The 115343-nt window shown below is 43.3% G+C and carries 75 protein-coding genes (2 of these 75 running past the window's edge); 46 read left to right on the top strand and 29 right to left on the bottom strand.

The window, feature by feature from the left end:
- Nucleotides 1-1177: the start of a glycosyl hydrolase 115 family protein gene (locus ACEN9X_RS20515; RefSeq protein ID WP_413666903.1), read on the bottom strand. Its footprint begins 1403 nt before the window's first position; 1177 of the gene's 2580 nt are visible here — the first part of the coding sequence; its start codon is at nt 1175-1177; the stop codon falls past the left edge of the window.
- A 592-nt stretch (nt 1178-1769) separates the two neighbouring features.
- Between ACEN9X_RS20515 and ACEN9X_RS20520 the strand changes: the two genes are divergently transcribed.
- The 3 genes from ACEN9X_RS20520 to galB all read left to right on the top strand — a co-directional run bounded on the left by ACEN9X_RS20520 (nt 1770) and on the right by galB (nt 9797).
- Complete coding sequence (locus tag ACEN9X_RS20520; protein ID WP_413666904.1) at nt 1770-4901, top strand: SusC/RagA family TonB-linked outer membrane protein; 3132 nt, start codon at nt 1770-1772, stop codon at nt 4899-4901.
- An 11-nt stretch (nt 4902-4912) separates the two neighbouring features.
- Nucleotides 4913-6907, top strand: a complete 1995-nt coding sequence (locus ACEN9X_RS20525) for a RagB/SusD family nutrient uptake outer membrane protein (RefSeq protein WP_413666905.1) — start codon at nt 4913-4915, stop codon at nt 6905-6907.
- A gap of 160 nt (nt 6908-7067) precedes the next feature.
- On the top strand, nt 7068-9797 hold the full coding sequence (galB, locus tag ACEN9X_RS20530; protein WP_413666906.1) for a beta-galactosidase GalB: 2730 nt from the start codon (nt 7068-7070) through the stop codon (nt 9795-9797).
- Between the two features lie 105 nt (nt 9798-9902).
- On the opposite strand, the gene ACEN9X_RS20535 is transcribed toward galB, so the two are convergent.
- Genes ACEN9X_RS20535 through ACEN9X_RS20550 form a run of 4 tightly spaced genes read right to left on the bottom strand, consistent with a single transcriptional unit; the run spans nt 9903 to nt 11940 of the window.
- Complete coding sequence (locus tag ACEN9X_RS20535; RefSeq protein ID WP_413666907.1) at nt 9903-10772, bottom strand: SRPBCC domain-containing protein; 870 nt, start codon at nt 10770-10772, stop codon at nt 9903-9905.
- Nucleotides 10754-11170 (bottom strand): LIC_13387 family protein, encoded by a 417-nt coding sequence (locus tag ACEN9X_RS20540; RefSeq protein ID WP_413666908.1) that lies wholly within the window; start codon nt 11168-11170, stop codon nt 10754-10756. Before ACEN9X_RS20540 ends, ACEN9X_RS20535 begins: the two co-directional genes overlap by 19 nt.
- Nucleotides 11160-11615 (bottom strand): SRPBCC family protein, encoded by a 456-nt coding sequence (locus ACEN9X_RS20545; RefSeq protein ID WP_413666909.1) that lies wholly within the window; start codon nt 11613-11615, stop codon nt 11160-11162. Before ACEN9X_RS20545 ends, ACEN9X_RS20540 begins: the two co-directional genes overlap by 11 nt.
- A 1-nt stretch (nt 11616) precedes the next feature.
- Nucleotides 11617-11940: an ArsR/SmtB family transcription factor gene (locus tag ACEN9X_RS20550; RefSeq protein ID WP_091214294.1), complete on the bottom strand. Its 324-nt coding sequence runs from the start codon at nt 11938-11940 to the stop codon at nt 11617-11619.
- Between the two features lie 345 nt (nt 11941-12285).
- Here ACEN9X_RS20550 and ACEN9X_RS20555 point away from each other — a divergent pair, with 345 nt between their 5' ends.
- Entirely contained in the window at nt 12286-14733 is a 2448-nt protein-coding gene (locus ACEN9X_RS20555) for a bifunctional YncE family protein/alkaline phosphatase family protein (RefSeq protein ID WP_413666910.1), read from the top strand.
- A gap of 59 nt (nt 14734-14792) precedes the next feature.
- Here ACEN9X_RS20555 and ACEN9X_RS20560 read toward each other — a convergent pair whose 3' ends face one another.
- Nucleotides 14793-16628 carry a hypothetical protein gene (locus tag ACEN9X_RS20560; protein ID WP_413666911.1) on the bottom strand — a complete coding sequence of 612 codons (1836 nt, stop codon included), beginning with the start codon at nt 16626-16628 and terminating at the stop codon, nt 14793-14795.
- A 9-nt stretch (nt 16629-16637) separates the two neighbouring features.
- Nucleotides 16638-17342, bottom strand: a complete 705-nt coding sequence (locus ACEN9X_RS20565; protein ID WP_413666912.1) for a hypothetical protein — start codon at nt 17340-17342, stop codon at nt 16638-16640.
- Nucleotides 17343-17512: 170 nt separating this feature from the next.
- Between ACEN9X_RS20565 and ACEN9X_RS20570 the strand changes: the two genes are divergently transcribed.
- Both ACEN9X_RS20570 and ACEN9X_RS20575 read left to right on the top strand, forming a co-directional pair.
- Nucleotides 17513-18313, top strand: a complete 801-nt coding sequence (locus tag ACEN9X_RS20570; RefSeq protein ID WP_413666913.1) for a helix-turn-helix domain-containing protein — start codon at nt 17513-17515, stop codon at nt 18311-18313.
- A gap of 69 nt (nt 18314-18382) precedes the next feature.
- Nucleotides 18383-20839 carry a TonB-dependent receptor domain-containing protein gene (locus tag ACEN9X_RS20575; protein WP_413666914.1) on the top strand — a complete coding sequence of 819 codons (2457 nt, stop codon included), beginning with the start codon at nt 18383-18385 and terminating at the stop codon, nt 20837-20839.
- A gap of 35 nt (nt 20840-20874) precedes the next feature.
- Here ACEN9X_RS20575 and ACEN9X_RS20580 read toward each other — a convergent pair whose 3' ends face one another.
- Complete coding sequence (locus ACEN9X_RS20580) at nt 20875-21465, bottom strand: RNA polymerase sigma factor (RefSeq protein ID WP_413666915.1); 591 nt, start codon at nt 21463-21465, stop codon at nt 20875-20877.
- Nucleotides 21466-21604: 139 nt separating this feature from the next.
- Between ACEN9X_RS20580 and ACEN9X_RS20585 the strand changes: the two genes are divergently transcribed.
- The 4 genes from ACEN9X_RS20585 to ACEN9X_RS20600 all read left to right on the top strand — a co-directional run bounded on the left by ACEN9X_RS20585 (nt 21605) and on the right by ACEN9X_RS20600 (nt 29126).
- Nucleotides 21605-22774 carry a FecR family protein gene (locus tag ACEN9X_RS20585; RefSeq protein ID WP_413666916.1) on the top strand — a complete coding sequence of 390 codons (1170 nt, stop codon included), beginning with the start codon at nt 21605-21607 and terminating at the stop codon, nt 22772-22774.
- 138 nt (nt 22775-22912) lie between these two features.
- Nucleotides 22913-26335, top strand: coding sequence for a TonB-dependent receptor (locus ACEN9X_RS20590; RefSeq protein WP_413666917.1), 3423 nt, complete (start codon nt 22913-22915; stop codon nt 26333-26335).
- Nucleotides 26336-26343: 8 nt separating this feature from the next.
- Entirely contained in the window at nt 26344-27864 is a 1521-nt protein-coding gene (locus ACEN9X_RS20595) for a RagB/SusD family nutrient uptake outer membrane protein (protein WP_413666918.1), read from the top strand.
- A gap of 752 nt (nt 27865-28616) precedes the next feature.
- Entirely contained in the window at nt 28617-29126 is a 510-nt protein-coding gene (locus tag ACEN9X_RS20600) for a hypothetical protein (RefSeq protein ID WP_413666919.1), read from the top strand.
- A 340-nt stretch (nt 29127-29466) separates the two neighbouring features.
- Here ACEN9X_RS20600 and ACEN9X_RS20605 read toward each other — a convergent pair whose 3' ends face one another.
- From ACEN9X_RS20605 to ACEN9X_RS20660, 12 genes are all read right to left on the bottom strand, one after another.
- Nucleotides 29467-30393 carry an IS3 family transposase gene (locus ACEN9X_RS20605; protein WP_413666920.1) on the bottom strand — a complete coding sequence of 309 codons (927 nt, stop codon included), beginning with the start codon at nt 30391-30393 and terminating at the stop codon, nt 29467-29469.
- Between the two features lie 17 nt (nt 30394-30410).
- Complete coding sequence (locus ACEN9X_RS20610) at nt 30411-30809, bottom strand: hypothetical protein (RefSeq protein ID WP_413666921.1); 399 nt, start codon at nt 30807-30809, stop codon at nt 30411-30413.
- 199 nt (nt 30810-31008) lie between these two features.
- A complete protein-coding gene (locus ACEN9X_RS20615) occupies nt 31009-32697 on the bottom strand; it encodes a hypothetical protein (RefSeq protein ID WP_413666922.1) in 1689 nt (562 codons plus the stop codon).
- Nucleotides 32698-32704: 7 nt separating this feature from the next.
- The gene (locus tag ACEN9X_RS20620) at nt 32705-35602 is read right to left on the bottom strand and encodes a glycosyltransferase family 2 protein (RefSeq protein ID WP_413666923.1); all 2898 of its coding nucleotides are present in this window, start codon (nt 35600-35602) and stop codon (nt 32705-32707) included.
- On the bottom strand, nt 35599-36918 hold the full coding sequence (locus tag ACEN9X_RS20625) for a glycoside hydrolase family 2 TIM barrel-domain containing protein (protein WP_413666924.1): 1320 nt from the start codon (nt 36916-36918) through the stop codon (nt 35599-35601). The genes ACEN9X_RS20620 and ACEN9X_RS20625 overlap by 4 nt, the downstream gene beginning before the upstream one ends.
- Before the next feature lie 482 nt (nt 36919-37400).
- Complete coding sequence (locus tag ACEN9X_RS20630; protein ID WP_413666925.1) at nt 37401-38447, bottom strand: PmoA family protein; 1047 nt, start codon at nt 38445-38447, stop codon at nt 37401-37403.
- A 332-nt stretch (nt 38448-38779) separates the two neighbouring features.
- Nucleotides 38780-40135 carry a Gfo/Idh/MocA family protein gene (locus tag ACEN9X_RS20635; RefSeq protein WP_413671150.1) on the bottom strand — a complete coding sequence of 452 codons (1356 nt, stop codon included), beginning with the start codon at nt 40133-40135 and terminating at the stop codon, nt 38780-38782.
- Between the two features lie 263 nt (nt 40136-40398).
- Nucleotides 40399-41175 (bottom strand): SDR family oxidoreductase, encoded by a 777-nt coding sequence (locus tag ACEN9X_RS20640; RefSeq protein ID WP_413666926.1) that lies wholly within the window; start codon nt 41173-41175, stop codon nt 40399-40401.
- Nucleotides 41176-41338: 163 nt separating this feature from the next.
- On the bottom strand, nt 41339-41788 hold the full coding sequence (locus tag ACEN9X_RS20645; RefSeq protein ID WP_413666927.1) for an SRPBCC family protein: 450 nt from the start codon (nt 41786-41788) through the stop codon (nt 41339-41341).
- Nucleotides 41785-42111: an ArsR/SmtB family transcription factor gene (locus ACEN9X_RS20650; RefSeq protein WP_413666928.1), complete on the bottom strand. Its 327-nt coding sequence runs from the start codon at nt 42109-42111 to the stop codon at nt 41785-41787. The genes ACEN9X_RS20645 and ACEN9X_RS20650 overlap by 4 nt, the downstream gene beginning before the upstream one ends.
- Complete coding sequence (locus ACEN9X_RS20655; RefSeq protein ID WP_413666929.1) at nt 42092-42541, bottom strand: SRPBCC family protein; 450 nt, start codon at nt 42539-42541, stop codon at nt 42092-42094. Before ACEN9X_RS20655 ends, ACEN9X_RS20650 begins: the two co-directional genes overlap by 20 nt.
- A 140-nt stretch (nt 42542-42681) precedes the next feature.
- Nucleotides 42682-43740, bottom strand: coding sequence for an SDR family oxidoreductase (locus tag ACEN9X_RS20660; RefSeq protein ID WP_413666930.1), 1059 nt, complete (start codon nt 43738-43740; stop codon nt 42682-42684).
- A gap of 97 nt (nt 43741-43837) precedes the next feature.
- On the opposite strand from ACEN9X_RS20660, the gene ACEN9X_RS20665 reads away from it, so the two are divergent.
- From ACEN9X_RS20665 to ACEN9X_RS20675, 3 genes are all read left to right on the top strand, one after another.
- Complete coding sequence (locus ACEN9X_RS20665; protein WP_413666931.1) at nt 43838-44629, top strand: AraC family transcriptional regulator; 792 nt, start codon at nt 43838-43840, stop codon at nt 44627-44629.
- 209 nt (nt 44630-44838) lie between these two features.
- Nucleotides 44839-47277 carry a TonB-dependent siderophore receptor gene (locus ACEN9X_RS20670; protein WP_413666932.1) on the top strand — a complete coding sequence of 813 codons (2439 nt, stop codon included), beginning with the start codon at nt 44839-44841 and terminating at the stop codon, nt 47275-47277.
- 51 nt (nt 47278-47328) lie between these two features.
- Nucleotides 47329-48573, top strand: coding sequence for a PepSY-associated TM helix domain-containing protein (locus tag ACEN9X_RS20675; protein WP_413666933.1), 1245 nt, complete (start codon nt 47329-47331; stop codon nt 48571-48573).
- Between the two features lie 119 nt (nt 48574-48692).
- On the opposite strand, the gene ACEN9X_RS20680 is transcribed toward ACEN9X_RS20675, so the two are convergent.
- From ACEN9X_RS20680 to ACEN9X_RS20700, 5 genes are all read right to left on the bottom strand, one after another.
- Nucleotides 48693-49823, bottom strand: coding sequence for a zinc finger domain-containing protein (locus ACEN9X_RS20680; RefSeq protein ID WP_413666934.1), 1131 nt, complete (start codon nt 49821-49823; stop codon nt 48693-48695).
- Between the two features lie 32 nt (nt 49824-49855).
- Nucleotides 49856-50968, bottom strand: coding sequence for an SPFH domain-containing protein (locus ACEN9X_RS20685; protein ID WP_413666935.1), 1113 nt, complete (start codon nt 50966-50968; stop codon nt 49856-49858).
- A gap of 164 nt (nt 50969-51132) precedes the next feature.
- Nucleotides 51133-53007: a RagB/SusD family nutrient uptake outer membrane protein gene (locus ACEN9X_RS20690; RefSeq protein WP_413666936.1), complete on the bottom strand. Its 1875-nt coding sequence runs from the start codon at nt 53005-53007 to the stop codon at nt 51133-51135.
- A gap of 17 nt (nt 53008-53024) precedes the next feature.
- Nucleotides 53025-56192: a SusC/RagA family TonB-linked outer membrane protein gene (locus ACEN9X_RS20695; protein ID WP_413666937.1), complete on the bottom strand. Its 3168-nt coding sequence runs from the start codon at nt 56190-56192 to the stop codon at nt 53025-53027.
- Nucleotides 56193-57011: 819 nt separating this feature from the next.
- Nucleotides 57012-58904, bottom strand: a complete 1893-nt coding sequence (locus tag ACEN9X_RS20700; RefSeq protein WP_413666938.1) for a 7TM diverse intracellular signaling domain-containing protein — start codon at nt 58902-58904, stop codon at nt 57012-57014.
- Between the two features lie 329 nt (nt 58905-59233).
- Here ACEN9X_RS20700 and ACEN9X_RS20705 point away from each other — a divergent pair, with 329 nt between their 5' ends.
- The 9 genes from ACEN9X_RS20705 (at nt 59234) to rhaM (ending at nt 76446) form a co-directional block, all read left to right on the top strand.
- Nucleotides 59234-63304, top strand: a complete 4071-nt coding sequence (locus ACEN9X_RS20705) for a two-component regulator propeller domain-containing protein (protein ID WP_413666939.1) — start codon at nt 59234-59236, stop codon at nt 63302-63304.
- A gap of 375 nt (nt 63305-63679) precedes the next feature.
- The gene (locus ACEN9X_RS20710) at nt 63680-66664 is read left to right on the top strand and encodes a SusC/RagA family TonB-linked outer membrane protein (protein ID WP_413666940.1); all 2985 of its coding nucleotides are present in this window, start codon (nt 63680-63682) and stop codon (nt 66662-66664) included.
- Between the two features lie 19 nt (nt 66665-66683).
- Nucleotides 66684-68306 (top strand): RagB/SusD family nutrient uptake outer membrane protein, encoded by a 1623-nt coding sequence (locus tag ACEN9X_RS20715; RefSeq protein WP_413666941.1) that lies wholly within the window; start codon nt 66684-66686, stop codon nt 68304-68306.
- A gap of 55 nt (nt 68307-68361) precedes the next feature.
- Nucleotides 68362-69681 (top strand): BNR repeat-containing protein, encoded by a 1320-nt coding sequence (locus ACEN9X_RS20720; RefSeq protein WP_413666942.1) that lies wholly within the window; start codon nt 68362-68364, stop codon nt 69679-69681.
- 268 nt (nt 69682-69949) lie between these two features.
- A complete protein-coding gene (locus ACEN9X_RS20725; RefSeq protein WP_413666943.1) occupies nt 69950-71185 on the top strand; it encodes a DUF2264 domain-containing protein in 1236 nt (411 codons plus the stop codon).
- Nucleotides 71186-71200: 15 nt separating this feature from the next.
- Nucleotides 71201-72307 (top strand): glycoside hydrolase family 43 protein, encoded by a 1107-nt coding sequence (locus tag ACEN9X_RS20730; RefSeq protein WP_413666944.1) that lies wholly within the window; start codon nt 71201-71203, stop codon nt 72305-72307.
- A gap of 1 nt (nt 72308) precedes the next feature.
- Nucleotides 72309-74162 carry a glycoside hydrolase family 2 protein gene (locus tag ACEN9X_RS20735; RefSeq protein ID WP_413666945.1) on the top strand — a complete coding sequence of 618 codons (1854 nt, stop codon included), beginning with the start codon at nt 72309-72311 and terminating at the stop codon, nt 74160-74162.
- A gap of 9 nt (nt 74163-74171) precedes the next feature.
- Nucleotides 74172-76001: a glycoside hydrolase family 35 protein gene (locus ACEN9X_RS20740; protein WP_413666946.1), complete on the top strand. Its 1830-nt coding sequence runs from the start codon at nt 74172-74174 to the stop codon at nt 75999-76001.
- Nucleotides 76002-76131: 130 nt separating this feature from the next.
- Nucleotides 76132-76446, top strand: a complete 315-nt coding sequence (rhaM, locus tag ACEN9X_RS20745; RefSeq protein WP_413666947.1) for an L-rhamnose mutarotase — start codon at nt 76132-76134, stop codon at nt 76444-76446.
- Between the two features lie 109 nt (nt 76447-76555).
- On the opposite strand, the gene ACEN9X_RS20750 is transcribed toward rhaM, so the two are convergent.
- On the bottom strand, nt 76556-76729 hold the full coding sequence (locus tag ACEN9X_RS20750) for a hypothetical protein (protein WP_413666948.1): 174 nt from the start codon (nt 76727-76729) through the stop codon (nt 76556-76558).
- A gap of 47 nt (nt 76730-76776) precedes the next feature.
- Here ACEN9X_RS20750 and ACEN9X_RS20755 point away from each other — a divergent pair, with 47 nt between their 5' ends.
- The 10 genes from ACEN9X_RS20755 (at nt 76777) to ACEN9X_RS20800 (ending at nt 92635) form a co-directional block, all read left to right on the top strand.
- Nucleotides 76777-77343: an RNA polymerase sigma factor gene (locus tag ACEN9X_RS20755; RefSeq protein ID WP_413666949.1), complete on the top strand. Its 567-nt coding sequence runs from the start codon at nt 76777-76779 to the stop codon at nt 77341-77343.
- An 80-nt stretch (nt 77344-77423) separates the two neighbouring features.
- Complete coding sequence (locus ACEN9X_RS20760; protein WP_413666950.1) at nt 77424-78440, top strand: FecR family protein; 1017 nt, start codon at nt 77424-77426, stop codon at nt 78438-78440.
- A 110-nt stretch (nt 78441-78550) separates the two neighbouring features.
- Entirely contained in the window at nt 78551-82003 is a 3453-nt protein-coding gene (locus tag ACEN9X_RS20765) for a SusC/RagA family TonB-linked outer membrane protein (protein WP_413666951.1), read from the top strand.
- An 11-nt stretch (nt 82004-82014) separates the two neighbouring features.
- Nucleotides 82015-83505, top strand: a complete 1491-nt coding sequence (locus ACEN9X_RS20770; RefSeq protein WP_413666952.1) for a SusD/RagB family nutrient-binding outer membrane lipoprotein — start codon at nt 82015-82017, stop codon at nt 83503-83505.
- A 31-nt stretch (nt 83506-83536) separates the two neighbouring features.
- Nucleotides 83537-85036 (top strand): DUF5689 domain-containing protein, encoded by a 1500-nt coding sequence (locus ACEN9X_RS20775; protein WP_413666953.1) that lies wholly within the window; start codon nt 83537-83539, stop codon nt 85034-85036.
- A 113-nt stretch (nt 85037-85149) separates the two neighbouring features.
- Entirely contained in the window at nt 85150-86565 is a 1416-nt protein-coding gene (locus ACEN9X_RS20780) for a calcineurin-like phosphoesterase C-terminal domain-containing protein (protein WP_413666954.1), read from the top strand.
- Between the two features lie 61 nt (nt 86566-86626).
- Nucleotides 86627-87460, top strand: coding sequence for a glycerophosphodiester phosphodiesterase (locus tag ACEN9X_RS20785; RefSeq protein WP_413666955.1), 834 nt, complete (start codon nt 86627-86629; stop codon nt 87458-87460).
- A 389-nt stretch (nt 87461-87849) separates the two neighbouring features.
- Nucleotides 87850-89250 (top strand): alpha-L-fucosidase, encoded by a 1401-nt coding sequence (locus ACEN9X_RS20790; protein WP_413666956.1) that lies wholly within the window; start codon nt 87850-87852, stop codon nt 89248-89250.
- A 158-nt stretch (nt 89251-89408) separates the two neighbouring features.
- Nucleotides 89409-91883 (top strand): glycosyl hydrolase family 95 catalytic domain-containing protein, encoded by a 2475-nt coding sequence (locus ACEN9X_RS20795; RefSeq protein ID WP_413666957.1) that lies wholly within the window; start codon nt 89409-89411, stop codon nt 91881-91883.
- Nucleotides 91880-92635 carry a GDSL-type esterase/lipase family protein gene (locus ACEN9X_RS20800; protein ID WP_413666958.1) on the top strand — a complete coding sequence of 252 codons (756 nt, stop codon included), beginning with the start codon at nt 91880-91882 and terminating at the stop codon, nt 92633-92635. The genes ACEN9X_RS20795 and ACEN9X_RS20800 overlap by 4 nt, the downstream gene beginning before the upstream one ends.
- A 400-nt stretch (nt 92636-93035) precedes the next feature.
- Here ACEN9X_RS20800 and ACEN9X_RS20805 read toward each other — a convergent pair whose 3' ends face one another.
- The gene (locus ACEN9X_RS20805) at nt 93036-93302 is read right to left on the bottom strand and encodes a CHC2 zinc finger domain-containing protein (RefSeq protein ID WP_146750446.1); all 267 of its coding nucleotides are present in this window, start codon (nt 93300-93302) and stop codon (nt 93036-93038) included.
- Between the two features lie 163 nt (nt 93303-93465).
- Between ACEN9X_RS20805 and ACEN9X_RS20810 the strand changes: the two genes are divergently transcribed.
- The 9 genes from ACEN9X_RS20810 to ACEN9X_RS20850 all read left to right on the top strand — a co-directional run bounded on the left by ACEN9X_RS20810 (nt 93466) and on the right by ACEN9X_RS20850 (nt 102003).
- A complete protein-coding gene (locus tag ACEN9X_RS20810; protein ID WP_413666959.1) occupies nt 93466-93867 on the top strand; it encodes a hypothetical protein in 402 nt (133 codons plus the stop codon).
- Nucleotides 93868-93949: 82 nt separating this feature from the next.
- The gene (locus ACEN9X_RS20815) at nt 93950-95206 is read left to right on the top strand and encodes a PQQ-dependent sugar dehydrogenase (RefSeq protein ID WP_413666960.1); all 1257 of its coding nucleotides are present in this window, start codon (nt 93950-93952) and stop codon (nt 95204-95206) included.
- A gap of 262 nt (nt 95207-95468) precedes the next feature.
- Entirely contained in the window at nt 95469-95918 is a 450-nt protein-coding gene (locus tag ACEN9X_RS20820) for a GNAT family N-acetyltransferase (RefSeq protein WP_413666961.1), read from the top strand.
- A 126-nt stretch (nt 95919-96044) separates the two neighbouring features.
- Nucleotides 96045-96413 (top strand): hypothetical protein, encoded by a 369-nt coding sequence (locus ACEN9X_RS20825; protein ID WP_413666962.1) that lies wholly within the window; start codon nt 96045-96047, stop codon nt 96411-96413.
- A 44-nt stretch (nt 96414-96457) separates the two neighbouring features.
- On the top strand, nt 96458-96931 hold the full coding sequence (locus ACEN9X_RS20830; RefSeq protein ID WP_091214541.1) for a Dps family protein: 474 nt from the start codon (nt 96458-96460) through the stop codon (nt 96929-96931).
- Nucleotides 96932-97043: 112 nt separating this feature from the next.
- The gene (locus ACEN9X_RS20835) at nt 97044-97739 is read left to right on the top strand and encodes a LytR/AlgR family response regulator transcription factor (protein WP_413666963.1); all 696 of its coding nucleotides are present in this window, start codon (nt 97044-97046) and stop codon (nt 97737-97739) included.
- A gap of 97 nt (nt 97740-97836) precedes the next feature.
- A complete protein-coding gene (locus ACEN9X_RS20840) occupies nt 97837-100044 on the top strand; it encodes a response regulator (RefSeq protein ID WP_413666964.1) in 2208 nt (735 codons plus the stop codon).
- 243 nt (nt 100045-100287) lie between these two features.
- Nucleotides 100288-101481, top strand: coding sequence for a sensor histidine kinase (locus tag ACEN9X_RS20845; protein ID WP_413666965.1), 1194 nt, complete (start codon nt 100288-100290; stop codon nt 101479-101481).
- Between the two features lie 168 nt (nt 101482-101649).
- The gene (locus ACEN9X_RS20850) at nt 101650-102003 is read left to right on the top strand and encodes a SnoaL-like domain-containing protein (RefSeq protein WP_413666966.1); all 354 of its coding nucleotides are present in this window, start codon (nt 101650-101652) and stop codon (nt 102001-102003) included.
- Here ACEN9X_RS20850 and ACEN9X_RS20855 read toward each other — a convergent pair.
- Nucleotides 101993-103261: a Na+/H+ antiporter gene (locus tag ACEN9X_RS20855; protein WP_413666967.1), complete on the bottom strand. Its 1269-nt coding sequence runs from the start codon at nt 103259-103261 to the stop codon at nt 101993-101995. The genes ACEN9X_RS20850 and ACEN9X_RS20855 overlap by 11 nt on opposite strands.
- 139 nt (nt 103262-103400) lie before the next feature.
- Here ACEN9X_RS20855 and ACEN9X_RS20860 point away from each other — a divergent pair, with 139 nt between their 5' ends.
- Together ACEN9X_RS20860 and ACEN9X_RS20865 are read left to right on the top strand one after the other, a co-directional pair.
- Nucleotides 103401-106763 (top strand): glycosyl hydrolase, encoded by a 3363-nt coding sequence (locus tag ACEN9X_RS20860; protein ID WP_413666968.1) that lies wholly within the window; start codon nt 103401-103403, stop codon nt 106761-106763.
- Nucleotides 106764-107177: 414 nt separating this feature from the next.
- Complete coding sequence (locus ACEN9X_RS20865; RefSeq protein ID WP_413666969.1) at nt 107178-108938, top strand: alpha-L-rhamnosidase C-terminal domain-containing protein; 1761 nt, start codon at nt 107178-107180, stop codon at nt 108936-108938.
- A gap of 3 nt (nt 108939-108941) precedes the next feature.
- Here ACEN9X_RS20865 and ACEN9X_RS20870 read toward each other — a convergent pair whose 3' ends face one another.
- Nucleotides 108942-109313 (bottom strand): VOC family protein, encoded by a 372-nt coding sequence (locus ACEN9X_RS20870; protein ID WP_413666970.1) that lies wholly within the window; start codon nt 109311-109313, stop codon nt 108942-108944.
- A 256-nt stretch (nt 109314-109569) separates the two neighbouring features.
- Here ACEN9X_RS20870 and ACEN9X_RS20875 point away from each other — a divergent pair, with 256 nt between their 5' ends.
- From ACEN9X_RS20875 to ACEN9X_RS20885, 3 genes are all read left to right on the top strand, one after another.
- Nucleotides 109570-110709, top strand: a complete 1140-nt coding sequence (locus tag ACEN9X_RS20875) for an XdhC family protein (protein WP_413666971.1) — start codon at nt 109570-109572, stop codon at nt 110707-110709.
- Nucleotides 110710-111116: 407 nt separating this feature from the next.
- On the top strand, nt 111117-112409 hold the full coding sequence (locus ACEN9X_RS20880; protein WP_413666972.1) for an NAD(P)/FAD-dependent oxidoreductase: 1293 nt from the start codon (nt 111117-111119) through the stop codon (nt 112407-112409).
- Nucleotides 112410-112620: 211 nt separating this feature from the next.
- A protein-coding gene (locus tag ACEN9X_RS20885; RefSeq protein ID WP_413666973.1) for a lantibiotic dehydratase crosses the window boundary here: on the top strand, nt 112621-115343 show its 5' portion. Its footprint extends 262 nt past the window's final position; the window shows 2723 of its 2985 coding nt (coding positions 1-2723); the start codon lies at nt 112621-112623; its stop codon lies off the right edge, out of view.

The raw sequence follows: 115343 nt of genomic DNA on the forward strand, positions 1-115343 counted from the left end.
CATCACACAATAAAAGTGTAACATCATCCGGAACGCGCATCCCCTTATCATAATAATCTTGTACCTCCTTATATAAGGCCCACATCTGCGGAACGCTTTCCGGCGATTTTTTTAGTACTTCTCCTATAATGTTCCGCTGGTCTTTAACAATGTTTTCTAACAGTGCTATATTGCTGCCCTCGGTCATAGGTTTATCGCCGTCACCCCGCATGCCAATGGTTACAACTGTTTCTTTGGTACCCATGTTTTCAATTCCCTGCCGCCAGAATGATTGCAGCACCTCCTTGTTATTTTCGTAATTCCACTCACCTTTGCCATATTTCTTCCATTCTTGCTGCGCGCGGTCCATCGGTTCATGGTGGGATGTGCCCATAACAACGCCATATTCATCGGCAAGTACGGGGTTTTGCATGTCGTCATCATTAAAGGCACTGCCCCACATAGCTGGCCACAGATAATTGCCTTTTAACCGTAAAATAAGCTCAAACATTCTTTCATAGACGAGATGATTGATACCTCCAAATTTTTCACGTGCCCAGCCCGAAAACGCGGGAGCTTCATCATTGATAAAAATGCCGCGGTATTTCACAGCCGGACTGCCATCCGTATGTTTGAGTGGGTTAACATAAATTGCTTTTTTATGTGCAGGAGGCACATCTGCCCACCAGTACCAGGGAGATACGCCTATCTGGGCCGAAAGATCGTAGACCCCGAAAATTGTACCACGTTTATCGCTGCCGGCAATAACAAGTGCCTGGTCAACTCCCGGAAAAGGCCGGTTAACAGCCTGTATTACGTAGCTTTCCCATTTGCCTGCTACTCCGTTAACGTTTAATTGCCCGTTTTTTACCATTTTGTCTATAACCGGATTTTTTCCGAGGGTACCTACAATTACCAGTCTTTTTGATTTAGGAGATGCTGCCAAAACCGCGGTTTTACCGGTTACGGCCTGGATGTCCTTCAAAAAGCTGCCAACTGCCAGCCGCACGCCTGGCCATTCGTTTTCACTTAACCATACCAGCGAGCTGCCTGTTTCATTAACGAGAGGAAAATAACCGGCGGTTATTTGCTCACTTATTAAATGAGGGTGCCCCGGTGACTGGGCCATCACACCGCTTTTAAAAACAATGGTGGATAAAATTGCCAGCGTTAAACTGATTGTTTTTCTAAATATCATCTCTTATTAAAGTTTACTATATCCGGTATACTTGTTTCGGTTCAGGAGATTGTCCTGGCATCCTAAACAAGGGCTAATGATTTCTTAAATGTTGTTATAAATGGCTTAAAAATGGTATGCTTTATCGGGCAATAAATCCCTTACGGCCTTAAAATTGGTGTAATTTATAAAAATAAAATTGCAATCGATTGCACAATTAAATTTTTGTTGTATCTTGCCTTCGCCAATTAAACAAAGTTTTAACCCAAGTTCCTCTTATGGATTGCTTTATGAACCTTATATATGCCATAATTACGCGTTCTTATAATTTTGCCGTAATTGAGCAATCGATTGCCAATAGGGGTAATTTATTACTACAATTGAATAGAACGGGTGCTGGGTTCTTAGCTAAATAATTATAAACCATTATCAAAATTTTAAAAAAAAGGAGTTTTTGATGCTTTGGTTTTGCAATCGATTGCGTGAAAATTTCGAATATAAAAAAATATAATGATCAATTGATAAACAAAGGCGGAAGTCAGCCAGTCAAGGACCGGGGATTTTCAGGAAGGACTTATTAAAACCTACACTTCTAACCATTATAAAATGAATTATGCGAGTAAAAATTTACACAAAACATGAATGGGGTGCTGACCTGCCCCTTTTTAAAAAGACGGCTGCAATTTTTTTGATTGCCCTGTTAAGTTTTTTTTCTTTTAACCTGTATGCCCAAAATAAACCTGTTAAAGGGCGGGTGATAGATGAACGGGGACAGGGAATTGCCGGGGCCACCGTACGCGTTAAAGGCGTTAAAAGCGGCACAATTACAGATGCCGACGGCGGTTTCCAGATTTCATCGCCGGGAAATGCCGTTTTGCACATAACATCAGTAGGCTATGTTGCTCAGGACCTTACTTTAAATAACCAGACGAACGTTATGGTAACACTGGCATTAGAGCCTAAAAGCCTGAACGATGTTATTGTTGTGGGATATGGCAGCCAGCGAAAGGAGGCCGTTACCGGTTCTGTTGCTTCCATCAGCGGAGCAAAACTTAACGAAGTGCCATCGGCGAATATTGCGCAGGCCTTACAGGGGCGTGTAGCAGGCATTGAACTGGCACAAACCTCAACAAAACCGGGTGCAACCATGCAAATCCGTATTCGTGGTACACGTTCCATCAATGCTTCCAACGATCCGTTGATCGTGCTGGATGGGATCCCTTTTGGCGGAACAATTGCCGATATCAGTCCTGATGATATCAAAAGTGTTGACATCCTCAAGGATGCGTCGGCCACGGCAATTTATGGTTCACGTGGTGCCAACGGTGTTATTTTGATCACTACCAAAAAAGGCAGCACTGGCCAGGAGCCCCAGGTAGCATACTCGGGTTATTACGGCGCTAAGGACGTATTGAAATATCCGATGATGCAGTCGGGCAAATATCTTGCACTGAGAAAAAGGGCCGGCTTGAACAAAAACCCGGGCGCAGATGAGGATACTACAGGCAACACCAACACCGATTGGCAACACCTGTTTTACAGACCAGCCGCGGTAACTAATCATGACGTAAGTGTTACCGGCGGTACCAATAAAGGAAGTTATAAATTTGGTGTTGGTTATTACCGGGATGAAGCCCCGGTGCCGCTTTCACAATATAACCGTATCTCATTACGCGGATCGCTTGATCAGGGAATAGGTAAACTGTTCAGGGTTGGCTTTACTACCAACAATAGCTATAGCATTACCGATGGTTCCAGCATTGGTATGTATGGCGTATTGAGCATGTCGCCGTTGGCAAATCCTTTCAATGCCGATGGAAGTACCAAAAGGGTGGTTACCATGCCACAGGACATTCAGTGGGTGCAAACCAGGAAAACAATGGATGCACTTGGCGATCAGTACGCGAATCGGACAAAAGAATTTGCTTCTTATAACTCCCTTTATGGCGAAATGAAGATTCCGGGAGTTGAGGGATTAAAATATCGCCTGAACCTGGGCGGTAATATCCGTACCAGCTTTAACGGTAGCTATACTGGTGTTGGTGTTTTTAGTTCTGATCCGGCAAATCCTAATGTTGCATCTACCACTAACTCACTTACTACCCAATGGACAGTTGAAAACTTGTTATTTTACGATAAAACTTTTGCGCAGAAACATACCATCAATGTAACTGCATTATACTCTTCTGAGCAGGTAAATTACAACAATCAGTCTATCAGCAGAAGGAACCTGGCCGGCGATACTTTTCAGTATTATAACCTGGGCCAAACCTCAACCGGTAGTAATGATGATATTACCATTGACCCTAATAACCAGGCTTACACCCAAAGCGGCCTGATGTCATACATGGGGCGTATCATGTACTCATATGATGATCGTTATATGCTCAGCGCTACTTTCAGGAGCGATGCCTCGTCACGACTGGCCGCAGGTCACAAATGGCATAGTTACCCTGCAATTTCAGCAGGCTGGAATATCTCAAGGGAATCTTTCATGAAAGATGTTAATTGGGTTACTTCATTGAAATTGCGTGCCGGTTATGGTCAAACTTCCAACCAGTCGGTAGCGCCTTACGCTACGCTTGGCCAGTTAAGTGTACGCCCATATAACTTTGGCAGCACAAACGCCAATGGTTATTACGTAACTGTACTGCCTAACCCGCAACTGGGCTGGGAATATTCAAAAACTAAAAACCTTGGTTTGGACTTCTCTTTGTTCAACAGCCGTCTTTCCGGTACCGTTGAAGGTTATGTTACCAATACAAACAACCTGTTGTTAAGTGTGGGCTTGCCTTCAACATCAGGCGTAAGCAGTTATACCGGCAACGTAGGTTCAACACAAAACAAAGGTTTTGAGATCTCGCTTAACGGTACCATCATAAGCAATAACAATGGCTGGAGCTGGGATTTAGGAGTAAACCTTTACCGCAACGTTAATAAAGTTGTGAGCCTGGCATCGGGCCAAACCAGGGACGAAAGCAACTGGCTTTTTGTAGGCCATCCTTTAAACGTCATATTCGATTATAAAAAAGTAGGTATCTGGCAGGCCAATGAGGCTACTGCCGTTAAGCAGTACGAAGGCAGCGGAGGACAGGTTGGAATGATCAAGGTATTATATACCGGCGGTTATAATGCCGATGGATCTCCGAGCCGCATCATCGGATCTGCCGATAGACAGATCCTGGATGCTGATCCTAAATTTCAGGGAGGCTTCAATACAAGGGTTGCTTATAAGGCCATTGACCTTACCATAGTAGGCGCATTTGTAAGCGGCGGTATCCTGAACAGCACCCTGTATGGGTCAAATGGTTATCTTAACCTTGAAGACGGGAGGCGCGGACAGATTGATATCAATTACTGGACACCTGATAACCCTGGCGCACAGTTCCCTGATCCTAACGGCCCTAAAAACAGTAACAATCCAAAGTACGGATCTACGCTGGGCTATTTTGACGGATCGTACCTGAAAATACGGGCCATTACCCTGGGCTATAACTTTTCAGGAAAATGGATGAACCATATTGGCATGAAGCGATTGAGGGTTTATGCAACCGCTCAAAATCCATTTGTATTCTTCTCTCCTTATTACAAGCAATCAGGTATGGACCCTGAGCCAAATTCATTCGCCAATGACGGTGCAAACATGGCCGTGGCTTACGGATCTGGACAAAGAAGATTGTTAACTGTAGGGTATAATACGCCTAATACACGTAATTATCTGGTGGGTCTTAATGTATCATTTTAAAATATGCAACAATGAATCGAGTATACAACAATATATTAAGGTTATCTGTCCTGACTATGTTTACCATGACAGGTTGTAAAAAAATCCTGGATGAAAAGCCACGCGCAATTTTCACGCCCGATTATTTCAAAACACAGGCTGGTGTGGTAGGTGGTATCACTTCGTGCTACGGCCATATGCGTTACATGTACGGTAATGGTTATTTTCTTAATTCAAATGAGATTAGTACCGATGAAGCAACCTGGGGCCAAAACTCCGATGGTAACGTGAAAAACCTCGACTTTTCAGGGGTAGGTACCATTGATCCAGCATCGAGCAATACCGGTATTTTATGGGGCGCTGCATTCCCTAACATCAATACCGCCAGCGGTGTAATTGAAAATGGGGCGGCGGTTGGCGTTTCAGATGCGCTGATTGCAGAAGCCAGGTTTTTCCGCGCTTTTGATTATTTTCTGCTGGTTCAAACCTTTGGCGGCGTACCGCTTGATCTTGGGGCCGGCGAACTGAAATTCAATACCTCTACGGTGCGGACATCTAAACGCAATACCGTACCAGAGGTTTATACCAAAGCGGTATTCCCGGATTTGCTGACAGCTATTGATAAATTACCAACCTCGGGCCGTGTTGTGGGTGGCGTTACCCAAACTGTAGCACGCCTGTTTTTGGCTAAGGCATATTTAACTTATGGTTGGTGGTTACAAAACCCTAATGGCATCCCTACTTATCCTGATGCGCAGCGTACAGACCCGGCCGGCCACAATGCTGCATGGTATTTCCAGGCCGCTTATGATACAGCGACAGCAGCAATTCAAAGCCCTGGTCCGTTTGGTTTACAGCCTACGTTTTATGATGTTAGCGTAGCAACAAATGATCGCAATAACGAAACCCTTTTATATGCCGATCATACCCAGTCGAGCAGTATTTATAACGGCGGCGATCTTAGCTACAGCGGCGGAGGTTTCAGCACCGATAGTTTTGCAGCCTGGTTTGAGCAATGGAACTATACCAATATAAAAAGCAGTACATCCGCAACGGCTTGGGCAGCTGTTAGTTCGGTACAGCGCGCTGCCGTACAGTCGCTTGGCCGCCCATGGACAATGCTTGCCCCGCCTCAGGCAATATTTAAAAACACTTTTGCCGATAAGACCAATGATTCGCGTTACGATGGCACATTTGTGACCAGGTACCGTACAAATTTCGTGGAGGCAGCAGTCAAGGTTAATGGGGCTACTCCGGCTTTCCTTTACAATGCCAACTTCCTGCCCGTAGCAGAAAATGATCCTGTATTGAGCTTTTTAAATACAGACGTGGGAGGCGTAGATTATTCAAATGCTAAATTCAACAGTACTGTGGGCGCCGGAGTTTTACCCGGAAGGGCAGATTATGTAATAGAGCCGAGTGCTTTCAGCAGGATCTGTTACCCAGGTACATGGAAATTGGGCCCGTACCGTACAGATAACAACGGAGGCCTTGGATCGCCAAATGGAAGTCTTACCCGTCCTTTTCCTGTAGCAAAATTCTCTGAATTGTTTTTTATTGCAGCAGAAGCAGCTGTTAAGGGAGCCACAACAAAGGCCGTTAGCGGAACTTATGCAAATGATGGAACTGCAAGAGGATTGATCAATGTTATCCGTGCCCGTGCCGGCAAGTGGCGCTTTGATAATGGTAATAACGTAACCAAAATTGAAGACAACAGCGCGGCAATGATCGCAGCTACTCCGGGAACTATCGATATTAACTATATTTTAGCCGAAAGGACACGTGAGTATTTTGGAGAAGGCTATCGTTGGTTTGATTTGGTGCGCACCCAAAAGTGGACTGAATTAAGCAGCAGTTTCCAGATTGCAGGCGCTACAAATCCTAACGATTGGAAAGATCATACGGTTTCAACCGTTAGCCGCACTATAACACCGGCTTATTACCTGCGTCCGATTCCACAATCGCAACTGGACGGAATGGATATGAGTGCTGCGGATAAAAAAGCATACCAAAACCCCGGATATTAATCGGGGGAATACCTTTCATCATCAACAAATAATCAGGGAGAGGAGATCTTTTCTCCCTGATTTATTTATAATTGAGTAATCTTCTCTGCCCGGTTTTTATATGAAATTTAAACAGCCCGTTGCTCCCGCACAATTAAGTTTTTTAAAAGAAATCCTTTATATGGCAAAGTTAAAGCGCTTGCCGCTTGTTTCGTTTTTGGCGATCTTGATATCGATCCCTGCTATTGCCCAACAAAAAAAAGAAAAGCTTACAGCGGGGAGGGAGCGGATCAATATCAATAAAGGCTGGATGTTTTACCGGTATGATGATAAAGGCGATAACCTGATATATGATGAACGCCCGGCCGTTTATAATAAACATGACGACATAGTTGCCGACAGCCGCCCGGCGCAGGCCAATTTTGAAGGCACATCCGAAAAGGTGTTAAAAAAATGGATCCTGCCATCCGCCAACGATTTTATTGCAGATGCATCAAAACACTACCTCAGGCCTGCGGGAAATCCCGGTGAAAATTTTCCATTTGTACAGGAAGGCTTTAACGACCGGCAATGGCAACATATAGACCTTCCGCATGACTGGGCCGCAAAGGGGCCTTTTTATACAGACACCAATGCCGTTGTAGGCGGAGGCATGGGCCGGTTGCCTGTTCAGGGTGTTGCCTGGTACAGGAAAAAGATCACTATCCCGGCTGCCGATAAATCCAGGTTTATTTATTTTGATATTGATGGCGCCATGTCATACGCCATGGTGTGGTTAAACGGCAAGCTGGTTGGTGGCTGGCCCTACGGCTACAATTCTTTCAGGCTGGATTTAACACCATATGTCAAATTTGGTGGCGCTAATCAGATTGCTATCAGGTTGGATAACCCACCCAATTCGTCAAGATGGTATCCCGGGAGTGGCCTTTACCGCAACGTCTGGCTTACTAAAACAAACGCTGTGCAGGTAGCGCAATGGGGCACAACAGTTCAAACCTCCAATGTGTCCGAATCAGCGGCAACTGTAGCATTGAAAATTAATGTGGAAAACAAGGGAAATAAAGATCAGCAGGTAAAAGTGGTTACTGGTATTTACAATACTGATAATGCATCGGGAGTAGAAAAGCTGGTAGTTAATTTCCCGGTATCAGTTATTCATATTGATGATCATGCAAAGCAATCTGTAACAAATCAGGTAGTGCTTAGCCATCCGGCACTTTGGGGGCCGTTACCGCAACAAACGCCCAACCTGTATACCGCCGTAACACGGCTGTATGTGGGCTCACAGTTGGTTGATACTTACAGAACACCGTTTGGGATACGCGATATTAAATTTGATCCCGTTAAAGGAGTAATAGTTAATGGCCGGCAAATCAGGATCCAGGGTGTTAACCAGCATAACGACCTTGGTGCGCTTGGTGTTGCTTTCAACGCCAGGGCAACCGAGCGGCAACTCGAAATGTTAAGGGAATTAGGGTGTAACGCCATCCGCTTAGCACACAATCCGCCGGCACCTGAGTTGCTTGAAATGACAGATAAAATGGGATTCCTCGTTATTGATGAAGTGTTTGATTGCTGGAACCAGGGAAAAACGCCGTTGGATTTTCATCTTATTTTTCCCGAATGGTATGAAGCAGATATCCGCTCGTTTATCCGCAGGGATAAAAATCATCCATCAATTATTGCCTGGAGTTTCGGCAACGAAGTAGGGGAGCAATATACCGGTGATGCTGGGGCCGATGTAGCAAAAAAGCTGGCCGGTATTGTTAAGGACGAAGATTCGACAAGGCCGACAGCTGCATCCATGAACTATGCACGGCCCAATATGCCCTTCCCCGAATCAACCGACCTTATCTCCCTTAATTACCAGGGTGAAGGTATCAGGGATGCACCTGCCTATGCGGGGTTAAAAGGTATCAGAACAAGTCCCTTATATCCGGCATTTCACAGCAAATTTCCTCAAAAAATGATTGTAAGCAGCGAAACAGCATCTACCCTGAGTACACGAGGCACCTATATTTACCCCGTTACTAAAGAGATCAGCGCTCCTGTAAATGACACCTCGGGTGGCGACCCACGTCACAGGTACGTTAGTGCTTATGAGCTTTATACTGCTCAGTTCGGTGCTTCGCCGGATAAAGTTTTTATGTCGCAGGATAAACATCCCTTTGTTGCTGGTGAGTTTGTATGGTCGGGCTGGGACTATATAGGAGAGCCAACACCATATTACAGCTCCCGGAGTTCCTATTCAGGTATTATTGATCTTGCAGGGTTCAAAAAGGATAGGTTTTACCTGTACCAGTCACGCTGGCGTCCGGATCTTCCATTCGCTCACATACTGCCTCATTGGAGCTGGTCAGGAAGAGAGGGGAAAATTACGCCTGTCCATGTTTTTTCTTCGGCTGATGAGGCAGAACTGTTCCTGAATGGTAAGTCACAGGGGCGTATAAGAAAGAGCGCTTTTGAGTACCGGTTTAGGTGGGATAGCGTTAAATATCAACCCGGGCAACTTAAAGTAATAACTTATAAAAACGGACAATTGTGGGCTACCGAAACAATCAAAACCGCAGGTGCAGCATCAAAGTTAGCGCTAATGTCAGACCGTAAGGTAATCAAGGCGGACGGTTATGATCTTTCTTTCGTAACGGTAAAGGTACTGGATGAAGCAGGTGATTTGGTTCCCGGAGCAAATAATGATATTCAATTCTCAATCACAGGGCCAGGAGAAATTGTTGCGACCGATAATGGGGACCCATCAGATTTGGTAGCATTTCCGTCAAAGCGTAGAAAAGCGTTTAGCGGTATGGCGCTGGTTATTATAAAATCAAAAAGCGGGCAACCGGGCAACTTGATAATTAAGGCAGAGTCGACTGATGTAAAACCCGGAAACGTGATTGTTATTACTAAATAGACTCAGATAGCTAATGCGTGTTTTGAGTTTCAGTAATTCATTTATAAAAGCGGTCATTTTCTCCGTGAAAATGACCGCTTTTATTTTAACCGCTATTTTACGAATTCATCTTTGTTTAAAATCTCCCTTACCGGTTTCAAGATATGATTTCAGGCTGCGGGTGATCCAGTGTGTCCAGCCAGGCACGCAGTCTTTAAAACAGGCAATTCCTGCTACAAGGCCCACATGTGTAAAGGTGAGCGTGTTATCATTAATCTCAAAAACCATGTCTTGACCCTTCCATTCCGTTTTATCTTCGTACCAGGGCATATAGCAGTCATCTACGTGCCACACTACTTTTTTGCCGGGCACAAGCTCGACAACTGTATAGTTAAACCAGGCCTCCGGCCCCATTTTAATCACAAAGTGGTCTCCCTGTTTTGCTGCACTGCCTTCAAAGTTAACACCCCACCAGTTTGCCACTTCGCTTATTTTTTGTAACGCAGCTTCAGGGCTGATGGTAATATTAATGCTGGTGCTGAAACTGTTGGTAATGAAGTTTTGATAAACTTCCATGATGCCGCTCCATCCTTCATTAATACCGCGGGCTGCTTCACCCAGGCGTTCCACATTAAAGTGGGTTAGTTTTACGCGCGTTTGTTTATCGCCTTCCGGGATAAACTCTACTCTTACTTCGGTGTGCAGATCGGGATCAAACCGCAGATCGGCATCGGTTTGCCAATCAAGCGCAAACAAGGCGTAAGGATCGAAGACCAAAACTTTGCCCAGTTCGCTTTCATCGCCGTCTCTGTTATACCCGAGCCAGCGCCCGCCGGTTTTGGGCTCCAGGCCTACCCTTATCATTGGGCAGTCATCGGTATGGCCCGAAGCCGGCCACCAAAGCCCCATTTGGTTAACGAATACTTCAAAGGCGGTCTGTTGCGCCGCCGAAACGATAATTTCTTTTCGGATGGTGTTTAATTCGAGCGTTTCCATAATGGTGATTTAAAGTAAGCATATATGGTTGATAATCCTGCCAGCAGGGAAAACGCTGCGGCAAAGGGAAAGAAATAGATCAGTTCGATAGTACCCATAGAAAGCAGAAATAAACCGACGGGCAGGATGAACCTGTGATTGGGTTCGGCCGAAAGAAGCCAAAGCAGTGCGGTGAGCAACAGCAATACGCCAATCATGATGAAACCGTAACCATCAAAGAAAAGCCCAAGGCTAACGGAGCTGCCCATAAAGGGGAAATGGTTATTGTTCATTCCGTCAACCACGCGCTGTATGGTGGTATTTGGCGCTTGTTTCCAGGTCAACGCACCTATGGTATGGCCCAGTGTGTGCAGCAGCATTAAAATGGCGGCAATACGTAAAGCGATTTTAGGCTTCATATTCAACAGTGTTTTTATAAAGGTTCAGTATCATTCCCCATCCTTCATCCATGCTTTCCACAGCTTTGCCTCCCTCTCCCAAACGGTGGAGGTCTTTGTGTTCCATCAATACGCGGGTAGTTTTAGGGCCTTCAGCAATAAATTGAACTTCGACCTCTGTTGTGACGCCCGGGTCATATTGAAAATTGTCATTAATTTGCCAGTTGAGTACCAACAGATCATAAGGGTTCCAGCTTAGTACCGTACCGACATTTACTTCGCTGCCGTCTTCATGTTTGCTGTACCAGCGCCCGCCTTGTTCCTGCTCCAGCACCATTTCTATCATGGCGCATTTTCCCACATGATGTGTTTTAGGCCACCACAAATCCATTTTTTGGGTGAAAACCTTAAAACAGCTTTCCTGACCGGCGGCAATTAATAGTTCTTTTTTAATATTGGGTATCATATTAGTTTAGGTGTTCGTTTTCTTTTTCGGTTTTTTCGGCCAGTGCCTTGAAATTCGCCAAAGCATCATCCCAGAACTTATCCAGATAATTTCTCATAGCAATGATCCCTTCACGATTAAGTTCATAAATATTGTTATTGCCAACCGTTTTCAGGCTGATCAGCTTTGCTTCTTTCAGTACTTTCAGGTGCTGTGATACCGCAGGGCGGCTCACACTCATCCCTTCAGCAATATGTACCACTGATAAAGGACCTTGTTGTAACTTTTCAAAAATCGACCTCCGGGTCGGATCGCCTAATGCGTTAAAAGCCAGATTGCTGTTCATAGTTTAAATAGTAAGTATTTGCTTACCGTAAGTGTAAACTTACTAATAAAAATTGATTTTGCAAATTTTTTTTAATTAACCGGATCGCAGGCCTGCAGCCTAAAAGTTTATTGAATAAAATAGGTTATATCAGTTTCAAAAGCACCGGGAATAATATAAGCCTGGGATGTAAAAATTCGATATTTGATAGTACCAGCCGATTTCAATGACTTTGTTACAATAGAGCAGGTGGTACGGGGGCATGATTTAATAATAGGTTAATATTGGTGGTCTACTTTTAACCGCACATCAATTGTATGATATGTTTGTCAGGTATTGACAATCGAAAAAAATTAATTAAAAGTTATGTCGCTAAAAAAAATATTATGTCTGATTGCCCTGTTACTTATTTGCAGCAGGTTTGTTCGGGCTCAGGATCTTGCTACTATCGAAAATAAGCGGGTGAAATTGCCAAACGGATGGTCGTTAACACCCGTAGGTAAGAGTTTACCTCTCGGCGACCTGCCTTTAAATATCGCAGTAAGCAAAAGCCACCATTATGCAGCCGTCACCAATAACGGCCAGAGTGTTCAAACTATTCAACTGTTAGATGCCCGTACAGATCGTGAGCTTGATAAAGTATTGATCAGTAAAGCCTGGGGTGGCCTGGTTTTCAGTGCAGACGAGCAATCGCTCTACGCCTCCGGTGGTGATAATAACTGGATTATCCGTTATGCTATTACAAATGATAAGCTGCTTGCTGCTGATACCATAAAACTGGGCGAAGCTTGGAGTAAAAAGCCCAATTCGGCATCTATTTCGCCTACAGGCCTGGCGATTGACGACAAGCGGGGGATTTTATACGTTGTTACCAAACTTGATAATAGTTTGTACCTTATCGATCTTAAAACAAAAAATATCCTTCAGCAGGTTAAATTAGGTACCGAAGCCTATACCTGCCTGTTATCACCTGATATGTCAAAGCTGTACATAAGTCTTTGGGGAGGTGATAAGGTGGCCATATTTGATACCAAAGAAAATAAGCTAACGAATGCCATTGCGGTTGGCGATAACCCTAATGACCTGTGTATTTCGCGCAATGGGAAATACTTGTACGTAGCTAACGCCAATGACAATACGGTATCTGTAATTGATGTGCGCAAAGCAAAGGTGCTGGAAACGCTAAATACTGCAGTATCACCAACGCCGCTTAGCGGCACTACCAGTAACTCGGTAGCGCTTAGCAATGATGGAAAAACACTGTATATAGCCAATGCCGATAATAACTGCCTGGCTGTATTTGATGTTACAAAGCCGGGTGCCAGTCAGTCGCTTGGTTTTGTGCCTACAGGCTGGTTCCCGAGTGTTGTGCGCGTTATAGATGATAAATTATATGTTGCCAATGCCAAAGGTTTTTCGTCGCTGCCTAATCCGCATGGGCCTAACCCGGCAGCCAAAAACCAAACAGTGGTACTACATGGGGGCGATCCGTTCAGGCCTGCACGTACAGAATACATTGGCGGCGGCTTACTAATGGGGACTTTGAGCATCATCCCGACACCAACAGCCAAACAACTGCCGGTTTATTCGCAGGCTGTAGTTCACAACACACCTTACCATCGCGAACAGGAAACAACAGCATGCAGCGAAGATGGTAATCCCATTCCGGCTAAAGTAGGAGCGGCCTCGCCAATAAAATATGTTTTTTATGTAATCCAGGAAAACCGGACCTACGACCAGGTATTGTCAGATATGCCAAAAGGCAATGGTGATACCAGTCTGCTATTGTTCGGCAAACGTATTACGCCTAATCATCACGCATTGGCGGAAAATTTTGTACTGCTCGACAATTTTTACGTAGATGGCGAAGTTAGCGCCGATGGTCATAACTGGAGCCTGGGCGCTTACGCTACTGATTATATGGAAAAAAACTGGCCAACCAGTTATGGCAACCGAGGCCCCGGTGCAGTTGGCCTTACGGCAAAAAACAAACTATACATTTGGGATCAGGCCAACCGGTATAATGTAACTTTCCGCACTTATGGCGAGTTTATCAATGCCGATAACACGCCGCAGATCCCCATATTAAAAGATCATTTTACAAAGGCCTATCCAACCCATGATCTGCGTGACCCTGACACCCTGCGGTACCAGGCCTGGGAACATGACTTTGATTCGCTGATGCACAACAATGCCTTGCCACGGCTAAATACCATCCGCATGCTGTCTGACCATACCGAAGGCACCAGCCCGGGCAGGCCTACACCTTTTGCCCACGTTGCAGATAATGACGTTGCGGTTGGCAGGTTAGTAGAGCATATCAGCAAAAGCCCTATCTGGGGAAACAGCGTGATTTTTATACTGGAAGATGATGCCCAGAACGGCCCCGATCATGTTGATGCGCACCGTTCGCCTGCATACATTGCCGGGGGATTTGTAAAACGCAACTTTGTTGACCATACCATGTATTCTACCTCGTCAATGCTGCGTACTATCGAACTGATCCTCGGTTTACCGCCTATGACCCAGTATGATGCATCGGCTACGGCTATGTGGCGTTGTTTTAATAAAACGGCTGATACTACTCCTTTCAACAGCATCCGCTCCAATATTAGCCTTAACGAGCTTAACCCCAAGGGTACCAAGCTTGCCGGAATGGCTAAGGGGCTTGACTTTTCGGCCGTTGACCGCGTACCCGACGAGATCATGAACAACATGGTATGGAGAGCCATTAAAGGCGAAAATGCAATTGTACCAACGCCGGTTCGGGCAGCATTTGTAAAAGCTGTCCAAAAAGCTGACGACGATGATTAGTATAAAAAAAAGCGAAAGAGGAGTGCAGGCACTCCTCTTTCGCTTTTTTGCCCTCATTTTTAATTGAAAGCTTTTGAAATCGACTTGCAATTAAAATTGCGAAAGCTAAAAATGCGGTTCACATTTTTATAAGTGAAGTTTTGTTCGTTAAACCCGCTGTACTGTTCAAGTTCAAAATTGGTTAATATTTCAGCAGCCGGATTAAAAGTTGGCATATTCAGGTATTGGGAAAAGTCCGGAAGTACAAAGCTGTTGCAATTACCTGCCGATGGTGAATAGAGTTCAACATTTAAATTGCCACCGGCATGTACATTTAAAAAGCTGGCGTGGTAATAATCAAATTTCCCCGAGCAAGTCGATGAAAAATTCGTAAGGTTATTGCCGCTTACACTAAATGATGCATCAAAACCAGGTGCCTGATCGGGGATGGTTTTGCCTGTCAAAACAAAGGAGTATTGAAACTGCCCGATTGTGTAACCGGTATAAATATCGTACTCCGGAAATGTTTCCCTCGGATAATAAATGTCGCCGCTATTGGCAATAGTGCTCATGGTATAAAATCTGTAGCCTTGTGCATAATCAGTATCGGGTTTAGCATTGATACTGTAAAAGAAGTAATTTCCGGGCGCTGTAACATGCTTTACGAGCGGTGTTTGCGTTAACTGATGCAGGTCTACATCTAAATCGGCTGTGCCTTTGGGTATCGTTAAAAAATTATAAGAATACTGGTTGTTGCTTAGCATTTGTACCCATAGCTTACTTCCCTCCTGGTATACGAGTTGCTGAAGATAGGCCGTGTCCGAAAGCTTGTTTATGTAACGATCAATAGTTGCCGTGCTCATAGCTATATTATCAAACACCGGAACATTTTTTAAATGAGGTTTAAGAATTGTAAAGTTTTTTTGAGGAAGCCCTTGAGTAATGTTAGTATAAACACTTCCTTTTTTTACCTGAAGGTATCCTGTTATGCTCGGGTTAAAACCACTGATTATCGGATTAATTACAATGAAAAAGTTAAACCTATCCTGCTCAAAAGCGGTTAAGGACGACAATTTGAAGGTTGAGGTACCATTTATATATTTTACTGCATTAAGTACTTTGCCGTTTTGGTCTGTAGCTATGAAATAAACATTGCTGTTTATAAAATAATAATCATTGGTATTGATATTCAGCGTTAAAAGTGTGCTTGAGCTGGCGTTAACGCTGTTATACGCAAAGGGAGTGAAAATTACCTGCAATGTGCCATTATTATGCTGTACCCCAAGGTTATATTGGTTCAGCGTAATTGTTGATAGCCTTTTGGTTACGGTTTGCCCGGTTGCGTTATCGCTAAAAGTAACTGCACCGGCAATACCACCTTTAACATACAGGTAGTAATAGCCATTGATAAGTGCAAATTTAAATGGCGATGTTATTGAATCTGCCTTAAACGAAGGTGTGTTATTGGCTGCAACCAGGTTTTTATTGATAGTAATGAGTGCATCATTTGTGGTGCCGGTTAATGAAGCAGTCTGTTTTTGGGCAAGCGTTAACCGGGTAATTTGGGCATTAAAACGTATAAACGTATCGGCTACGCTCGTTTGGTTTTTTGACGATAGATAGATGTTATAAGTTCCTTTGGGTAAGTCCTTAGTGTAGGTACTTAACTGTGTTAAATCTATACTATCTTTTACAGTTGAGGATACTGTGTTATTTGAATTCAAAAGTTCAAACTTGAATAATCCTTTTCCGCCAAAAACATTAACCCAGGTGCTGTTTACAAATGAAGGGCAGTTAACGCTTTGAATAGAGATTTGGGGTTCATCTACATTTTGAGGGGCGTTATCCTGGCTTTTTTTACAACTGTTCAGGATCAGCGTTAATCCGGCAAAAAGTGGCAGTAAATATTTTTTCATGTGATAAGGCTAATTAATGCGGATTTTGGTTGATGAAGTTATGTTGAAAGGGTATGATTTAATCGATAGCTCCCCATACGAATTGGATACAGGAATGAGATCGTACTGGTTCATTGCCCTAACAGTGAGGTCTTTCATGTATTGATAGCCATTGCTTAAGCTAAAAGTTATTGTGCCGCTCGTCGCGTCCCTGGCATATAAAAAGTAATAACCATTAGCCTTCCCCAAATTATACGTTGTTTGGTTGCCCAATTTAAAGGTTGGTGTTACTGTGCTGTCAATCAGTTTAGTGCTGATTGTAATTACGGCATCTGTTGTTGTTGCCGCCAGATCTATGGTTTCATCTTTATTGATAGGCACATGATCTGCTTTTGATGTAAACCTTATAAAAGTATCAACTGCTGCTGTACTTTGGGTATTAAGTGTAACATCATAGGTACCGACAACTACCTGTTGCTTATACGAGGCCACATCTTTTAAATTTACAGTAGTTGATATTGACGAGAGTGTTACAGAGTCACTGTTTTGTGGCGTTAATTTTAATGTCGCTGAGCCACCCAAAACCTGCTGCCAATTACTTGGTGGCAATACTAAGTAGTTAGGATGTAGTGATACCGTTACTAATTTTTGGGGTGCCGGATTTACTGAATGTTCTTTTGTGCAGCCCGTAAATAATGCGAATAGTATAAAAAAAATGGGTATTGTTTTTTTCACTGTGAAAGGTTTAGCGGTTTTGAATTTAAAAATAAGAAAAAATATTAGTTATGGTCATTGAACTGAAATTTTTAAGAGTAGGCTGGAGGTTTATCATATAGTCAATATTCCAGGTTTTGTATTACAAATTCGCTTATAGCTGTAATTATGATGCTTATCTTTGAGCAGATATGAGCATATTACCGGTTAAATCAAAGATCAGTGCCGATCAGGTATTGAAGATCAGTCCTTTTAAAGAGGTGATAAAGCCTACGGTGCCTCATAAACATGCCGGCTACTTTGAGCTGATTGTTTTGAGCGACGGCGCGGGAGAGCATCTGATAGATGATATCGTTTACGAAGTAAGCCATCCGGTGATTTTTTTTCTTAAGCCCGGGCAAACACATTGCTGGGATTTTACGCGCATACCTAAAGGATTTGTATTGCTTTTTAAAGAGGAATTATTGTCGGCTGATCTTCTGCCTATCATTTACCAGCTGAATACGCAGATCTATCTTTCCGGTGATTCCGGGTATCTATCGCTGTTAACTTTATTTAATGAAGAATATCGCCGCGGAGCGGATGTTAAGATTTTAACGGCCTATCTGCGTTTATTGCTCGAAAAAACAGATGCACTTGCAAGGCAAGCACCACGACCACCGGCCCATGCTTTGTACTATAAGTTTAAGAGCCTCTTGTATACCAATAGTATCCGTTTAACCAGGGTACAGGAATATGCCGATACGCTTGGCATATCCTCCAACAGGCTTAACCTGATTTGCCGGGAGGCTTGTGGAAAAAGCCCGTCAGCCATGCTCAACGAACGTCTGCTGCTGGAAGCAAAAACGTTGCTCGCCTCAACCAATGGATCGATAAAGGAGATAGCGCATACCCTTCAGTTCACCGATACTTCTCACTTTGTTAAGTTTTTTAAGGCGGCTACCAACCTGACACCCGGCGTTTACCGCGACCTGCTCATTGCTAAAGGTTAAATATACCGTATATCGAGGCAATAGTACCGTATTGCGGCAGCCACCCTCTTTAATTTTACAGCAGTAAATATGAAAAAACTGCTGCTGCTTATCGTACTGCTTTGTTACACAATTTTTCTTTCTGCGCAAACCGCCCGAATTAGGGGGCGGGTAATCGACGGCCAGACCCTGCGGCCTGTAGCGTATGCAAGTGTAGCAGTATTTCGTTTGAGCGATTCTGTTTTGGTTGCAGGAACACTTTCCCGAACCAACGGAGGCTTTGAAATTGATAAGATTAGGGCAGGGGCTTATCGTTTAAAAATAGCTTTTATAGGTTATCATGATGTCATCAAAACGGACCTCAGGTTAAATGAAGAACAGCAACTCAATCTGGGCGATTTTAAATTGCAACCGGCAAATACACAACTGAATGAAGTGAGTGTAAAAGGAAAGCAGGCGAACGCCGTTAACAAGATAGATAAACAGGTTTACCGGGCAGGGCAGTTTGAAGCGGCCAAAGGAGGGTCGGCTATTGATGTGATCAAAAATTTGCCCTCAGTATCAGTTAACGGAGAGGGCAACATCAGCATGCGCGGATCTGAAAGCTTTATGATACTCGTAAACGGCAAACCCGTTATTACCGACGCACAAACTGTATTATCACAAATACCGGCCAATTCAGTTGAGAATATCGAGGTGCTGACGTCGCCCTCGGCCAAATATGATCCCGACGGACGGGGAGGGATGCTCAATATCATCACAAAAAAAGGAGCCATAGATGGCGTAACTTTAACAGTGAATGCCCAGGGCGGCCTACCCAGTACCGGCGATTTCGGGAATACGCGCGAGCCTGTACGTTTTGGCAGCGACATTACGCTAAACTACAGGAAAGGTAAATGGGATGCATCTGTTAGCGGCAATTATAACCGGAACGATAACGCCGGTTACCGCGAAGGAGATGTTTATACCAAAAACTTTGCTGCAGGTACCATCACGAGGTTTCCGTCGGCAGGCGAACGTAGTTTTAAAAAATATAATTATGCTGGCCGGGCTTCCATCAGCTTTACGCCAAATGCCGCTGATGCCTTTTCGGGTGGCCTGTTCCTGGGGCACCGCTACCAGGACCGCGTAGCCGATTTGCTGTATCATAATACCACATCAAATTTGGGCAACAATGCGCTGATTAAAAATACTACCTATTATAACTCAAACCTGCAAACCAAGGAGGGCAGTTTTGCATTGGCCAATTTTGATTACACCCATACTTTTGGCGATAAGTCTACACTGGCTGCCGGGGTGGTTTACGAACATGCCGATCTGTACGGAAATACCAAAAACCGTAACCTGTATTATCCAAACACTGCTGATACTATTCAATATGTTTACAATCCTTACAAAAGGCCCATTACCGGTTATCGTTTCAGGCTTGATCATAGTGTACCAATAGGTAAAGGCAAACTGGAAAGCGGCTACCAGCTGCGCTATGATACGCAGGATGGGCAGTTTGATTATTTGGTAACACCGCCAGCTTCGCAACCTGATGCAAACAAATTTCAGGGTAGTTTGCATGCAAAAAATATTATCAACTCGGTTTACAGTCAGTATACCGGTAAATCGGGCAAATGGGAGTACAATGCTGGTCTGCGCTACGAATACGCCACACGGTTAGTGAACCTTTCATATGATGCGAACCCTCACCGGCTTAACCTGTCCAATTTGTTTCCATCTGCACTGCTGCAATACAGCCTGAATAACAATTGGAAACTGAAGGCTGATTACAGTAAACGAATTAACCGTACCACCAACCTGGAGCTGAACCCCATACCCGAACGTGAGCACTCGGAGACGCTTGAGGAAGGCGACCCCGATTTGCTTCCCGAATTTATCGATCAGGCTGAGCTGGGGATAACCCATAGTTTTAGTGCCGGTTCTTTTTTTGTTACGGGCTATTATCAGCATATTAAAAATCCAATCCAACGCCTTAACAGTGTTTATGCAGATACCATTCTGAACCGTGTTTATACCAATGCAGGTTCGGCCAACCAGATTGGTGCTGAAATGGGTACTAATCTTCAGCTAAAAAAATGGTGGAACCTATATGTAGGGGGCAATGCCTTTAACTATCACATCAGCGGGGATATCCGTATCCTCGGTGAGCCAGTTACTATAAACAACCGCCGCTGGGCTTACACATTGAACATGAACACGGCTTTTCAATTAAGTAAAACCTGGAGTGCACAAGCTAACATAAATTATCTATCCAAACGCCCAACCGCACAAGGGGAGGACTCGCAATATTTTATTCCAAATACTTCGGTGAAGAAAACGTTCATGAATGGCAGGTTGTCGGCATCTTTACTATGGCAAAATATGGGCATATTTAATTCGGCCAGGCAGCGCATTACCACTTCGGGTGTTGATTTTTATACTACCACCAATTATATCTACGAAACCAACGTGTTGTTGATCAATCTTAGCTTCAATCTCAATCGTTTTGTGAGTAAACTAAAATTACCGGGCAGCGAGTTGAATGACCGCGAGTTTTAGTTAGGCGGCTACCACCTCATTTGTAGGTGGCTGCTTTAGTGACGAAAAAGAAGCAAACGGAAAAAAATAACGGCTGTAGAAGTATATTTTAAACAACTTCTCAGGTGTTTCAATGCTACCGTGATCTGATTTTCGACGGTACGTTTAGAAACGCCAAAGCTGTCGGCTATTTCCTGGTTCGACAGGTTTTTTACCCGGCTTAAATAAAAGATCTCCTGGCAGCGTTTTGGCAGCTGTATCAAATATTGCTGTAATTCCTGTTGTAGTTCCTGTTCAATTAAATGGTCTTCGCCTTCGTTGTTATGAAAAGGTTCGTTTTCCGGATGGGAGTCACCTAAAACTAAGGTGAGGGGTTTTGCAGCCCGCATACGGTTATATACCTGGTAACGTGCGGCCGTAAGCATGAACGTAGGGAATGACTCTATTTCAAGCGTTTGGCGCCTGTTCCAGATATTTAGAAAAATATCATGTACCAGTTCTTCGCTTGTTTCCTGGTTTTTGAGGTAACCCTTGGCCAGTTTATACAACCTTACCCAATACCTGTCAAACAGGGCAGTAAATGCCACCTCGTCGTTATTACGTACGGCATTCCACAACTCGGCATCTGTTAAGGACGTGTAAAGCATATAATTGGTTAGGTAAATGTATAAAAAGAGGCGCTAATTTTTAAAATTTTAAAGAAAGTGACAGAAAGTTCAAAAAAGTATGTGTGTACTGTGGTAGAATCTACACTTACCTTTTGTAAACCTCAGATCATAATATTTAATGATAAGCAAAGAAGAGTTTTTGGCGCTATACCAAAAGTATCTCGATGGTGAATGTTCTCCTGCCGAGAAAGAATTGCTGGCTGCATACCGTGACGATATGCAACTGCCCGATGACGTATGGACGGAGGATGATACCGACCCTCTGGAGGTACGCACACGGATCTGGCAAAAGCTAAGTGAAAGCAGGCAGGAAACCACTGTTTTAATGCCTAAGCGTACCAGCTACAGGTGGTTGTGGGCTGCTGCTGCACTGGTCGGTATAGCGGTGCTTGCAGGTTTACTTTTCATGCAGCCTGCTAAAACGAATAATATAGCCGATGTCGTCAGTTCAAAAAACGGAACTAAAATACTACCCGGAAGTAATAAGGCTTACCTCACATTGGCAAACGGCAATAAGATAGTGCTTGACGACGCGAAAAACGGTCAGCTGGCAGCAGGGGCGGGTGTAAAAGTAAGCAAGGCCGCCAACGGTTTAGTGGTTTATAAATTTGACAGAAAGCCAAACGAACAGGGGCAGGCAGCCATCCCCCAAATCAATACCATAACCACACCGCGGGGGGGCCAATACCAGGTAGTGTTGGAAGATGGCACCAAAGTACAGCTCAATGCAGCGTCGTCAATCAAATTCCCTGAGTATTTTACAGGGGCCAACCGCGAAATTGAATTAAACGGTGAGGCGTATTTTGAGGTAGCCAAAGATAAAGCCCACCCATTTATTGTTAAGGCTAATGGTACGCAGGTGCAGGTATTCGGCACCCATTTCAATATTAATGCTTATACCGATAATCCCGACATAACCACCACCTTGCTTGAAGGTTCGGTTAAAATGAGTAAAGGCAGTGCTGCTGTGATGCTTTTACCCGGACAGGAGGGAACCGTAAGTCAAAACGGCTCATCGATAAAAGTACAAAAGGCCGATGTAGAAGCCAATATGGCCTGGATAAACGGCTTTTTTATATTTCATGATCAAAGCATAATAAATATAATGAAGCAGGTAAGCCGCTGGTATGACGTGGATATTGAATATCAGGACACCCAGGTTCAGGAAAATGAATTTGGCGGCACCATATCAAAATATAAAGATATTAAAGAATTGCTTGATAATATCAAGCTTACCGGTAGTATCCACTATAAAATTGAAGGAAGGAGGGTTATCATTATGAAGTAACCTCATACTTATATAATGCTATCCCCAAAAAGAAGTAACCAGGAGCGTTCGCACCGCCCCTGGTTCAATGCTACGGGTAGCAATCAGGTCAGTTAACGATCATTTTTCTCACAACCAGTTATTTAACCTAACATTCAAATGTACAAAAATTCTACTGCATTAAAGCGCGGGCAGATACCCCGTGCCGTATCAAAATTATTTCTGATCATGAAATTGTCGTTCTTTTTGTGTCTGGTTTCGATACTTCAGGTAAGTGCCTCAACCACTTTTGCACAAAAGATTAGCCTTAATAAAAATAACGCTTCGCTTGTGGAAACGCTGAAAGATATCCACAGGCAAAGCGGATACAGCGTGTTATACAATTCCAAAATGCTGAAAAAGGCCCAGCCTGTAAATGTCGACCTTAAAGATGCCGGGTTGGAAGAAGCATTGCAGCAATGCTTCCGTGATCAGCCTTTTAGTTATGTAATTAATAATACCACTATTGTAGTTACACCCAAACCCGCCGAAAAGAAACCGGTACAGGCAATAACCATCACCGGTACGGTAAAAGATCAGAAAGGTGTGTCTTTACCGGGTGTTACAGTAAAGGTTAAGGGCACCAACACAGGCGTACAAACCAATATTGATGGTAATTATACCGTTACCGTAAATGACAATAATGCGGTATTGGTATTCAGCTTTGTGGGTTTTGTTAGCCAGGAGGTACCGGTAGGTAATCAAACCAAAATTGATGTAACGCTTAAAGAGCAAACATCTGCACTTAATGAAATTGTAGTGGTTGGTTACGGTACGCAAAAGAAAGCGAACCTTACAGGTGCGGTATCATCGGTATCCGGCGAAACATTGAATAAGCGCCCTGTTGTTAATACGGCTTCTATGCTCGAAGGCCTGGCACCAGGTGTTCAGATCAACACAGGTTCGGGCGAGCCGGGAAATGAGGCTGTATCTATCCGTATTCGTGGTAACAGTACATTCAGTGGTGCTGGTTCCGATCCGTTAGTGTTGATTGATGGTGTTCCCGGGAACTTCAGCGATCTTAACCCAACTGATATCGATAATGTATCAGTTTTGAAAGACGCCGCATCCGCATCTATATATGGTTCAAGGGCAGCTAATGGCGTTGTATTGGTAACAACCAAACAGGGTAAAGCCGGGCAAATGTCTGTTACTTATGATGGTAATTTAGGATACAACAGCCCGACCAAGATGTTTAAACTGGTGACCAACTCGGCTCAATATATGGAGATGTTTAACCAGGCGCGCATCAATAGCGGAACAACAGACCCGGGGTCGCTTTATCCGCAAGACCAGATCGATCTGTACCGTAATGCCACAGACAGGGTAAAGTATCCTAATACCGATTGGCTAAGCCTGATATTCAGAACTGCTGTAACACAAAATCATAACCTGACATTTAGCGGCGGTACAGAGAAAACTACCTATAATGTATCATTTGGCTATGTTAACCAGGATGGTATTGAAAGAGGCTTCGATTATAAACGATATAGCGGACGTATCAACTTAACTTCAAAGATCAATGATCATATAAAATTTGGTACCAACGTATTGTTAAAATCAGGTACCAGGGGTGCTGTAGCCGGTAACCCTTCGTCGCCAACACAATGGGACGGCTCTTCAATGGATCTCTTCCTTTCAGCTATGTCTCAGGCGCCAACGTATGGCCCTTACTTATCTGATGGCAGCGGAAGGTATACCTATAAGGCTTATGATTTTGAATACAATAATAAAAACCCTATAGCTGTACTTGATCAAAACTTCAGAAGGGTTACTAATGATTATGCTGTAAACGCCCAGGGTTGGTTTGAGGTTCAGTTTACTAAAGACATTTCATGGTATACCAAAGGTGCGGTGAACTTTAACATGGACAAGTACAAAGATTTTAAAGCCACGCTTGACGAGTATAACTTCAGGACAAATCAATTTGCAACATCTCTTGACCTCGGTAAAGGTTTAACGGACCAGGACGAGCAAACCGTATATACCAACCTGTTCAGCTACCTGAACTATGCGCACAACTTTCATGGTCATAACATTAAAGCGCAATTTGGTTACAGCATTGAACAAAGTAAATATCAATACCTATCAGGATATCGTAAAAACTTTGCCGACCTGGATCTGCAGGAGTTAAACGCAGGCGGTTCTGACATTCAAAACGCAAACGGAACCAGTAATCAATGGGCCTTGATGTCTTATTTCGGTCGTGTAAATTACGATTATAAAGGGCGTTATCTTTTAGAGGGCAATATTCGTGATGACGGAAGTTCAAAATTTGCCGGTAAAAATAAATGGGGGGTATTCCCATCGTTTTCAGCGGGCTGGCGCGTTACCGAAGAGCCTGTTGTAAAAGCCATGAATTTAACCTGGCTGGATAATTTTAAAGTAAGAGGTTCATGGGGGCAACTGGGCAATCAAAATATAGTTATGAATGGCTATGGAGCCAACTATCCATATCAGGCCTTATTGAATTTCACCGGCAACTACTCCTTTGACAACTCGACATTGGTAACCGGTGTAGCCCAGCAGAATCTGAACAATCCGGCTATTAAATGGGAAACCACTACCATGACCGATGTTGGTTTGGATATTACGGTTTTCAAAAATTTCAACTTAACTGCTGATTGGTATAATAAAACAACATCTGACATTTTAAGGCAGGCGCAGGTTACTGCCGCTGTTGGCCTAAGTGCCCCAACTATTAATGATGGTTCGGTTAATAACAGGGGTATTGAGCTCGGGGTATCATACAATAATGTAATAACCGATGGCGCTTTAAGAGGTTTGGCTTTTAACGTGGGTGCAAACGTTGATCATAACCGCAACAAGTTGGTAAAATTTGGTCAGACAGAAATTGGCGACTATACTATAAACCAAAATGGGCTGCCATGGAACTCGTTCTACATGCTGCAGGTTGTTGGGATATTCCAGTCGGCACAAGAGGTAGCCAATTCTCCAAAGCAATTTTCTGACTCTACTCTGCCAGGAGATTTAAAATATAAAGACGTAAACGGTGACGGTAAAATAGATCAGAATGACAAAACTGTAATTGGCGGTGTTTATCCTAAATTAAATTACTCATTTAACTTATCAGCCAGCTTTAAGGGCTTTGATTTGTCGGCCATGATGCAGGGCGTTTACGGCGTTAAATCTTATGTGTCAGGATGGGGTACCATCCCATTTGTACAAGGCTCGTCACCAACTACCGATTGGTTAAATGCCTGGACACCTGAGCACCCTTCAACCACTATGCCACGTCTTTATTTTGGCCAAAGCGCACCTGATAAAATTGGTCGCAGGTCATCATACTTCCTGCAGGATGCATCGTATTTGAGGCTTAAAAACCTTGTGTTTGGTTATACTCTGCCTTCGCAACTTACCAAAAAAGTAGGTATCAACCGGTTAAGGGTTTATTTCGCAGGCGATAACCTGTTAACCATAACCAAATTTAAAGGTCTTGATCCTGAACGTTATGGCAGCGGCGACCAGGTGCAATATCCGCAAAATAAAATCTACTCTTTTGGTTTGAACGTTTCCTTTTAATTAGCCACATGAAAAATCGAATTATATTAACCATCATATTAATTACATCGCTGTTTTTAGGCGCATGTAAAAAGGCGCTTGATCTTAACCCTAACGATCAGATTGCCACTTCAACATTCTATAAAACGAAGGCCGATTTTGACGCGGCTTTGGCAGCTGTTTACGCCTCGCTTCAAACCGAAGAATTTTCTTACGGTATGGGCTTTAGGGACGGGTTTACCGATAATGGCTATAACCAATTCAATTCGGGTGCAGCTAAAGATTTTGTGCAAGGTAACTTTAACCCTACCACCGGTGGTTACGAAACCGCTATTTATAACGATAGTTATGTGGGTATTACAAGGGTAAACCTTTTTCTGCAAAATTTAGGTAACTACAAAGGCTCCGATATTTCTGACAGCCAGCGTAAAATTTATGAAGGCGAAGTAAGGTTTATCCGCGCCTTTCTTTATTTTCAGTTATATAGCATTTACGGCGATGTTCCATTGGTAACACAACCACTTGATTTGAGTAATCAAAAACAACCTAAAGTGCCTGCGGCGCAGGTACTTGCCCAAATCACTGCCGATCTGGATTATGGTATTGCTAACTTGAGCACCAATGCTTATTACGCCAATGGTGGTCATGCGGCCGCGTCATCTGCAAAAGCGCTAAAAGCAAGGGTTTTATTGTTTGCCGCATTTGGAAGCACCGGCACCCCTGATGCTACCATGCTCACCCAGGTAAGGGACCTTTGTTTGGATTTAATGGGCCAGTACAAACTAAGCACCAATTTTGAGGATATTTTCAGGGATGCTACCCAGAAAAACAATACCGAGATCATGTTTTCGGTTAACTTTTTGGCGCCAAACAACACAGCCCCATGGGATATGTATTATGGTGACTGGGATGCCTGTGCACCAATGCAAAATATGGTAGACGCCTATGAGTGTACTGATGGACAGCCATATGGTACTTCGCCACTAACTGATACCAAAAATCAGTTCAAAAACCGCGATCCAAGGTTGGCCAAAACAGTATATGCCGATTCGGTATATTTTGGCCCCGGCAAGGTTCACCATCCTTCAAACCTGAGGCCTACAGGCTACGGAATTATCAAATTCCTCGAACCTAATAACATACCTTACGGCTTTTCAACGCTTAGTCAGCAGGATGCAGTTATTTTACGTTTAGGCGAGGTAATGCTGATGTATGCAGAAGCGCAAAATGAAATTTCAGGGCCGGACGCAACAGTTTATAAAGCAATGGCCGATTTGCGCGCACGCGTAAACATGCCTGCTTATCCGGCCGGATATACCAAAGACCAGATGCGCGCACGTATCAGGCACGAGCGCCGCGTTGAGCTTGCTTTTGAAGGCCTGCGCCATTACGACCTGTTAAGGTGGCACATTGCAGGGCCGGTACTTAACGCTGTGGTATCTTCCCTTATCAATTATCATTTTGAGGATAAGTTTTACCATTGGCCGCTTCCGCAAACCGAAATTGACAAGAGCGGCGGGGTACTTATTCAGAACCCGGATTATAAATAGTTAGGCAAATTATATTGGAGTTGAAATAATCCTTTGTAACTGAACTGTATATAACCCCAAACAACAATAGGCTGCCTTTTTTAGGAAGCCTATTGTTGTTTTTGTTATGGTATCAGTTTATACTTTCTGGTTATTCCGCGCTTCGCTTATTGTAATTTCCTTGTTCTTTTTAGTTTAGAAATGGTTTAATTAAAGATTAAATCCGCATATTTGCGCATCTGAGACTTCCTAAGTCTCATTGTGATAAGGTTTAGGAAAAAGTCCCGGCGGCGAGCGCTTTGGGGCTTTTGTTTTTTTACGCTTTTTCTTTTGATTGCTGGAAATGAAGTAGGTATACTGCGTTTATTGCTTAGTATGGCTTCAGGAGATAGTTCATAAAAAAAGCCATGCTCCTGTTGAAGCATGGCCGCAATATTAGTTATTTAATACCCCTATTAAAATAACTTATGCCTCAAAGTTAAATTGATCTTAACAAAAAAATAAATTGTAATATAAAAAATACAAAAGCCCATCGATGACAGGCTTTGGCAGACGTAGGGTCCGTAGGGGTATTAAAGCTCTCTAATTCAGGTAGTACAAATATAACCTTAGGGTTTTGGAGGTGGGAGAGAAAAATAGCGAATTTTTGTAACGACTTTGTTATGTAGTTAAATGGCCGGGGGCATTTTAAATTATTAGTAGAGCTGTCTATAAAGCTTACAGTTTAAATTGAAGTTTAGAATAACGATCTTAGTATACGGGCTAATTAAACAATGAACCAGTTTATTAATTTCTTCTGGACGATACTTGGCTTTGCAGCAGTGCTTTTTTATTGGGTTGCAAACGGCTTATCTGTTTGGTTTTACCTGTTTATAGGTTTAAGCATTATCCCGGCGTTTCTCTCTCAACGTTTTTTCTACAGGATCCAGTTAAGCCATAATACAAAAATTTATGAGCGTTTAGGGGTGAGGGTTATTCGTAAGTTTGTTCAGCATGGAGATTTCGCAAACCGCATAGGAAGAAAGAACAATCCCGCCTACCGGGGCATGCTAAAAAGCGTAGACCCTCAAAGGTATCTCGGCACCATTATGATGTATGAACGGTTTCATTTTATTTGCTTTATATTTTTCCTGCTCACAAGCGGTATTGCGATTGTACAGGGGCATTATCTGTTGGCATTATTAATTGTGATAGGCAATGTGGTCTACAATGTCTTTCCCATCTTACTGCAGCAATTTAACCGGATTAGGGTATTAAGGTGCTCCAATCAAAAATTAGTATAAAGAGTGCTTAAAGAATGACTGGGTGATGGCTCAGCTTGCAATGACATTAAGTTAAGAGTTTTAGAGGCTGCACCAGAGGTGCAAAAGGTTTGTAGAAATAAACACAGATTGGATTTTTTAGTGTGCCAGAGGTACACAGCTCCGGTGTTTCGTACCTCTGGCACGGTTATTCTCGGTATATTATGTGCTACAAACCTGTTCCCCCTCTGGGGGATTTTCTTAATATAATGACACAGCTCCGGAAGATTTTCGATTTGTTGAACGTCCCCCTAAAGCATCTGTGCAGGGGCAAAAAGGTGTCTCGTCCTAAAAAAAGTTTACAGGTTTTAAGATAATCCTGTTATGTATTTACAGGTTTGATAATGTCCTGAGATACGTTTACAATGTTACTATTTTTATGATAATAGTTCTTCCATAATTTTTCAGTTGGCAGACCGAGGCTATGTACACTCTCAGGTGTTAGTAGTCCAATGCTAAAGTGAGGCCGGTGTTGATTGTAAAGATTGATAGCCCGATCAAGTAGTTCCTTCGCCTGATCCTTATTATCAGCAACCTCATGTTTAAGATATTCTTCTTTTAATATGCCGTTCATCCGTTCGGCAACTGCGTTCTCAAGAGGATCGCCATTCTCGGTCATACTGATTTGAATAGCATTGTCCTGTAATAACTTTACATAACTATCACTGCAATATTGAACACCGCGATCTGAATGATGTATCAGCGAATAAGGTAAGCCTGCAGGTATTCCTTTAATTGCCATTTCCAACGCTTTTATTGTTTCCACCGTCTCCAGGGAGTCTGCCAAATGATAGCCAACAACTTTATGAGAATAGGCATCCGTTATTAAACTGATATACAAATGCTCATCGCTTGCTTTCCAATAGGTGATATCACTCACCCATAATTGATTAGGCCTTACCACCTTTAGCCCCCGGATGATATTCGGCCATCTATTGAATCTGTGCCTTGACCAGGTGGTTATATGCCGCTTGCGTCGCTTTTTTACCAGTAACCCATTGGCAGCTAATAGATCGAAAAAGGCATCTCGTCCAATTTTGATCTGATGATCAAGCAGAAATGGATGGATCTTTTCATAAAGCTTTCGTCCCCCCATCACCCTATGGTCTTTGCGAAGACTTATAACCTCCTGCAAAACAAGCGCCGATTCTATTCCCGAGGCTTCCTCCCGCCAAAAGTGCTGATAGTAGGCCTGACGGGTAATACCAAGTAACCGACATAAACGTACAAGGCCGACCCTTGTATACATGTCTCTCATCTCATGGATTACCTGGTATCCGACTTTTTTCGAATAGGAATATTCAATTCTTTTTCGGCGATCTCGATCATGCGCCGATAGGCTTCACTGCGAAGTTGTTCATCTTCCAGCAGGCGTTCGAGTTCCTTAATTCGCTGGTCTTGCGACAAGAAATCTGATGACTGATCTTTATTTACTTTTTTAACGGGCAAGGATGCTGGGGTTATTAAGGGCAAATATCTGGCTTTTTCAGGAATTTTTGTATAGCCTAATTGCCGCATCCAACGTGCAATGCTGCCACTGCTTTTAATATCATGTTTCTTTAACAAGGCTCTGTAACCGATTTCTCCTGATAAATATTCTTTGATAACTGAATGCTTAAATGAATCTGGGTAATGTCGATGTTCTTTAATAATGATCTTTTCCACTGTGTTTACTTTAATGTAAACCCATTTCCGGACAAGACACTATTTCTACAAACCTTTTGCACCTCTGGTGCAGCCTTTAAAACTCTTAACTTAATGACATTGCCCAGAGGGGCAAAACAACACGCCATGCTAATTAAACGGTAACATGTTTTTGTGGATTAACTTAAACTCGCAAAGTACCCTGATGTTTACAAATGCCTTACTTTTTAAGAAGGTTACAAAATTTGATCATGGATTGTTGGCTGATACTCCAATCCGGAGCTTTAATATTGCCCCAGGCTTTAGGATTGTCATACAGATTAAAATAGCAAACGCCAAATACGTGAGGATTGGCATTTATTGTTTTTGCTGCGTCAATAAGCCATTTGTCCTGGAAGCTTTCTGATCCTTTTACACCAAACTCGGTTATAAATAAGGGTTTATCAAGAAATCTCATCCTGAAATATTTTCTGTTGAATATGGTGCTAAAGGCTTCCTGTTTCTCCGGGTCGGTAATGTTTTTATCCGGCAAACCATAAATGGCTATACTGATAAAATCCACGACATCGCTCCCTGGCCAAAAATCAGCAGAACCACGATCGCCGGCAGGCCCCCATACCTTTTTGACATTTTTACCTGGACCTCCATTAAACTGCATAAAATATCTAAAGGCGTTGATATAGGTAACCGGCTCCTGACTTTGCCATGCATACCGGTGTATCGGAATTTCCATCTCATGCATCCATCGCAGGTAAACTGTGGTGTTGGTAGCAGAAATTATGGCAAATAGTTTTTTGATCTGTTCGTTATAGCGCCCCTTTAATATGCTCTCTAAAACGGCAGTGTCGGGTTTGCCGGTTATATCCCGCCAGGGCTCCATGGTTACAATTACCTCGTGGTGGCGACTAATAGCCTCTGTGAATTTTTTCTCAAAATCACCCCGTTCCAGTTCGCCCCAATCGGTAAAAATGTGCTCTACGTTAATTTCCGGTTGGTTAAGCAGGCGTTTGTTTGGGTCAAACACACCGATTTTTAATGAGGTTCGATTGGGTTTTGCCTTAATGCTGTCTGTATAATTGCTTTTGCTATAAATAGTACTGCTGTAGGTTGTAACTAAATTCTTTTGTTCATTTAGCCAACTGTATTGAAAATCCGTTTTGCCCTTATCACTACCCATAATTAACACTGGCTTGCCAATAAATCGCAGGCGGTGCAGCTTGTGCTTTAACATGGCAGCGGTTGTTTGGTCATGCGGGTAAAAGTTAGTAGTGAGTTCAGACCAACTGCCAAGTGTTATGCTTTCATAATCAACAGTTTTGTTTCCCGGCCAATATTCAGTATCACCAGGATATCCTGAAGGCCCCCAAACAATTTGCACATCTGGAGCGTAGGTTTTTATTTTTCTTGAAAAATAATTGAATGAATTAATATAATCATCAGGAGATTTAAATTGCCATGGGTAAACACCGGCAGGCACTTCCATATCAGGATTCCAGCGAATAAATACTTTGTCGTTGCTTTTAGCTACTATAGCGGCCAATTTATTGAACTGATTATCAAATCGGCCCTTAAGTACTTCCGTTAAAACATTGTTTGCATAATCAGGACCTTTAAGCCAGGTTTCTAAAGTGATCAATACGTCTCCCTTAGTTAACGCTGTTTCTAAATCTCCATAGTTTGACCATAACGCGGTATTTGTTAATACCCCTCGGTAACACGAGATAGGTTTGACAGCTTGGGACTTGTTTAAGTTGGTTGGATCAAATACAGCTAATACCTGCTCGTTGCTACGGTAGTAACTATTCACCAAATAACTCTTAAAAGAAAAACGCATGTTTAGAAGCAGTATAGCTGCGAATAATATGCCCAGGCCTACTGCTATATAAACTTTAGAGGTTGTCTTTTTCACTTAACAATTAATTTTGAAGAGGTGTATTTAAAGTGGTATAGTCGTCGGTCATGTTATTACCTTTGGCAGCAACGAGATATATTCTGTACCTGTCGTCGTTTTGTGGGATTATAACATTTATACTCGGTCCGTCCCCTAACTTTTTCATGTCGGTAGCATTGCCCCAGTTGTCTGTTTTGATCAGGTACCATTCAAATTTCAAGTCGTTTTTTAAATAACCCGCTATATTCCATTTGTTATATGAATAAATGAGGGCGTTGTAAGTCAACGAGGAGCCGGGAGTGGTTGTTAATGCCGGTTTTAATATTTTAACATGAGGCAAATCATAGTCGGTCACATTGCCGTGCCAGCGCTTGCTTATATTATACAGGTAGGGTTTATTTCGGCCCCATATGTCTTTTAAACCGTCAAGTGTAATAGCTACGCCGCTTTGTTGATCCTGCCAATTGGCATAAAAAGCCCCGCCGGAAGGTTCTTTGCCCGCAAGGGCCGTAGGATCGGCGCTGCTAAAGAAAAAAGGAACTTTAAGATCTGCTTTAACAAATTTTAATGCGTGCTTATTACTAATGATCAATCCAAACGCGTCGATTTGGGGTATCTGCTCATGTAATAAGCTCATAGTTGCGCCAAGTGACGACGACGACAATAGATCAACTGTTAATGGCCTGGTTGGGGCAGCCTGTTTGATTGCCTTTACCAAAGGTTTTAAAAAACTAATATAATGCTGTTGAGCCTGCCGCAGTTGTGCCCCTTTATAATATTGAGCCAGTTGCTGATAGCTATTGTTGCCCAGGTTCCAGGCACTAATTTGAGGATTTGATTTGTTTTTGTTTACGATTTTAAGAATAACGGCAGTTTGCTCTTTTAAGTAGCTGGTATCATTTAGAAAGTTTGGCGGGTCCGGCATCCAGAAACTATAGTGTATTTTTAAGTTCTTTTTATCCGCAGCTTCAAAAATGGAGCGGTCATAGATATTAGGCCCGTATATTTTGATAGTATTTACTCCCGCTTGGCTCATGTCATCAAAGTCGTTGATGATGATCTTTTTTGTGAGCGGAGTTATGTTTTTGTACCAGTGGTTTCCTTTAGAATAGATCACACCTTTAACAGATGTGAAAAATGAAGGGTTTGCCAATATTTGTTCCTGAGCTTTTACCTCATCTTCCACATTGGTTACAGTATCGGTTAGAAGATCTTTTTGAGCAGTATGATAAGATATTAAAGAAGGGCCTTTAACCACGCTGGCCGAATCTTCATCTGAATTTCGCGAGGCGTATATGCTTAAACAGACTGCTAATACTGTAAGAATCAGGCTCAATTTCCTTACACCGCCGTATATTCTTCGTCGCAACAACCAAAAATGTTTTTTGGCATTCTGCACTTGCGAAACCATACTAAATAATGTAGCGTGCTTACCCACGTATCCCTGGAACTTTAGCTCCGAACTTGCTATTAGCATAAAGATCATGAACAAGCAATTGAGGCTGACTATCCCGGCCATGAAAAGCGTAAACGGACTCCAGTCGTCATTAAGGCCGTACGCAATAGCGGCAATGGAAACTGCTAATACTACGATATTAGGAAGGTTGTATCTTAAGTTTTTTTCATCCTTAACATCCTTGGGGGTTGCAATATAAGGTACATCCTTTCTGATGAGGGTGTAAATAAATCCCAAGATAAATACCCACCAGGTACCAATAAGCAATAATCCCCCAACTACGTGAAATCCCCGCTCATTGTCTTCCATTACCCATTGCTGCACAAAATGTCTGATCAGGATAACTGCGGTTATAAAAGGGGCGCTAATAACCAAAAAATCCGAAAAATCCATCCTTAACGGAAACACATCCATAAAAAGGGATATTACAGGAATCAGGAAATTAATAAGAAATACAAAACCTGACAAGTAAAACAATGGTAAAAGACCATAGTGGAGCTTTTGCCGCCAGGTAAATTTTTTAAATAGCTGAACATAGGAAGTAACCAGGAGCTCAAAAACCCCTCTCGACCATTTTAATTGCTGCTTATAATAGGCAGATAGAGTAGCCGGAACGAGCCCCCTTGTCAATACTGCCGGGACATAAATGGATTTCCATTTGCGTGCATGCAGCTGCATTGCTGTATGCATATCTTCTGCGAGCCCGGCGGCGTGGCCGCCAATCGACTCTAATGCCGTGCGCCTGAAAGTACAATTGGCACCTATGGCCTGAACGGTTCCATAGCTGTTCATGCACATCATCATGGGCCCGTAAAACTGGTAGGTTTGTTGTGCCGCGCCTTTAGCTATCCATCCGATTCGCTGGTTATAGTAAGCTTGTACTATTTGCACATAACCAATTTCTGGATTGTCGAAATGTGCGACTATCGGATCAAGAAAATCGGGTGTCGGTACGTGATCCGGGTCAAGGATAACGCACAGTTCTCCGGATGACTGAGCCAATGCATTGTTGATGTTGCCGGCTTTTGCATTTATCTTTTTAGTTCGCGTAATATGGTGAACTCCCAGTTCCTGACACACTGACTTTAAATACGGATCATTGGCTTCGTCACATAGGTATGCCTGATGCGGATAATGTATAGCCTGAATAGCGGTAAGCGTTTCAACAATCATTTCATATGGCTCACCTGCGCAAAAAGTAGTAAATATATCTACCGTATATTGTTTTGTTAGTGGCGGGGTAGTGGGAACGCTTATTGACCAGTAATGGTACCACTCATATAATATTTTGAAAAACGTGTATATAAAGGTCGACATTAACAGCCAGTAAAGCGGCTTATAACCAATAACCGATTTTTTGAACAGGCTGTATGTGAAAAAAAGCATGCAGAACACGCCGATGAGAATCATCAACCTTAAATAAAGCAGCTGTAATTTGCTGGGCGGTTTAATTAAATTGTTCTTCATGGATTTTTTAATACATAAAAAGGTGTATTGGAAGTGGCAAAAACTCCCTTTTGATTATACACATAAACCAATATCCGATAAGGCCCTTCTTTGCCGGGTACCTTAAAGCTTAAATCGGATCCATGTTGCCTGATGATTAAATTCTCTATTTCTTTCGGTTTTTTTTCATTAAAAGTGCCGTTGGGTTTAAACCAGTCCTCATGAAATATTTTCCATTTAAATGTTAAGCCGGCTGTATCAGTGCTTTCAAAATATACTTTGCTGTTAACGGTTATGGCAGGTTGAAATAAAATATTGTCCCTTGCGCCCTTTCCATCTAGCAGCATGTATTTTAGTGCAGGGGCGTCGCTTGTTGTTTTCTTCCCGGTCCAGATGTACCGCATAACCTGAACGGCTTCGGTTTCGGCACCGTTTTCGTCAAACATACTGAACCACGTAGGTGTCAGTTCCTGTTTCTGTCCCCAATAAAATACCATCGATCCCAAAAATCCCGGATCATTTGCTGGCATATACTTTTGGTAATTAGTAAGGTATTCTTCTGCCTTTTTTGTACTTGTACTTTCAATATAAGCTCCCCATGCATTTCGGTTTTCTGCAAGCCAGGGACCTTCGATACCCCATTCTGTAATTAAGAATGGTCCACTCCAAAACCACTTGAAATTTTTGAGATCATCTTTCAATGTTTGAATAGAACCGAAAATATTGAATGATATAAAGTCGATTTTTGTACGTAGCCTGATATTGAAGATGTTTTTCTTTTGGAAGCTCATAATTGTCGTCGTCACCGGATGATTAGGATCCTTCTCGTGAATCATATCGACGATACCATTGAACGTTGCATAAAATCGGTTGTACTTTGGTTTATTAGGAAATGCAAGTTCGTTACCCAGGCACCAACTCAATAACGCCGGGTGATTTTTGAACCGCTCAACTATACCGGCAATTTTAGCTGCATAAACATTAGCCTTAGGGGTATTATAAAAATCTTCAAGACTTTCGCTTGAGGGCATTGGCAAACCCACTACTACTGCTAAATGATTGGCTTGAGCCGAGTCCAGGACGCTGCCTAAGTTTAATGTGTCCCAAACTCTTATAGTATTGCCTCCTGCCGCTGCCAATTGTTTCAGGTTTGTAGAGCCCGAAGCCCCTTTGATGAAAAACGGTTTTCCATTACGGTACAATTTATACTTCCCATTTATATTTTGAATGCAAACTGTAATTTTTTTAGGATTAACCTGCTGTGGTTGGTAACACGATGAAAGTAAAAAGCAAAATATGGAAAGGTTAAGGATTTGCGTAAATAATGTAGATTTCATAAATGATAGTTCGGCAGCACTTGAAAAACGGATAAAAACTCCGTGTTTTGTTTATTTAAGCCGTAATGCGGTCCCTGGGCTGCATTAGTTTTTTTATATTTAAATCATATAAAATTTCAGTGAACTTTGTATACGTTGAATATCGACAATAGTTGGATTATTATTAAGAGAATAGGGATGTTTTAGCCAATTAAATTCAAAGCTATAAAAAAATACGTTACATCCGCGAAGACCCTGATAGCTGATATATTCGGTAACGCGCCTGAATCTTTGTCAGACTACAATAAGGAGATTTGAAGCTTTTTGTAACCCGCGAAGGCTATTTGAACACCAGGTAAAACACAGCCTCCGCTGCCTTGAGATAGATACTTTACTTGATTATGCAGAAAGAATCTAAATCTCAAGCCTTTGTTTAGCATAAAATTGTGACGCCTGCCGGGATATTAAAAAATGGGAAATATCCCGGCAAATACCTATTAAATTTATTTGAAAGAACGAAAATCCGTTGCTGCCTGATTTAACTGAGCAACGCTGTTGGTTTGCGGGCCATTGTGTATGATGATCCGATACCTGAATGTTACCGATTCTCCTTTCTTTAACATAAGGTTTTTTTCTGATTTGCCGTTGGTGAAAATTTTTTCGCCCAGTGGATTAGCCGCAAACAGACCATAACCGCGGGCATGCCAAAAAGTAGGGTAGTTAGGGTTCTGCGGATGATCAATAATAGCAACGCTTACCGAATCGGCCCCTATTTTACCATATACTTTGCACCAAACTCCGCGGGTACTCCAGGCATCGTTACCTGTTTTGCCTTCACTGGTAAGGTAGGTGCCGTTGGCTACTTTATCGGTGCCGCCTTTTACTATTGTTACATTGCCTTTATCATCGGTAAATTTCTGATCGGCAGGGTCGGGGATTTGCAGCTCGTGGGCCAGGCGCAGGCCAAGCATCCCATCTTTGGCATCTTTAAAAAGAGCATCCTTATCTGCGGTAAGTGTAGTTACACGATCAATGATTCGTTCCTGAGCGTTGCCGCTAAATTCAAAACGGGTTTGCTCTTCCAGTATTACCTGTTTTTGCTGATCCGTCCAGTTAGCATGGTAGGCCAGTACTCCTTTTTTGCCATCCTTCATTTCCAAAATTTTATCCGTTCGGATCCATCCATAGCCGCTCTTTTTAGCGGCAGGTATGGCATAGGAGTTATTCCAGAAATCAAGTCCGTTCAGGTTTTCAAAATTAAACCAAAGGCCAATATGGTGCGGATGATCGGTAGGATCGCCCGGGCGCGGAGCCAGTGGAAAGCCGCGGGTTACCAGCGCGCCGTTTGCCGACCGCAAAGGGTATAGCACTGGTTTTTCCAAAGTATCTGGAAACAGGAAAGTGGTAAAAGGTTTGCCACCTATCAGTATATCTATTTTATTTTCTGCTGATTTGACCAATTTTACCGGCTCGGCCTGTTGAGCATGTATTGTCATAGCAAATAAGGTGTTAGCGGCAAAAATACAAGCCCAATTTTTTAATATTTTCATGTATGGGTGATGTTTGTTGATTAGTGTATAAGATTAATTATATAAGGAGGGGGGAATGTGCAATTCCACTCTTAATGGCTATCGCATGGACACATCTTTAAAGAAATGTCATTTCGATAGAGCAGCGGCGGACTGAGTGGTGGAGCGAAAGAGAAATCTTCTACATCAGGCTCTACAACTATACCTGTAAAAACAGGGCGTAGAAGATTTCTCCTCGGCTCAACGCACAAATCCCACCCTTGGCTCGTCGAAATGACATTTTTCTATCAATAATAAGATTAAAAGATGTGTTCACACGACAGATCTCAAAGGGGGATTTTTATTATTTAGCCTTAATATTTAAACACTTTCCCGTTAGCCATTACCTCCTGGGTTGCCTCATCAAAAGTAGCTTTATAGCCCGTATGCACAGCTGCATTGGTCATAATATTGGCTATGGAGTGGCTGTAACCGGCTTCGACAGGTGCATTGGGCTGTTTACGGCTGCGCACGCATTCCATCCAGTTGCGAACGTGGTTTGACGTTAATATATCGCCGCCGGTGTTGGCCGATGCTACTACCTTTTCGGTGTTGGCAAGGCTAATTTCAGGCAGCAGGTTGGCTTTCATGTGCATGGCATCTGCCATTTTTTGGGTAAGCCCCCCGGTAGGGGATACCGTGTTGGTAATGAGGTTAAGCTCGCCACCGTTGGAGTAGTAAATCTCTGCCGGGTGCTCATCGCCATTATGCATCCGCGAGCCAAAGGTAACCTGAAAGCCGGTAGTTGGATCATTAAGCGGACCGTAATCAAATGCAGCCAATATAGTATCCCAATTGCGACGTCCGTCTTTCCACATATAAATACCGCCATTGGCAACCACGCTGCGCGGGTGCTTTAAGCCGGTAAACCAGTGTACAGTATCAATCTGATGGCTCATCCACTGCCCGGCCAAGCCTGATGAATATGGCCAAAACAAGCGAAACTCCAGATATTTACGCGGATCAAATTCCTCATAAGGGCGGTTCATGATAAAACGCTTCCAATCGGTGTCCTGCTCCTTCAATTGGCTTAACAGTTCGGGCCTGCGCCAGCGGCCGGGCTGGTTCACGTTCCAGGTAAGCTCAACCATCGTAATTGGGCCAAATTTTCCGGAGCTGATAAATTCATTGGCGGCATGATAGTTAGCGCCACTTCTGCGCTGCGACCCAATTTGCACAATCTTGCCTGTTTCCTTTACCGCCTTTAACGCAGCCCGGTTATCTTCCATGGTTTCGGCAAAAGGTTTTTCTACATAGGCATCACAGCCTGCCTTTACTGCTTCAATGGTATGCCTTGCGTGCTGAAAATCAGCGGTGCTTACAAATACGGCATCAACCGTTTTGCTGTCATACAATTCTTCATTATTGCGGTAAGCCTTTACGTCATGCTGCATTTTATCTTTCCATAGGGCAGCACCTTCCTCACGCCGTTTATTCCAGATATCAGATACGGCTACAACTTCAAAATTGAGTTCCTTACAATGGTTCATGAAGCTGGGCACGTGCGAGCTTTTGTGCCTGTCTGAAAAGCCGATTACTCCAACCCTGACCCGGTCATTGGCCCCAATGATGCGTTTATAACTTTGGGCGCTCCAGCTTTTGGGCGTAAGCATAATCCCGGCCCCGGCCATTGCTGCCTGTTTAATAAAGGTACGGCGTGATTTTTCCATATGGTATAGTTTGGTTTGCAGGTTATTTTTCATCAAAAATGCAGGTGCCATTAGGGGTTGATGCCTGTGCTTTTTGTTGATTTAAAGGTAAACTGGTTAAATGCCTGCGCTTATGCGCGGCTAAACCAAATATCGAGGAATTGAACTAAAAAGCAATAGTGTTTTTAACTGTTAATGTAACAATAATACTGTCTTGAGAAGCTGAAAGTAAAATGCATAAAGCAAAATGTTATTAAATCTCTTTTAAGAGACCTGATAAAAACTTACATGATAGCACGATTTGCTCCGCCATCTACCTGTATTGTTGTCCCGCTGATATAGGCTGCCTGGGCGGATGAAAGAAATGCTACCAGTGCTGCAAATTCTTCAGGCTTGCCGATACGTCCAAGCGGGATGCTCTTTGTTTTTTCTTTGATTGCTTCCTCCGGATCTACGTTTTGAGGTAGCGTGTGTTTGATCCGGTCGGTTAAAATAAGGCCCGGTGCTATATTATTGACTGTAATTTCATAAGGGCCTAATTCATCGGCCAGCATTTTCGCCATGCCTACTACACCCATGCGCATGGCGGTAGATAGCACAGAGTTGGCCAATACAGACTTTACTGAGCCACTAATAATGTTGATTATCCGGCCGCAGCCGGCCGTTTTCATAAAAGGTAAAACCAACCTGGATGTCCTGACGAAACTAAGCATATTTTGCTCATAGGCCTGCTGCCACTGGACATCGTCAAAACTCTCAAACTTGGCAAATGGAGGCCCGCCTGCATTGTTGACAAGGATATCTATCCTGCCGTAAACGCCGCCCGCCTGGTTAATAAATGAAGTCAATTGTCCACTGTCGGTAACATCCACCGGAAAGCTGATCACCTCATTGCCGGTTTGTGTCCGGATCTCATCTGCTGCCGAATTCAATTCGGTTATATTACGGGAGCCGATGATGACTTTAGCCCCTTCTGCAGATAAAGCCAAAGCCGATGCCTTCCCCAATCCTTTACTTGCCGCCAATACAACGGCTACCTTTTGATCTAATCCTAAATTCATAAGCAAATTTTCTTAAACGTAAATCTCCTGAATTTTTGGATATCCCGCAGCGATAAAATCTGATGAAATGGGAGAAGTAATAGCAGAGCAAATGCAGACTTACGAAGTTTCTGAAACTTCGTAAGTCTGGTTTCTGCCTAATGCTGTGGATCAGAACGAATACCTAACTCTCTTTAGGATTAGGCTCTCCTTTACCGGTGGTGATCAGTTTGTACAAACTACCGGTAATATAACCTGTCCAGGCGTTTGAACAAACTTCATAACATTCATGCTGCGGAACCAGGCCCTGATGTGTGAAACGGATTTTTGTTTTTCCATCCTGTTCGGAAATTTCAAAAACTACTTTGGTGCCTTTCCATTCGGTTTGGTCTTCGGTAAAACTGAAATAGTTGTCCAGCACAAGCCAAACCACTTTTTGGTTGGGGATAACTTCTATCAACTTCATGCTGCAGCGATGAAGGTCGCGGGCTTTATAGGTGAACTCATCGTTAAGTTGTTCTGTACCGCCTTTAACTTCTTCCGACCACCATCCACGGACATTATTGATGGCGTCAAAGGCTTCTTTTGGCGATTTGTCTACCGTTATGGTTACCGTTAAATCCTGATCTTTCATTTCTTATTCATTTTATCGTTCATTAAAACCCCCAGTTTGTCCAATTTATCGCCCCAGAACTTATCATAATAGGCTAACCATTCATTAAGTTCTTTAAAGCCGTCCTGTTTTAAAACACAATGCCTTTCCCTGCCGATATCCTGGATGGAGATAAAGCCGGCGTTGTAAAGTACTTTAATATGCTTTGAAACGGCCGGGCGGCTCATATCAAAGTTTTCGGCCAGTGCATTAATTGTGCTACTATCTTTTGAAAGCAGGTGCAGTATCTGCCTCCTGCTCGGATCGGCAATTACCTGGAATACATCAAGCCTGGGCTGTTCCATCTTTTTCTGTATTTATAACCTGCAGCATTTTGGTAATGAGTACCAACCAGCCCTTTTCCATCGAGCTAAACATCAACGGATTTACAGAGTCTGCAAAATCACGGTGGATCAGTAAAAGCTCGGTGCCGTTGTCTTTTTCAGTCAGCATCCAGTTTACTGTCGAATTGCTCAATTCACCATTACCCGGCCCGAATTTCCATGAATAGGAGAGTTTTTCAAATGGCACCACTTCCAGGATCTTGCAATAAAAGATCCCGTCGAAATCCATTTCCGGCATTGGTTTAGCCTTTAGTTGAAATTCATGGCCAGGTATAGGCTTCAGATTGCCGGGCATGAGCCATTGTGTTATCAATTCCTGATTGGTAAGAAATTCCCAAACCACTTCGGGAGGGTGAGGGTAAAATAATTGGTGTTGAATGATTTTTGCCATGATAGGTAACTTTTAAGTTACTCAAATGTATGTGTAACTTGTGGGTTACGCAAATTTATTTTCATTTTTTTTCATCACTACTTATCACATGTTATTAATCCGGCAGAAATTATCCCTTTGAAACTTCGGTTTATTATGATTCAGGGTATGATCTTTTTCTCCCTGAGTTCATTAAACAAGTTATAGAACATCTGTTCAGTATCAATGAATTCATGAAAGCCCATGCGCCTTGCCTTGGTGCCGTCGGCAAAAAAATCGTAATCCCATGAAAATACAAAGTCGCCAAATGCCCATGATGATAGCTGGTGGTAACTATGTGGCGAGAGGTTGTATTTTTCCCGGATCGCATTCCATTGTGGTTCTTTATCTGCCATAATAGTTTGCAAGGGCATTTGGAGCGGCGGCGCAACTTCCATTTTAAAGTAGGCCGCAATTTTAGGCCAAAGCTCGTTCCATCTAAATAAGTCGCCATTGTTAATATTAAATGCCTGGTTAGCGGTCTGTGGGGTAGTGGCGGCCCAAACGGTAGCTTTAGCCAATAAACCGGCATCCGTCATTTCCATCAATTTATCATAAGCGCCCGGTTTACCCGGAAAGCGGAGCGGCAGGCCCAGCTCTTTTGAAATGGTAGCATAAACCGCTATCGTCAGGGCCAGGTTCATTGGATTACCTACGGCCGTACCACCGACTACAGACGGACGAATGGCTGACCATGACCATTTTTTACCTTGCTGCAGTTTCTCCAGGAAAATTTGCTGATCTACATTAAATTCGGGTGGCATGTGCCCTGCGTCACTTTCCTTCGCAGGTGTTTTGAATGGGCCAAGGTGTGCGCCATATACTTTGTATCCTTGCATAAGGCTGATGTGCTGTAGATTATGGGCAATGGGCTCAATTGCTAAAACAACATTCATCAGCATAGCAAGGTTGGGTTGTACCAGTTCGGCCCATGTGGGTTTGTCTTGATAGGCGGCGTAAAATATGTGTGTAACGTCAGTTAATACACTGAGTTTTTGCTTATAGTCGTTTTCATCCAGCAAATCCACTGCTATGTAGCGGATATTCTCATTGTTTGATCCGCCGCGGCGGGATAATGCTATAATGTTCCAATTATTAAGCCCTTCAAGATAATTTATCAGATTAGTACCTATCACGCCGTTAGCGCCGACAACAAGAGCTGTGTTTTTTATAGCTTTCATTTTTTTGTGTTTGATAAAAAATATTTGTTGATCAAAAATGGCTAAAAGCTATAAATCGAAATTGTAATTATCTGTGATAATATGGTATATTTCCGCTATGGAACGTTACCGGCAATTTGAACCTGTGCTGATTTCTGATTTTGAGACAGAAAAATGGCCTCATCCCGAACATAATCATAACCATTATGAATTAATCTATATCAAAAAAGGGGCAGGCTCGCACATCATAAACAGGTTATCTGTTAGTTATAATGCCGGGGATGTGTTTTTACTGGGGCCGGAAGAATCTCATTATTTTGAGATAGATGAGCCCACGCGGTTTATCTACCTGAAATTTACCGATCTGTATATTCATCAGGCGGGCGACAAGACCAACCATGGTGTCCAAAACCTTGAATACCTCATCAAAAGCAGAGAAACCCATTTATCGGGCTTTGCATTGAATAACGCTGACAGGCACACTATTGAAATGATCTTTAATGTAATAGTTTCCTTAAAGCATGATATGTTTTTAAATGAGCAGCTTATTTGGATGCAGATCATTGCGCTATCGGCTGTTTTGCAAAGAAATATGCCTGAGTTAAAGAAACCTGGTAACGGCAGTAAAGATATGCAGGCCATATTTTGTTATATCCATAAACATATTTACGACCCCAGCCTGCTTAAGCTACCGGTAATGGCCGCCAATTTTAATATTGCCGGCGAATATATGGGGCCTTATTTTAAAAGGAATACCGGTGTTACCTTGCGTGATTACATCCGTGACTATCGCAATGAATTAATTAAACAGCGGATAGCCAGCGGCAGGTATAATCTTAAACAAATAGCTGCCGAGTTTGGGTTAACAGATGAAAGTCACGTAAGTAAAATTGTTCGTAAGGCTTTGTAAATCTGTTTAATATCAATACGAATATTAATTTTATTTGGACTAATTCTAAATAAATTGTTTCTTTGCGCCAAATCCTGTTAGCAATGAACATCAACGTACCCCCCTGACGGTTCTTATAAAAACAAAAATCCCGATGCTCCGTCGCCAAACTTTACATCGGGTTAATGTTAACCGATCCTTTTAATCCATTAATCATTTCACTCAAATTTATGAAATCTGTTTTACTCTGCAGTAAACGGTCAAACTTTACTTCATTATTATTTCAACATTTTTACTTTCTATTAATCCTATTTTCTTTTTCAACCGTTTCAGCTAAGGCTGATGATGGTGCAGCCGGCAGCATAAAAGGCAAGGTTACCACAGCCGATGGTCAGCCTGCAATTGGTATTACCGTAGCCTTAAAAAATACCACTTATGGAGCCCTTACTGATGCCGACGGACGTTATGCCATTGGTAAGATCAAACCGGGCAGTTACATTATCCGCGTATCTGCAGTGGGCCTTGCACCCGAAGAGCAGTCTGTAACCGTGGCCTCCGGCAGTACTCAAACCCTTGATTTTATGCTGAAAGAAAATGCCGGTATATTAAAAGAGGTAGCTATTACAGGCGCTAAAAGCCGCTATAAGGCCGATGTGCCTTCCAACTCAATCAGGCTGAACGAACCTTTGCTGGAAGCGCCTCAAAACATCCAGGTAATTACATCACAAACCCTTTCCGATCAGCAGGTGATCTCCATGAGCGACGGTGTTACCCGCAACGTGAGCGGTGCAACCCGACTGGAGCACTGGGGCGATCTGTATACCCGTGTAAATATGCGTGGCAGCCGTGCTGCGGCATTTCGCAATGGCATGAACGTTACATCAAACTGGGGCCCGCTTAGTGAAGACATGAGCTTTGTTGACCGGATTGAATTTGTAAAAGGCCCGGCCGGCTTTATGATGAGTAACGGCGAGCCAAGCGGTATTTATAACGTGGTCACCAAAAAGCCTACCGGTAGAGATTTTAACGGTGAAGCCACCATGACCATGGGTAGCTATGACCTGTACCGCGCCACTTTAGATCTGGATGGCAAAGCCACTAAATCGGGTAGCCTTTCGTATCGATTAAACCTGATGGATCAAACCAAAAACTCGTTCCGTAATTACGAGTTTAATGATCGCTTCAGCATAGCACCGGTGCTTACCTGGAAAGTTGATGATAAAACTTCGTTAACATTTGAGTACACTTATCAGCATGCCAAATTATCAAACCTTGGGTCATACTATGTTTTTGCAACTCAGGGCTACGCCATAAAACCCCGCGATTTTACCATAACCGAACCCGGCATAGCACCTACCTATATAAAAGATAACAGCGCCTTTATTTATCTCAACCACCAGATAGATGAGCACTGGAAACTAACCGGGCAGTTGGGCTATTTCAACTACCAGCAACAAGGCAGCTCGGCCTGGGTAAATAGCGTAAAAGCTAATGGCGATCTGATCAGGAGCGTATCTATCTGGGATGCATCAAACGTGATGAAATTTGGCCAGATATTTTTAAATGGCGATGTGCAGACAGGTGCTGTACGTCACCGCATATTGGGCGGTCTTGACCTGGGCAACAAACAATACATTGCCGACTGGGGACAGGGGGGCGCTATTGACAGCGACACTAAACCTTTTAACATCAATAACCCGGTTTATAACCAGCCTGCTTTGGGTTTACCGGTATTTGACAGATCGAAACCTTTGGCACAACGAGGTGCAGGTAACCTATCGAGCCAGTCATACACCGGTGTATACGGACAGGATGAGCTCGGCTTTTTTGATAATGTACTACGTGTAACCCTTGCCGGCCGTTATACCTATGTAAAAGAGATCAATTATCTTGCTGGTCGTAATCAGAAAAAATTTACCCCACGTTTTGGCGTAAGTGTAAATATCGATAGGCAAACATCCGTTTACGGTTTATATGATCAGTCGTTTGTGCCGCAAAGCGCCTTGATCCGCGATGGCAGTTTGCCAAAACCTATTACCGGCAATAACCTGGAGGCCGGTGTTAAACGCGACTGGTTTGATGGCAGCTGGAGCACTACTTTATCTGCTTATCGTATCCTTAAAAACAACACCCTTACTGCCGACCCTGATAACAAAGGCTCCGAAGGTTTTGTGATAGATGTTGGCCAAACCAAAACCCAGGGTATTGAATTTGATACCCGCGGACAGATCTTCAGCGGTCTTTCATTAGTAGCCAATTATGCTTATACCGATTCAAAGATCTCTAAAACCGGTGGTGCAGCCAACCTGCCTGCTACGGCTGTTGTTGGTGCAAAAGTGCCCGGCTACGCCAAGCATAACATAAATGCTTCATTAACTTATACCATACAAAATGGCGCGCTGAAAAATAGCGGTATCTACGCCGGTGCAACCTACCAGGGCGACCGTACCACCTGGACATGGAACGCCAGCAGCGGTCAGTTGCAATTGCCGGATTATTACAAGTTTGATGGCGGCTTGTTTTGGGGTAAAGACCACATCAAGATAAGCGCTAACGTGTATAACCTGCTTGATAAGTACCTGTACAGCGGCGCGGCATATGCAACCTATTATTACTGGCAGGCAGAGGCCGGACGTAACTACCGTCTTGGTATCAGCTATCGTTTCTAAAAAAATTATTCACCTGCAGGCCGGGATTCCGGCCTGCCTTTTTAGTTCAATATGCTTAAAACTGCTACCCCGGCACGAGCCGTTAAATCAAAAAAGAAAGGCGATTCATTATTTAAAAGAATCTCTGCGTGGCTGCATTTGTGGCTTGGGCTTTTTTCGGGAATTATTGTGGTGATTGTAAGTATTACAGGCGCCATTTATGTTTTTGAAAAAGAGATCCGCAGTGTAACTGAACCCTGGACACACGTACAGCCGCAAAATAAAAAAATGCTGCCGCCTTCAGTGCTGACAGGCATCGCCGTTAAAATGGTGCCGGGAATGAAACCTACTGCATTAAACTATGGTTTACCCGATCAGTCGGCCGCGGCGGTTTCCTATAGCCGTAAAACGGGTTTGCTGATAACCGTTTTTATAGATCCTTATAGCGGGCGCGTATTGAAAAAAACGACTACAGATTTTGTGGGTAACAAGGGCGACTTTGATTTTTTTAGATTTATACTACATGGGCACCGTGCCTTATGGTTGCCATATCCCATAGGTCGACCGATAATTGGCGTAGCCATATTGATATTTGTGGTGCTTTTAATATCCGGACTGGTATTGTGGTGGCCCAAAAAGTGGACTAAGGCCACGCGCGATAAAAGCTTTAAAGTAAAATGGAACGCCAGCTTTAAACGGGTAAATTATGACCTGCATAACGTGTTTGGTTTTTACAGCATGCTGTTGCTGCTTATCATAGCCTTAACAGGCCTGGTGTGGAGTTTTCCATGGGTGAGTAAATCAATATACTGGGCTACATCGGGCGGAAAATCATTGACCGAAGAAACCGCCATGGTATCAGATACGACCTCGAAGCTGTCATTCAATATGGCTTCTGTTGATAAACTATGGAACCAGATTGCCGCGCAAGATAAGCCGGAAGGTTTTTATATCAATTTACCCGGCCAAAAAGCCGATCTGGTGGAAGTGATAACTTACCTGCGTTCGGGTACTTATTACAAGACCAATATTTACAATTTTGATCAGTATACGCTTAAGCCTGTCAAATCGGCAGGGCCTTACTCCGGGCGTTATGCAGATGCCGGTGCTGCCGATAAATTGAGGCGTATGAATTACGATATCCATGTTGGGGCTATACTGGGTATCCCCGGTAAAGTTGTAGCGTTTTTCCTGGCCATGGTATCTGCCAGTTTACCTATAACCGGTTTTTATATCTGGTGGGGAAAGCGGAATAAGAAACCTGCTGTAAAACAACAACGGGTTAGAAAGGTTGAGAAGGAGTTGGTTACTCAATAGGAATCGTCATTGCGAGGTACGAAGCAATCGCGAACTATACAGAGCGGACCTGCAAATTGGGGATTGCTTCGTACCTCGCAATGACGATTTTTTTATATGAGCGTTTTTTTAATCAATAATCAACCGTTAGGATGCGCATTCTGATACAAAATCACCCCGATTATTATCAAAACAATTAAAAGCAATACAGCAAGGATGATCTTAATAGCGCTTATCGGTCGCTGGCCAATAACTTCGCCCGTGCTGGCGTTAACCGTAAACTGATAGACCTTGTTATTGTAATTATAGGCACTTACCCAAACAGGCAGCATCAGGTATTTTATAGCTTTGTCAAGATATTGAGTGTCTGTACTATCTATTCTTTGTTCGTCTCCGCCAATGTCATCCCGAATTGCCGAGTGTATTGGCCCTGAAGTTTGCTCTGTAGCTTTAACAAAACCCTGTTCCGGATCTAACTGATAGGTTTCGGAACGGAAGCCGCTCATATAGCGTTCATCAAACTTAACCAGCATATTAAAATTCCAGGGCCCAAGTTTATCGAGCGTTTTCTCGGGCAATGATTTGCTTGCCGGCACCATCAGGTCGCGAAAATCACATTCCACTCTTCCTGAAGCATATGACCAGTCCGTATGGCGTACCTGTCTGGTTCTGGTTTGAGATTTACCGTCAACGGTTTCAGTATATGTTTCGGTGGTGTAGTAGTAATCGCCACGCTCGCCGCTGTAATCTGTTATCGTATAGGTATCATAAGTCCAGTGCGGGACATAAACGCCTTTAAGTGCCGATGATGCGTCGCTTACTTTTTTAGCCAGATCATTGGGAGCCCACCACAGGCTTTTAAGCCATTTTTTGAAAAATTCGATCCCTTGTTGTTGGGTAACGGCAAAGGGTAAAATGTAATGCGGCGGTACATATTGTTGCCCGCTTTCCAGGTCCAACACCAGTGGGGCTGTACAAAACGGGCATTTATCTGAAGTTACAAACTGATCCAGAATGGTTTGCGAACCGCAGTTTTTGCAGTTTACTACTTTAAGATCGGCGCTTTGTTTATTGTTATCGATACCGGCAATAAACTCCTCATAGTCATAAGATAAAATGTCGCGACTATCGGGAGCACTTTCAATGGCATTGCTCACACCGCAATAATCGCATAGCAAGTTATGTGTGCCTGGATTAAAGTGCAGTAATGCGCCACAGCCCGAACAGTTTAAGGAATTGTTTATGGCTGATGGATTAACCTCGTTGTTCATTTCAGAAAGATAGGATTAGGAATGATCGCAGGTTAGGCAATTGGCGGAGGTACGTTGTTAAATAGTTCTGCAATCTCTTCAACAGATGATGCGGCAGCCCAGGCAGCCATACCTTTTTTCCAAACCATGCTTTCTCTGCTTAATGCTCCGCTGGCAATCATAGCATTGATGTCGCTGAAAGAGTGCGGCCCGTCAGATTTGCCTTCTTTTACAATATGATATTGAACAACAGGGGGAGGAGGTGGGGGAACATCACCACCAGTGTTATTAGGAGTTACCTGGTTTTGCTGAAAAATATTACCAACCTGGCCCATCATGGCCGCGCCAACACCGAGGCCCATACCGGCAGCACCCAGGTTGCCACCTATAGTATTTTCGGCAGATTTTTCAATGGCATTGGCAGCCTGAAATTGCGCATAAGCGCCAAGGTTGCCTAATATGCCCATCTCGCTCCGTTTATCAAGCATCTGCTCAACTTCTGGCGGCAGCGAAATATTTTCAACCAGTAATTTGGTCAGGGTAAGACCAAGGTCAGCAAAATCGGGCTGGATAGATTCAGTTATGAATTTACCCATTTCGTTATAGTTGGCTGCCAGGTCAAGTACGTTTATTTTTGATTCGGCCACGGCATCCATTCCGCGCGATACAACGGTGTTGCGCAATTGCTCATTGATATCTTCAATAACGAAATCCGGATTGGTAGCAGAGATTTCGGCGATGAATTTCTTTGGGTCCTGAACCTTAAAGTTAAAAGAACCGAACGCCCTTAAACGTACGGGGCCAAACTCAGCGTCGCGGATCATTACCGGGTTTTTGGTACCCCATTTTTGATTGGTAAACTGACGAAGGCTCACGAAGAACACATCAACCTTAAACGGGCTTTGAAAGCCATATTTCCAGCTCATTAAGGTAGTTAACAGGGGCATGTTCTGGGTTTGAAGCTCGTAGGTGCCGGGAGCATACACATCGGCAATGCGGCCTTCATTCATGAAAACGGCCGCCTGCGACTCGCGCACAACCAGTCGGGCGCCCATTTTAATGGCGTTGTCATGGCGCGGAAATTTCCATACAAGGGTGTTTTGAGTGGTATCAACCCACTCTATGATGTCGATAAGTTCGTTACGAAGGATATTGAACAGGCCCATATTTTTCGATATCAGGTTTAAATAATGTTTAAATATGTGAAAAAATCAGATACACAAATGTGCCGGCGGCTAATTATTTTACGCTTTTAAATCCGTAAAAAACAAAAAACCGGACATTAGTCAATTGACTAACGCCCGGCTCAAATGTTACAAATTCAACTAAATTAAGGAACGATCTTATCAAGCGGCGGGATATTGGTTTCAGAACCTGAATATCCTTTGCTTTGGTTAATATGTCCATTTACGTTCAGGTCGATCTCGCTTTGCGGGATAGGCCATAAAACGTGGTACGGCGAAATAGTGAAATGGTTACCAGAGTTGGTTACAACGTTAGGGTTTTTATAAAAGTCGTTCTTCTCCATGATCCTGTCATAAAAGAAGTTGCTTGTTGAGAAATTGGCCACATTGTAGCTTTTTCCGTTATAAGCAGGGATACCTGTTTGCGCAAAGATATAAGCTATACGGGTAAGCTCGGTTTTACGTGGCTCTTCCCAGTACAGTTCCCTTTGGCGCTCGTCGAGTATAGTGCCTATGTTTACGCTACCCGGATCGGTTAACAATTGTGCGTTGGCGCGTGCCCTTACCTTATTGATATCATCCATAGCAAGTGCATTTTGGCCTTTCCATACATATGCCTCGGCGCGCAGCAGGTAGGTTTCAGCTAAACGGAAAACGTACCAGTCGGTATTAGTACCACGTGGTGGGCTCCACCATTTATCGAGCGCAATAGGGCCCGAGCCGATGAACACTTTATAATGCGGCCAACCAAACCATGCACGGATAGTATCTTTTGCACCATTCAGGAAGCGTTTGCTTACATTGGCATCGGTGTACTGCTCCAGGTGTTTGCCGTACCAGGTAGGGTCGGATGTTTTGATAGCGGGGCTATTATAAACCAGATCGGTCATGTTCATCCAGTTTCCGGGCGCGTGCCTTAAGTCGGTATTATCTGTCCAGATGTATTTGGTAGCGTAAGGCGTACCGCGTAAACGGCCAATACCACGACCATACCACAAGGTAAGCGGGAATTCTTCGGTTACTTTATCTGAGATACCCGGTTTAAGCGCACCGGGAGTAAGGATGGTACCGTTATGCCACATCGGCACACAGTTCCTCATCACCTGTGATCCATTTGGTGTTGCACCGTCAAGTGTTTCGCGGTCAAGCACTACGTATAAAGCTTCGGCATTCGTTCCCAATGCTTTGTTTTCCGGCCGATGAAGGTCCCAGATGATGTTTTTTGAAGCGTCGCTCGCTACTATACCGAAACGACTGGTCATGAGATGATACGGGCCATTGATTGCAACGTTACATGCCGCGATAGCATCATCAAATAAACCAAGGGCCAGATCAACCTTAGCTAAAAGATGGGCCGCACCGCCTTTTGAAATATCACCTTTAGCATTTGCATCGGTAAGGTTAGCTACAGCAAATTCCAGGTCGGTTTTCATTTGCTTCAGGATCACTATACGTTGCGTGCTGAAGTAGCCTGTGTTTACCGCAGTTTCTTCTTTCAGCAACAATGGTACATCGCCAAATTCATGCACTAAACGATAGTAACGGTACGCCCTGTGGAAAAGCGCGGTAGCTTTAACCAAATTTTTGTCAGCGTCCGAAGGCCATTTGATGTTATCTAACCTCGATAAAATTACGTTACAATCATGAATGCCCTGGTACCATGCGCTCCAGTAGCGGCCAATTTTATTATAGTCATCGCTGTTTAGGTTGGCAGTAGGGGTGATGCGTGCGTTCAAATCCTGTGCCGGTGTGGTTTTATCGGTGGTACCCTCAACGGCTGCATCAGTAAATATCGATTCGGTAAGTAATGGGGCCGAATCGCCGAAGTACTCAAACCTAACGCTTACGTTCAGGGTAGCCAAAGCAGCTTTAAATGCAGCAGGCGAGGTATAAGTTACGTCGGGTGTAAATTTTGAGGGAGCCTGTGGATACAGATCGGCCCGCTTGGTACAGCCTCCGGTTATAAATATGGTTGCTGCTGTTAAAGCCGCAGCCATGATGTTTTTGTTTATCTTGTTCATGTATTAAAATCCCTTCTTTAAAAAACTACGTTAAACCCGGCTGATAGATATCTTGGCGTAGGACCTCCATTTTGCGGATCCCAAAGCGGCCAGCTTGAAAACACAGCAGCATTGCTTGCGTTCACGAATATTTTGGCGCTTGAGATGCCCAGGCGTTTGATCAGTTGCGGACTGAAAGTATAGCCGATAGAAGCGGTTTGTAACCTTACAAACGAAGCTTTGCGCCAAACGTTAATGGTAGTGCCCGATGAGCCTGAATTTAAGCGGGCATAATCATCAATCTGGTTGTCAGGTGTCCAGTAAGGTAATACGTATGAGTTCATACGTGCAAAACCTACGCTGCCTGGATTGTTTAAAGCCTGGTTATACTGTTTCAGTTGACCAATGCTCGATACCAGCAGGAACGATACATCAAAGTGTTTAAGGAAATTGAAATCGTTACGTAACGACCAGCTAAAGCTTGGGTTTTGTGAACCCAGGAATTGCTTATCATCATTGGTGAATTTAAAGTCGCCGTTTACGTCCTGAAGTTTAAAATCGCCTGGTTTAGCACCGTATTTAGCAGCCTGATCAGCCTCGGTTGTTTTCCAAACGCCCTGGATTTTATAATCCCAAACTGCGTTGATGTCATGACCGATGAACCAGCCATTACCGATATCATCTTTTTCAACATTGGTAGTAACTCCATTAGCATCAGTAACCGGGAATGCGCCATACAGGTGAACAATTTTGTTGCGGTTAAGGAAGAAAGTTCCGCTGGCGTTCCAGTTAAAGTTTTCACTTTTCATGATCTTGCCATCCAATGAAATTTCAAACCCTTTATTATTAACCTGGCCGATGTTGGTATAAGGGTTTGAGTTGTTAGCGCCGCCAACCAAATCGCCTGATGAATTGTAGCCCTGAACGTCAAGGATACTGCGTTTTACCAGCAGGTCGGTAGTTTTGCGATCATAAACGTCTATCGAGCCGCTTAATCTGTTGTGCAGTATGGTGAAGTCCAAGCCGATGTTAGGCCCTACGGTACGTTCCCATTTTAACTGGGCATTTTGTAAGGTGCTTACATAAATACCACTGTTATTGGTAACGGTACCCGAGTTGTTTGCAGTAGGATATTTAATACCACCTAATACAGCTAATGAGATAGATGGATCGGCGGTAGTAGTTGAGGTACGGTTACCGTTTGCGCCGTAGCTGAAACGTAATTTACCATAGTCAAGCCATTTAAAGGCATCGCCTTTCATAAAGCTTTCGTCGCTGAATACCCAGGCAATTGCTCCAGAAGGATAAACTTCACGCGGATGTTGTAAGCCAAATGCCGAGAAACCGTCACGACGCACAGTTGCTGTCAGGATATACCTGCCTAACAGGGTATAGTTGATTCTGCCCATGATCGCGTCAGCGTTATAAACGCGGTCGTCGCTGCTTTCAACAGGTAAAGTGCCTGCGCCAATATTGTGGTAGCCTAAAATATCTGTTGGGGTTAACTGCGTGTTTGACGCATTGGTATACCAGGTTTGGTATTTTTCTTTGTTAAGCAGGAAAGTTGCATCAAAGCTATGGATGCCAAATGATTTGTTCCAGCTTAATATGTTATCAAGATTGTACCGGTAACGGTTTTCCTGTGTACGGATAGCAGTACCACCCGAAAGTTCGTTAGGGTTAGCTACCGGGCGGAAGAAGAAGTTTCTGTACGATTCGATGGTTGGTGCATAATTCACCGTGTATTTGATACCGAAAGGAAGATCTAAACGGGCAAAAAGCACAGAGAATAATGTGTTTTGAACAGCCACGTTTTGATTGTAGCGGTTACCCAGGAAAGGGTTACGCTGATTTAAGCCACTGTCGTCAGTATCAATCCGTCGTAATGAACCGTCGGCGTTATACATATCACCATAAGGCGATGAGTTGATGATCTGCGTCCAGTCGGCTTCGGTAGCGTCAATAGCCTGTCCGCTCAGCGGGGTGCTGGCGGCACCTTCATCACGGCTTGCAAATTGCGCGTTTACACCAAGCGTTAGAAATTTGGCGGCTTTACCTTCCAGGTTCACACGGAAACGGCCGTCGGTGTACTGGCCGCCCTGAATTAGGTTCTGGTTTTTAGTATAGTTGCCCGATACATAGTATTTAACCGTTTCTGAACTACCCGAGAAGCTGCCTGTATAATCCTGGCGGAAACCATTACGGAATACCAGTTTTGACCAGTCGGTCATTTTACCTGCCTGGTAATTGGCAATCTCATTAGGGAATAAACCTAAACGCTGCAGCCAGATAGTAGTTGGATCGCCTGTGGCCCCGTTAAGGAATTGGGCAAGCGTTACGCCATCGGGCAGCTTGTTAGGATTGCTGTAATAATAATAGGGGTTTGAAGTATTGGAACTACGGGCTCCGTCGGCACGCCAGTTAAGGAAGCCATCGCCTGTATAATATTTTTGATTTTGTAATAGTTGTGCTATACCAAAGTTTGCATTTAAGGTGATTTGAGTACCGCCTTTTTTACCTTTTTTGGTAGTGATAGCTACAACGCCACCGGCAGATTGCGCACCGTATACAGCAAGTGCACTTGGGTCGCGCAGTACGTCAACACGGTCGATATCGTTAGGGTTGATATCGGCTAACTGGCCAGGATAAATTACACCATCCAATACGATAACCGGCTGAACGTTGCCCGAAAGAGAGGCTTTACCCCTGATTTGCAAATCGCCTGTGCCTCCACCTTTGGCCGAGGTATTCAATGCAACCGAAATCCCCGGGATATTACCCCTGATAATGTCGGTAGCGCTGGCCGGGTGTTCGTTCTCCAGTTTCTCGGCTTTAACACTGCTGATGGCTCCGGTAACGTCTTTAACGGCACGGGTACCGTAACCAATCACCACAACTTCTTCCAGTTGTTTGTTGGCATCGGCGAGGGTAATGTCAATTGTTGTACGGCCTTTAATTGGTTGCTCTTGTGTGGCCGAACCCACAAAGCTGAATACAAGTGTAGCGTTGCCGTTTGCGGTAATTGAATAGCTGCCTTTTAAATCGGTAACAGTTACGGCACCTGTCGATTTGTTTTTAACAGTGGCGCCAGGTATTGGCAGACCCTGGCTGTCTTTAACAATACCCTTCACGGTAATATCCTGTGCAAAGGACCGTGTTAGTATGGTAATAAGTAAAACAAAAATTAGCGTAATTTTTTTCTTCATAATTAATTGCTGTTTAGTTGGTTAAGCAGCTATGGCTGCCGGAATAGGCTATAGGCAAACCTGGTTTACACAATAGCAGTGCAGGTAAATACTGCCGCGCGATCTTTACTTCATATAAGCGATTTGTTGGTTAAGCGTATTACTAACTGGTAATTGGTGGGGTAAATTTAACGTGGAATAAATCAATAATGCAATAGCTGTATTGTATGTAAGTTATTGATTTTAAGATATTTAAATGAAATTTGATACGTTTTGATAACGAATAACTCAAACGTTGAAGTTGCGTATTTACAGCAGGTTACATCCTGTTGTTTTTTTCGGGTGATACGCTTGGTGAACAAGAAAAAAAAGTGAAAATATTTTAAAAAATGACAATTGAGGGGATTGAAAGGTGGTTAAAACCCGCTTTATCAGGAGAGAAATGAAGTTTCTGTCTGATTAGGACATATCGCGAATTTAGGTTAACGCATAAAACTAATATTCAAATGGCTATTATCAATTGAGTAATCTGCATAAGTTGAACCTCTCTGCGGTTCGGACAAGGGGGGAGGGCATTATTTCTACAAACCTTTTCCCCCTCCGGGGGATTTTTATAATTTAATAGACAAACATTAATTGAGATGTACTTAAGTACTGGTGCACCAGAGGTGCAAAAGGTTTGTAGCTTATAGTTCTAACAGCATTCCTTTGCTTCAGAGGGGCAAAACAAAACATCTCGCTGATTGAACGACAAGTAATTTTGTGGATTAACCTGAATCTATGAGAGGCTCTGGGGAGATGTGAAAACAAACATGAATAGCCCAGTCCAACAAAGCTATCTCACATCACCAGCACTGTCCACCCTTGCTGATCATTTTTCTTTCGTGATTTTTTCTTTTCCTGCAGCACCTTTTTTATGCGGATGGCATATGTCCAGCAGGTACTTTGCCTGATATCGAGCTTTTCGGAAAGCTGATGCGATGATATCGTTCCGTTGGTGCTGTAAATTAGATAGGTGAGATAAAATGCCTTGTTGATAGGGATGCGGCTGTTTTGAAATATGGTGTTATGCAATGCCGATTCTTCATAACTGCATTTGGTACACCGGCGACTATGCGGCAATCGCCCGGCACAATATGTTGTGTTTGAACAGCGTGTACAAATAAAGCCATCCTTCCATTTTAATGATGACAGGAACTTAAAGCAGGTTTCCTGGTCGGGATAATTAGCGCTGAACTCTTCATAGCCCAGCTCGGTAGAAAGTGCCCTTGATTCAGTTACCTTTTCAATGTTTGTTTTTAGCTGAACATTATCTTTTTCAAGTAAAACGTTCATGCGCAATATTTCGCCTGCCTGTTTTTCCAGTTGCAGGTTGGCCAGCAGTAGTTCTTTGTTTTGATTTTCGATGATCTGGCTCTGCTGTGTTATTTCGTTTGATTTTTCAACCAGTTCATGCGTTCGGGCCCGCACTTGCCGTTCCAGTTCCTCATTAATTGAATCCTGTAGCTGGCTGTTCAGCTGCATTTGCCTTATGGTTTCTTCATGAGCTGCGTCTTTTTCTTTTCGTAGCACCCTAACCTGGTCGCCGATGGCAAATGACAGCAGTACCATCTCAATGATAAAACAAAAGCTAAGGCTGTAATAACTTATAGGAGCAGGTAAAAAATAGGTATAACCAAGGGCGGTGAGCGCCTTAACGGTAAAACCCACAAATAGTACCGAATAGGCCAGCACAAAGAAGCGGGCCGGTTTGTAGCCATTTCTAAATATATACACACCGGTAGCAAAAGCCAGCGATAAAGGGATGACCTCAACAAACTTGTACACAAACAGCGATTTGTTGAAAATAAGGCAATACAGAAAATAAACGGTGCGCAGTAATAAAACGTAATTGATTAACATGTTAAATTGGGGAGCCTTTTCTTTAACCTGCAACAGCGCTTTACTGAATACCAGCGCACAAATACTGATGAAGTATAAGGAAATGCCGTTGCCATAGTGATTTAATCCCGGAGTTTCTGGCCACAGATACTGGAACGCGATGCCGTCGGCACTCATTTCATAAAGCCCTACGCTTAAAATGTAAAATACATAATACAGGTATTGTTTCTTTTTAACCGCCAGGAACATGAGCAGGTTATGGAAACAAAAAATAAGGATCATGCCATAAAACAGGCCGTAGGTTAAATATTCATTAAGTGCATAATGAATAAAGTAATTAATGGTGCGGTAAACTATAATTACGTTTACGGCATTATGTGATTTTATCCTGAAATAATAAGTATGATAGCCAGGCTGTGTATCCCCAATTAAAAACTCAAAGTTTTTATGATGAAAAAGCCTTTTGCTGAAATCAAGATTAGCGCCCGATTCACTTTTGATATAGCCACCTGCCGAGTCAGGCATATAAGCCGTAACTTCATCAGTTGTTTGATCAAACAGTTCAATGATGCTGTTATTATTTACAGGCTCGCTGAAATACATCCGTATGCGGAACCAGTATGTTGAGTTTTTATGATGATTACTTGGATAGTATGAGCTGTTTTCGGTAAAAGAGGAGCTCATTTTCTGTATGTCCTGGAATGTGAGTTTCCCGGTGCTATCCTGCAGGTATTTTACCTCGTTAAGGGTAAACTTATGCTGCTGAATATTTTTATCAACCCTGAGTACGTTTTGTGCATGGGAAGTAAGCCCCCACAGGCATAAATAAAAAACAAATAAATATTTAGTCAATGCGGGTAAATGTTTAATCAAATGTTTTAATCAATGGTATGACCTGCTATAACTACATAATCACTTGATTACGCGCAATTACAGCACTCCCTTTTTTAGAGGTGATAGTCATTACAATAAAATCTTTATTAAGAACCGGTTTATAATATCCCAAATATAATTAATTGTTAATTATTTGTCGTTAACGGCTGTGCTATTTTCTTTATGTTTTCTGATACGCTTTTGATGTATTGTAATTCCTGTGGTACCAAAACAGGATAAAATTTGCGAATGAAAGCCTGCTGCATTTTGATACCTTTGGAAACAACCAGTTATTGATTATACGGCGAATGTTTCAGCGATTAAAGGCCTTTTTGCTTATTCCCTTTTTATGTTATTTTTTAACAGCCTCAGCAAAAGGCCCTGGTTTCCCGGTTAGGTATTTAGGTATTGAGGATGGCCTTTCAAATAACGCGGTAACCTGTATTACACAGGATAAATATGGTTTTATGTGGATGGGCACTTATGACGGCCTTAACCGTTATGATGGTTACACATTTAAAGTTTTCCGGAATATTTGGGGCGACAAAAACTCGCTGGTCAATAACCACATTAAATCCATTAATGCCAGCGGCGGACGAATATATGTGGGAACTGAAAAAGGGCTCATGTATTTTGATTATGCCGACTCGCGCTTTCATGCCCTTTATTGCTATAATGAAAAGCATCAGCCAGTTAAAATTGGGTTTAATATCAATGAGATAGTAGCCGATCGGTCGGGCAATATTTTTGCCACCAATGGTACATATGGCTTCCTCAAGTTTGGTAAAACAGATACCATTGGTAAAGAGATACTTTATGATGTTAACAAGCAGCGGTTTAATACACTTGCCGCGCGGATGGACAAACACGGCACCGTATGGGTACTGGTAAACGGGGCAGGCCTTGGCAGGTATGATACAGCAACCGACAAAATAAAGATCGTTGCGCCGGAGCTGGCATATGCCGGTTGTATGACCATCGATGGAAAAGGGAAAATAATTGCAGGATGGGGTAACGAACTGTTTTCATATGATCCTGTTATCCGGAAAACGGTAAAGCTCGATATAGGGCTTAATAAAGTAACAAGCAGTAATATTTTTAGTCTGGCCGCAACAAAAAACGGCGATATCTGGGTTACAACAAATGGTGGTGGCATCAAGGTCTGGAACCCTGCTACCAATAATATTACCTACATTACTGCCGGCGAAACGCCGAACAGTTTACGTAGTGGCGCTGTTGACTTTGTTTATGAGGATGAAGAGTCGCGGATTTGGATAGCAACTTTAAGGGGTGGTGTAAACATTATTGACCGTAAACCAACATCATTTCATTTGTTTGCACATGATGCTTTCAATAAAAACAGTGTTATCAATAATTTTATCCTGTCGTTTTGCGAAGATAAACAGCATAATGTATGGGTAGGCACCGACGGCGGAGGACTAAATTACTGGAATACTAAAACAAATACGTTCACCCCTTATGTGCATCAGAATGTTCCGGGATCTATCAGCAGTAATTTTGTTGTAAGCATTTTAAACGATTATACCAACAAAATATGGGTAGCAACTTTTAACGGCGGTATTGATGCCTTCGATAATATAACAGGGCAGTTTAGACACTATAGTTGCTACAACCCGGTAGAAAAAAAGGAAGAAAAGAATTTCTGGAAGCTGTACGAAGATTCGCAGCACCGGCTTTGGGCCGGCAGCACCTGGGGAGGTGCTTTGTTTTTGTATAATCGTGCCAAAGATCAGTTCGAGCTTTTTGATAACAGCCTGGTGAATATTCACGCACTTTTTGAGGATCATGCAGGCAATTTATGGGCAGGTAACTACAACAGCCTGATTAAAATTGATATTCTGCATAAAAAACACCAGACTTATTTTATTGGACAGGCTATCAGGGCCATTGCCGAAGATGCTAAACACAATTTTTGGGTTGGCACCGAGGGCGGAGGGCTGCTGCAATATGACATCAACAGCCATCAGTATAAACGATATACAGAATCGGCAGGGTTACCGAGCAATACGATATTGAATATATTGGCAGATAACAGCGGAAATTTATGGTGCAGTACTTACAATGGCCTTTCCAGCTTTAATGTAACCACAAAAAAAATCACCAATTACAATGCATCCGATGGTTTGCAAAGCAACCAGTTCAATTATAATGCAGCGCTAAAACTGTCGTCGGGTAAAATGCTGTTCGGAGGCATAAAGGGGTTTAACCTTTTCTCGCCCGATAGTATTGCCCCCTACGCGCATCAGCCCCAGCTCATGCTGTCTGATTTTAAAATAAACAACGTGTCTATTGAACTCGACAGTGGTTATGCACAAAAGTTGCCATTAAATGAATTAAAAAAAGTAACTGTCCCATTTAGTCAGGCTACCCTGAACATCAGTTACACAGCGCTTGAGTATTCTTTTCCCGAAAAGATCTCCTACGCTTATTACCTTGAAGGCTGGGATCATGGCTGGAATTATGTAGGCAAACTAAAGTCGGCTTATTTTTCGCGCCTTAATGAAGGTACTTATACGCTTAAAGTCAGGGCTACCAATACAGAAGGGCAATGGACGGCGGTGCCTATCGCTATTAAAATCATAGTTCTGCCTCCCTGGTACCGCACGTGGTGGGCTTATTTAATTTACCTGTCGTTAATAGCTGCTATCGGTTACGCCTTTTACAGATATCGGTTAAACCAGGCGCGCCTCACGTTTAAAGTAAAGCTGGCCAACCTGCAGGTAGAGAAGGAAAAGGAACTTAATGAAAAGAAACTGACTTTCTTTACCAACGTATCGCACGAGTTCAGAACGCCGTTAACGCTTATTATTAATCCTATAAAGGATCTTCTTAATCAAAGCAAAGGAAACACGGAAGAGTTGAGCACGATATATCGCAACGCACGCCGCCTGCTTGGTTTGGTTGATCATTTGCTCCTTTTCAGAAAAACCGAAAGCGAAAATGCTTCGCTGAAAGTGAGCAGGTTAAATTTTGCGACCTTGTGTAACGAGGTTTACTCGTGCTTTATTCAGCAGGCCAAAATTAAGCGCCTCAATTATACCCTCGGAGGAGGAGCAGACGCTATTGAGGTATACTGCGACCTGGAAAAGATAGAAATAGCGTTATTTAACCTCATCTCAAACGCTATAAAGTTTACTCCCGATGGAGGTACTATCCACGTTGCAATTGAACAGGACGATGGTTATGTATATTTTAAAGTAATTGATAATGGCATAGGTATCAATACCGAGGCCGGCGACAGGCTGTTTGATAAATTTTACCAGGCAAAGGATAAAAACTATTTCCGTAAAGGTTTTGGTATAGGTTTATACCTGGTTAAGGTGTTTGTTGAGAGCCATAAAGGTAATATCAGCTACTCCAACAATCCTGATGGGGGCACAACCTTTGTGCTTGCCTTGCCAAAAGGTAAAGCACACTTTTCGGGAGATGTTATTGTTGACGATGTTGTGCCGGATTACACCTACGTAAACGAGCTTATCAGCGATGATAACAAAGACATTATACCTGAACATGAGGATCTGGCAGCATTGGAGCTATTCAGTTCGGCCAGGCATACACTTATAGTGATTGATGACAATGACCAGATCCGTACGTACATCAAAAAGATTTTTACGCCGGGGTATAACGTAATCGAGGCGCAGGACGGCTCCACAGGCCTTGAGCTTATTAAAAAACATATCCCTGATGTAATTATAAGCGATATTGTAATGGATGGTATCAGCGGGCTTGAATTGTGCCGGATTGTTAAAGAAGATCAGGCTATAAGCCATATCCCTGTTATCCTTTTAACCGGTGACACTACGCCGGATATTATGCTTAAAAGTATGGAGGAGGGGGCCATTGATTTTTTACGCAAACCATTTGATAAAGAATTGCTTATAGCGCGGGTAAAAAGTGTGCTGCGCAACAAAACAGAGCTACAGAATTACTTTTATAAAGAGGTTACCAAGAAAAGCACCGGTCGCAGTATCTCACAGGAAAACAAAGATTTTCTGAATAATTGCATTTCGGTCATAGAGCATTACTTTACCGATGATAAGTTTGATGTATATGTGCTGGCTAAGGAGATCGGTATCAGCTATGCAACCTTATTTAAACGTCTTAAAAATATCACGGGGCAATCGGTCAATAATTTTATCCGCTTTGTACGCCTGCGCAAAGCTGCCGAATTGCTCATTCAAACCAATTGTAATGTTAACGAAGCTGCCTTTCAGGTTGGCTTTAGTGATGTGAAATATTTTCGCGAACAATTCTTCAAGCAATACGGTATCAATCCGTCTGACTTTATCAAAAAACATCGTGCCAGCTTTCAAATTTCGTATCGTATGAACGAGTTTGAGAAAAACTCTTCTAAATAAGACTGCCTTTTATTGGTACGATTAATCATTGCCACAAAACTTCTCGCGGGAAAATAAGAGTGAATTTGACACTTATTTTCTCGCGTATTCTACAAAAACTATCAAAAGAGGGTGTTTTTGTATGTTTTGACCCCGGTAATTTATAGTTTTACCCCTCTCTCGCAAAGCCAAATTCCGCTTATTTCGTTTCAACCGGCAGGCAATAATCAATACCAATATTTTATTGCCGGCAATTCATAAACTAAAAATTAATGCAATGAAAATTTCAAAAATGCGCAACCGGGCAGCTAATGTCGTGGTGTTAAACCGGCCCGGATAGGCTCAGTTACTACCCAAAATTCCAAATTAAATGAACCCGATAAACCAAATTAAATTATGAAATATAGATTTACTCTCTTAAAAAGTTTTTCCGTATTGCTTTTAATGATGATGCTTACAGGCATCGCTCAGCTGGCAAATGCGCAAACAAAAATTAATGTAAAAGGTGTTGTAAAAGATGCTACAGGCAACGTACTGCCTGGCGCAACTGTAAACATCCAGGGTACAACCCAATCAACCACAACTGATGTTAATGGAGCATTTAAAATAGAGGTTGCCGAAGGCTCAACACTGAAGATCTCTTTTGTAAGCATGGTAGCCAAAACCATTGTAGTTACAAAAAATACCACCACATTAAACATAGTACTTGAAGATAGTAACAAGCAGCTTAATGAAGTTGTAGTAGTTGGTTACGGTACGCAAAAACGATCGGACGTTACGGGTGCTGTGGTGTCTGTACCTAAAGCGCGGTTATCGCAATTGCCGGTAACCAATGTATTGCAGGCGCTTGAAGGTGCTGTAGCAGGTGTAAATATCACAACTACATCTTCGGTACCGGGAGCTCAGCCTTCATCAATTGTAAGGGGGCAAAATTCTATCAATGCCGGTACCGGCCCATACATCGTTGTTGATGGAATCCCGCTTAGCAAAAGCGGAGGCTCATTGAATGATATCAACCCTAATGATATAGCGTCAATGGAGGTGCTTAAAGATGCTTCGGCGGTTGCTATTTACGGTACAAACGGCTCAAATGGCGTAATCCTCATCACCACCAAAAGAGGTAATGGTGGCAAGCCGGTTATCCGCTATAACGCTTATGCCGGTGTTGAAAATATAGCTCATTTACTTGAACCGCGTGACCCGGCGGCATACATTCAAAAATATGCCGACTATATGTCACAAACCGGCCAAAAACAGACGAGTCCTGTACCTAACTATACCGAGTTGCCAAACTATAATGCCGGTAAAACTATTGATTGGGTAAAGGAAGTTACCCAAACTGGCGTAATTCAGGATCATAACCTAAGTATCTCTGGTGGTAGCCCGGATACAAAATATTACGTGTCTGGTGATTATCTTAAGCAGAAAGGTGTGGTAAAAGGCTATCAATATAACCGCGTAAGTATCCGCTCAAATTTGGATATTAACGTAACCAACTTTTTAACAGTGGGCATGTCATCTTACTTTGCCAATAACAATTATGATGGAGGCCGTGCAAACTTGTTAAACGCTACCGCCATGAGCCCGTACGGGAACGAATACAATGCCGATGGCACCTACACTATTTATCCAATGGCGCCGGAACAATTGTATGTTAACCCTTTACTTGGCCTGACTACCGACCAGATAAACCGCAGTGTAAACCTTAACGGTAATGGCTATGCCGAAGTGAAATTTGGTGGTGTTTTAAAGGGACTGAAATATCGTTTAAATGCGGGTTATACTTATTTGCCGACAAGAGTTGACAGCTATAGCGGTCGCCTGGCAAACACCCCGCTCGGTAGTGCAAGTGCGGCAAGCTCTGAAACTAACACTTACACAATTGAAAACTTATTGTATTATAACCGTGATTTTGGCAAGCATCATTTGGATTTTACCGGTTTGTACAGTGCACAACGCCGCAGGTATTTTACATCTACTGCTGCTGCAACAGGCTTTGTTAACGATGAACTTTCATTCAATAATTTAGGTGCCGGTGCTACCCAAACCTCATCGTCATATTCAGACAGATATGCGTTAAACTCGCAAATGGGCCGTGTTAACTACTCATATGCAGGTAAATATTTGGTTACCGTTACTGCCCGCCGGGACGGTTCATCGGTATTTGGCGCTAACACAACTAAATATGGTGTGTTCCCTTCAGCCGCTTTAGGCTGGAATATCGACCAGGAAAGCTTTCTTAAAAATTCAACGATCGTTAACAGTTTAAAACTTCGTGGATCATACGGCAAAACCGGTAACGAAGCTATCAGCGTGTATCAAACCATTACTACCGACGGAACGGTACGTTCGCCTTTTAACGGTGTAAGTACAATTGGTGTGCAGGCAAGTAACCTGGGTAATGCTAACCTGCATTGGGAAACCACTACAGGAGCAAACGTTGGTGTTGATTTCGCTTTGCTGGGCAGCCGTATTAATGGTTCGGTTGACGCATACAGCACACGTACTTCGGGCTTGTTATTAAGAAGGAGCCTACCGCTTATAACCGGTTATTCAAATGTTTGGGATAACATAGGTAAGGTAGCCAATAAGGGATTAGAGGTTAACCTGAATACCCGTAATATTGACGGCAAAAACTTTCGCTGGGAATCAAATATAGTTTATGCGCTTAATCGCAATAAAATTGTAAGCCTTTACGGCGATGGTAAAGATGACCTGGGTAACCGCTGGTTCATTGGTAAGCCTATCAGTGTAATTTATGATTACAAAATGACCGGTGTTTGGCAAACAGGCGAGGATGCCTCTAAACAAGACCCGGGAGCCAAACCAGGCGACCTTAAGTTCGCCGACACAAACGGTGACGGTAAAATCACTGCGGATGACCGTGTGATACAGGGTCAAACTACTCCAAAATGGACTGGAGGTATCACTAATACATTTCATTACAAACAGTTTAACTTGAGCATATTCATCCAAACAGCTCAGGGCATGTTGCGCAATAATGCCGATTTGAACTACGCTGACGAGTCTGGAAGAAGGAATACGCCGACCGAAATTGGCTACTGGACACCAACTAATAACAATAATTCGTTCCAGTCACTATCGTATACAAATACCCGTGGTTACGGATATCCGCGCGATGCAAGCTACACCCGCATAAAGGATGTTACATTTAGCTATGTAGTCGGTCAGAATATTCTTGATAAACTACACCTGAATGGCTTAACATTTTATGCAAGCGGTCGTAACCTCCACACTTTTACCAAGTGGATCGGTTGGGACCCTGAAAACAGTTACTCAACCAGGGGCTCGGGCGATTGGACTAACAACTATCCTGTAACGCGCACTTTTGTTTTTGGTGCTAATATCTCATTAAAATAAACTGATAAAACATAAACACATGAAAAAGTATTCGATCATATTGGTTTCAATATCAGTGCTTATTACCGCATTTTCATCCTGCAAAAAGTCATACCTCAACGAAAAGCCGTATTCATCATATACTCCGTTAACCCTTAATGATTCACTGGGTTTTGAGGCGGCTGCAGTAGGTTTGTATAATTATGAAAGCACCATTTTAACCTATTCAAACGCACAGGGCTGGCCAAGTGTTTGGCAGGTAGGAACCGACGTAGCAAATGCTACAGCCAATCAGCAGGGTATTGAAGTGCCTTATTATAATTATGCACAGCTTACATCAACTGATGGCGCTGCATCATACATCTGGGGAAAATATTATTCACTGATCAATAACGCTAACATCATTATAGCTTCGGTTGAAGATCCTTCAAACACCAAGCTTGGCGCAAAAGGCAAAAGTGCTATTGATGCCGAGGCTAAGTTTTTCAGGGCTTATGCCTACAATAACCTGGCAACGTTGTTTGGGAAAGTACCGTTGGTTACAGCTCCGCTTACAGCTCCCAAAACCAATTTTACACGCGCGTCACTTGATGAGGTAAATGCGCTCATTGTTAGCGATCTTACTTATGCAAGTGCAAATCTTTCTGATTTGAATGCCGGCACCTCAAAATTGAATGCTCAGGGTAAACCGGTTGGCCGTGCTAATAAATATATGGCCATGCAACTTTTAGCCGAGGTTTACCTGCGCATGGGTAAAAATGATTTGGCCGAGCAGCAGGCACAGGCAGTTATCAGCAGTGGTAAATTCAGCCTGATCAAAGCCCGCTATGGTGTAAGGGCCGGAGGAACAGGCGATTATTATTCAGATATGTTTGTGTATGGAAATGAAAGACGCGCACAGGGCAACTCTGAAGCTATCTGGGTATTGGAGCAGGAAAATCCAAGTTCGGTAGTTGGTGGTAATACAGATAACGCCCAGCAACGCAGGGTATGGGGTGCCGCTTACTATAACATCGCCGGCATGGTAATTTGTGACTCATTAGGCGGCCGCAGTATTGCCAGGCTCAGGTTGAGTAACTGGGTTTTATATGGCCTTTACCCTGCCGGCGATATTCGTAATTCGCAGTATAGTATCAAAAGACGTTACTACTATAATGATCCAACAAATGCCAACTATGGCAAAATAGTGCCGTTTACCGGTCCGGATACTTTGTATAAGATTTGTCCGAGCACAACCAAATGGGGCGCATTTGATCCTAATGATACCTTTGGCTATGCTATGATCAAAGATTTTATCATGATGCGTTTAGGGGAAACATACCTGCTGCTTGCTGAAGCGCAGGTTAAGCAAGGCAAAACTGCAGATGCTGCTGCATCTATCAACGTATTAAGGACAAGGGCTAATGCACCGCAGGTAACCGCTGATCAAATGACGCTTAACTTTGTATTAGACGAACGTGCAAGGGAGCTCATCGGCGAAGAAAACCGTCGTCAAACCCTGATGCGTACCGGTACACTGGTTGAGCGCTCAATTCGCCTTAACTCTGGCGATGCCCAGCACCCGACAACAGGTTTAGCTGATAAGAATATGTTACTTCCTATTCCTCTGTCTGAGATTCAATTGAATAAAGATGCTGTGCTGGAGCAAAATCCGGGTTATTAATTAAAACACAAATAAAAAGTAAGGGCAATATCCATTGCCCTTACTTTTACTTTTTATGAAGCTATACCATTTAAGATCACTGTTTTTTATTTGTATCCTGTTTGGAAGCGCTATTGCTGTATCTGCCCAAACCAGCCAAGTAACTACCTCTACTATAGGTTTAGGTTGGGCAAATAACTCTGTCAATACGGTGGTGTTCCGCAAAAACTCATTGGTTACTTTTAAGGGCGAACAATATGCCGCTTATTATAACAACAACCAGGTTTTAGTGTTGGCTAAGAGAAAAAGCGGATCTGTTAACTGGCAGGTTGCCGCAACGCAATATAAAGCCGATGCTGCCGATGCCCATAAGGATATCAGTATCATGGTTGACGGCGCCGGCTATTTGCATGTTGCCTGGGGACATCATAATCAGACTTTGAACTATGCTAAAAGTATAAAGCCCGAAAGCCTTGTTTTGTCGGCGCAGCAAAGCATGACAGGCATTAGCGAAAGTAAGGTGAGCTACCCGGAGTTTTACCGCTTGCCTGGTGGTGATCTGCTGTTTGTTTATCGCGATGGTGGTTCGGGCAATGGAAACCTCGTGATGAACAGGTATAGTATTACCACCCACAAGTGGGTTAATGTACAGCAAAATCTTATTGATGGCGAAGGTAAACGCAATGCCTATTGGCAAATGTGCATCGACAAAAAAGGAACAATCCATATTTCATGGGTATGGCGCGAAACGCCGGATGTAGCAAGCAATCATGACATGTGCTACGCCCGTTCAAACGATGGAGGTTTAACCTGGGAAAAATCTACCGGCGAAAAATATATTCTTCCAATTAATGCCGCTAATGCGGAGTACGCCTGCAAGATACCACAACACAGCGAGCTCATCAATCAAACATCCATATTTGCCGATGATAAAGGTAACCCCTTTATTGCTACTTATTGGCGCGATAGCAGTACAACAATACCCCAATACCATATTGTTTTTAAAACGGGTGATCAGTGGCATTCGGCTGATCTTGGTTTAAGAAAAACGGCTTTCAGTCTTGGTGGAACGGGTACAAAACGCATCCCGATATCTCGTCCGCAGATCATTGCCTGGAACAGGAGCGGGAAACAATCAGTTGCAATTATTTTCAGGGATATCGAACGCGGCGATAAAGTTTCTGTAGCTGTAAACAGTGATCTGCAAAATGCAAACTGGCAGGTTAATGATTTAAGTTCTGAATCAGTAGGAGAGTGGGAACCGACTTATGACACCGAACTATGGAAAGAAAAAAAAACATTGAGCCTGTTTGTACAAGAAGTAACCCAGGTTGATGGCGAAGGCAAAGCCAATATAGCGCCAACAAAAGTACAGGTATTGGACTGGAAGCCCTGATAATTAATTACTAAGTAAAGGAAATCACTTTTAAAACACGGCGCACCTAACGGAGCCAATATATGGGATTAAAATGGCTATAAACACGATACTCCTACGGAGTTTAAAGCAATTGATAAGACACTCCGGAGGAGTATCGTGCTTATAGGAAACAAAAATGGAAACTTTGGGGCTCCGTTAGGTGCCTCGTGTCTATTATTGATTTTAAAAGAGATTTTCCTGATTACTAAGTTGTACGTCATTAAAACGTAACAAATAAAAAGCCCGGATGAAAAAGCTTATATTTTACTTCATATTAATAAGTACGCCGTTTTGTGCATCGGCACAAAGCAAAAAAAATACAGTTCAAGTACCTGACCGGAAATTATGGTTAAGCTACATGGATAAGGTAGCGCGGCCGGTGATCAGCAACCTCGCGGCCGATCAGCTTAAGGAAAAAATGCCGATGCAGCTGTCCGACAAAATTGATAATAAGGAAAGCCGTGCCAAAGTAGGTTATCTGGAAGCATTTGGCCGCACATTAAGCGGTATCGCCCCATGGTTACAACTGGAAGGCGGCGATGCTGCCGAGGTAAAACTTCGTGAGCAATACAGGGCATGGTCTTTAAAGGCTATTGCAAACGCGGTTAATCCTCAAGCTAAAGACTATCTGCAATGGAGCGGTGGCCAGCCCTTAGTTGATGCCTCGTTTGTTGCTTTTGCTTTGGTACGGAGCCCATGGCTATGGGAACATCTCGATGAGGTAACCAAAAAACAGGTGGTTGAAGTGATGAAGACTACCCGCGCAACTGTTCCGGTTTACTCCAACTGGATTTTGTTTTCGGGGATGATAGAGGCCTTTTTTTGCAAATATGATCTGGGCTACGATCCGGTGAGGGTTGAATTTGGCATCCGCGAATTTACCGAGCATTGGTATGTTGGCGATGGCATGTATTCGGATGGGATGAGCTTTCATCTCGATTATTATAATAGCATCGTGATCCATCCAAACCTAAGCACCATATTGGAAGAGGTTAACGCCAAAAAGAAAACTTATGCACGCGAGGAGCAACGCGAACTGGCCGTAGGTCAGCGTTACGCCGAAGTACTCGAGCGCCTTATTAACGCTGATGGGAGCTATCCCGCTATAGGGCGTTCAATAGTATACCGGGGCGGCGCATTTCATCATCTGGCTAATATCGCCTACAAAAAACAATTGCCTGCAAGCCTGAAACCGGCGCAGGTAAGATGCGCGCTAACAGCCATGATCAAAAAAACGCTGGGCGCACCGCAAACTTTTACTACCGATGGCTGGCTTAATATGGGTTTATATGGCAAGCAGCCCGGCCTTGCCGATTTTTACATTACAACAGGCAGCCTTTACTTCTGCGCTACAGCATTTGTACCATTAGGACTGCCCGAAACCGATCCCTTTTGGGCAGATACCGACGAACCATGGACGGCCGTTAAAATCTGGAGCGGCCAGGATGCGCCGGCCGATCATGCACTTGATATCAAAAAATAATACAAACATCTTTATATGAAATACTATCGCTTTTTATTGCCGGCCTTTTTGCTGTTAAGCATCATTGGCCGTGCGCAAACTAAATTAACCAGTTTTAGTCCGGGCGCTATTTGGCCTGATGATAAAGGGGTACACATTAACGCCCATGGGGGAGGCATTCTGTATAATAATGGCGTATACTACTGGTTTGGCGAACACAAAATTGCCGGTGATGCCGGCAACCGGGCAATGGTTGGGGTTCATTGCTATTCGTCAAAAGATCTGTACAACTGGAAGGATGAGGGGATTTCGCTGAATGTTTCGAGCGATACTACAAATGATATAGCAAAAGGCTGTATCCTGGAAAGGCCAAAGGTTGTTTATAACAAAAAGACAAAAAAATATGTAATGTGGTTTCACCTTGAGCTATTGGGCAAAGGTTACAGCGCTGCACGCGCCGGAGTTGCTGTGAGTGATAAGGTGACCGGCCCGTACAAGTTCATTAAAAGCTACCGACCTAACCCGGGGCAGATGCCGTTTTATCCGGCGCTTACTCCCGAAGGAGATAAAATAAACTGTGTTAATCCGGCTCACGAAACCGATAAATATTTTTGCCGCGACCTTCCCGGCGGCCAAATGGCCCGCGACATGACCGTTTTTGTTGATGACAACGGCAAGGCTTATCACGTTTTTTCATCCGAAGAAAATTATACACTTGATCTGGCAGAATTAACGCCCGATTATACAGGCCATACAGGCAAATTTATCCGTATTTATATAGGCCACCAAACCGAAGCGCCTGCCTTGTTTAAACGTAACGGAATTTATTACATGATAGGTTCTGGTTGTACCGGCTGGGCGCCAAATGCTGCCCGCTGGTTTAGTGCAAAATCAATTTGGGGGCCGTGGACTTACCACGGTAATCCATGCCAGGGGGCGGATAGTCAAATCACTTATGGCGGCCAAAGCACCCATGTATTGCCTGTGGCCGGCAAAAAAGATGCGTTCATTTTTATAGCCGATAAATGGACACCTAAAGATGCTATTGATGGCCGTTACCTGTGGTTGCCTATCAGCTTTAAGGGCGATGACATTGAAATAAACTGGGTGGATAACTGGAACCTTGATGTTTTTAAGAAATAACATGCGAAATTTCATAAGCTTATGCTGCCTGCTGCTCATTGTGGGTACAGCCGCTGCACAGGATAGCCTCATTACCAATATCCAAAGCCGTAAATCGCTTGAACTGAATGGCAAATGGCAATACATTGTTGACCCGTACGAAACCGGGTTTTATGATTACCGCTACAAGGAGCTTAACGAAAAAAATGGTGATGCATATTGGAACAGCGGTATCCCTGCTAACAAAACTGAAAAGAAGGAGCACGGCTATATTGATAAGTTTAGTATTGATGTGCCCGGCGACTGGAACCATCAAAAACCGGAGTTTACCTATTACGAGGGGACTATCTGGTATAAAAAATCATTCGACTATGTTAAATCAATCAATGGGGGCAGGCAGTACCTTTATTTTGGCGCGGTTAATTATCGTGCCGATGTGTATTTGAACGGGAAAAAGCTTGGAATGCACAAAGGTGGTTTTACTCCCTTTAATTTTGAAGTTCCGGCCGGGCTGCTTAAGGATAAAGATAATTTGCTAGTGGTTAAGGTTGATAATAAGCGATATGCCGATGAGGTGCCAACCCTCAATACCGATTGGTGGAACTACGGTGGTATTACCCGCGATGTAAAACTGGTTGAAGTGCCTGTTACCTACATCCGCGATTTTGTGATCCAGCTCAAAAAGCCTGCTAATGGTGCAGCTCCCGCTAAACAACCGGAGGTAAGCGGATGGGTTAAACTGAATGATGTTCCGCCAACCGGCCAAAATATCACCGTACAAATACCCGAGCTTAAGCTTAGTAAGCAGTTTGCTGCCACAGGCGCGCTCACGCAGGTGAGCTTTAAATTGCCAAAGGTGCAACTATGGTCGCCCGAAACGCCTAAGCTGTATAAGGTTATCATAAGTGCCGGTGCCGATAAAACAGAAGATAAGATAGGGTTCCGCACCATTGAAGCGCATGGTCCGCAGTTGCTGCTAAACGGTAAGCCCGTATTTTTACGGGGGATCTGTATCCATGGCGAAATACCACAGGATGTACGGAGAGCTTACAGCCAGCAGGATGCCGAACAATTGCTAAATCAGGCGCATGAGCTTGGCTGCAATATGGTAAGGCTGGCACATTATCCCCACGATGAAAAAATAACCCGGCTGGCCGATTCACTGGGTATTATGATTTGGTCGGAGATCCCGGTTTACTGGACTATTGATTTTGGCAATGCCGCGGTGCTTGAAAAGGCAAAAGCGCAGCTTAATGAAATGATCACCCGCGATCATAACCGCGCCAGTATCATTATCTGGTCGGTAGGGAATGAAACACCGGTAAGCCCAACCCGCACAAATTTCATGCATAACCTGATCATTAAGGCCAAACAATTGGATGATACCCGCCTGGTATCGGCTGCGCTTGAGGTAAACTACAGTTCGGGTAAAGATTTGAATGTGGTAGATGACCCTCTGGGCAAATTTGTTGATCTCGTTGCTTTTAATGAATACCTTGGCTGGTATGGCGGCACACCCGATAAATGCCGCACCACAAGCTGGAGTACGCCATATAATAAACCTTTATTTATCAGCGAAACCGGGGCTGAAGCTAAAACCGGTTTTCATACCGATTCATTGACCCGCTTTAGTGAGGAATACCAGGAATGGTACTTTAAGGAACAGGTGGCCATGTTTAAGCGCATGCCTGCAAATTTTGTAGGCCTTTCGCCATGGGTAATGGCCGATTTTCGGTCGCCAAAACGGAATAACCCACTGTACCAGGAAGGCTGGAACCGCAAGGGGCTTTATGATGATAAAGGCAACAAAAAGAAAGCCTTTTATATTCTTCAAAACTATTACAAACAAAAAAGCGCAGAAGCGCTGAACCGATAGCGCATCACAATGAAAAAAATTACAATATCTTTTTTAGCATTATTTTTAAGCCTGAGTATAACGGGCTTTTGCCAGACAGTCAAGCATACCTTTGCCCTAGGCGATGAGGCTTTCCTGCTTGACGGGAAGCCTTTCCAGATGATCTCGGGCGAGATGCATTATCCCCGGGTGCCACGTGAGGCCTGGCGCGCGCGTATGAAAATGGCTAAGGCAATGGGTTTAAATACCATTGGTACTTATGTGTTCTGGAACCTGCACGAACCGCAAAAAGGCAAGTTTGATTTTAGCCGTAATAACGATGTGGCCGAGTTTGTACGTATAGCCCAGCAGGAAGGTCTGTGGGTGATCCTCCGCCCAAGTCCTTATGTATGCGCCGAATGGGAATTTGGGGGATACCCATATTGGCTGCAGAATGAAAAAGGCCTTGAGGTGCGCAGTAAAGAAGCGCAATATCTTAAAGAGTATGAAAACTATATCAAAGAAGTAGGCAGGCAATTGGCCCCACTGCAGATAAATCACGGCGGTAATATCCTGATGGTACAAATTGAAAATGAGTACGGATCGTATGGCAGCGATAAAGAGTATTTGGGCATTAATCAAAGACTATTTAAAGAAGCCGGTTTTGACGGATTGCTGTACACCTGCGACCCTGCCCCCGACCTGGTGAAGGGGCATTTGCCGGGATTATTGCCTGCTGTTAACGGTTTGGATAATCCTGCAAAGGTTAAAAAGATCATTAACGAAAATCACGATGGGAAGGGCCCGTATTATATTGCCGAATGGTACCCGGCCTGGTTCGATTGGTGGGGAACTGCTCATCATACCATCCCGGCCGAACGTTATGCAGGCAGGCTTGATTCTGTACTGGCAGCAGGGATTTCTATCAATATGTACATGTTTCACGGCGGCACAACCCGTGCGTTCATGAATGGCGCTAATTTTAAAGACACCTCGCCTTATGAACCGCAAACAAGCAGCTATGATTATGATGCACCGTTAGATGAGGCGGGTAATGCAACGCCAAAATTTATGCAGTTCAGGCGAGTGATTCAAAAATACTTACCTGCTGGCGTGCAATTGCCTGATGTGCCGGCGGCTAAACCGGTAGTTACTATACCAGCTTTTAAGCTAACGCAATCGGTAAGTTTATTAAATTCCTTGCCGGCGGCTAAAGAAAACATAAGTCCGCTCACTTTTGAAGACCTGCACCAGGACTATGGTTTTGTGATATACAGCACCGTTTTAAGCGGAAGCAAAAGCGGGCAACTTAAACTTAAAGGACTTAGGGATTACGCCGTGGTTATGATCAATGGTAAAAAAGTAGGTACGCTTGATCGCAGGCTTAACCAGGATAGCCTGTATTTAAAGTTGCCTGCAGGTAAAGTAAAGCTTGATATTTTGGTAGAGAACCTTGGTCGCATTAACTTTGGTAAGTATCTGTTGCAAAATAAAAAAGGGATCACTCAACAGGTGCTTTTGAACGGAAAGGAAGTACAACATTGGACAATGTATTCGCTGCCGTTTCATGATTTAAGCACTGTTAAATTCACTGCGGCTAAGCAAAATGGACAATCGCCGGTGATCAGGAAAGGTGGTTTTAAATTAGATAAATTAGGTGATACCTATCTTGACATGAGCAACTGGGGTAAAGGTGTGGTATGGGTAAATGGCCATAATCTTGGCCGGTACTGGGGTATTGGCCCACAGCAAACCCTGTACTTACCGGTTGAATGGTTGAAAAAAGGTTATAATGATGTTGAAGTACTTGAACTGCTAAAACCGCAGCAAGACCAGTTCGCCGGTATTGATAAACCGATATTGAACGTGGTAAAACCTTAAATAAGCTTAAAGCCGAAGGCTTAAGGCTCAAAGCTTTTTTATGTGTATTGGGAAATAAACTATTAAGAGCTTTGAGCTTTTTGCTTTAAGCCTAAAGCTCTTTTAATAACAGATATAAATACTATTTACAATGGCAAGAGTAGCATTTAAAATGAAGCTTCATGAAGGTAAAGCGGCTGAATACAAGGTCCGGCACGATGCCATCTGGCCCGAATTAAGCAGTTTGCTTAAAGATGTGGGGATCAGTAATTATTCTATTTTTTTAGATGAGGATACGCATTGGCTTTTTGGCGTGATGGAAGTTGAAGATCAGGAAGCACTTGATCATTTGCCGGATACCCCAATTATGAAAAAATGGTGGTTATACATGGCTGATATTATGGATACTAATGCCGATCACTCGCCTGTGAGCATACCCTTGAAAGAAGTGTTCTTTTTGCCATAAAAGGCCAATGTAGTAATTCAAAAGCGTCATTGCGAGGCACGAAGCAATCCCCTCTAAGCAGGTCCGCTCTGTATAGTTTGGGATTGCTTCGTGCCTCGCAATGACGCTTTTACATTAAAACGGCTGTCATGCTAAGCCTGTGGAAGCATGATGGGTGGGCCTCTTCGCGCGAGTCTTCGACAGGCTCAGTCTGACAGCCCGCCACGCTTATTCCCACTACACTTATTGTTGCTGCTACGTATCCCTTAACAACCATTTCTGTTGTTTTGTGCTTTCTTAACATTAGCCTAACATAGCAGCCTTACATTTGAGCCAAAACAACTCTTTGGCATGTATCCTGCACTTACTGATGAAGCGTTGATGGGGCTTATCCAGCAAAGCAACCCCGTTGCCCTTGAAACTCTTTTTAATCGTTATTACAAAACCTTATGCCAGTTGTGCACGGTGTACACTAAAGATTATACAGTGGCTGAAGAGATCACTGCCAACCTTTTCATTAAACTTTGGGATAACCGCGATACAGCAATCCTTAATGTAAAGAGTTACTTGTTTGTTGCCGCCAAAAACCTCTCCTTAAATTATATCCAGAAAAAGAAAGATCCGGTACATTCTATCGAAGATATCGACCTTCAGGGCCATGTATTAAAAGACAGGGATAATCCGTTCAAAATCCTTTCGGGCCGCGAATCATACAATAAAATTTTAAGCCTGATAGATACGTTGCCGGCCAGCCAAAGGCAGGTGCTGCTCATGAGCCGTATCGATAACCTTGATAAAAATGAGATAGCCAAAGTGCTGGGTATTTCTGTTCGTACGGTTGAAACTACACTTTATCAATCTATCAAAAAGCTTCGTCAGCTGTTAAAAGGGCAGCATAATTTTACTTCCGAGAGTTAATGATTTCTTAATATAAACTTAACTTTTTTCGCTACGTATCGGCTACGTAAAATCGGTCTTTAAGTTCAGAGACAGATTTAATGGAAGATAATAGCTACCGCTTAATAGTTGAATATTTTGAAAAAACCATCAGCGACGATGGCTTAACGCAATTGCAGGAGTGGATTGAAGAGAGCCCTGAAAACCTTGCCCAGTTTAGTGAAACCATCCAGATACTGGAAGCATCCAAAACATACTTTAAACAGCCCGAGCATGCCGGAAGCAGCTGGGCCAGGATCAATGCGCATATAACCCAACCACAGATACAGGTAATTAAACACAGTTCTAAATTTAACTGGATGGCTTATGCTGCCGCCTGTTTGCTCATTTGTACTGCAGGTTGGTTTGGATATCGTTATTTCAAACAGTCACCGGTTCTGGTTTATGAAGAGATCAGCAATGTTGATGGCAAGCATTCAAAAATAATGCTGCCCGATAGTTCAACAGTTTATTTGGGTGGTGGCAGCAAACTCAGATACGCCAAAAACTTTAGCGGCGAAAAACGTGATGTAACGCTTAACGGCGAAGCTTTTTTTGATGTGGTTCATCAGGCTAAACCATTTGTAGTTAAAAGCGGCGATATCACCACCGTGGTATTGGGTACTTCATTTAATATCAAAGCTTATCTGACCGATCATAAAGTAGCTGTAACCGTGCAAAGCGGTAAAGTAGGGGTGATGGCCAATGTGCAGGGAAAACCTCAAATGGTTAAATACCTGGTAAAGAACGAAGAGATCAGCATCAACACCCAAAACGGTATCTACACATTTAACAACACCGAAGCATCGGCAGTAACTTCATGGATCAACAACGAATTTGTTTTTTATAACACAACTTACAGGGAGATAGCCGCTTCACTTGAGCATCATTATGGCGTTAAAATCCGGTTTACAGAACAGGATTTGGGCAATGTAAGGCTTACAGCCAAATTGAGGGGGATGACATTGACGGATGCCATGGAAACCCTCAGCGCGCTATCAGGATTAGGCTATACGCAAAAAGGCGATCAGCTATTTATTTCAAACAATAATCAAAAAGGAGGAAGTATAATGAAATAGTATTTACCCGGCTATTGGTAAAAGCCTGGACGTTGCTGGTAACAACCCCAGGCTTCAGAATTTTGACAATTTAAACTCACGGTTAGACAAGTATAAATTAAAGTAAATATATGAAAAAGTTATGGTTATTAACCATGCTGTTCTTTTTACAATTGCCTTTTGGCGGTATAAACGCTAAGGCTCAAACAGTAACAAACAAAAGGATCACGTTTGGTGCCGAGGGTACCATGCTAAAGGATGCCTTTCAGCAAATTGAAAAATCAAGCGATATCTCCATTAGCTATAACAATAGCCTGCTTGATGATAAACGCAAAGTACACATAACAAAAGCAGAGCGCTCTTTGGGCGAAACACTTGACCTGCTTTTAAAAGGAACAACCTGCACATACAGAGCGGCAGGCGAACGTAATATCCTCATCATTGCAAAAACACAGGATAGGGGTAGCATTAAAGGGAAAGTGGTTGATGAAAAATCAGAACCACTTCCCGGTGCTACTGTAAAAGTTCCGGGGACCGGGGCCACTGCTATCAGCGGCGTTGATGGTTCATACACATTAAATATAGTGCCGGGTACTTATACGGTTGAGGCAAGCTTTATCTCTTATGAAACTAAGAGGATCCAGAATGTAAGTGTTAGTTCGAATGCTAATACCGTTTTAAATATTACGCTTAGCCCTGCCGATAATAAACTTAATGAGGTTGTGGTAACAGCGCTCGGCATCAAAAGGGAAGATAAAAGTTTGGGTTATTCGGCACCGGTAATTAAGGGGGATCAGTTAACCGGCGCCCTTTCGGGTAACTGGACTGATGCATTATCAGGAAAGGTAGCCGGTTTAAACCTGATCCGTTCAAACAGCGGCCCTGCCGGATCAAACAAAATTATCCTGCGTGGTGAAAATAACCTTACCGGCGATAATGAGGCTTTGATAGTGGTTGACGGTGTGGTAATTAACCAGGGTAGCGGCAGGCGCACAAGCAACTCCGGCGAATCGGCCTATGGTACCAGCAGCGATAACATGCCTGCCGACTACGGCAGTAACCTGAATGATATCAACCCTGGAGACATTGAAACTGTAACGGTATTGAAAGGACCTGGTGCAGCAGCGCTTTACGGTCAGCGTGGTGCTAACGGAGCCATTATCATCACCACAAAATCGGGTAAAAAGCATAGTGGTTTGGGTATTACCTTTAATTCAAATGCGAGCCTTGAAAGCGTAAACCGCTGGCCCGATCTGCAATATGAATACGGACAAGGTACTGCAGGATCACGTTATTACTCATATGGTGCAGGTCCTGACGGTGCAAGCACCAGCTCGACAAGTTCGGCTTACGGGCCTAAATTTGATGGACAGCTTTTTTATCAGTTGGATCCGGTTACTCAAAAGCAAAGCACAACACGTACCCCATGGGTACCATACAAAAAACAGATCCGTGATTTTTTTGATGTTGGTCAAACCTTCACCAACTCGGTGAGTGTTGACGGCGGCAGCGATAAAACAACGGCCCGTTTTTCGGCAACCAACGTAACCAACCACTGGATAACGCCAAATACAGGCTATACCCGCAACAGCATCGCTTTATCGGTTAACTCCAAAATCAATGATAAGTTAACCATCAATGCAAAAGTAAACTACAACAACAGAAACAGTGATAACCTGCCGGGCGCAGGTTATGGTAACCAGTCGCTGATGTATTGGTTTATTTTCTGGCAACCCAATGCCGATTTAAACTGGTTAAAAAACTATTGGAGAAACGGCCAGGAAGGTAAAACCATATTTTATCCTTTCAGCTCATTTCCTGAAAACCCTTATGCAGTATCTTACGAGTTTATCAATAAATCAAACCGTAACTCGGTTACCGGAAACGTTGAAGCGCTTTACAATGTAACAAAAGAGTTTAGCGTACAGGTTCGTGCTACTTTAGATATGGGTTATGAGCAGCGTGCACAACAGCGCCCATATGATGCAGGTACCAAATACCCTAAAGGCTCATTCCGCACTCAAAATATTTATTCGGAAGAACAAGGTGCCGATTTCTTGTTGAAATACAACAAGAAAATAACCCATGATGTTAACATCACAGCAACAGCGGGTGGTAGTATGCTCCGTAATAATTATAACCGCGATGAGGTACGTGCCGACTCGCTGGTATATCCGGGTGTGTACTCGATGGCTAACAATGCTGGTCCGCTGGTTACGCTGCCATATAAATCAAAATATGCTATCAACAGCTTTTACGGCTTGTTATCTACATCTTTTAAAGATTATTTGTATGTGGATTTAACAGCCCGCCAGGACTGGATCAGTACATTGGCTACCGCTAACCGTACCGATCAGGTTGGGTTCTTTTATCCATCGGCAAGTATGAGCTTTCTGCCATCTGAAGCATTCAAGCTGCCTAAGTTTATTGACTATGCAAAAGTAAGGGCATCGCTCGCCGGTGTGGGCAGTGGTACAACAAATCCTTATCAAACCTCATTTAATTATGTATCGGCGGGTAGTACTTATGCAGGTGGTTTGCAAAATCCGCGTACGTTATCAAACCCCGATCTGAAACCATTGCGCACTACCACACTTGAAGTTGGTGCCGAAGCAAGGATGTTCAATAATCGTTTGGGTTTTGACATAGCTTTATATACTGGTAACACCAAAAACCAGATCCTTAGCCGCACTGTCGATCAATCGTCGGGTTATAACCAGGCGGTTATCAACGTGGGTAAGGTAAGTAACAAGGGTATCGAAATTACATTAAATGGAACCCCTGTACGTAAAGCCAATGTATTTAGCTGGAATGTTACGGCAACATTCAGCGCTAATAAAAACACCATTGAGCAGCTTGCCGATAGCGCAGTGGTATTACGTAATGGCCCGACGGGCGGTGGTCAGATTGTGGCGCGTGTAGGTGGTAGCATGGGCGATATGTATGGCCGCGGCTATTTGCGCTCGCCAGATGGGCAGATAGTTTATGATGCATCTACAGGTTTTGCCAAATTAGCTGATAACCTGGTTTACTTAGGCAACACCATTCCTAAATGGAAGGCAAGCATGGGGCACGATTTCAGGTATAAGCAGTTTAACCTGCACCTTTTATTTGATGCCCAGGTTGGCGGCGTATCATATTCGCTTTCAAACTATAAATTGGCCGAGCAGGGTAAAACAACGCTCACCCTGCCTGGTAGGTATAACGGTATCATCGGCAAAGGTGTTATCCAAAATGCTGATGGCAGCTACAGGCCTAATGACGTTATAGCAACCGATATCGATGGCTACTACCGCTCACACTATGGTATTGACAATGCCGAAGGCAACACGTTTTCAACCAACTTCCTGAAATTCCGCGAAGCAAGGTTTGACTATTCATTGAGCCCGCGCCTAGTTAAACGCCTTGGTTTAACGCGCGCTACAGTAGGCGTGTATGGTCGCGACCTGTACATCTGGACAAAGTGGCCAATCTTCGATCCTGAATTTGGTACGCTTTCAGGCAGCGACATTGTGCAGGGATTTGAGATTGCGCAGTTTCCATCAACCCGCACATTTGGTTTTAACATAGTTATTGGCATTTAATAATTAACAATATGAAAAGGAACGGATATATACTTATATCAATGATGATGTTGTTCGTTAGCATAATGTCGTCATGTAAAAAGGATTTTATTGAGCTTAATACCGATCCCAACGGTACGCCTAACGCTTTACCACAGCAATTGCTGGCTCCGGCCCTGGTAAATACCCTGGGGACTAATATGCTTCGCGCCCGTAATTTTAATAACGAGCTGATGCAGGTTACAGTTGATGCAGGCGACTCGGAGGGTAGGGTATTCAGGTATGATATTAAACGTACCTGGGCTGATGTTACCTGGAATGCCTGGTATACCCAGTTAACCAATTTTAAAGATATTTATACTATTGCCAGCAAGGAGGTAACCTACAATAAAACCTATATGGGCATTTCGCTGATATGTCAGGCCTGGTTATATTCTTTACTTACTGATACTTATGGCGATGTACCTTACTTTGATTCTAACAAAGGAAAGGACGGAATCTTTACGCCTAAGTTTGATAAGCAGAAAGATATCTACCTGGATATTTTCAAAAACCTGGAAGCTGCTGATACCCTGCTTAATGCGTCGGCAAACGTAGTTGCTGGCAGCGACCCTGTATTTAACGGCAATGCTTTAAAATGGCGTAAGTTTGGTAACTCGCTTTATTTAAGGCTGTTGTTGAGGGTATCGGGCAAGGCCGATGTTTCGGCAGATGTGATAGCCAAAATCAAACAGATTGTTGATACCAACCCGGATGCATATCCGATAATGGGTAGTAACGATGATTCGGCAGTTTTAAGGTGGACTGGCTCCGGTTCTTTAACATCGCCGTTTATAGGTGGCGTACGTGAGCAGGACTGGCGACAACCCGGCGTTTGCGAGTTTTTTGTAAACAACCTTGCAAAATGGGCGGATCCGCGACTGGTTAACAATCGCTGGTCGATATCAAGTTACCAGGGAGGTATCCAGGGGATTCCAAGTGGTTATGCACCCGGTGAAAATGTTGGTATCAAATCATATTTCCTTTCTACCACATCAACCACTACGTTAATGAACGATCCGCTGATGGGTAACATCATGAACTATTCGGAGTTACAATTTATCCTTGCCGAGGCTGCTGCCAAAGGCTGGATAGCCGGAGATGCGGCCACTTATTATAAAAATGGTGTACAAGCGGGTATTACTTTCTGGATCCCGACTTACGCAGTACCTATTGATACCTATTTAACAGGCGCTGATATTACCTGGGATAATGCTGCCCCGCTTGATGAAAAGATGGAGATGATCCACGTTCAAAAATACTACTCGATGTTTTATACTGATTTTGAGCAATGGTTTGAGTATCGCCGTACAGGTCACCCGGTATTGCCAAAAGGTAATGGTTTAAGGAACAATGGCATCATGCCAGCCAGGCTGCAGTACCCGGTTTATGTGCAATCGGCCAATCCGGATAGTTACAAGGCAGCTGTAGCAGCGCAGGGCGCCGACGAAATCAGCACACAGGTTTGGTGGCAAAAACAATAATAAACCGGTTTTAAACTAAGATATCCATAAAATGAAAAAGATATATTTATTACTGGTGCTTGTAACGGTTGTCAGTATTAATTCATGTAAAAAAAATAAGTATGCCGAGGGCACATTAAGCCCTATCATCGCTGTTGTTGACCTTCGCAGTATTTACAAGGGTTCGGATGTTGTGCTGAACAGCGACAATATGGGCGGGGCTAAAGAAATAGTGGGCGTAGTAATTTCAAACGCCGCAGCAGGTAACAGTCCGGTCGGAGTTTTGGTTGTGCAAAACAACCGCCGTAACGCAGTTAGAGGTATCGCCTTAGAGATAGGCAACGCCGCCGCCAACTATGTTCCCGGCGATTCGGTAGTAGTGCAAGTTAATGGCGCTACACTTACCAAAGTGAACGGAAGCATGCATGTTAAAGGCCTTACCGAAGCATCGGTAAACAAAGTTGGCGATAACAAGGCTATCAAAGTACAATCTGTTCCTTCGGCTACCTTGTTGGCGTCTCCCGATGTTTATGAAGAGACGCTGGTTACCATTGCTAAGGCTGTAACTGATCCGGAGCCGCAGCAGGGCGAAACCTACGCTGGTGATAAAACCATTAACGACGGTTTTGGTAAAATAACCATGCATACTGAGGCCAATGCAAGTTTCGCCACGACTGAACTTCCGTTCAGTGCCAATTTTAGTGGGATCCCATTCGCGGTAACATCGGGTACCGATACCAAATTACAGCTTTGGCCGCGTACTATTGATGATGTGTTTACGCTTGCAGCAACCAAGCCATCGCCAATTATTATAACAGGATACCTTACCAATCCTTCGGGCAGTGATGCCGATTATGAGTATGTCCAGTTCAAGGCGACTAAGGATATCGATTTCGCGGTAACCAATTACGCTGTGGTAACGTGCAATAATGCAGGTACTAACCCGGCACCTGCAAACGGCTGGGCACAGGGTTTGGCAAAAACCTATAAGTTTAACCTCACATCGGGCACAGTAAAAAAAGGACAGTTCTTTTATGTAGGTGGCAATAAAAATATCTGGGGCAAAGGCTCAACCGATATCAGTTCATCAACCTGGATCAACAGTACCATGTATGCCGAAGTGCCCGGCGCTGATTTCGGCAATGTAACTACTAACCTGTTAGCTAACAGTGGGAACGTTGCAGGTATTGCCGTATTCACCGGCACTACTGTTACCGCTTCAAGTGTCCCTCTGGACGTGATCATGTATGGTGGCAGCGGTACGGTTTACTCTGCCGGTCCGCCGGAAATTGGTTACCGCATTACCAATACCGATTATTACAGCACTATTAACCCGGTAACCCGTACAGAACAAGGCTTTTATGGCGGTGGCTCCAATACATCAAAACTACCTTTACCAACCGACGGCTTATTCAGTCAGCTGGGTGGTGTTTATGACGCGCTTACCGGTAGATGGGTAACCGGCAGAACCGTGACCAGCGTTCCGCTTACGCTGACCTCTCCGATAACTGCTATTGAGACAGCTACTGGCGTAACAACAATTCAAAATTAAAACCTCACCCCAACCCCTCTCCAAAGGAGAGGGGCTTTACATAGCAGGATAAAAGCATTTATTCAAAGTCCTCTCCTTTGGAGAGGATTTAGGTGAGGTTAAAACATAACCCAATGAACAGAAGATCATTTTTACAAGGCGTAGGCCTTATAACCGGCGGTGCGTTCATCTCGCTTCGTGCCAACGCGCTTACACAGATATTAGCTGGCGATACAGTAAAAGGCCGCGTTATAGCCGGAAAAAAAGGAATTAAAGGAGTAGTGATTTCTGATGGTTTTTCAGTAGTACTTACTGATGATAAGGGTAATTATGAGTTTACTCCAAATGAAAAGGCCAAAAGCATTTTTATGAGCACGCCATCGGGCTATGAGTTTAAAACAGATTATAACGTAGCCAAACATTACGAAAACATAGGCGGTAGTTCGCATTTTGATTTTAAATTGGAGCCTTTAAAAGTTGATGACAATAACCACCACTTTATCATCTGGGCCGATCCGCAGGTGAAAAACAAAAAAGATGTGAAGCAAATGATGGATACTTCGGTACCGGATACCATCGCCACCATCAAATCATTGGGGAAAAATGCACTGGTACATGGTATTTGCGTGGGCGATATTGTATGGGATAATCATGAGCTCTTCCCTGCTTATAATGAGGCTGTTGCTCAAATGGGTATCCCGTTTTTCCAGGCGATAGGCAACCATGATATGGATTACCGGCAGGGAGGCGATGAAACATCGGATGTTACTTTTAAGCAAATCTATGGGCCAACCTATTACTCATTTAACCGTGGTAAGGCGCACTACGTAGTTTTGGATAATGTTCGCTACCTCGGTGTGGAGCGTGAGTATGATGGCTACATCACCGAGGATCAGCTAAACTGGCTGGCAAAAGATCTGCAATATATAAAGAAAGATCAATTGCTGATCATCAACCTGCATATCCCGGTTTATAACCAGGTAAAGAACAATAAGGATTTTTATAAAGTGCTTGATGGCTTTACCAATGTACACATTATGTCGGGCCATACACATTATCATGATAACAATATCACCAACGGCATTTTTGAACATAACCACGGTACCGTTTGTGGCGGTTGGTGGACAGGCCCTATCTGCGTTGACGGTACCCCGCGCGGTTACGGTGTATATTCAGTAAACGGAACTGATTTGAAATGGTATTACAAATCGACAGGATTGCCTGCCGAAAACCAAATCAGTGTTTATGCTGAGAAACTAACCGATCAGATGCGCCTCATTGCTAATGTTTGGAACTATGACCCACAGTGGAAAGTTGTGTATTATTTAGATGACAAACCAATGGGAGCTTTGTCAAAAGAGCAGGGATATGATCCCTTATCGGTAAGTTTGTATAAAGGCGATCAGCTGCCGGCAGGCCGTCATTTTGTGGAGCCTCATGAAACCGGGCACCTGTTTGTGGCGCACTTTGATCCATCAGTTAAAAAGGTTAGGGTTGAGGCTACCGATCGTTTTGGAAATAAATATTCAAGCGAATTAGATGCAAAATAAATTAAACATAGTTGCCGGAATAAGCCTTATCTTGTTGTCAGGTTTTACGGTTGTTAAAAACATGGAATTTAAAAATGCGGATTTTCCTTCATTCAGCGCCGAAGCACATCGGGGCGGCCGGGGGCTGAGGCCCGAAAATACCATACCGGCTATGAAAAATGCCATCGACCTTGGCACTGTCACCACGCTGGAGATGGATACGCATATTACTGCGGATGGACAGGTTGTTCTATCGCATGATGAATACGTTAATCCGCTGTTTTCGCTTACTCCGGACGGTAAGGAGATCAGCAAGGAAGAAGCAAAAAATCTGATCCTCTACAAAATGAAGTATGAGGACCTGAAAAAATACGATGTAGGTTCAAAACCATACAGTAAATTTCCGCGTCAGCGAAAGATAAAAACCTATATGCCGCTGTTATCCGAATTGATTGATTCGGTACAGAATTATATTAAGGTTAATCATAAAAAGCCGGTATTCTATAACATCGAAACCAAATGCTCGCCCGAAGGGGATGGTATTTATAATCCGGCTCCGGACGAGTTTGCGGAGCGTTTGATGGCTGTCCTGATCAAAAAGAAGATCCTGCCTTATGTGGTGATCCAGTCGTTTGATAGACGTACGCTGCAGATCATCCACAAAAAATACCCCGATGTGCGAACCTCTTATCTTATAGAAAACAAAAAATCGTTTGAAGATAATATGACCGATCTGGGTTTCACCCCCTTCATCTACAGCCCGGATTATAAACTGGTTAACGCCGATTTGGTTGAGAAATGCCACGATGCAAAGATCAAAGTATTGCCATGGACAGTAAATACCAAAGCCGAAATTGAACAGCTGAAAAGTTTAGGTGTAGATGGCGTGATTACGGATTACCCGGATTTGTTTTAGGGGCCGATATACATAAAAATATGTCATTGCGAGCGCAGCGTGGCAATCGCACGAAAGCAAATCCGCCCTGTATTGTATGCGATTGCTACGTCGCGCCCAGGATCATTCCGTTTCGCTCCTCACAATGACATGGTTTTATGTTCCTTCCTTGCGCTCATTTATGATGAGTGCTTAAAATGGGCTTGCGTTTGTAACGCAACCGGGCGATGCAATCGCCAAACCATGGTAAGCGCTCGTTGCAAACGAGCGCAAGTTTAAGCGGTGGCTAAAAGCTTGTCCACGCCAAATAAGCTGAATGTAATGTCAATTTCGGATAATTCAAACATTAAATTTAAATGTGATATTGCGGTTTGTTAAAACGTTTTATCAATTTAACCAACAACCCAATCATGTTTAAGTTAAGAGCTATATGCTTCATAGCGCTTTGTGCCGCTTCACTCTCACTAAAAGCACAAACAGCCCGGCAGCCTGTAAAACCGCTTGCCCAGCTTCAGCAGGAATTTGTCGACCTGCGCTTTGGTATGTTCATCCACTTTAACATCCCAACCTACATGGATCAGGACTGGGCAGATCCGGATGCCTTGCCAACTATCTTCAATCCTAAAAAACTGAATTGCGACCAGTGGGCGAAGGCGGCAAAATCGGCTAACATGACCTATGGTTGTATCACTACCAAACATCACAGCGGTTTTTGCATCTGGGATACCAAAACAACTGATTATAATGTGATGAACAGTCCGCTGAAAAAGGATGTTGTTAAAGAATATGCCGATGCTTTCAGGGCTAATGGCTTAAAGGTGTTTTTATATTACTCCATATTGGATACCCACCACAGGTTGAGGCCAAATATGATCACGCCAAAACATATTGATATGGTTAAAGCGCAGATCACTGAGCTGATGACTAAATACGGTGAAATTTCGGCCCTGATCATTGATGGCTGGGATGCCCCATGGTCAAGGATCTCGTACGATGATGTACCGTTTGAAGAGATCTATACACTGATAAAATCATTGCAACCAAATTGTTTGGTAATGGACCTTAACGGTGCCAAATATCCTGCCGAAGGCATGTATTATACCGATATCAAAACTTACGAAATGGGGGCGGGACAACGTGTATCAACCCAAGATAACCGCATGCCGGCAATTGCCTGTTTGCCACTGCAAGCTAACTGGTTTTGGGAAACAAGCCATCCAACAACCCCGGTTAAGGAGCCTGCCAAACTCGTTAATGAGATCCTGAAGCCGTTGAATAATGTCGACTGCAATTTTATCCTGAATGTTGCTCCTAACCGTGATGGCTTGTTTGACGATAACGCCCTTGCTGCGCTTAAAGAGATTGGCAAGCTGTGGAAAAATGAAGGCCCGGTGGCTAAACTTTCTAAGTTGGATGCGCCTATTATTTCATCAAATATTGCAAAAAATCAACCGGCAAGCTCAAGCTGGAGCGATGATTCGGCCATTATGGATTTTGCTAACGATGACGATTTCCATAGCTCATGGGTATCAAACCCAACGGTTAAAAATCCATGGTACGAGATAGATTTTAAAAAGGACCAGGCGCTGAACACTATTGTTATAGCTGAGGAAAAACCTAACATTTCACACTACCGCCTGGAGTATTACCTGAACGGGAGCTGGAAGCCATTGTTTGATGGTGAAAATGCCAGTAAGATTAAAGTTCACCGTTTCGACAGGGTATGGGCCGGCAAAGTTCGGATCTTGATAGATAAGGCTGATCACCAGGTATCAATAGCCGAATTCCAGGTTTATAACGAAAGAAGATAATATACTATAACTGACCTACTACTTACTAAGGAAGACCCGCCCGCAAGGCGGGTTTTTTCATATGCTGTACTCCGTTTTGTATATTAAAATGCCAATAAGCATTATTTTTTTATCGCTGTTGCATTGTTATACTTGTAAAAACAATTTTAACCTATTTTATGAACCAGGGCCTGAAAACAACACTCCTGTCTGTAGTTTTGCCACTATGCATGCAATTGGTTGTGCCAAACGCAAACGCGCAGAATAATACTTTATGGTATAAGAAACCCGCAAAAGTGTGGACAGAAGCTTTGCCAATAGGCAATGGCAGATTGGGTGCCATGATTTTTGGCGGTGTTGACGATGAATTGCTGCAGCTCAATGAATCTACGCTATGGTCGGGCGGGCCGGTGAAGCAGAATGTAAATCCGGATGCTTTTCAATATTTGGGGCAAGTGAGGGAGGCGTTGTTTAAAGGTGATTACCAAACTGCGCGCGACCTTACTAAAAAAATGCAGGGCATATATTCTGAGAGCTATCTGCCAATGGCTGATCTGCATATCAAACAATCATACAATGGAGTTAACAGCGCCAATTACTACCGCGATCTGAATATCGGTAATGCTGTTGCCACAACAAAATATACAGTTGGCGGGGTAAACTACAAACGCGAGATTTTTGCTTCGGCGCCTGATAAGGTAATTGTTATCCGGTTTACGGCGGATAAGGCTAAACAGTTAAATCTTAAAATAAATACCAATAGCCAGCTTCATTTTCAAAAAGAAGTGCTTAACGCCAACGTATTGCAGCTAAGTGGTAAAGCTCCGGCGCATGTTGAGCCAAGCTATGTTGATTCGAAAAATCCGATAGTTTATGCCGATGATGATAAGTGCAGGGGCATGCGTTATGAGGTGTTGGTAAAGGCCGTAAGTAACGACGGTAAAATAACTGCCGATACAAGCGGTATCACCGTTAAAGGGGCATCAAGTTTAACGCTGTATGTTACTGCTGCCACCAGTTTTAAAGCCTATAACCAATGCCCTGATGGCGACGAAAAGGTTGCTGCCAAAAATCTTGATGAGGCTACCGCCAAACCTTACGCGCAATTGCTTGCCGCTCACCTTGCCGATTATCACCATTTTTTTAATCGCGTAAACCTTAAGCTTAATGACAACAAAGGGAGTCACACCGAATTGCCCACCGATGAAAGGCTTGGGCTTTATAATAAAAACCAGGGTGGTGATCCGGGCATTGAAGCGTTATATTTTCAATATGGACGTTACTTGCTGATCAGTAGCTCGAGAACGCCGGGTGTACCTGCTAACTTGCAAGGGATCTGGAATAAAGAACTACGCGCGCCGTGGAGCTCCAATTATACCAGCAACATCAATGTGCAAATGAATTACTGGATGGCGGAGGATTGCAACTTATCTGAAATGCACCAGCCTTTATTTGAGTTGATCAGGGGATTATCTGAAACCGGGACCGAAGTTGCCAAAGATTTTTATCATGCTAAGGGCTGGGTAACACATCATAATACGGATCTTTGGGCATTGGCCAATCCGGTAGGCAATCTTGGACATGGCGACCCTGCCTGGGCTAACTGGCCAATGGGCGGCGACTGGCTTACCCGCCACCTTTGGGAGCATTATCTGTATACCGGCGATAAAGAGTTTCTGAAAAATACCGCATACCCTTTAATGAAAAGTGCAGCCGAATTTACATTTGATTGGCTTGTGCCTGATGGTACGGGGCACCTGGTAACCGCGCCGTCTATGTCGCCCGAGAATGAGTTTATTTATGCTGAAGGCAAAAAGTCGGATGTTTCGGTTTCCACTACTATGGATATGGGGATCATTCGTGATTTGTTTGATAACCTGATCTCGGCAAGTAAAATATTGGGCGTTGATGCCGCTTTCAGGGATTCGCTCATTGCCAAAAAAGCTAAGCTGATCCCCTACCAGATAGGCAGCAAAGGCCAGTTACAGGAATGGTATAAAGACCAGGAGTCGCCCGACCCGCATCACCGCCATGTATCGCACTTATATTCTGTTTATCCGGCTAATGAAATTTCAATAGCGGCCAACCCTGAATTAGCTGCGGCAGCGAAACGAACGTTAGAATTAAGAGGAGATGAAAGTACCGGCTGGAGCCTGGCCTGGAAGGTAAACCTTTGGGCCCGGTTAAGGGATGGCAATCATGCCTACAAACTTTACCGAGACTTGCTGCGCCTAACCGGCGAAAGTGGCTATAATTACAGTGAGGGTGGGGGGCTTTATCCAAATATGTTTGATGCGCACCCGCCGTTTCAAATAGATGGTAACTTCGGCGGCACCTCTGGTTTGGCCGAAATGCTGTTGCAAAGTCAGAACGGTAATGTACACCTGTTACCAGCCCTGCCCGACGCCTGGGCTAATGGCGAAATTAAGGGTCTTGTGGCGAGAGGGGCCTTCGTGGTTGGCATGAAATGGGCAGCAGGTAAGGTTATAACTGCGGATTTGTTGTCAAAGGCAGGCGGCACATGTCATGTTATTTCCAAATCAAAGCTTAGTGTTAAAGGTTCAAATGCCACTCCCGTTAAAGTAAAAGATGGGTACGAGCTGGTGATAAATACTCAAAAAGGCAAGTCGTACCAATTAGTGAGCAGTTTATGAGCAACAGCAGGAGAAACTTTTTAAAGAAAGCATCAATGGCCGGGGCTGCAATCCTGGCTACACCCGGATTATCATCAGCATCAATAAAAGATGAGCAGTATCTGCCTGATGATGGTGTGGGAAAAAATTTCCTGTTTCAAGGCGACTCGATAACCGATGGTGGCAGGAGTTATGATAGAGACTGGAACCACGTTTACGGCCAGGGCTATGCGTACCTGGTAACAGCCCGCATCAATTTTGACTATCCCGGCAAGGACTACCAGTTTTTTAACCGGGGTATCAGCGGGAACACCATAAATGATCTTGCAGCACGCTGGCAAAAAGATACACTTGATATTAAGCCCGATGTATTGAGTATACTGATAGGGATTAATGATGTGCACCATGTAATCACGCAAGGGGATAAGGCAACAGCCGATGATTTCGGAGCTGCCTATGACCGGCTGTTAACCCAAACAAAAGCCGCATTGCCCGATGTTAAGCTGATCTTGCTGGAGCCATTTATCCTGCCGGTAGGTATGGTAAATAATAATCCTGATTTATGGGCGTCAGAAGTGCAAAAGCGGCAGGTAATAGTTAAAGCGCTGGCATCAAAATTTAATGCCATTTTTGTGTCTTTGCAGGATGTTTTTAACAAAGCCCTGCAAAAAGCCAAAGCCGATCACTGGATTTGGGATGGCGTTCATCCTATGCCTGCCGGGCATGAGCTTATTGCCCGGGAGTGGATGAAGGCGGTTAAGAAATTATATTAAATCTGCGTTTTGCGCATTTAAAATTACTTAAAGCGTCATTGCGAGTATCCAACAGAAAGCCCCCGGAAAAAACCGTGATGACATAGAAAAAATATATTTTAGGGGATGTGTGAGGGGCCGCGTTAGGGATTGCAGTGAAAAGCCCGCAGCGTGTGTAGGGGGTGCGGGTAGGAAAGGCGAGGACTTGTAACGGAAAGCCCGGGCCGCAGGCAACGCCCATGTTATCAAAATGATCATGGTTTTTTACTTGATAATCAGTAGTTTAAAATCATGTCATTATGGGGCGCAAAGCAATCCCAAACTATGCGGAGCGAACCTGCTAATCGGGAATCGCTTCGTACCAGACATTGACAACACCCAACAACTGAGAAGAAGACAGGCCTGTCTTTTTTTATAAAACTTAATTACTTCCTGCTATCATTTGAATAGCTTCTTCGCGGGTTTTGTGTTCAATGGCCATTACAAACTCAACTGGGCCGCCGCCTTTACCGCAGCCAAAACATTGAAATATGTTTTTTTCGGGCGATACCATGAGTGATGTCGCCTGGTCTTTATGAAAGGGGCAGCGACCTTTTAAATTTCTCCGGCTTTCTTCAAGCAACACATATTTTGAAACAATTCGTACAAGATCGGCCTGTACCGGCGACAGGGAATGAGATGCAGACATGTTGGGCAATAGAATTTTAATTATCAGGCTGCGAAAATAAATTATTACCCGAATTGAATTAACGGTTGTTGAAAAAAAGGCTTCAGAAACTGTATTCACAGCTTTTTCTGAATTTTGTAGCGTTAAATAATTTGCTTTCGTAATTAACTGAAAACCTAAAATTATGAAACAATTACTTGCCTTTATTTTATTGCTGGCTGCTGCTATAAGTTCATGCAAAAAGACTGATAATAACCAGGCGTTAAAACTAAATGGAACTTATGCCGGTACTTTTCAAAGAAAGGCTTCGGGTACAGGTATGGTATCAAACGTAAGTTTCAGTTTTACTGATGATACATGGAATGGCCAATCAAGTGTAGTCAAATATCCGGCCTTAAATCATGGTTCATTTATTATAAACGGCAGTAAGATAAACTTTAAAAATGAATCTGCCTGGACTGCCGAGTTCGACTGGTCGCTGATCCTGAACGGGGGGTATGACATTAAGATATCAGGTAATGCTGTAACCATCTCTAAAACCTACAGCAATGGCACGGCAGATGTTTATACGCTCACAAAACAATAAATATAACGTAAATATTACGGGGGATGGGGTAGTACTATTCAAAAAGCGAATCGTTAAATTAGCCTAACCAAAATCTGCTTTTATGAATCAAAGAACAACCTTGTTACTACTGAGCTTATCATTGCTAACTGTAGGTGGGCTTGCCTCGTTCAGGTTTATCAGGAATGATCCACATCGTGCAGCCAATGCCGGGCTTAAAATTCCCGATGGCTTTAATGCTGCTATCATAGCTGATAATTTAGGCAGTGCCAGGCACATGGTGGTAACACCGGCCAATGATATTTATGTGCATTTGGAAGGCCTAAAAAGCGGTAAAGGCATAGTTGCTTTGCATGATAATGGTGACAAAGCCGATATCAAAACCAGTTTTGGCAATTTTGCCGGCACAGGGATCCGCATAAGCAACGGTTATTTATACGCATCGTCAGATAAGGCAGTGTTTCGCTTTAAATTGAATGAGAAACAGGAAGTGCTTGATCCCGAACATCCCGAAACGGTGGTAAGCGGCCTGGTATCAAAACGTGCACATAAGCCCAAAGCAATAGCGTTTGATAATGAGGGCAACCTGTATGTGAACATTGGTGCCTACTCAAACATCTGCTCCGAGTTTGATCCGCAAAAAAAGGGCTGCCCGATATTGGACTCGGCGGGGGCTATCTGGAAATTTAAAACTGATAAACTAAATCAAAAGCAAAGCGATGGTATCCGTTTTGCATCAGGCTTGCGCAACGTGGTTGGCCTTGATTGGAATCAGCAGGATAACCAGCTTTTTGTAATGCAGCACGGCCGCGATGCCCTGCACGATTTGTTCCCGAAATATTATACCACCCAGCAATCGGCCCTGTTACCTGCCGAATGCATGTATGCCCTCAAACAAGGCGACGATGCTGGTTGGCCATACATGTACTATGATGATGTAAAACACAAAAAAATGTTAGGCCCCGAATACGGCGGCGATGGCGAAAAGGAGGCAGACGCCAAATACTTGAACCCTGTAGCAGCCTACCCTGGGCACCTCGCCCCCGATGGCTTGTTGTTTTACACCGGTAGCCAGTTCCCCGAAAAATATAAAAACGGCGCATTCATAGCTTTCCACGGCTCGTGGAACAGGGCGCCTGAACCGCAGGCAGGTTATTTCGTGGTTTTTCAACCATTTAAAGATGGAAAGCCAGATGGTAAATGGGAAGTGTTTGCCGATGGTTTTGCCGGCACAGCCGAAGAAACTTCGCCGGGTAAAGCCGAGCACCGACCCTGCGGACTTGCACAAGGGCCTGATGGTTCCTTATATGTAAGCGATGACGTTAAAGGGACTATTTATAAGATCACTTATAAAAAATAAAGATTGTAGCCTTACAAAGAAGCCCAACTTGTATAAAGCAGGTTGGGCTTTTGTTTTATCCCCATTCGTCGTGCCGAATTTATTTCGGCAACTCACAAGCTAAGTTGAACAATGCCTGGCAACTAGCCTGTCCTATGGTTCCCGATTCGCCGGAGGGCGGACGTGGTGACGTGATTCTTTTCCATATCTACAGAAATAATTACTTTAGCCACCACAAGCAAAATTGCGTCTTCGCGCCTTTGCGAGAGAAAAATCAAATCCCATGAACTATACCCAAATCTGCAAGCCCTTCCATGATCTAACAGTTACCGAGCTTTATCAGCTATTAAAACTCAGGAGTGAAGTGTTTGTAGTTGAGCAAAATTGTGTGTTTTTGGATGCCGATGATAAAGATTACGCCTGCCATCACCTGTTGTTGTTTGATGATGCACAGGAGCTGGTGGCCTATGCACGTATTGTGCCCGCAGGGAAATCATATGCCGAAGCATCAATAGGGCGGATAGTAAGCAGCAAAAAGGTACGTGGTACAGGTGTTGGCAAAATATTAACCCAGGCGGCTATTAATGCTGCTAAAAATCTTTATGGCGATGTGCCTATCCGCATAGGTGCCCAATATTATGCGGTTAAGTTTTATGAGCAGTTGGGCTTTAAAATGGAGGGCGAAATTTATGATGAGGACGGTATCGATCATATTGAAATGATCAGGGCCTGATAAAACGTTTAAACATCATCTGCATAAAAATACTTTTTAACGATTGCTTTTGCCTGCTCAACGAATTTGGCATATATCTTAAGTGCAGGGCCGTTAATTTTATGTCATAACCTTTAAAGCTGTGCCATGAAAACATTGCAGTTACCACCCGATCCAAGAGACCTTGCTAAAAACAAGACCCACGAAGCAGACACCGAACTGAAGAAAGCTTCGGTACAGCCGACGGCTAGGTATTCACAACCCGTTTTAGATAATTTTTTGAAGCGGTTTTTTCCCGATGATTCCCCGGAAAACCTGAGCACTACAGAGGCAGTGATTCGCGGGGCTTTAGTGTTTACTATGCCCGTACTGTCATCTATTGACTGGAATTATCATACTCATGCCATGATTATCATTGCCCCTGTAATATTTTACCTTGAGGTAACAGCATTTACGCTATATTGCCCAGTGAAAAGGCTGTTTAGTAATTATACTCATCCATCAAAATATGAGTAAGTTATAAAACAAAAGAGCTATCAACCACAAAAAAACACAATATCATGAAAACAAACATCGGAATTAACGAAGCCGACCGCCAGGCCGTTTCAGATCAGTTAGCCAAATTATTAGCCGACGAATTTGTACTGTACACCAAAACCCGTAATGCCCATTGGAATATTGAAGGTCCGGACTTTCACTCTATGCACGTTTTTTTTGAGCAGCAATACAATGAGCTTGACGAAATAATGGACAGCGTAGCTGAACGGATCCGCAAAATTGGTCATTACGCGCCTGCTACTTTAACCCAGTTATTACAACTTACTCATTTAACCGAAAAGCTTGATCATAAAAATGATAGCCTAGGCTTTTTGAAAGAGCTGCTTGAAGACCATGAAAGCATCATCGAATTTATCCGCGGTAATATCGATCCTTTTGTTAGCAAATATAATGATGCAGGTACCAGTGATTTTATTACCGGCCTGATGGAAACCCACGAAGGAATGGCCTGGATGCTTAGGTCACATTTCAGATAAGATCCCCGTTTTTAAATAACCGCTTTTTGGCTCAAATGATCTCCCGGATGCAAACGGGAGGTCATGAGCGAAAAGTAAAATGATTATCTTAGCAATATTATTCATCCTGCACATGACAAGTTTAATTGTTGATGATAATCCCATTGCCCGCGCTACATTAAGCCACTTGGCCGGCCAGGTTAATGACCTGGATGTTATTTGCGAGTACTGCACGGCCATGGAGGCATATAATCATCTTCAGAACCAAAATGTCGACCTCCTGTTCCTGGATATCGAAATGCCCGGAATGGATGGTTTAGAACTTACCCGTAACCTTAAAAACAAGGATATTGTTGTAATTTTTACTACCTCAAAAAAAGAATACGCGGTTGAGGCCTTTGAGCTCAATGTAGCCGATTACCTGGTTAAGCCCGTTACGCCCGGCAGGTTTTTACAAGCCGTTAACAAAGCGCGTGAAGTGCTGGAAAGCCGTAAAGAAGATGCGCCGCTTAAAAACGACGAGTTTATTTTCGTACGAGATTCAAATATCACCCGCAAACTGATGCTCGATGATATTTTGTATGCCGAAGCTATGGGCGACTATGTTAAATTTTATACCCCCAAAAAAGAATACGCCATACATGGTACGCTAAAGTCGGCCGAAGAAAAACTGCCATCATCAAAATTTATCAGGGTACACCGCTCATACATTATTGCACTCGATAAAATTGACACCCTGCAGGACGGGGGCCTGGTGATTGCCGGCAAGTTTTTGCCCGTTGCTGATGCTTACCGCAAAACGCTGAACAACCGGATGAACGTTTTTTAGCTATCGATAGGCTGGTGCGGTTTAACGATTGTTTTGCCTTGTTGAACGATTTGTGTAATTAGAATAAATTTAACACCTGCATATTTACTTGTCACCAATGCGTTCAGCGTCATCAGTAATGGCTAATAAAAAGTTTGCTTATCTCATACTGGCATCATTTGTTGCAGGTACAATTTTGCTGCTGGTTATTCAGTATAATTTTTCACAAAACATGCAGTCGATGCGTAAGGGTAATGAAAGCCTGCTGCGCGAACTGCATACCAGTAACCACCTGCGCGAAATTGACCGCGACCTGCTGGGGGTTGAGGCCCGTATCAGGGCAGCTATTGCAACAGATGATATCTCACACCTGGAAGGTGTTGATGCCAAGATCAAGGCTGTTAAAGACTATCTTGATTCGCTTCGTGGCGGCAACCACAACCCCATGGTTAAACAGTACCTCGACAGGCTCAATATTTTAGCCGATGAAAAAGTAAGGATCAAGAATGATTTACTGAAGCATTACTATAAAACGGGTAATATGAATGATACCAGTTTTATAGCTAACCCGCGTGCCCGCCGCATCTCCAACGAAATCACTGATATAACGCATAAGATTTATGACAATCGTCAAAAAATGATGGATGAGCTTAGTGTGGCTGTTATCCATAACAGTACCCGGGCCCGTATGTATGGCAATATGCTCATGATATTCATGTTTTTAAGCGGCGGTACTTTATGCTGGTTTATTGTAAACCAGTTCAGGCAGCAAAACAGGCTGATCAACAGACTTAACGATTCGGAAAAAACCGCACGTGAGGCGCTGCTTATCAAAGAGAATTTTTTGGCCAATATGAGCCACGAAATCCGTACACCGCTTAACTCCATACTGGGTTTTACCAATTTGCTTAAACGCCGTAAAATTGATGCCGATGCCGGCGAATTTGTCGGCTCGATTCAAAAGGCAGGGGAAAACCTGCTGGCGATTATTAATGATATCCTCGACCTGTCAAAAATTGAGGCGGGCATGATGCGCATTGTACATTCGCCGTTTAGTGTACGCGGTTTGATAGATTCTATCGAAACATTGTTTAATGAAAGGATCAAAGAAAAAGGGCTTATTTTTAGTAATAAAATAGCACAGGATGTGCCCGATACGCTTATTGGAGATGCGACACGTTTAACCCAAATTTTGGTAAACCTGATAGGTAATGCTTTGAAGTTTAGCGAGCGTGGTTGTATCAGGGTAGAGGTTTACAACAAACAGATAAGTGATAAAACAATTAAGCTTGGCATAAGGGTGGCCGATGATGGTATCGGTATTCAAAAGGACAAGCTGACCTCCATATTTGAGCGTTTTAACCAGGCCGAAGATTCTATTACCCGTAGCTACGGCGGTACAGGGCTTGGGCTTTCAATAGTTAAAGACCTGGTTGTTTTGCAACTTGGAGAAATAGAGGTAACCAGTGAACCGGGAAAAGGCACCGAGTTTAATTTTTATATCCCATACACTATTGCTGATAATCAGGTTACCGGGCACATTGACGAAGAAGCGTTGGATTCGGAAGTGAAAATAAGCCACGACTTAAATATTTTGGTAGTTGATGATAATATCATGAACCAAAGCCTCATGAAGCATATGCTTACGCAATGGGATGCCGGGTTTGATGTAGTATCAAATGGCGAGGAAGCGATTAGCAAACTAAAATCGGAAGCTTACGATGTTGTGCTAATGGATATCCAAATGCCGAAGATGGATGGATATACAACAACCTATCATATTCGCAACGACCTTAAACTGGAGATACCTATCATTGCCATGACAGCCCATGCCATGGCCGGCGAGCGCGAAAAATGCCTGAGCCACGGTATGAATGAATACATTGCCAAACCGGTAAATGACGATGACCTGTTTAAACTGATCGTGAAGTTTGTACCCGGAGCGTCGCGTTCGGAAAGTCAGGCTGTTATTAATGAGTATAATTACCGGTTTATCGATCTCAATTATATGAAAGAGATCAGTAAGGGTAATATTGAGTATGAGAAACTGGTTACCTCACAATTTATTGAACTTACTTTAGCTGATGTGAGCGCGCTTAAAAATATGTTCAGTGCCGAAGATTTTACCGGCCTGAAAGACATTGCGCACAACATGAAAACAACGGTAGCCATTATGGGCTTGCTTCCTACATTGGAAGCCGATTTGGACGAGCTTGAACAGGCGACCACAGCCGATACCGAAACTTTAAGGCTCATCAATGATATTACAGCGGTATGCCTGAATGCCATTGATGATGCCAAACATTTTTATGGTACGCTGGTGTAGGTTTTCTATTGTAGAGACGCATCACATGCGTCTGCCGTATACTGGCCGAAGTTTAGCGGTAGCGTAACTTCGGCCAGTGTAAGACGCAATTATGCGTCTCTACAATTTCTAAAAGGTTCAAAATATACCTGCCTAAATCCACCAGCCCTTCACCGACAGTTTTTGCCCGTTCAACGAATCCCATAGCGATGGGTTTAACAGGAGCCTTAGTTTTATAATAACAAAAACTATCGCTCAAAGCTTATGGCAACATTAATCGCAACCCCACAACAATTAACCAAAACCAACGCCCAGCTCGCTGCATTTGGCAATCCCGGTAATTTTATTGAGCCGATTTTTCCGGGTAAGGTTTTAAATCCCTACGCTTTTTTGGTTGATATTTCCGAAAAGGCACATACCCGCGAAATGGCCATAACCAATATGCTGGCTTCGGCAGGGATAGGTATGTGGAGTTATGGAGTTTACAGTAAAAAGTTTCATTTATGCCCCGTAGCCAGTGGCTTTTTGGGCATGAAGGGAAGCAGCACTTTTGGATTGGGAGTATTGATGCAAAAGTTGATACAATGGAACCAAAAGCATGTTTTAGATACGGCTAAATCGGCATGCCGTACCCAGCGGGAATTTGAAACCGAGCTGCATATAAATACTATCGATGGTTGTCATAGCCGCTGGCTTAAAATAACCGGAAAGCTTTATTGTAGTGATGGATTGGCTATGAAAATGATGGGAACCCTAACTGATATTACGGCGGCTAAACAGGAAGAGATCCGCAAAAATGATTTGATGGCGTTCCTTAACCATGAATTACGTACGCCATTAAGTACCATTAAGTTATATATTCAAAATACAGCCCGTGTTGCCCGGATGGAAAACAACAAACAGTTGGAGGATAAAATGCTCAAAGCGGATCAGCAAACGGTGAGCATGACGCAGTTGATCAATAATTTTTTAACGTTATCACAGGTTCAGGATGCAAAGCTAACCTTACAAAAAAGCAGTTTTAACCTGGCCGAATTGGTAAAGCATGTGGCAACTGATATGATGGTACTTTATCCAGACAGTAAGTTCAAACTGAAAGTATCAAAAGCTGTTTGGGTTACTGCTGATTACGACAAACTGGCGCAGGTATTAGTAAATTATGTAAATAACGCGGTAAAGTTCTCGCCGGTAAAAAGTGTAATTGCGCTGGCTTGCAGCTCAATTAATGGAGAAGCTATTGTTACCGTGGAGGATAAAGGCAGGGGGATTAAACTGGTTGATCAAAAACTATTGTTCTGCCGCTATTCCCGTATTCATCATGAAAACGCTTCCGGAGCAAAAGGATATGGATTAGGCCTGTACCTTTCACGTGAGATCATTGAAAGCCATGGGGGAGAGGTTGGAGTAAATAGCGAGTATGGTAAAGGCTCGTCGTTTTATTTTAGTTTGCCTTTATAGTTATTCGTTAGGCTGATATCATTTAATTTAAAATCGACTTGATGAAGCCGGCCGGTGCCGCATGTTTTTATATCATTTCTGTATCATTCTTTGCTTTTGGTAATTGCATGTTGTGAAAATTGACATACTATTACTGCCGATTCATATCATCAACATACATCTAACACAATGAGTACCATAACAGAAATTGCCAATCGCTTAGCTTCATTATGCAATGAGCTTAAATTTGTTGAAGCCTATACTGAGTTATACGCTGATAATGCCGTAAGTATCGATCCCGTCAATAAAAATGAGCCGATAACCGGCCTTACGAGTTTAATAGAATATGAAAACCGGTTTCTTGCAAATGCTGAAATTCATAGCGTTAATGTATCTGAGCCCATTTTTGCCGGAAGTTATTTCAGTCTGGTTTTTTCCATGCATTTCACTGCAAAAGGACAGGGAACTAAAACTGTTGAAGAAATATGCGTTTATAAAGTTGAAATGGGAAAAATCGTTAGTCAGCAGTTTTTTATAGGTTAGTTGATGCTGAGGGGTATTCCTTGGTTAGCCTTTTCACCAGCCAGGGTAAACTAAGGCCCTGGCCAATTAACGTAAACAACACCACGACAACCGAAATAAATATAATAGCATTTCGTTCAGGAAAAGGATTGCCGTCGGCCAACGTGGCAGGTAAACCAATGGCAATAGCCAATGATACTATCCCACGCATGCCCGACCAACTGATGATGAGGCTGCTTTTGAAATCAAGCAGGGCATCTTCAGTTATTTTATGTTTTCCTTTTTTGAAGGCATTTTGCAGGTTTACTTTCTGAAGAAAAACACGCACCATCCGTAATGCCAGCGCAGCAATAGTGATCAAAAAGGAGTAACCCACATAAGGCCAAACCTGCGCTTTCGGGATGCTTTTGATCACATACGGGAATTGCAGACCGATAAAAATAAAGATCAGCCCGTTTAGTAAAAAGATTATGATATCCCAGATTGATTTGGATTGTTGTTTTAGTTTTTCGGGGAAAACTTTGGCGCTGAAACGGGCAATACTCAACCCTAAAATAACCACAGCAATAACGCCGGATACGTGAACGTGCTCGGCAACAAGATAAGTTACAAAAGGCATCAGGAGCATAAAGCTGATCGTAACCAGATCATTTTTATGCACCCGTTTAATAATGAACGCCAGTATTTTCCCCATCACCAAACCAACCAGAAATCCACCGGCCATCAGTACAAAAAAATCCAATGTTGCCCGCCAGAATATAAAGGCAGCACCCGTTACAGATGCAACAGCAAAACGATAGGCTACCAATGCCGATGCATCATTCACAAGGCTCTCGCCTTCTAAAATGGTATTAGTGCTATGTGATAAACCAAGGCCTTTAGTAATACTCATGGCTGCCACCGCATCCGTAGCCGAAAGGATAGCACCTAAAACAAAAGCCAGCGGCCAGGTCATACCCGGTATAATGTAATGGGCTAATACTGCAATGCCCGAAGCCGTAATAAACACCAATGAAATAGCCAGCGTACCTATGGTATTAATATTTGTTCTGAATGTTTGAAAGGAAATATTGAAAGCGGCATCATACAGCAATGGCGGCAAAAATATCAGGAAAACAATTTCGGGATTAAGCTCAATATCGGGGATAGACGGAACAAAACCTACCGCGATACCTGCTACGATCAGTAAAATTGGATAAGGCAGTTTTACTTTATCGGCCAGGGCCGACAGTCCGATCATCACAGCAAGGATAAATATAACTATAGTGTAGTTTTCCATAAACAGCTACGCTTTTACTAAAATCGGGCAATTTAACGGGATGGTGCTTTTTCAGTCGTTCATCAGTCAACCATCAGGTATGTAAAGATGTTATTTTGGTTCGATAACATCATATATTTTTAAGACAAGATAGTACAGGATGCCAAATCATGATGAAAACTTTAGTATTGTTTTAATTATAAACTTAGCAGCTTTCACGTACAAAGCCTTATCATCCGGACCTGTGGGTTGGGTGGTTGAAAACATTCTAATCTTCCTGATGCAAAATATCTATAAAAAAACCGCAGTCATACTGCTCATGTTTAATGCCCTTGGTTTAAGTACCAAAAGTTTTGCTCAAACCAAAACCATTAAACAAGATAAACTTTACAGCGGTTTTAAAACCACTCCCGATTCTGTTCAAACAAGTGTATACTGGTATTGGATCTCCGGAAATGTCTCTAAGGAGGGTGTTGTTAAAGATCTTGAATCGATGAAAAAGATAGGCATCAACCGGGCATTTATCGGTAATATCGGGTTGGATGAAATTCCTTATGGAAAAGTAAAATTGTTTTCGGATGAGTGGTGGGATATCATGCATACAACGCTTAAAACTGCTACCCGGCTCAATATAGATATCGGCATCTTTAATGGCCCGGGTTGGAGCCAGTCGGGCGGGCCCTGGGTTAAGCCGGAGCAATCTATGAGGTACCTCACTTCGTCATCATTGACGGTAAAAGGTCCGGTTAGCCTTGATAAGAAATTGGAGCAGCCTCAAAAGCAGTTTCAGGATGTAAGAGTAATCGCGTTTCCAGCGCCGGTGGGCTATGGTGAACATATGGTGAGCTCATTTATCAGTTCCTTACCTGTTGATCCGCACGCTAACAACCTGATCGACGGTGATCAAAATACGATATACACTATTCCTAACGATCCAAAGCCCACTGTAACTATCGATGCCGCTTCGCCATATACGGCGAGAAGTTTTGTGTTTTACCCGGCGCACAAGGCGCTAAGGTTTGAAGGCGATATCCAGGCCCGCGATGCCGCCGGCAATTATCAAACTGTTAAACACTTTGTGATTGACAGGAGCAACACCAATTTAAACGTAGGGTTTAATCCTTATTCGCCCGCCGCTGTTTCTATCCCTGCCACAACAAGCCAAAGTTTCAGGATTGTATTTAACAATGGTTCGCAGGGGAGCGATATAGCTGAGCTTAAAATTTCGGCGTTGCCCCATGTAGAGAACTATGCCGAAAAAACTTTGGCTAAAATGTTTCAAACGCCGCTGCCATACTGGAAAGAATATCAATGGAAACCGCAGCCGGTAATTGATGACCAACAATATGTGATCGATCCGCAAAAGGTTATCGATATATCCAAATATATGCAGGCCGATGGCACCCTGAAATGGGATGTACCTGCTGGCAATTGGATCATCATGCGCACTGGTATGACACCAACTCAGGTTACCAATGCCCCGGCGCCGCCCGAAGGTCGTGGTCTCGAAATTGACAAAATGAGCAAAAAGCATATCGAAGAACATTTTGACGCTTTCCTGGGACAGATCCTGAAACGCATTCCCGCGGCCGACCGCAAAAGCTTTAAAGTAACTGTTGAAGATAGTTATGAAACAGGCAGCCAAAACTGGACGGACGATATGCTCAAAAACTTTAAAGCGAAATATGGCTACGATGCTTTACCTTACCTGCCGGCACTAAATGGCAGTGTGGTAGGCAGCCAGGATCAAAGCGACCGATTTTTATGGGATTTGCGGCGTTTTGTTGCCGATAAAGTTGCTTACGAGTATGTTGGCGGGTTGCGAGATGCAAGCCATAAGCATGGGCTTACCACCTGGCTCGAAAATTACGGGCACTGGGGCTTCCCGGGCGAGTTTTTACAATACGGTGGACAATCGGATGAAATAGGGGGAGAGTTTTGGAGCGAAGGTGATTTGGGGAATATCGAAAACAGGGCAGCTTCATCTTCGGCACATATTTATGGTAAAACCAAGGTTTCTGCCGAATCATTTACCTGTGCCGGTGGTCCGTTTTCGCGTTATCCAGCTTTGATGAAACAGCGTGGCGACCGTTTTTTTACTGAGGGTATTAATAATACTTTATTACATGTGTATGTAACCCAGCTCGCCGACAACAGGGTGCCAGGATCAAACGCATGGTTCGGTAATGAGTTTAACCGCAACAATACGTGGTTTTATGATATGGATCTGTTCATTAGTTATATCAAACGCTGTAACTATATGCTGAGGCAGGGTAACTACGTTGCCGATGTAGCCTATTTTATAGGTGAAGATGCGCCAAAAATGACAGGCATACGCGACCCCGAACTGCCGCAAGGCTATTCATTTGATTATATTAATGCGGAAGTATTGAATGGGAGGGCAAAAGTAGTGAACGGTAAGCTGGTACTGCCGGGTGGTATGAGCTACAGGCTGTTGGTATTACCAAAACTGGCCACCATGAGGCCCGAATTGCTAAAGACTATAACCAGGCTGGTTAACGATGGCTTAGCTATATTGGGCTCTAAACCGGAGCGTTCACCAAGTTTACAAAATTACGCTACTGCCGATGCTGAGATCAAAAAAATGGCTTCGGTACTTTGGGGCAACATCGATAGTGTTTCGGTGAAAACGCATCAATATGGCAAAGGATTGGTGATTAACGGCGTGGATATGCAACAGGCGCTTGATTTGCTTAAAGTTGTACCAGATTGTAAGTTTAATACTGTTGATCAGGCGTTGTTTATCCATCGCAAACTAACTGATGGCGACATGTATTTTATATCCAACCAAACTGCGCAAAATATCGATATTAATGCTGCCTTTAGGGCGAAAGGGAAAGCGCCCGAACTTTGGGATGCAACAACCGGCAACTGCCGTAACCTGCTCAATTATAAACAGGGCACCGGTATTACAACTGTGCCTTTGAAACTGGCTGCATATGAAAGTGCATTTATAATATTCAGGAAGCCTGCCAGTTCAAATCCGGTTAAGGGTGAAAACTTTCCTGATCAGCAGGTTTTGGTTGAGGTAAATACACCATGGCAGGTTACTTTTGATGTTAAAAGATGGGGGCCTGTCAACCCGGTTACCTTTGATAAACTGGTAGATTGGACGTTGAGGCCGGAGGAGGATATTAAATACTATTCGGGCTCGGCGGTTTATCATAATACATTTAATATCGCCCGGCTTGAAAAGAACAAACACTTGTTGCTTGATCTTGGACAGGTAAAGGCCATGGCCAAAGTAAGGGTAAATGGCATTGTTGTGGGCGGCGTATGGACGGCTCCTTATCAGCTCGATGTAACCGCTGCACTTAAACCCGGTAATAATACGGTAGATATTGAAGTAGTAAATACCTGGGTTAACCGTTTAATTGGCGATAGCAAATTGCAACCAAATGAACGCCACACCTGGACAACTGTAAACCCTTATAAACCCGAAAGTGCGCTTGAAGCTTCGGGGCTGACCGGGCCGGTGACTATTAAATCGGTTGTGTATTGAGAGAGAATATAAACATAACGATGTCATTGAGGAACCATCAGGGGAATCCTGAAAAAAAACGTGATGACGTATAAAATATATTTGGGCGGTGGTGTGCGGCGGCCGCGTTAGTGATAGGAGCGGATACCGGCCTTGTGGCTAATGCCTTGTGCAGTATAAGCGCATAGCACGGGCCGCAGGCAACGCCCATATCATAAAAATTATCAAAAAAAACATACTTAATAATCAATAACTTACAATTACGTCATTATAAGCGAAGCGAGGCAATCGCACGGAAGCATATCCGCTCTGTATAGCATGCGATTGCTTCGTCGTTCCTCCTCGCAATGACATGGATTTTAGTCCTTTCAATGTCTTTTTATTAGGCAGTTAAGGAGATAAGTAGTATCGAAGAATTTAAAAAAGTATTGTCACGTGAAGAAAACCCTCTCCATACTCATATTAGCCATTGCTGGCGCAATCTGCAAAGCCCAAAAACTGCCGCCGGTTTTTGACGCCAAACGATCTGCCGAAGCACAATCGACAGAAACAGTACGGAAATACTTATCGCCTGTACGCATCTTATGGAAATCACCTGATGCAGCAAGTAATATCACAAATGCCGAAAAGTTGCTGAAACTGGGCACCGGGCAGGCTGATCTTTCGGGTAATGATCTTTGTATCCTCCAAAGTAATGAAAAAGGTAAACCAGGTTTGCTACTTGACTTTGGCAAGGAACTACATGGCGGTTTACAATTAGTAACCGACCAGTCAAGAGGCGGCAAGCCGGTAAGGGTTCGCATCCGTTTTGGCGAGTCGGCAAGCGAAGCTATGTCAAATATTGATACCATAAAGGGGGCTACGAATGACCATGCCATGCGCGATATGATAGTGTCACTACCCTGGTTGGGTAAGCTGGAAGTTGGCAATACCGGTTTTCGTTTTGTGCGGATAGACCTGGTAGACGATAACAGCCAGCTTAAGCTGAAAGAAGCACGGGCTATTTTTATTTACCGCGATATCCCTTACCTGGGCTCATTTAAATGCAGTGATACCCTGCTCAACAAGATCTGGCTTACCGGCGCTTATACCGTGCATCTCAATATGCAGGATTACCTTTGGGATGGCATCAAGCGCGACAGGCTGGTATGGGTAGGCGATATGCATCCCGAAACATCAACCATTGCCGCTGTGTTTGGCGATAATGCAGTGGTTCCTAAAAGCCTTGACCTTGCCCGTGATATTACCCCATTGCCTGGGTATATGAACGGTATGGTATCGTATTCTATGTGGTGGATCCTGATCCAGCGCGATTGGTATATGCACACCGGCAACCTAAAATATCTGCAACAACAAAAAGTTTATCTTGTAAAGTTGCTAAACCAATACGCAGTACAGATTGATGACAACGGAAGTGAAAAGCTGGAAGGGGCTGGCAGATTTTTAGACTGGCCATCGAGCGAAAATAAACCTGCTATCCATGCCGGCTTGCAAGCGATGCTGGTAATGACCCTTAATGCAGGTGCAGAGCTTTGTAAAATACTGAACGAACCCGTTACAGCACAAAAATGCGAAGCCGCCGTTGCCAAACTTAAAACCAATGTGCCCGACGCCAATGGTTCCAAGCAGGCGGCAGCTTTACTGGGCTTGTCGGGTTTGTTGCCTGCTCAAAAGGCAAACGAGATCCTTTCGGCAGGAGGGGTGCATAATTATTCTACCTTTTTTGGTTATTATATGTTGTTGGCCAAAGCCAAAGCTGGCGATTACCAGGGCGGTATTGAGGCTATCCGCAATTTTTGGGGGCCGATGCTTAACCTTGGCGCTACGACTTTTTGGGAGGATTTTAATATCGACTGGCTACCTAACACTTCGCGAATAGATGAGCTGGTGCCCGATGGTAAAAAAGATATCCACGGCGATTACGGCGCTTACTGCTATAAAGGTTTCAGGCATAGCCTTTCGCATGGCTGGGCGTCGGGGCCAACGCCCTGGCTAACGGAGTATGTGCTGGGTGTAAAGGTAATAGCCCCCGGCTGCAAGGTGATTAAGATCGAGCCCCATTTGGGCGATCTGAGTTTTGCTGAAGGTACTTATCCAACCCCTTACGGCATTATAAAGATTAAACATGTTAAGCAGGCTAATGGAAAAGTGAAAACCACCATTAATGCGCCTGCCGCGGTTAAAATAATTCAATAGATATTACCGTTGTGGCTGGCAAAAACGAAGTGTATTGCCATCAATGTCGGTAACATAAAACTCGCGCGTTCCCCAGCTTTGGTCAGTTGGCCCCTGGTGAACGGGTGATTCTTTTTTTGCAGAGGTGTCCAATCCGCGCGAAACATAATATTTAAACCTGCTGTCCACATCATCTATCCAAACATTTATTACAGAGCCAAACAAACGGTCACTTTCATATACGGTTAACTGTAACTCTCCAAATTCGCTTATGAGGTCAATAACGCCGTCATCAGCTGTAGCTTCAGGGTATTTGAGCCTGAAATCAAGTACATTGGTATAAAAAACAACAGCTTGCCGCAGGTTGCGGCATTTAAAAACCGGAATCATTTTCATGGCGAAGCATTTTCTTAAAGTTAGCCGTAAATTTTTATCAATCGAAATATCTAAAATACCATAGTTGATATTATTGTACTTTTCACCGTTGCCGGATAAATTTGTTACCCTGCTATTGTTATTAAAATGCTACATTGGTATGGTTATAAGCTGTATACCTGTGTAGGTGAATATGCAGGTAGAATAAAGCAACCTCAACCTGAATGCGCAGCAATGTAAAATACCTGATAAACTGATATAAGCTGTAAAGCCGCCAATGAAAGAGATTATTGATATAGTTGCCGCTTATGATGAGGCCCATGCGCTTGGCAAAAAAACAGCGCTGGCTACCGTTGTACTGGTAGAGGGCTCTGCCTATCGCAGGGCTGGCGCGCGCATGCTGATCACTGAGGACGGGCAGCTTACCGGGGCTATCAGCGGAGGGTGTTTGGAGGGCGATGCCCTGCGCAAAGCCCGCCTGGTGATCATGCAGCAGCAGCCATTATTAGTAACCTATGATACAACCGACGATGATGACGCCAAATTGGGCGTAGGCCTGGGTTGTAACGGTATTATCCATATCCTTATTGAACCTATAACCGGCGATTTCAATAATCCCGTTAATTTATTAAAAGATATTATTGCTAATCGCCGCTACTCGGTATTGGTTACGATGTTTTGTATTGACGACAGGAAAGCGCCGCAACCCGGCACCTGTTTGTGTTTAACAGATGATAAATTGACGGTCACTCTGCCCGAAAGTGTACCGTACAGGGCTGCGTTAATCGCAAACGCGGAGCAGGTTTTAGGGCAGCAGCGATCTGAAATACAGGTTTACGAAGCAGGGGTGAATTACACGGCATTTATTGAGTATGTAAAACCGGCAATTTCGTTGGTGGTAGTAGGAGCAGGTAATGATGCTGTTCCTTTAACCCGCATAGCCTCGGTTTTGGGCTGGAACATTACAATAATCGATGGCCGGGCCAATTACGCGGTAAGCCAGCGTTTCCCATTGGCTAATCGTATAATCACTGCCAAACCAGCCGAGGTGCTGCAGCATATCGAAATTAACGATCGTACGGCGGTGGTTTTAATGACGCATAATTATAATTACGAAATAGCGCTGCTTAAAGAAATATTGCAGATCCAGTTACCTTATATCGGCATCCTTGGGCCCAAAAAGAAATTGGAGCGTATGCTGGCAGAGATTGAAGGCCCCGGCATTGTCATCAGCGAAGAACAATTGAGCAACATCTATGGCCCGGTGGGTTTAGATATAGGTGCCGAAGGGGCCGAAGAGATTGCTTTATCTGTTGCATCTGAAATTAAGGCGGTATTATCTTCCCGCCAGGGGTATTCGTTAAAATATAAATCCGCCTCAATTCATACTTCCTATATTAAATATCTGGTTAAATAGCCGTTTTTTATTTCAATTTATATTTTGTCAGCCATCTAATCCGATATTTTGTTTTTCGATTTCGCCGGAAAATACTTTAACTGTTTTTCTTTGCCTATTTGAAATAACTATTTTGAATGGGTATTTGTCATGTGCGGATCATTAATTGTATCCAATAGTAAAATCGGCCAAACTATCAGAATTTCAGTCTTTTTAAACGGTTATTACTTTGCAGTTTTGTAATTGTACCAAGGAGTAAAAACGGTGAAAACAGGCTGTTATTCAAGTGTGTAATAATTACACTAAGATGAAGCCATTTTCCATGAATATCGGTAAATTTATAACAGAAAACGAAAGGCAGTGCAAGCTGGAATAATTTTCAAATCGGGGCCCGATCCTGCGTACCTGCTCATAAACATTAAAGTATCATGACGAGTATAACACCAAACAGCGACAAAAAAAAGATAGTAATAGTTGGCGGCGGTTTTGCCGGCCTTAATATTGCTCAGCAGCTGTATAAAAATAAGTATTATGAAGTTACCCTGGTTGATAAAAATAACTTCAATTATTTTACACCATTGCTTTACCAGGTGGCAACCAGTTTTCTTGAACCCTCAAGCATCAGCTATCCGTTTCGTAAACTTTTCAGAAACAAAGGGTTGAACTTCCGTATGGCAGCCGTTGTTAAGGTTGATCCTGTGGCAAAGATCGTTTATTTAAGTGACGGTGAACTTCCGTACGATTATCTCGTCTTTGCAGCCGGTGCAAGTACCAATTTCTACGGTATTGAAAGCATCAGGCAAAACGCAATCTCCCTTAAAGAAATTGACGATGCGCTTCGCATGCGCAACAGCCTTATCAAAACAATGGAAAAGGCAGCTGTTACCACCGACCCTGCCGAACGCCGGAAGCTTTTAACCATAGTGGTAGCCGGCGGCGGCCCAACCGGTGTTGAAGTAGCTGGCATGCTTGCCGAAATGAAGAATTATATCCTGAAAAAAGACTATCCTGAACTGATAAATGCCAAAGGTAAAATTTATATTGTTGATGGTGGCCCTAACTTGCTTGCCCCCATGAGCGATAAAACCCACAAAGAAACTCGCCAGGCGCTGATTGACTTGGGTGTCGAAGTTAAATTAAATGCTCACGTAAGCGATTTTAGTGATGGTGTGGTAACCTTTGCCGATGGTGAAACGCTTGAGACCAAAACCCTCATCTGGGCTGCCGGAATTATCGCCAATACCTTTGAGGGGATTCCTGCAAGTAGTTTAGGTATAGGCCGCAGGATGATCACCGACGAATATAACCGGGTTAAAGATGTAGAAGATATATATGCTATAGGTGATATCAGTGTGCAAATAACCGATCCGATGTATCCAAAAGGACACCCGCAGTTGGCACAGGTTGCCATACAAATGGGCCGTAATACTGCTAAAAACTTTATAAATATGGCAAAAGGTAAAGCCATAAAGCCATTTAAATATTTTGACAGGGGTGATATGGCTATTGTTGGCAGGCATAACGCCGTTGTTGATCTGTTTAAACACAAAGTACACCTCAATGGTATTGCAGCTTTATTTGTATGGTTATTTATTCATCTTATATCATTGGTAAATTATAATAATAAGATTAAAACCTTATATAACTGGGCCGTGGCTTTTTTAACAAGGGATCAGGCGCTAAGGATGATATTCAGAGGAGGAGAAAACCGGACTGATTAATAATTATTTATTTGAGTATAATATTATTTTAAGTATTAAATCCGGTTTGCTTATTACATTTGTTCCCGAAAAAGGGGCAGGGCCTTGTGTAGGTTGCTGCCCCTTTTTATTGAGAAATGATGTTCGGGTTATTATAGTTTTTGTCTGCTACATAAAATAGCTTAACTTAAGTTTGCTGTTCATTACACGGAACCTTGTCTTTAATATATAAATGAAAGTTAATTTTATTAACGGTTTAATTTTACGCTCGGCGGCTTTGTCATACAGGCAAAAGCTCAGTAAAAAAAACTTGCTTATATTATGGAATAACAGGTTAATAAAGGAAGGTATTTATATAGCAAGTAAATCGCTTTATAATGAACTTGATGCTCTTTTTGCTAACGGGCAACCAATGCATGCTAAAGAGGTACAATTACTTTCAAGTTTCTATAAATATATGGCCCGCATGACAAACCGGGCTACGCCCTTTGGCTTATTTGCAGGTTGTTCGCCGGTTTATTGGGGGACGGAAAGCAAAGTAAAGCTTTCGGCAAAATTTAGGAAATATGTTGTTCCTGATGCTGTGGTGAGTTTTTCGCTTGCCAGGCAAATTGAAAATGTCAATCAATTATCGGCGGGATATAAGCTTAATAATACCCTTTATAAAGTTGGCGACGATTTGCGTTTTATCACTTATCAAACTATTGACGACCAAAGAGTTTACCAGGTAAGTGCCATTACGAGTAATGAAGTACTTGATAATATAATTGCTGTTGCAGATGATAAGATCTGGAACAAACATCAATTGATTGAAAAATTCCCGGATTTTGAAGCAGATGATTTTTTGGCCTTTATTAATGACCTCATAGATGGGCAATTGTTTAAACCGGCATTTGAACCGGCAATTGGATTTGATTTTCCTGCTTTTTTGCAAAAAACTGATAATACCGAATTAAGCAATACTATTAATGAATTGATTAATCTGCTTAACGAAGTAAATAATGATGCCCGGAAGAACCTAAACTGGTTTTTCTTTTATACCGCAATAGAAAAAATTGCCAATCACATTGCCGGCAGGGAGTTGAAAGACATGGTTCATGTAACCAGGTTTAACCAACTGGCCGACCGCGAGCTTAATCGGGCTTTGCAATTGAAAATAACCAGAGGCATAATATTACTTAATAATATTTGTGTTCCTGTGCTTAATAAAAGACTTGAGCAGTTTAAAAGCAGGTTCAGAAAAAGGTACGAAGAACAGAGTGTGCCGCTGCTGGAGGCATTTGACACGGATACCGGGATCGAATATGGGCAATGGTTTGAGCATGAAACCCTTTTTACAGAAGGATTATATGGAGGGACTGAAGCAACCCCGGCGTCGGTAGATTATACCGAAATAGACTTCAAAATGCTTAATCTGTTAAACCGCGCTAAAATCGAAAAACAGTACAAAGTTGTTTTGCCCGACAATTTTGTCAAGGAACGCAGTGCTGATAATTTGCCATTTTCCATGTCGGCAGTTTTTCAGCTTTTTGAAAATGATGTATTATATCTTGAAAGAGTTACGGGTCCGGGGGCTTTAACTATGATTGCGCGGTTTGCAGCCGGTGATGCCGAAATATATGACATAGGCTTAGAGATAGCCGCAAAGGAGATTGCAAACAGCCCTGAAGCTATGTTTGCCGAAGTGATTCATATGCCCGAAGAACGGATGTTAAATGTTATGATGCACCCTTCTTTCTGGCCTCATGAGCTGGCTTATATTGACGATGCCAAGGGTAGCTCGGTTTTAAGGCTTAATGATATTTACATTAAGCTTGAGCAGGGGGTATTTAAGTTGTTTTCAAAAAAGCATCGGCGGGAGGTAGTTCCCCGGTTAAGCAGCGCCTATAATTATAACCGGTCGCAACATCCAATTTACACCTTTTTATGTGACATCCAGCACCAGATGGGTAATAGCGGCTTAAGCTTTAACTGGGGGGCTCTCTCGACAGAATTTGTGTTTTTTCCGCGTGTTGAAACAAGTTATGGCGTTATCCTGCACAGGGCAACATGGAAGTTTACACCAGCTATTTTGGATGAGCTTTATAAAGCCGAAAAAAACATCGATAAATTCAACCATTTGTTTGGCCTGTTTAAGGACGAATGGTTGCTGCCCGATAGGTTTTATATTGTAAAAGGTGATAATGAATTACTGATTGATACAGCAAATGAAATTAGTATACAAGTGCTTGCAAAGGAAATAGCAAGGCAGGCCCCGGTTTTGATCTTGTCAGAATGCATCCACTTTGAGCATGAGGCCGTTGTTAAAGACACAGACGGAGCACCATATATGCACCAGTTTGTTGCCCCTTTTCATTTCGACCGGCCCTTAAAACCCCAGTATTTCCAATATATTGAAAATACGCTCCAACGTAATTTTTTCCCCGGCAGCGAATGGTTATTTATTAAATTATACCTCAGCAGTAATATTGCTAACGAAGTGCTGTTAAAGCTTGATGAACTGTTAAATTATTCGGGTACTGTAAAAATAAAGCAATGGTTTTTTATCCGGTATCATGACCCTGATAATCATATCCGGGTTAGGGTTAATTTATTTCAGGAGGCCGATTTTCAGGATGTTTATATGGCTATTCGCGAGGTGCTATCACCATTTTTGACCAGTGGGCAGGTGCATGTTGTACAGCTTGATACCTATGTACGCGAACTGGAACGTTACGGGCAGCAGATTGAACAGGCCGAAGGTCTGTTTTGCATTGAAACTTCATTTTGCTGCAACGTATTCAGGCTGCTTGAAAGCAACCGTTATGATACGGAAGACTGGCTCCTTATTTTTTGGCTTATCAAAGATTATTTAAATCTGATGAGTACAGATATAAACGATCAGCTGCAATTTGTTGAAAGGCAACAGGCTTACTTTTTTGCCGAATTTGATGATAAGGCCGTTAAAATACAGAT

The organism is Mucilaginibacter sp. Mucisp86 (assembly GCF_047324315.1).
Lineage (GTDB): Bacteria > Bacteroidota > Bacteroidia > Sphingobacteriales > Sphingobacteriaceae > Mucilaginibacter.

Bases quoted from the DNA above. Each gene is read 5' to 3' on its own strand.
- ACEN9X_RS20645 (WP_413666927.1), bottom strand. From the start codon at position 41,788: ATGAAAGATCAGGATTTAACGGTAACCATAACGGTAGACAAATCGCCA.
- ACEN9X_RS20595 (WP_413666918.1), top strand. From the start codon at position 26,344: ATGAAAAATCGAATTATATTAACCATCATATTAATTACATCGCTGTTT.
- ACEN9X_RS20835 (WP_413666963.1), top strand. From the start codon at position 97,044: ATGACAAGTTTAATTGTTGATGATAATCCCATTGCCCGCGCTACATTA.
- ACEN9X_RS20545 (WP_413666909.1), bottom strand. From the start codon at position 11,615: ATGATACCCAATATTAAAAAAGAACTATTAATTGCCGCCGGTCAGGAA.
- ACEN9X_RS20670 (WP_413666932.1), top strand. From the start codon at position 44,839: ATGAAATCTGTTTTACTCTGCAGTAAACGGTCAAACTTTACTTCATTA.
- ACEN9X_RS20620 (WP_413666923.1), bottom strand. From the start codon at position 35,602: ATGAAGAACAATTTAATTAAACCGCCCAGCAAATTACAGCTGCTTTAT.
- galB (WP_413666906.1), top strand. From the start codon at position 7,068: ATGGCAAAGTTAAAGCGCTTGCCGCTTGTTTCGTTTTTGGCGATCTTG.
- ACEN9X_RS20755 (WP_413666949.1), top strand. From the start codon at position 76,777: ATGTATCCTGCACTTACTGATGAAGCGTTGATGGGGCTTATCCAGCAA.
- ACEN9X_RS20875 (WP_413666971.1), top strand. From the start codon at position 109,570: ATGAAAGAGATTATTGATATAGTTGCCGCTTATGATGAGGCCCATGCG.
- ACEN9X_RS20705 (WP_413666939.1), top strand. From the start codon at position 59,234: ATGTTTCAGCGATTAAAGGCCTTTTTGCTTATTCCCTTTTTATGTTAT.
- ACEN9X_RS20580 (WP_413666915.1), bottom strand. From the start codon at position 21,465: ATGCTTTACACGTCCTTAACAGATGCCGAGTTGTGGAATGCCGTACGT.
- ACEN9X_RS20575 (WP_413666914.1), top strand. From the start codon at position 18,383: ATGAAAAAACTGCTGCTGCTTATCGTACTGCTTTGTTACACAATTTTT.
- ACEN9X_RS20735 (WP_413666945.1), top strand. From the start codon at position 72,309: ATGCGAAATTTCATAAGCTTATGCTGCCTGCTGCTCATTGTGGGTACA.
- ACEN9X_RS20520 (WP_413666904.1), top strand. From the start codon at position 1,770: ATGCGAGTAAAAATTTACACAAAACATGAATGGGGTGCTGACCTGCCC.
- ACEN9X_RS20825 (WP_413666962.1), top strand. From the start codon at position 96,045: ATGAAAACATTGCAGTTACCACCCGATCCAAGAGACCTTGCTAAAAAC.
- ACEN9X_RS20845 (WP_413666965.1), top strand. From the start codon at position 100,288: ATGGCAACATTAATCGCAACCCCACAACAATTAACCAAAACCAACGCC.
- ACEN9X_RS20630 (WP_413666925.1), bottom strand. From the start codon at position 38,447: ATGAAAATATTAAAAAATTGGGCTTGTATTTTTGCCGCTAACACCTTA.
- ACEN9X_RS20770 (WP_413666952.1), top strand. From the start codon at position 82,015: ATGAAAAGGAACGGATATATACTTATATCAATGATGATGTTGTTCGTT.
- ACEN9X_RS20665 (WP_413666931.1), top strand. From the start codon at position 43,838: ATGGAACGTTACCGGCAATTTGAACCTGTGCTGATTTCTGATTTTGAG.
- ACEN9X_RS20850 (WP_413666966.1), top strand. From the start codon at position 101,650: ATGAGTACCATAACAGAAATTGCCAATCGCTTAGCTTCATTATGCAAT.
- ACEN9X_RS20785 (WP_413666955.1), top strand. From the start codon at position 86,627: ATGGAATTTAAAAATGCGGATTTTCCTTCATTCAGCGCCGAAGCACAT.
- ACEN9X_RS20555 (WP_413666910.1), top strand. From the start codon at position 12,286: ATGTCGCTAAAAAAAATATTATGTCTGATTGCCCTGTTACTTATTTGC.
- ACEN9X_RS20750 (WP_413666948.1), bottom strand. From the start codon at position 76,729: ATGTTAAGAAAGCACAAAACAACAGAAATGGTTGTTAAGGGATACGTA.
- ACEN9X_RS20585 (WP_413666916.1), top strand. From the start codon at position 21,605: ATGATAAGCAAAGAAGAGTTTTTGGCGCTATACCAAAAGTATCTCGAT.
- ACEN9X_RS20695 (WP_413666937.1), bottom strand. From the start codon at position 56,192: ATGAAGAAAAAAATTACGCTAATTTTTGTTTTACTTATTACCATACTA.
- ACEN9X_RS20840 (WP_413666964.1), top strand. From the start codon at position 97,837: ATGCGTTCAGCGTCATCAGTAATGGCTAATAAAAAGTTTGCTTATCTC.
- ACEN9X_RS20730 (WP_413666944.1), top strand. From the start codon at position 71,201: ATGAAATACTATCGCTTTTTATTGCCGGCCTTTTTGCTGTTAAGCATC.
- ACEN9X_RS20635 (WP_413671150.1), bottom strand. From the start codon at position 40,135: ATGGAAAAATCACGCCGTACCTTTATTAAACAGGCAGCAATGGCCGGG.
- ACEN9X_RS20590 (WP_413666917.1), top strand. From the start codon at position 22,913: ATGTACAAAAATTCTACTGCATTAAAGCGCGGGCAGATACCCCGTGCC.
- ACEN9X_RS20550 (WP_091214294.1), bottom strand. From the start codon at position 11,940: ATGAACAGCAATCTGGCTTTTAACGCATTAGGCGATCCGACCCGGAGG.
- ACEN9X_RS20800 (WP_413666958.1), top strand. From the start codon at position 91,880: ATGAGCAACAGCAGGAGAAACTTTTTAAAGAAAGCATCAATGGCCGGG.
- ACEN9X_RS20710 (WP_413666940.1), top strand. From the start codon at position 63,680: ATGAAATATAGATTTACTCTCTTAAAAAGTTTTTCCGTATTGCTTTTA.
- ACEN9X_RS20605 (WP_413666920.1), bottom strand. From the start codon at position 30,393: ATGTATACAAGGGTCGGCCTTGTACGTTTATGTCGGTTACTTGGTATT.
- ACEN9X_RS20870 (WP_413666970.1), bottom strand. From the start codon at position 109,313: ATGAAAATGATTCCGGTTTTTAAATGCCGCAACCTGCGGCAAGCTGTT.
- ACEN9X_RS20790 (WP_413666956.1), top strand. From the start codon at position 87,850: ATGTTTAAGTTAAGAGCTATATGCTTCATAGCGCTTTGTGCCGCTTCA.
- ACEN9X_RS20690 (WP_413666936.1), bottom strand. From the start codon at position 53,007: ATGAACAAGATAAACAAAAACATCATGGCTGCGGCTTTAACAGCAGCA.
- ACEN9X_RS20765 (WP_413666951.1), top strand. From the start codon at position 78,551: ATGAAAAAGTTATGGTTATTAACCATGCTGTTCTTTTTACAATTGCCT.
- ACEN9X_RS20685 (WP_413666935.1), bottom strand. From the start codon at position 50,968: ATGGGCCTGTTCAATATCCTTCGTAACGAACTTATCGACATCATAGAG.
- ACEN9X_RS20760 (WP_413666950.1), top strand. From the start codon at position 77,424: ATGGAAGATAATAGCTACCGCTTAATAGTTGAATATTTTGAAAAAACC.
- ACEN9X_RS20810 (WP_413666959.1), top strand. From the start codon at position 93,466: ATGAAACAATTACTTGCCTTTATTTTATTGCTGGCTGCTGCTATAAGT.
- ACEN9X_RS20780 (WP_413666954.1), top strand. From the start codon at position 85,150: ATGAACAGAAGATCATTTTTACAAGGCGTAGGCCTTATAACCGGCGGT.
- ACEN9X_RS20660 (WP_413666930.1), bottom strand. From the start codon at position 43,740: ATGAAAGCTATAAAAAACACAGCTCTTGTTGTCGGCGCTAACGGCGTG.
- ACEN9X_RS20640 (WP_413666926.1), bottom strand. From the start codon at position 41,175: ATGAATTTAGGATTAGATCAAAAGGTAGCCGTTGTATTGGCGGCAAGT.
- ACEN9X_RS20600 (WP_413666919.1), top strand. From the start codon at position 28,617: ATGAACCAGTTTATTAATTTCTTCTGGACGATACTTGGCTTTGCAGCA.
- ACEN9X_RS20675 (WP_413666933.1), top strand. From the start codon at position 47,329: ATGCTTAAAACTGCTACCCCGGCACGAGCCGTTAAATCAAAAAAGAAA.
- ACEN9X_RS20655 (WP_413666929.1), bottom strand. From the start codon at position 42,541: ATGGCAAAAATCATTCAACACCAATTATTTTACCCTCACCCTCCCGAA.
- ACEN9X_RS20540 (WP_413666908.1), bottom strand. From the start codon at position 11,170: ATGAAGCCTAAAATCGCTTTACGTATTGCCGCCATTTTAATGCTGCTG.
- ACEN9X_RS20535 (WP_413666907.1), bottom strand. From the start codon at position 10,772: ATGGAAACGCTCGAATTAAACACCATCCGAAAAGAAATTATCGTTTCG.
- ACEN9X_RS20740 (WP_413666946.1), top strand. From the start codon at position 74,172: ATGAAAAAAATTACAATATCTTTTTTAGCATTATTTTTAAGCCTGAGT.
- ACEN9X_RS20830 (WP_091214541.1), top strand. From the start codon at position 96,458: ATGAAAACAAACATCGGAATTAACGAAGCCGACCGCCAGGCCGTTTCA.
- ACEN9X_RS20625 (WP_413666924.1), bottom strand. From the start codon at position 36,918: ATGAAATCTACATTATTTACGCAAATCCTTAACCTTTCCATATTTTGC.
- ACEN9X_RS20715 (WP_413666941.1), top strand. From the start codon at position 66,684: ATGAAAAAGTATTCGATCATATTGGTTTCAATATCAGTGCTTATTACC.
- ACEN9X_RS20650 (WP_413666928.1), bottom strand. From the start codon at position 42,111: ATGGAACAGCCCAGGCTTGATGTATTCCAGGTAATTGCCGATCCGAGC.
- ACEN9X_RS20775 (WP_413666953.1), top strand. From the start codon at position 83,537: ATGAAAAAGATATATTTATTACTGGTGCTTGTAACGGTTGTCAGTATT.
- ACEN9X_RS20820 (WP_413666961.1), top strand. From the start codon at position 95,469: ATGAACTATACCCAAATCTGCAAGCCCTTCCATGATCTAACAGTTACC.
- rhaM (WP_413666947.1), top strand. From the start codon at position 76,132: ATGGCAAGAGTAGCATTTAAAATGAAGCTTCATGAAGGTAAAGCGGCT.
- ACEN9X_RS20860 (WP_413666968.1), top strand. From the start codon at position 103,401: ATGCCAAATCATGATGAAAACTTTAGTATTGTTTTAATTATAAACTTA.
- ACEN9X_RS20855 (WP_413666967.1), bottom strand. From the start codon at position 103,261: ATGGAAAACTACACTATAGTTATATTTATCCTTGCTGTGATGATCGGA.
- ACEN9X_RS20720 (WP_413666942.1), top strand. From the start codon at position 68,362: ATGAAGCTATACCATTTAAGATCACTGTTTTTTATTTGTATCCTGTTT.
- ACEN9X_RS20795 (WP_413666957.1), top strand. From the start codon at position 89,409: ATGAACCAGGGCCTGAAAACAACACTCCTGTCTGTAGTTTTGCCACTA.
- ACEN9X_RS20570 (WP_413666913.1), top strand. From the start codon at position 17,513: ATGAGCATATTACCGGTTAAATCAAAGATCAGTGCCGATCAGGTATTG.
- ACEN9X_RS20525 (WP_413666905.1), top strand. From the start codon at position 4,913: ATGAATCGAGTATACAACAATATATTAAGGTTATCTGTCCTGACTATG.
- ACEN9X_RS20560 (WP_413666911.1), bottom strand. From the start codon at position 16,628: ATGAAAAAATATTTACTGCCACTTTTTGCCGGATTAACGCTGATCCTG.
- ACEN9X_RS20815 (WP_413666960.1), top strand. From the start codon at position 93,950: ATGAATCAAAGAACAACCTTGTTACTACTGAGCTTATCATTGCTAACT.
- ACEN9X_RS20725 (WP_413666943.1), top strand. From the start codon at position 69,950: ATGAAAAAGCTTATATTTTACTTCATATTAATAAGTACGCCGTTTTGT.
- ACEN9X_RS20805 (WP_146750446.1), bottom strand. From the start codon at position 93,302: ATGTCTGCATCTCATTCCCTGTCGCCGGTACAGGCCGATCTTGTACGA.
- ACEN9X_RS20880 (WP_413666972.1), top strand. From the start codon at position 111,117: ATGACGAGTATAACACCAAACAGCGACAAAAAAAAGATAGTAATAGTT.
- ACEN9X_RS20680 (WP_413666934.1), bottom strand. From the start codon at position 49,823: ATGAACAACGAGGTTAATCCATCAGCCATAAACAATTCCTTAAACTGT.